98 protein-coding genes and 1 pseudogene (1 of these 99 cut by a window edge) are annotated in these 105137 nt (G+C 67.3%); 41 read left to right on the top strand and 58 right to left on the bottom strand.

What is annotated here, in order from left to right; all coding sequences use genetic code 11:
• The 7 genes and pseudogenes from B5X90_RS06605 to B5X90_RS06575 form a co-directional block, all read right to left on the bottom strand.
• Positions 1-653 (bottom strand): annotated as a pseudogene (locus tag B5X90_RS06605) (bifunctional D-altronate/D-mannonate dehydratase); the annotation flags it as partial.
• A 163-nt stretch (positions 654-816) separates the two neighbouring features.
• Positions 817-1848 carry a sugar kinase gene (locus B5X90_RS06600; protein WP_143264665.1) on the bottom strand — a complete coding sequence of 344 codons (1032 nt, stop codon included), beginning with the start codon at positions 1846-1848 and terminating at the stop codon, positions 817-819.
• Positions 1848-2519, bottom strand: a complete 672-nt coding sequence (locus tag B5X90_RS06595) for a bifunctional 4-hydroxy-2-oxoglutarate aldolase/2-dehydro-3-deoxy-phosphogluconate aldolase (protein ID WP_079551142.1) — start codon at positions 2517-2519, stop codon at positions 1848-1850. Before B5X90_RS06595 ends, B5X90_RS06600 begins: the two co-directional genes overlap by 1 nt.
• 80 nt (positions 2520-2599) lie before the next feature.
• On the bottom strand, positions 2600-3748 hold the full coding sequence (dgoD, locus tag B5X90_RS06590; RefSeq protein WP_079551139.1) for a galactonate dehydratase: 1149 nt from the start codon (positions 3746-3748) through the stop codon (positions 2600-2602).
• A gap of 7 nt (positions 3749-3755) precedes the next feature.
• Complete coding sequence (locus tag B5X90_RS06585; RefSeq protein WP_079551137.1) at positions 3756-4649, bottom strand: carbohydrate ABC transporter permease; 894 nt, start codon at positions 4647-4649, stop codon at positions 3756-3758.
• Positions 4646-5614: a carbohydrate ABC transporter permease gene (locus B5X90_RS06580; RefSeq protein ID WP_256860090.1), complete on the bottom strand. Its 969-nt coding sequence runs from the start codon at positions 5612-5614 to the stop codon at positions 4646-4648. The genes B5X90_RS06585 and B5X90_RS06580 overlap by 4 nt, the downstream gene beginning before the upstream one ends.
• Before the next feature lie 140 nt (positions 5615-5754).
• Positions 5755-7050 carry an ABC transporter substrate-binding protein gene (locus B5X90_RS06575; RefSeq protein WP_079551132.1) on the bottom strand — a complete coding sequence of 432 codons (1296 nt, stop codon included), beginning with the start codon at positions 7048-7050 and terminating at the stop codon, positions 5755-5757.
• A 140-nt stretch (positions 7051-7190) separates the two neighbouring features.
• Between B5X90_RS06575 and B5X90_RS06570 the strand changes: the two genes are divergently transcribed.
• On the top strand, positions 7191-7940 hold the full coding sequence (locus B5X90_RS06570) for a FadR/GntR family transcriptional regulator (RefSeq protein WP_079551130.1): 750 nt from the start codon (positions 7191-7193) through the stop codon (positions 7938-7940).
• Positions 7941-7994: 54 nt separating this feature from the next.
• Here B5X90_RS06570 and B5X90_RS06565 read toward each other — a convergent pair whose 3' ends face one another.
• A complete protein-coding gene (locus B5X90_RS06565; protein ID WP_079551128.1) occupies positions 7995-9026 on the bottom strand; it encodes an aldo/keto reductase in 1032 nt (343 codons plus the stop codon).
• Positions 9027-9045: 19 nt separating this feature from the next.
• The gene (locus B5X90_RS06560) at positions 9046-9918 is read right to left on the bottom strand and encodes an NAD-dependent epimerase/dehydratase family protein (RefSeq protein ID WP_079551126.1); all 873 of its coding nucleotides are present in this window, start codon (positions 9916-9918) and stop codon (positions 9046-9048) included.
• A gap of 176 nt (positions 9919-10094) precedes the next feature.
• Between B5X90_RS06560 and B5X90_RS06555 the strand changes: the two genes are divergently transcribed.
• Both B5X90_RS06555 and B5X90_RS06550 read left to right on the top strand, forming a co-directional pair.
• Positions 10095-10565: a universal stress protein gene (locus tag B5X90_RS06555; protein ID WP_079551123.1), complete on the top strand. Its 471-nt coding sequence runs from the start codon at positions 10095-10097 to the stop codon at positions 10563-10565.
• Between the two features lie 10 nt (positions 10566-10575).
• On the top strand, positions 10576-11262 hold the full coding sequence (locus tag B5X90_RS06550) for an SRPBCC family protein (RefSeq protein ID WP_218670180.1): 687 nt from the start codon (positions 10576-10578) through the stop codon (positions 11260-11262).
• A 64-nt stretch (positions 11263-11326) separates the two neighbouring features.
• Here the strand turns inward: B5X90_RS06550 and B5X90_RS06545 are convergent, their stop codons facing one another.
• Together B5X90_RS06545 and mgtA are read right to left on the bottom strand one after the other, a co-directional pair.
• Positions 11327-12691, bottom strand: coding sequence for a phosphoribosyltransferase (locus B5X90_RS06545; RefSeq protein WP_079551120.1), 1365 nt, complete (start codon positions 12689-12691; stop codon positions 11327-11329).
• Between the two features lie 118 nt (positions 12692-12809).
• On the bottom strand, positions 12810-15545 hold the full coding sequence (mgtA, locus tag B5X90_RS06540; protein WP_079551118.1) for a magnesium-translocating P-type ATPase: 2736 nt from the start codon (positions 15543-15545) through the stop codon (positions 12810-12812).
• 244 nt (positions 15546-15789) lie between these two features.
• Here mgtA and B5X90_RS06535 point away from each other — a divergent pair, with 244 nt between their 5' ends.
• Positions 15790-16524 (top strand): GAF and ANTAR domain-containing protein, encoded by a 735-nt coding sequence (locus B5X90_RS06535; protein WP_079551116.1) that lies wholly within the window; start codon positions 15790-15792, stop codon positions 16522-16524.
• 32 nt (positions 16525-16556) lie between these two features.
• On the opposite strand, the gene B5X90_RS06530 is transcribed toward B5X90_RS06535, so the two are convergent.
• The 4 genes from B5X90_RS06530 to B5X90_RS06515 form a co-directional block, all read right to left on the bottom strand.
• On the bottom strand, positions 16557-17378 hold the full coding sequence (locus tag B5X90_RS06530; protein ID WP_256860089.1) for an alpha/beta fold hydrolase: 822 nt from the start codon (positions 17376-17378) through the stop codon (positions 16557-16559).
• A gap of 145 nt (positions 17379-17523) precedes the next feature.
• Complete coding sequence (locus tag B5X90_RS06525) at positions 17524-17733, bottom strand: hypothetical protein (RefSeq protein WP_079551114.1); 210 nt, start codon at positions 17731-17733, stop codon at positions 17524-17526.
• 94 nt (positions 17734-17827) lie between these two features.
• A complete protein-coding gene (locus B5X90_RS06520) occupies positions 17828-18241 on the bottom strand; it encodes a VOC family protein (protein WP_079551111.1) in 414 nt (137 codons plus the stop codon).
• A 204-nt stretch (positions 18242-18445) separates the two neighbouring features.
• The gene (locus B5X90_RS06515; RefSeq protein WP_079551109.1) at positions 18446-19012 is read right to left on the bottom strand and encodes a type 1 glutamine amidotransferase domain-containing protein; all 567 of its coding nucleotides are present in this window, start codon (positions 19010-19012) and stop codon (positions 18446-18448) included.
• A gap of 173 nt (positions 19013-19185) precedes the next feature.
• On the opposite strand from B5X90_RS06515, the gene B5X90_RS06510 reads away from it, so the two are divergent.
• From B5X90_RS06510 to B5X90_RS06485, 6 genes are all read left to right on the top strand, one after another.
• Positions 19186-21060, top strand: coding sequence for a Na+/H+ antiporter (locus B5X90_RS06510; protein WP_079551107.1), 1875 nt, complete (start codon positions 19186-19188; stop codon positions 21058-21060).
• Positions 21061-21193: 133 nt separating this feature from the next.
• On the top strand, positions 21194-21439 hold the full coding sequence (locus B5X90_RS06505) for a DUF2630 family protein (protein ID WP_079551105.1): 246 nt from the start codon (positions 21194-21196) through the stop codon (positions 21437-21439).
• Positions 21440-21482: 43 nt separating this feature from the next.
• Positions 21483-22535 (top strand): CapA family protein, encoded by a 1053-nt coding sequence (locus B5X90_RS06500; RefSeq protein WP_079551103.1) that lies wholly within the window; start codon positions 21483-21485, stop codon positions 22533-22535.
• A gap of 135 nt (positions 22536-22670) precedes the next feature.
• On the top strand, positions 22671-23882 hold the full coding sequence (locus B5X90_RS06495) for a multicopper oxidase domain-containing protein (protein WP_218670179.1): 1212 nt from the start codon (positions 22671-22673) through the stop codon (positions 23880-23882).
• A gap of 295 nt (positions 23883-24177) precedes the next feature.
• Positions 24178-25542 carry an ammonium transporter gene (locus tag B5X90_RS06490; RefSeq protein ID WP_143264664.1) on the top strand — a complete coding sequence of 455 codons (1365 nt, stop codon included), beginning with the start codon at positions 24178-24180 and terminating at the stop codon, positions 25540-25542.
• A gap of 119 nt (positions 25543-25661) precedes the next feature.
• Positions 25662-27107 (top strand): S8 family peptidase, encoded by a 1446-nt coding sequence (locus B5X90_RS06485; RefSeq protein ID WP_256860087.1) that lies wholly within the window; start codon positions 25662-25664, stop codon positions 27105-27107.
• An 86-nt stretch (positions 27108-27193) separates the two neighbouring features.
• Here the strand turns inward: B5X90_RS06485 and B5X90_RS06480 are convergent, their stop codons facing one another.
• Positions 27194-27874, bottom strand: a complete 681-nt coding sequence (locus B5X90_RS06480; protein ID WP_079551095.1) for a response regulator — start codon at positions 27872-27874, stop codon at positions 27194-27196.
• Entirely contained in the window at positions 27867-29213 is a 1347-nt protein-coding gene (locus B5X90_RS06475; protein WP_256860086.1) for a sensor histidine kinase, read from the bottom strand. Before B5X90_RS06475 ends, B5X90_RS06480 begins: the two co-directional genes overlap by 8 nt.
• A 113-nt stretch (positions 29214-29326) precedes the next feature.
• On the opposite strand from B5X90_RS06475, the gene B5X90_RS06470 reads away from it, so the two are divergent.
• The 3 genes from B5X90_RS06470 (at position 29327) to B5X90_RS06465 (ending at position 31741) form a co-directional block, all read left to right on the top strand.
• A complete protein-coding gene (locus B5X90_RS06470; RefSeq protein ID WP_079551090.1) occupies positions 29327-30682 on the top strand; it encodes an LssY C-terminal domain-containing protein in 1356 nt (451 codons plus the stop codon).
• 97 nt (positions 30683-30779) lie between these two features.
• Positions 30780-30929 carry a hypothetical protein gene (locus B5X90_RS21235; protein ID WP_179129070.1) on the top strand — a complete coding sequence of 50 codons (150 nt, stop codon included), beginning with the start codon at positions 30780-30782 and terminating at the stop codon, positions 30927-30929.
• 170 nt (positions 30930-31099) lie between these two features.
• Entirely contained in the window at positions 31100-31741 is a 642-nt protein-coding gene (locus tag B5X90_RS06465; protein ID WP_079551088.1) for an NADPH-dependent F420 reductase, read from the top strand.
• A gap of 103 nt (positions 31742-31844) precedes the next feature.
• Here the strand turns inward: B5X90_RS06465 and B5X90_RS06460 are convergent, their stop codons facing one another.
• The 6 genes from B5X90_RS06460 to B5X90_RS06435 all read right to left on the bottom strand — a co-directional run bounded on the left by B5X90_RS06460 (position 31845) and on the right by B5X90_RS06435 (position 38092).
• Positions 31845-32708 (bottom strand): phosphogluconate dehydrogenase C-terminal domain-containing protein, encoded by an 864-nt coding sequence (locus tag B5X90_RS06460; protein WP_079551086.1) that lies wholly within the window; start codon positions 32706-32708, stop codon positions 31845-31847.
• A 1-nt stretch (position 32709) separates the two neighbouring features.
• Positions 32710-33546 carry a sugar phosphate isomerase/epimerase family protein gene (locus tag B5X90_RS06455; protein ID WP_079551084.1) on the bottom strand — a complete coding sequence of 279 codons (837 nt, stop codon included), beginning with the start codon at positions 33544-33546 and terminating at the stop codon, positions 32710-32712.
• The gene (locus B5X90_RS06450; protein WP_079551082.1) at positions 33543-34406 is read right to left on the bottom strand and encodes a triose-phosphate isomerase family protein; all 864 of its coding nucleotides are present in this window, start codon (positions 34404-34406) and stop codon (positions 33543-33545) included. The genes B5X90_RS06455 and B5X90_RS06450 overlap by 4 nt, the downstream gene beginning before the upstream one ends.
• Positions 34390-34860 (bottom strand): ribose-5-phosphate isomerase, encoded by a 471-nt coding sequence (locus B5X90_RS06445; RefSeq protein ID WP_079551080.1) that lies wholly within the window; start codon positions 34858-34860, stop codon positions 34390-34392. Before B5X90_RS06445 ends, B5X90_RS06450 begins: the two co-directional genes overlap by 17 nt.
• Positions 34857-36629, bottom strand: coding sequence for a dihydroxyacetone kinase family protein (locus B5X90_RS06440; protein ID WP_079551078.1), 1773 nt, complete (start codon positions 36627-36629; stop codon positions 34857-34859). The genes B5X90_RS06445 and B5X90_RS06440 overlap by 4 nt, the downstream gene beginning before the upstream one ends.
• 98 nt (positions 36630-36727) lie before the next feature.
• On the bottom strand, positions 36728-38092 hold the full coding sequence (locus B5X90_RS06435; RefSeq protein ID WP_079551076.1) for an MFS transporter: 1365 nt from the start codon (positions 38090-38092) through the stop codon (positions 36728-36730).
• Positions 38093-38307: 215 nt separating this feature from the next.
• Here B5X90_RS06435 and B5X90_RS06430 point away from each other — a divergent pair, with 215 nt between their 5' ends.
• Together B5X90_RS06430 and B5X90_RS06425 are read left to right on the top strand one after the other, a co-directional pair.
• Positions 38308-39063 (top strand): FadR/GntR family transcriptional regulator, encoded by a 756-nt coding sequence (locus B5X90_RS06430; protein WP_079551074.1) that lies wholly within the window; start codon positions 38308-38310, stop codon positions 39061-39063.
• Between the two features lie 584 nt (positions 39064-39647).
• Complete coding sequence (locus B5X90_RS06425) at positions 39648-40349, top strand: matrixin family metalloprotease (RefSeq protein ID WP_256860085.1); 702 nt, start codon at positions 39648-39650, stop codon at positions 40347-40349.
• A gap of 170 nt (positions 40350-40519) precedes the next feature.
• Here the strand turns inward: B5X90_RS06425 and B5X90_RS06420 are convergent, their stop codons facing one another.
• The 3 genes from B5X90_RS06420 to B5X90_RS06410 form a co-directional block, all read right to left on the bottom strand.
• Positions 40520-41281, bottom strand: a complete 762-nt coding sequence (locus B5X90_RS06420) for a hypothetical protein (protein ID WP_079551072.1) — start codon at positions 41279-41281, stop codon at positions 40520-40522.
• A 161-nt stretch (positions 41282-41442) separates the two neighbouring features.
• Complete coding sequence (locus B5X90_RS06415; RefSeq protein WP_079551070.1) at positions 41443-42354, bottom strand: SDR family oxidoreductase; 912 nt, start codon at positions 42352-42354, stop codon at positions 41443-41445.
• A gap of 121 nt (positions 42355-42475) precedes the next feature.
• The gene (locus B5X90_RS06410) at positions 42476-43081 is read right to left on the bottom strand and encodes a DnaJ family domain-containing protein (RefSeq protein ID WP_079551067.1); all 606 of its coding nucleotides are present in this window, start codon (positions 43079-43081) and stop codon (positions 42476-42478) included.
• A gap of 814 nt (positions 43082-43895) precedes the next feature.
• On the opposite strand from B5X90_RS06410, the gene B5X90_RS06400 reads away from it, so the two are divergent.
• Positions 43896-45731: a glycosyltransferase family 2 protein gene (locus tag B5X90_RS06400; protein WP_079551063.1), complete on the top strand. Its 1836-nt coding sequence runs from the start codon at positions 43896-43898 to the stop codon at positions 45729-45731.
• Between the two features lie 18 nt (positions 45732-45749).
• Here the strand turns inward: B5X90_RS06400 and B5X90_RS06395 are convergent, their stop codons facing one another.
• The 4 genes from B5X90_RS06395 to B5X90_RS06380 form a co-directional block, all read right to left on the bottom strand.
• Complete coding sequence (locus tag B5X90_RS06395) at positions 45750-46640, bottom strand: NAD(P)-dependent oxidoreductase (RefSeq protein ID WP_079551061.1); 891 nt, start codon at positions 46638-46640, stop codon at positions 45750-45752.
• A gap of 18 nt (positions 46641-46658) precedes the next feature.
• A complete protein-coding gene (locus B5X90_RS06390; protein WP_079551059.1) occupies positions 46659-48578 on the bottom strand; it encodes a TRAP transporter large permease in 1920 nt (639 codons plus the stop codon).
• A gap of 108 nt (positions 48579-48686) precedes the next feature.
• Positions 48687-49715, bottom strand: a complete 1029-nt coding sequence (locus B5X90_RS06385; RefSeq protein WP_079551057.1) for a DctP family TRAP transporter solute-binding subunit — start codon at positions 49713-49715, stop codon at positions 48687-48689.
• A 99-nt stretch (positions 49716-49814) separates the two neighbouring features.
• The gene (locus B5X90_RS06380) at positions 49815-51167 is read right to left on the bottom strand and encodes an NAD(P)H-dependent oxidoreductase (protein WP_079551055.1); all 1353 of its coding nucleotides are present in this window, start codon (positions 51165-51167) and stop codon (positions 49815-49817) included.
• 239 nt (positions 51168-51406) lie between these two features.
• Between B5X90_RS06380 and B5X90_RS06375 the strand changes: the two genes are divergently transcribed.
• Together B5X90_RS06375 and B5X90_RS06370 are read left to right on the top strand one after the other, a co-directional pair.
• Entirely contained in the window at positions 51407-52441 is a 1035-nt protein-coding gene (locus B5X90_RS06375; protein WP_079551053.1) for a LacI family DNA-binding transcriptional regulator, read from the top strand.
• 19 nt (positions 52442-52460) lie between these two features.
• The gene (locus B5X90_RS06370) at positions 52461-52772 is read left to right on the top strand and encodes a putative quinol monooxygenase (protein WP_079551051.1); all 312 of its coding nucleotides are present in this window, start codon (positions 52461-52463) and stop codon (positions 52770-52772) included.
• Positions 52773-52894: 122 nt separating this feature from the next.
• Here B5X90_RS06370 and B5X90_RS06365 read toward each other — a convergent pair whose 3' ends face one another.
• Positions 52895-53824 carry an MBL fold metallo-hydrolase gene (locus tag B5X90_RS06365; protein WP_079551049.1) on the bottom strand — a complete coding sequence of 310 codons (930 nt, stop codon included), beginning with the start codon at positions 53822-53824 and terminating at the stop codon, positions 52895-52897.
• 329 nt (positions 53825-54153) lie between these two features.
• Between B5X90_RS06365 and B5X90_RS06360 the strand changes: the two genes are divergently transcribed.
• The 4 genes from B5X90_RS06360 (at position 54154) to B5X90_RS06345 (ending at position 60305) form a co-directional block, all read left to right on the top strand.
• A complete protein-coding gene (locus tag B5X90_RS06360; RefSeq protein WP_079551046.1) occupies positions 54154-55752 on the top strand; it encodes a PucR family transcriptional regulator in 1599 nt (532 codons plus the stop codon).
• Positions 55749-56681, top strand: a complete 933-nt coding sequence (locus tag B5X90_RS06355; RefSeq protein WP_079551043.1) for a glutaminase — start codon at positions 55749-55751, stop codon at positions 56679-56681. The genes B5X90_RS06360 and B5X90_RS06355 overlap by 4 nt, the downstream gene beginning before the upstream one ends.
• Positions 56682-56755: 74 nt before the next feature.
• Entirely contained in the window at positions 56756-58270 is a 1515-nt protein-coding gene (locus B5X90_RS06350; protein ID WP_079551041.1) for an amino acid permease, read from the top strand.
• Positions 58271-58577: 307 nt separating this feature from the next.
• Positions 58578-60305 (top strand): thiamine pyrophosphate-dependent enzyme, encoded by a 1728-nt coding sequence (locus tag B5X90_RS06345; protein ID WP_079551212.1) that lies wholly within the window; start codon positions 58578-58580, stop codon positions 60303-60305.
• Positions 60306-60413: 108 nt separating this feature from the next.
• On the opposite strand, the gene B5X90_RS06340 is transcribed toward B5X90_RS06345, so the two are convergent.
• On the bottom strand, positions 60414-60953 hold the full coding sequence (locus B5X90_RS06340; RefSeq protein WP_079551038.1) for a DinB family protein: 540 nt from the start codon (positions 60951-60953) through the stop codon (positions 60414-60416).
• Complete coding sequence (locus B5X90_RS06335) at positions 60950-61774, bottom strand: DUF2306 domain-containing protein (RefSeq protein WP_079551036.1); 825 nt, start codon at positions 61772-61774, stop codon at positions 60950-60952. Before B5X90_RS06335 ends, B5X90_RS06340 begins: the two co-directional genes overlap by 4 nt.
• A gap of 133 nt (positions 61775-61907) precedes the next feature.
• On the opposite strand from B5X90_RS06335, the gene B5X90_RS06330 reads away from it, so the two are divergent.
• Entirely contained in the window at positions 61908-62675 is a 768-nt protein-coding gene (locus B5X90_RS06330; protein ID WP_079551034.1) for a TetR/AcrR family transcriptional regulator, read from the top strand.
• A gap of 6 nt (positions 62676-62681) precedes the next feature.
• Here B5X90_RS06330 and B5X90_RS06325 read toward each other — a convergent pair whose 3' ends face one another.
• From B5X90_RS06325 to B5X90_RS06315, 3 genes are all read right to left on the bottom strand, one after another.
• Positions 62682-63470 (bottom strand): alpha/beta fold hydrolase, encoded by a 789-nt coding sequence (locus tag B5X90_RS06325; RefSeq protein ID WP_079551032.1) that lies wholly within the window; start codon positions 63468-63470, stop codon positions 62682-62684.
• A gap of 88 nt (positions 63471-63558) precedes the next feature.
• A complete protein-coding gene (locus tag B5X90_RS06320; protein WP_079551030.1) occupies positions 63559-64056 on the bottom strand; it encodes an SRPBCC family protein in 498 nt (165 codons plus the stop codon).
• A 19-nt stretch (positions 64057-64075) separates the two neighbouring features.
• Positions 64076-64495, bottom strand: coding sequence for an ArsR/SmtB family transcription factor (locus B5X90_RS06315; protein ID WP_079551027.1), 420 nt, complete (start codon positions 64493-64495; stop codon positions 64076-64078).
• Positions 64496-64671: 176 nt separating this feature from the next.
• Here B5X90_RS06315 and B5X90_RS06310 point away from each other — a divergent pair, with 176 nt between their 5' ends.
• A complete protein-coding gene (locus tag B5X90_RS06310) occupies positions 64672-65763 on the top strand; it encodes a type I restriction endonuclease (RefSeq protein WP_079551025.1) in 1092 nt (363 codons plus the stop codon).
• Positions 65764-65862: 99 nt separating this feature from the next.
• Here the strand turns inward: B5X90_RS06310 and B5X90_RS06305 are convergent, their stop codons facing one another.
• Positions 65863-66465, bottom strand: a complete 603-nt coding sequence (locus tag B5X90_RS06305; protein ID WP_143264663.1) for a DUF6308 family protein — start codon at positions 66463-66465, stop codon at positions 65863-65865.
• 240 nt (positions 66466-66705) lie between these two features.
• Between B5X90_RS06305 and B5X90_RS06300 the strand changes: the two genes are divergently transcribed.
• The 6 genes from B5X90_RS06300 (at position 66706) to B5X90_RS06275 (ending at position 73626) form a co-directional block, all read left to right on the top strand.
• Entirely contained in the window at positions 66706-67719 is a 1014-nt protein-coding gene (locus tag B5X90_RS06300; RefSeq protein ID WP_256860084.1) for a medium chain dehydrogenase/reductase family protein, read from the top strand.
• A 177-nt stretch (positions 67720-67896) separates the two neighbouring features.
• Positions 67897-68469: an MOSC domain-containing protein gene (locus B5X90_RS06295; protein ID WP_079551021.1), complete on the top strand. Its 573-nt coding sequence runs from the start codon at positions 67897-67899 to the stop codon at positions 68467-68469.
• A gap of 203 nt (positions 68470-68672) precedes the next feature.
• Positions 68673-69605 (top strand): LysR family transcriptional regulator, encoded by a 933-nt coding sequence (locus tag B5X90_RS06290; protein ID WP_079551208.1) that lies wholly within the window; start codon positions 68673-68675, stop codon positions 69603-69605.
• Positions 69606-69721: 116 nt separating this feature from the next.
• Entirely contained in the window at positions 69722-70819 is a 1098-nt protein-coding gene (locus B5X90_RS06285) for a tartrate dehydrogenase (RefSeq protein WP_079551019.1), read from the top strand.
• 169 nt (positions 70820-70988) lie between these two features.
• Complete coding sequence (gene dctA, locus B5X90_RS06280; protein ID WP_079551017.1) at positions 70989-72464, top strand: C4-dicarboxylate transporter DctA; 1476 nt, start codon at positions 70989-70991, stop codon at positions 72462-72464.
• Position 72465: 1 nt separating this feature from the next.
• On the top strand, positions 72466-73626 hold the full coding sequence (locus B5X90_RS06275) for a glycerate kinase (protein ID WP_079551015.1): 1161 nt from the start codon (positions 72466-72468) through the stop codon (positions 73624-73626).
• Positions 73627-73657: 31 nt separating this feature from the next.
• Here B5X90_RS06275 and B5X90_RS06270 read toward each other — a convergent pair whose 3' ends face one another.
• The 5 genes from B5X90_RS06270 to B5X90_RS06250 all read right to left on the bottom strand — a co-directional run bounded on the left by B5X90_RS06270 (position 73658) and on the right by B5X90_RS06250 (position 77297).
• The gene (locus B5X90_RS06270; RefSeq protein ID WP_079551013.1) at positions 73658-74104 is read right to left on the bottom strand and encodes an SRPBCC domain-containing protein; all 447 of its coding nucleotides are present in this window, start codon (positions 74102-74104) and stop codon (positions 73658-73660) included.
• Between the two features lie 85 nt (positions 74105-74189).
• The gene (locus B5X90_RS06265; protein WP_079551010.1) at positions 74190-75239 is read right to left on the bottom strand and encodes a sulfate/molybdate ABC transporter ATP-binding protein; all 1050 of its coding nucleotides are present in this window, start codon (positions 75237-75239) and stop codon (positions 74190-74192) included.
• Positions 75236-76057 carry an ABC transporter permease gene (locus tag B5X90_RS06260; protein ID WP_079551008.1) on the bottom strand — a complete coding sequence of 274 codons (822 nt, stop codon included), beginning with the start codon at positions 76055-76057 and terminating at the stop codon, positions 75236-75238. Before B5X90_RS06260 ends, B5X90_RS06265 begins: the two co-directional genes overlap by 4 nt.
• A 5-nt stretch (positions 76058-76062) precedes the next feature.
• The gene (gene modA, locus B5X90_RS06255; RefSeq protein WP_079551006.1) at positions 76063-76890 is read right to left on the bottom strand and encodes a molybdate ABC transporter substrate-binding protein; all 828 of its coding nucleotides are present in this window, start codon (positions 76888-76890) and stop codon (positions 76063-76065) included.
• On the bottom strand, positions 76887-77297 hold the full coding sequence (locus B5X90_RS06250) for a TOBE domain-containing protein (RefSeq protein ID WP_018775502.1): 411 nt from the start codon (positions 77295-77297) through the stop codon (positions 76887-76889). The genes modA and B5X90_RS06250 overlap by 4 nt, the downstream gene beginning before the upstream one ends.
• 263 nt (positions 77298-77560) lie before the next feature.
• Here B5X90_RS06250 and B5X90_RS06245 point away from each other — a divergent pair, with 263 nt between their 5' ends.
• Entirely contained in the window at positions 77561-78151 is a 591-nt protein-coding gene (locus B5X90_RS06245; RefSeq protein WP_079551004.1) for a hypothetical protein, read from the top strand.
• Positions 78152-78241: 90 nt separating this feature from the next.
• Here the strand turns inward: B5X90_RS06245 and B5X90_RS06240 are convergent, their stop codons facing one another.
• The 5 genes from B5X90_RS06240 to B5X90_RS06220 form a co-directional block, all read right to left on the bottom strand.
• Positions 78242-79363, bottom strand: a complete 1122-nt coding sequence (locus tag B5X90_RS06240) for an NAD(P)/FAD-dependent oxidoreductase (protein ID WP_079551002.1) — start codon at positions 79361-79363, stop codon at positions 78242-78244.
• Positions 79364-79435: 72 nt separating this feature from the next.
• A complete protein-coding gene (locus tag B5X90_RS06235) occupies positions 79436-80491 on the bottom strand; it encodes a Gfo/Idh/MocA family protein (protein ID WP_079551000.1) in 1056 nt (351 codons plus the stop codon).
• Positions 80491-81288: an amino acid ABC transporter ATP-binding protein gene (locus B5X90_RS06230; RefSeq protein ID WP_079550997.1), complete on the bottom strand. Its 798-nt coding sequence runs from the start codon at positions 81286-81288 to the stop codon at positions 80491-80493. The genes B5X90_RS06235 and B5X90_RS06230 overlap by 1 nt, the downstream gene beginning before the upstream one ends.
• Positions 81285-82073 carry an amino acid ABC transporter permease gene (locus B5X90_RS06225; RefSeq protein WP_018775513.1) on the bottom strand — a complete coding sequence of 263 codons (789 nt, stop codon included), beginning with the start codon at positions 82071-82073 and terminating at the stop codon, positions 81285-81287. Before B5X90_RS06225 ends, B5X90_RS06230 begins: the two co-directional genes overlap by 4 nt.
• Before the next feature lie 177 nt (positions 82074-82250).
• Positions 82251-83096, bottom strand: coding sequence for an ABC transporter substrate-binding protein (locus tag B5X90_RS06220; protein WP_079550995.1), 846 nt, complete (start codon positions 83094-83096; stop codon positions 82251-82253).
• 206 nt (positions 83097-83302) lie between these two features.
• Here B5X90_RS06220 and B5X90_RS06215 point away from each other — a divergent pair, with 206 nt between their 5' ends.
• From B5X90_RS06215 to B5X90_RS06205, 3 genes are all read left to right on the top strand, one after another.
• Entirely contained in the window at positions 83303-84385 is a 1083-nt protein-coding gene (locus B5X90_RS06215; RefSeq protein WP_079550993.1) for a LacI family DNA-binding transcriptional regulator, read from the top strand.
• A 205-nt stretch (positions 84386-84590) separates the two neighbouring features.
• Positions 84591-85886, top strand: coding sequence for a cation:proton antiporter domain-containing protein (locus tag B5X90_RS06210; protein ID WP_079550990.1), 1296 nt, complete (start codon positions 84591-84593; stop codon positions 85884-85886).
• A gap of 369 nt (positions 85887-86255) precedes the next feature.
• Entirely contained in the window at positions 86256-86435 is a 180-nt protein-coding gene (locus B5X90_RS06205) for a hypothetical protein (protein ID WP_018775517.1), read from the top strand.
• Positions 86436-86517: 82 nt separating this feature from the next.
• Here B5X90_RS06205 and B5X90_RS06200 read toward each other — a convergent pair whose 3' ends face one another.
• Both B5X90_RS06200 and B5X90_RS06195 read right to left on the bottom strand, forming a co-directional pair.
• Positions 86518-87489 carry a sensor domain-containing protein gene (locus B5X90_RS06200; RefSeq protein WP_079550988.1) on the bottom strand — a complete coding sequence of 324 codons (972 nt, stop codon included), beginning with the start codon at positions 87487-87489 and terminating at the stop codon, positions 86518-86520.
• Positions 87486-88265, bottom strand: coding sequence for an alpha/beta fold hydrolase (locus B5X90_RS06195; protein ID WP_079551206.1), 780 nt, complete (start codon positions 88263-88265; stop codon positions 87486-87488). The genes B5X90_RS06200 and B5X90_RS06195 overlap by 4 nt, the downstream gene beginning before the upstream one ends.
• Before the next feature lie 437 nt (positions 88266-88702).
• Between B5X90_RS06195 and B5X90_RS06190 the strand changes: the two genes are divergently transcribed.
• On the top strand, positions 88703-89962 hold the full coding sequence (locus B5X90_RS06190) for an NYN domain-containing protein (protein ID WP_079550986.1): 1260 nt from the start codon (positions 88703-88705) through the stop codon (positions 89960-89962).
• A gap of 97 nt (positions 89963-90059) precedes the next feature.
• Entirely contained in the window at positions 90060-90452 is a 393-nt protein-coding gene (locus B5X90_RS06185) for a VOC family protein (protein WP_079550984.1), read from the top strand.
• A 155-nt stretch (positions 90453-90607) separates the two neighbouring features.
• Here the strand turns inward: B5X90_RS06185 and B5X90_RS06180 are convergent, their stop codons facing one another.
• From B5X90_RS06180 to B5X90_RS06170, 3 genes are all read right to left on the bottom strand, one after another.
• A complete protein-coding gene (locus B5X90_RS06180; RefSeq protein WP_079550982.1) occupies positions 90608-91783 on the bottom strand; it encodes a zinc-dependent alcohol dehydrogenase in 1176 nt (391 codons plus the stop codon).
• A gap of 313 nt (positions 91784-92096) precedes the next feature.
• Positions 92097-92579 (bottom strand): hypothetical protein, encoded by a 483-nt coding sequence (locus B5X90_RS06175; RefSeq protein ID WP_256860083.1) that lies wholly within the window; start codon positions 92577-92579, stop codon positions 92097-92099.
• A gap of 123 nt (positions 92580-92702) precedes the next feature.
• Positions 92703-93554, bottom strand: coding sequence for a phosphatidylinositol-specific phospholipase C/glycerophosphodiester phosphodiesterase family protein (locus tag B5X90_RS06170; protein ID WP_079551204.1), 852 nt, complete (start codon positions 93552-93554; stop codon positions 92703-92705).
• A gap of 336 nt (positions 93555-93890) precedes the next feature.
• Between B5X90_RS06170 and B5X90_RS06165 the strand changes: the two genes are divergently transcribed.
• Together B5X90_RS06165 and B5X90_RS06160 are read left to right on the top strand one after the other, a co-directional pair.
• Positions 93891-95042: an NAD(P)/FAD-dependent oxidoreductase gene (locus tag B5X90_RS06165; protein ID WP_256860082.1), complete on the top strand. Its 1152-nt coding sequence runs from the start codon at positions 93891-93893 to the stop codon at positions 95040-95042.
• Positions 95043-95046: 4 nt separating this feature from the next.
• The gene (locus tag B5X90_RS06160; protein ID WP_079550972.1) at positions 95047-95988 is read left to right on the top strand and encodes an RNA polymerase sigma-70 factor; all 942 of its coding nucleotides are present in this window, start codon (positions 95047-95049) and stop codon (positions 95986-95988) included.
• On the opposite strand, the gene B5X90_RS06155 is transcribed toward B5X90_RS06160, so the two are convergent.
• The 3 genes from B5X90_RS06155 to B5X90_RS06145 form a co-directional block, all read right to left on the bottom strand.
• Complete coding sequence (locus B5X90_RS06155; RefSeq protein WP_079551199.1) at positions 95975-97417, bottom strand: HNH endonuclease signature motif containing protein; 1443 nt, start codon at positions 97415-97417, stop codon at positions 95975-95977. The genes B5X90_RS06160 and B5X90_RS06155 overlap by 14 nt on opposite strands.
• 76 nt (positions 97418-97493) lie before the next feature.
• A complete protein-coding gene (locus B5X90_RS06150) occupies positions 97494-98366 on the bottom strand; it encodes an aminoglycoside phosphotransferase family protein (RefSeq protein ID WP_256860081.1) in 873 nt (290 codons plus the stop codon).
• A gap of 193 nt (positions 98367-98559) precedes the next feature.
• Entirely contained in the window at positions 98560-99339 is a 780-nt protein-coding gene (locus B5X90_RS06145) for an SDR family NAD(P)-dependent oxidoreductase (RefSeq protein ID WP_079551197.1), read from the bottom strand.
• An 83-nt stretch (positions 99340-99422) separates the two neighbouring features.
• On the opposite strand from B5X90_RS06145, the gene B5X90_RS06140 reads away from it, so the two are divergent.
• Both B5X90_RS06140 and B5X90_RS06135 read left to right on the top strand, forming a co-directional pair.
• Positions 99423-100028, top strand: coding sequence for a TetR family transcriptional regulator (locus B5X90_RS06140; RefSeq protein WP_079550968.1), 606 nt, complete (start codon positions 99423-99425; stop codon positions 100026-100028).
• Positions 100029-100178: 150 nt separating this feature from the next.
• Positions 100179-100847, top strand: coding sequence for an alpha/beta fold hydrolase (locus B5X90_RS06135; protein WP_179129069.1), 669 nt, complete (start codon positions 100179-100181; stop codon positions 100845-100847).
• A 16-nt stretch (positions 100848-100863) separates the two neighbouring features.
• Here the strand turns inward: B5X90_RS06135 and B5X90_RS06130 are convergent, their stop codons facing one another.
• From B5X90_RS06130 to B5X90_RS06120, 3 genes are all read right to left on the bottom strand, one after another.
• Positions 100864-102210 (bottom strand): cytochrome b/b6 domain-containing protein, encoded by a 1347-nt coding sequence (locus tag B5X90_RS06130; protein WP_306292819.1) that lies wholly within the window; start codon positions 102208-102210, stop codon positions 100864-100866.
• A gap of 443 nt (positions 102211-102653) precedes the next feature.
• Positions 102654-103637 carry an electron transfer flavoprotein subunit alpha/FixB family protein gene (locus B5X90_RS06125; RefSeq protein ID WP_079550964.1) on the bottom strand — a complete coding sequence of 328 codons (984 nt, stop codon included), beginning with the start codon at positions 103635-103637 and terminating at the stop codon, positions 102654-102656.
• An 11-nt stretch (positions 103638-103648) separates the two neighbouring features.
• Positions 103649-104425, bottom strand: a complete 777-nt coding sequence (locus tag B5X90_RS06120) for an electron transfer flavoprotein subunit beta/FixA family protein (RefSeq protein ID WP_079550962.1) — start codon at positions 104423-104425, stop codon at positions 103649-103651.
• Positions 104426-104649: 224 nt separating this feature from the next.
• Between B5X90_RS06120 and B5X90_RS06115 the strand changes: the two genes are divergently transcribed.
• Positions 104650-105137 carry the 5' end (the start) of a LacI family DNA-binding transcriptional regulator gene (locus B5X90_RS06115; RefSeq protein WP_256860080.1) on the top strand. The gene runs 535 nt beyond the window's last position, so the window shows 488 of its 1023 coding nt (coding positions 1-488); the start codon lies at positions 104650-104652; its stop codon lies off the right edge, out of view.

Below are 105137 nucleotides of genomic sequence, written 5' to 3'. Positions count from 1 at the left end.
CCGTCATGCAGCAGCGGGATGTCCGGGCCGAACTCGTTGCGCACGGCCTCGAACACGGTCGGCAGGTGGCGGAGGTAGGCGCGGGTGTCCCAGTCCTCTTCCTGCGGGAACGCCCCGCGCCCGGCCGGTTCGTAGTCATAGCGTTCCCCGGAGGCCTGGGCCTGGGCCGCGACGCCGTAGACGGCCTTGATCCCGGGCACGGCGGTCTGGATCCGGATCGACTTGTAGCCGAGCTCGAGGTGTTCGCGGACCGAGTCGAAGAGCGAGGGCAGGTCCGCGCCGGAGGCGTGGCCGTAGGCGCGCAGCCCGTTCCGGGACGCCCCGCCCAGGAGCTGGTAGACCGGCATCCCGGCGAGCTTGCCCTTGATGTCCCACAGCGCCATGTCCACCGCGGCGATCGCGGCCATCGTGACCGGGCCGCGGCGCCAGTACGAGGACCGGTACAGGAACTGCCAGGTGTCCTCGATCCGGTGCGGGTCCTTGCCGATCAGCAGCTGCGCGACGTGCTCCTTCAAATACGCGGCCACCGCGAGCTCGCGCCCGTTCAGGGTCGCGTCCCCGATCCCGGTCACGCCGTCCTCGGTGGTGATCCGCAGGGTCACGAAGTTCCGGGAGGGGCTGGTGACGAACACTTCAGCGGCAATGATTTTCACAACAGGTCCTTATCTGCTCTAACGGGGGGTGTCTTAGTGGCCCGGCGCCAGCGGCCCGGCCTCGGCCGAAACGACCGGCGCGGCGTCGGAGGTTCCGGCAGCGCTGCCGGTGCTTCCGCCGGACGAAGCTCCGGCGCCGGTGCGGCGGGCCTAAAGCGGGGGCTCAGCGCTGGGTGGTTCCGCCCGGCGTGGTCCCGAGCAATGCCAGCTCCGCACGGCCCGGCAGGCCTTCCCAGTCCCCCGCGGTGCTGACGGCGAAGGCTCCCGCCAGGGCGCCGCGCTGCAGGCGGCCGGCGACGTCGGCGCCGTCGAGCAGGGCGGACAGGTAGCCGGCGGTGAAGGCATCCCCGGCGCCCACGGTATCGATGCTGGTCACAGGCACGGCGGGCACTTCCCATCGCCCGTCGGCGGTGTGCACGCCGGCGCCGGCGGCGCCGCGCTTGACCACGACTTCGCGGACGCCGCGCTCCAGCAGTTCGGCGGCCATGGCGGTTTCAGCGGCATCTGCATCTGTATCGGCATCGCCGGGGTGCGGTGATCCCTCCGGGCCGGCCCCCACCGGGGCTGCGACCAGCCCGAGCTCGTCGTCGGAGGCAATCACGATGCTGGCGTGCCGGGCGAGCGGCGTGAGCGCGGCGCTGGCCTCCTCCCGGGTCCAGAGCTTGCTGCGGTAATTGACGTCGAGGGAGACCTCCATGCCCTCGGCGGCGGCGCGCTCGGCCGCGTACTCCACGGCCTTGCGGGCATCGGGGCTCAGGGCGGCGGTGATGCCGGTCAGGTGCAGGATCCGTGCGCCGGCCGCCAGGGCACGGTCCAGGTCCTCCCGGCCGATGGTGGATCCGGCGGATCCGGCGCGGTAGTAGAAGGCCCGGGTGATATCCGCCGTGCGCTGTTCAAGGAACATCACCCCGGTGTTCCTTGCCGCGTCAATCCGGTGCCGCAGCCCGACCCCCTCGGCGCGCAGCTGCCGCAAAATGTACTCCCCGTGCGGGTCGGCGCCGACAACCCCGGCCCAGGTGACGCTGTGCCCGAGCCGGGCGACCCCGACGGCAACGTTTGATTCGGCCCCGGCCACGTGCATGCCGAGGCTGCCGCCGGCGGACAGCGGGCCGGTGGACCGCAGCGAGACCATGGACTCGCCAAACGTCAGCAGGTCGACTCTCTCTTCGGCCAAAGCCGGGCCGACGGCGGCCATCACTGCAGGCTCTCCGCGCGCGGGCGGCCGAACCCGGCGGCCAGGGTCACGAAACCGCGGGCCCGCTCCCGCATCGGGGCGAGGTCGCCGCCGGAGCCGGCATCGCCGAAGAGCGGTCCGCCGAGCCCCACGGCAATGGCGCCGGCTTCCCAGTAGCCCGCGGCTTCATCCAGCCCGACGCCGCCGACGGCGATGAACGGGATCCCGGGGAACGGGTCGCGGAGCGCTTTGAGGTAGCCCGGACCGCCGATGGAAGCGGGGAAGAGCTTGACGGCCGTGGCGCCGCGGTTCATGGCTTCGTGGGCCTCGCTGGGTGTCAGCGCACCGGCGAGCACAGGCAGTGCCAGCCGGGCCGACTCGGCAATCGACTCTGCCAGCGACGGGGTCACCATGAACTGGCCGCCCGCCTCGGCGACACGGGCAACGTCCTGGGCCGTCAGCACCGTTCCGGCACCGACGAAGCAGCCCGCGGGGGCGGCCGCGCGGACTTCCCGGATGGCTTCAAGGGCCCGCGGCGTGGTGAGCGCTATTTCGACGTACCGGAAGCCCTCCTCCATCGCCGCGAGGGCTGCCTTCGCGGCGGCCCCGCCGTCCGTGCCGCGCACAATGGCCACCAGCCGGCTTTCCTGGATCCCGGCCAGCAGCAGTTCGGGCGTCAGCGTGTTCTCCATGTCAGGCTTCTCCTTCGTCGGGGCAAATCCGTCGGGGCAAGTCCGTCGGGGCGACAGGTCCGGCCCCGGCGTTCCGGCGTTCACCACTCGGCGAAGGCGCCGTCGGAGTGCCGCCAGACGGGACCACGCCAGGCATGCCCGCGCTTGTCAGCGGCCCGGACCACGGCCTCGTCAATCTCGATGCCCAGGCCGGGGCCGGTGAGCCGTTCGATGTGTCCGTCCACGAACTTCAGCGGGGACTTGTCCACCACGTAGTCCAGGACTTCGGCGCCCTGGTTGTAGTGGATGCCGATGCTTTGTTCCTGGATCAGGAAGTTGGGCGTCGCGAAGCCCACCTGCAGGCAGGCGGCGAGCGCCAGCGGGCCCAGCGGGCAGTGCGGGGCGAGCTGGACCTCGTAGATTTCGGCGAGCGAGGCGATTTTGCGGACCTCGGTGATGCCGCCGGCGTGGGAGAGGTCCGGCTGGGCCACGGCGATGCCGGCCTGCAACGCGGGCAGGAATTCCTGCCGGCTGTAGAGCCGCTCACCGGTGGAGACCGGCGTCGTCGTGGAGGAGGTGAACTCGCGCAGCAGGTGGGTGTTTTCCGGCACCACCGGCTCTTCGAGGAAGAAGGGCCGGTACGGTTCCAGCAGCGGCGCCACCCGGCGGGCGTTGGCGAGGCTGAAGCGGCCGTGGAAGTCCACGGCGACGTCGCGGTGGTCGCCGAGGACCTCACGGGCGGCGGCGACGCGGCGGACGACGCCGTCGAGCTCTGCCACGGAGGCGATGGGGCTCATCCGGCCGCTGGCGTTCATTTTGACCGCCGTCAGGCCGACCTCCAGCTGCGCGCTGATCTGGTCGGCCACCTCATTGGGCTCATCCCCGCCCACCCAGCCGTACATCCGGATCCGGTCCCGGACATGGCCGCCGAGAAGCTGGTGCACGGGCGTGTTGAAGTGCTTGCCCGCGATGTCCCAGAGCGCCTGGTCCAGGCCGGACACAGCGCTGGCCAGGATCGGCCCGCCACGGTAGAAGGAGCCCTTGGTCATGACCTGCCAGTGGTCCTCGATCCGCAGCGCATCGTTGCCGATGAGCAGCTCCGAGAGCTGCTCGACGGCGGTGCGGACGGTTTCGCTGCGGCCTTCGCAGCTCGCCTCGCCCCAGCCGACGATCCCGCTCTCGGTCTCGATCCGGACGAAGAGCCAGCGCGGCGCAACGAGGAACGTTTCAATCCTGCTGATGAGTGTCATGTCCTGCCTAGCCCTTGGTCGCCCCGGCGGTGAGGCCGGAGACGATGTACTTCTGCGTGAAGAGCGCAATGATCATGATCGGGATGGTGACCACGGTGGCGGCCGCCATGAGACCGCCCCAGTCGATGCTGGCGTAGGAGACAAAGTCGAAGATCGCGACCGGTAGGGTCTTGGTCTTCGAGCCGGAGAGCACCAGGGCAAACATGAAGTTGTTCCACGAGAAGATGAAGGACAGGATTCCGGCGGTGGCGATGCCGGAGACGGAGAGCGGCAGCGTGATGCGGCGGAAGGCGCCGATCGGGGTGAGGCCGTCCACCTGGGCCGATTCCTCCAGCTCCAGCGGCAGGGAATCGAAGTAGCTCATCATGATGTAGACGATCAGCGGCAGCGCGACGAACATGTGGCTGAGGATCAGCACCTCGAAACCGCCCACCATCTTCAGGTTGGAGAAGACGTAGTACCAGGGCACCAGCAGCGAGACGCCGGGGATGACGCGGGCCATCAGGACCACGAGCGCCGAGCGGTGCATGGTGAACCGGCTCATGGCATAGGCGGCCGGCACGCCCAGGACCAGCGACAGGGCCGTGGACACGAAGGCCACCCAGAAGCTGTTGAAGATGAAGACGAAGTAGTTGTTCCGCTGCAGGACATTGGCATAGTTCTCGCCCGTGGGCGTGAAGAAGAATGATTTGCCGGTGTCGTAGATGTCCACGTTGGTCTTGAAGGAGGCCAGCAGCATCCAGAACAGCGGGGCCACCAGGAACAGCACCACGGCGACCAGCGCGGCGACGCGGAAGACTTTGTACGCACGGGCGCCCTGGGGCTTCCGGCGCCGCGGCTCGGCCGTGGCCGGCACGGCGGCGGCCGTTTGGGGTTCGGTGTTTTCGGACACTACGGTCATTTGCTTACCGCTTTCTTGCGCATGGTCAGCAGCCACATGGAGCCGATGATGATCATGAAGAACAGGATCAGCACCGCGGAGGAAAGCCCGTACTGGTTGTAGTCGAAGCTCAGCCCGTAGGCGTAGACGTTGAGCGTTTCCACTTCGTGGAAGGACCCGCCGCCCTTGCCCTTGGTGGCGTAGAGGATGTCGAAGGTCTTCAGGGCGTCGATGCCCCGGAGCAGGATGGCGACGATCACGGTCGGCATCATGAGAGGCAGCGTGATGAAGAAGAAGCGCTGGAAGGCGTTGGCGCCGTCCATCCGGGCCGCCTCGTCGGGTTCCTCGGAGAGCGAGGTCAGTCCGGCCAGGAGGATCAGGACCACCATGGGGGTCCACTGCCACACGTCCATGAAGATGGTGGTGCCGAGCGCCGTGTCCTGGCCGGAGAGCCAGGGCTGGGCGGGAATCCCGACCATGCCGAGCAGCTGATTGACGAAGCCGATGTTGGGATCGAAGATCAGCCTCCACATCATGCCGACGGCCACGGGGGTGGCTACAAGCGGGAGCAGGATGGCCACGCGGACCCATTTTTCGCCGCGGAACGGGCGCCACAGCAGCAGCGCAATGCACATGCCGAGGACCACTTCGCAGACAAGGGCAACGCCGGTGAAGCTCAGCGTGCGGCCGACGGCGGGCCAGAAGCGTTCGACGTCGGAGAGGACCGTGAGGTAGTTCTGCACGCCGACAAACTCGGAGGCCGCCCGGACCGAGCCCTGCGAATCGGTCAGGCTCAGGTACAGGGTCCAGCCGAGGGGGAAGACGATCAGGACGCCGACAAAGATCATGGCGGGGGCGGCGAAGAGCCATTTGCGGTGCCGGTTGGCCCAGCCGGAGAACTTCTCGCGTGCACCGGGGGTGCGGGCGCCCTTGCGGCCGGACGGAGGCTGGGACTGGGCGCTGCGGGGAGTGGTCAATACAGACATGGTTCACCTAAGGAGTTGGGGGTGAAGTGAAAAGCTGGCCGCGGCGGGACGGCGTCGGACCGCCGTCCCGCCGGGCTGTTTGGTGCTCAGGCGTAGAGCGTCAGGCGCAAAGCCTGGCCGGCGCTGGCGCGCCGGGGGCGCTACTTCTTTTCGCTGTCCAGGAACTTCTGGAAGGCGTCGTGCGCCGTGTCGGCTGCGGCGGACGAGTCAGAGCCGGTGATGGTGGCGACGATCGGGCCGCCCACGATTTCGCGGGCCTTGCCTACGGTGACAACCTCGGGACGGTCGTGCCCGACGCCGTTCTTGGCGCTGGCCGAGATGGCCTCGGCGAGGTCCTTCGGGTAGGTGGAGGTGCCGGCCTGGTCAGCCCAGACCGACGCGCGGGGTCCGGGGACTCCGGCCTTCTGCGCCTCGAGGGTGCGTTCCTTGCTGGTGGCCCACTGGATGAACTTCCAGGCGTTGTCCTGGTTGCTGGATGCCTGGTTGATGGCGAGGCCCCAGGACGGGATGTTGTACGGCTTCGAACCGGCGGGGCCGGCGGGCAGCGAGGCGAAGCCGACGGTGTCGGCGACCTTGGACTTGGCCGGGTCGGTGGCGTTCTTGTAGAGCGAGTCGGCTTCCGTGTAGAAGGCGGCCTTGCCCTGTGTGAAGATCGCCATGGCTTCGGGCCAGCTCATGTCGGTGCTGACGTTGGCGGGGCCGTAGTTCTTGATCAGGCCGCCGTAGAACGCGTAGGCCTTCTTCGCGGCGTCGGAGTTGACGGCGGACTTGCCGCTGGCGTCGGTGAAGTCGCCGCCGAAGCTGTACAGGAAGCTGGAGAACTGGGTGACGGCGGCGGACTTGCCGGTGCGGGCCACGAAGCCGGCCGTGCCCGGGGAGGAAGCCTTGATGGCCTTGGCCGCGGCTTCGAGCTCGTCCATCGTCTTGGGAACTTCCAGGCCGGCGGCCTTCAGCAGGTCCTTGCGGTAGTAGAGGACTTCGCGTTCGGTGATGATCGGGACGCCGACCACCTTGCCGTCAGCGGTGGTGGCCTTGACCGGGCCCTCCTGGTAGTCCTTCCAGTCCCAGGCGGCGTCCGAGGAGACCTTGGACGTCAGGTCCGCGAGGTAGCCGTTCTTCGCGAACGCCTTTCCTTCCTGGAGCGGGCGGTACATCATGACGTCGATCTCGTCGCTGCCTGCGTTGAGCTTGACGTTGTACTGGTCCGAGAGCTGGTCTTCGCCCAGCTGGGTCAGTTCGACCTTGAGTCCGCTGGACTTCTCGAATTCCGGAATGGCTGCCTTGATGCCCTCGGTCCAGACGTGGTTGGCGAGGGTGACCCGGACGGTGCCGGAGGTCTTGGCGTCGGAGCTGCCGCTGGCCCCGCCGCAGGCAGTCAGGCCCAGGGAAAGGACGGCGGCGACCGCCGCGTACTTCGCAATTGAACGTCGCTTCATTACGACTTCCTTTGGTTTTCAGGGCTGGGCGTCTCTGTCCAACCGGCTGCAAATGCATCTTTACATCTGCTCTGGAAGTGATCTTAGGTAAATAAAACAGATTTATACAAGGCCTTGTGGGCTCTCAGTATGATTTATTTATGAAAACTCCAAAGACGGAGCCAACAGCAGACCTGCATGCCGTGCTGCTCCAGAACCTGGGGCTTGCCATCGCCGAAGGGACGCTGGCACCGCACTCGATCCTGCGCCTGGACGAGATTGAGGCCCAGCACAACGTCTCCCGGTCCGTGGTGCGGGAAGCCACCCGCGTGCTGTCCTCCAAGGGGATGCTGGAGTCGCGGCGGCGGCTGGGGACAGTGGTGCAGCCGGAGGAATCGTGGAATGCGTACGACCCGCAGGTAATCCGCTGGCGGCTGGCCTCGTCAAAGCGGCTGGAGCAGCTGCAGGCCCTGAACGAGCTCCGCGGGGCAATCGAACCGGCGGCCGCCCGCCTCGCCGCCGGGAGGGCTTCCTGGGATGCCGGGAGCGACCTCGTCTCGCTGGCCGCACGGCTGTGGGCATCCGGCCAGCGCGGAGACCGGGACGAGTTCCTGCGGCTCGACATCGAATTCCACGCGTCGGTACTCCGGGCCTCCGGCAACGCCATGTTCGCCCAGCTGCATAACCTGGTCACCGAGGTGCTGACCGGGCGCACCCAGCACGGCCTCATGCCGCACTTGCCTCACCACGAGGCCCTGCAGCTGCACGTCGATGTGGCCAGCGCCATTCAGCGCGGTGAGGCGGACGCCGCGCACGCCGCCATGAGCAGGATCGTGGAGCAGTCCACCGAGGAAATGGGCGACATCTGGTCCAACTACCACGCCGGCGGCACCGCCTCCCCCGGAACCTGAGCGGGCCACTTCGCACCGATCCGCGTCCATGGACCGGTGCGAGGTGTTGTTGGGTTAGCGGCCGCCCTCGAGCTTCCGGCTGCGCTGTTCCTGGGCCATCGGCCCGTACGGGTAGACGCCGACGCGCGGCCGGCTGGCCTCGGTCAGCCGCTCCGTCTCCCCCGCGGTGAGCCGCAGATCCGCGGCCGCGAGATTGTCCGCCAGCTGCGCGGTGGTGCGGGCGCCCAGGATCACCGAGGTCACCGCAGGCCGGTCCGCCAGCCAGGCCAGCGCCACCTGGGAAGGGCTCACGCCGTGGCCTTCGGCGGTCTGCTCCACCTCGGCAATCACGTCCCAGGTGCGCGGATCGGCGTTGCGGGCCTCCCAGGCCTCCATCCCCCGCTTCGGGTTTTCGCCCAGACGGGTGGCCCCGGCCGGCGGCTGGTCGCGCTTGTACTTGCCGGACAGCCACCCGCCGCCGAGCGGCGACCAGGGCAGCAGCCCGATTCCGGCGTCGAGTGAGGCCGGGACAATTTCCGACTCGATCTCACGGACCAGCAGGCTGTACTGCGGCTGCAGCGTCACCGGGGCACTCCAGCCGTGGGCCTTCGCCACATGGACTGCCTTGGTCAACTGCCAGCCCAGGAAGTTGGAGAAGCCGTAGTAGGCGATCTTGCCGCTGGTGACGGCGTCGTGCAGGAACCGGAGAGTCTCCTCGAGGGGCGTGACCGGATCCCAGGCGTGCAGCTGGTAGAGATCGATCTGTTCTACGCCGAGCCGGCGCAGCGAGTCATCGAGTGCCCGGACCAGGTGCCGGCGGGAGGTTCCGACGTCGTTGGGGGCCTGGCCCATCGGGAAGCGGCCCTTCGTGGCCACCACCGCCCGGTCCCGGACCTCGGCCCGGTCCGCCAGCCACCGGCCGATGATTTCCTCCGACACCCCCGAGCTGTAGACATCGGCGGTGTCGATGAAGTTGCCGCCCGCCGCGAAGTAGTCATCCAGGATCGCGCGGGATTGCTCCTCAGTGGCCTCGGCGCCAAAAGTCATGGTGCCCAGCGCATAGTTGGAGACGACGGCGCCGCTGTTGCCCAGGGTGCGGTATTGCATGGAGCTCCTCAAGTTGGGGTCAGTCTTCCGTGGGGGTGGTGCGCAGCGGGTGGTAGTTCCGCCAGGTGTGCTCCGGCGCGTAGCCCAGCAGCCGCTTGGCCTTTTCGATCGAGAGCATGGTCTCATGCTCGGCCAGGTCCTTGACCACCTTGACGTTCGGGAACACCTCGGCGGCGAGGCTGGCGCTGGAGCGGCTCATCACGGTGTCCTCGTTGGCGATGATGAACGCCTCGAACCCGCGCTTGCCGTGCTCCAGCGCGCGGGCCACGGCCTGGGCGCCGTCCCGGCCGTCAATGTAGCCCCAGAGATTCCATTTGCGCGCCCGCGCGTCGTGGTCGAAGGAGGGGAATTCCTCATAGTCCTCCGGGTCCATCACATTGGAGAACCGCAGGCCGGTGATGCTCAGGTCCGGGTCCCAGCGGGTCAGCTGGATGGCCATCTGCTCCTCAAGGTGTTTGACCAGGGAGTACGTGCTTTCGGGCCGGGCGGGGTAGTCCTCGTCCACCGGGATGTAGGGAGGGTCGACGTCGAAAGGCAGCCCCAGCACCGTCTCACTGGACGCGTAGACGATTTTCTTGATCCCGGCCCGGCGGGCAGCCTGGAACACATTGTAGGTGGACTGCATGTTGTTCTCGAAGGTGGCGGCATCAGGGGCCAGGCCCGGCGCTGGAATCGCGGCCAGGTGCACCACAGCGTCAAAGCCGGCATGGCGGTCCTCCAGGCCGAGGAACACATCCACCACCTGGCCGTAGTTGCGCAGGTCCACCTCCGTGAACCCCGGGCCGCGCACACCGGTGCGGTCCAGGTTGGTCACCTCGTGCCCGTCATCGCTGAGCCGGCGCACGACGTTCCGGCCCAGCTTTCCGCTTCCTCCGGTAACAGCAACTCTCATCAGGAACTCCTCGGGTGGCAGGCTCGGCTGACCGTCATGGTCAGGCCGGGGGGGGCCGGCACCTGCTCCGGTGCCGGCGGTCACCGTTCCACCCTAAGCGGAGGCGGCCGTGGTGCCCAGCCCCGCGTGACTTTCGGCCCTAGGCAGTCCCGGGGGCAGGGGCAAGGCTGGGGAACATGAACGGTGATCAGCGCATTGTCGTGGGTGTGGACGGTTCCGAGTTTTCGACGACGGCGCTCCGCCTCGCCGGGCGCATGTCCACCGCTCTGAACATCCCGCTGGAAGTCATCACCTGCCTGGGAACTTCCGATTTCTTCCTGGCCTCCCACCTGCCCGAGGACAGAACGCCCACCCTCGATGAGCTGGAGGAGACCGCCGAACGCCTCGTGGACCAGGCACTGGAGCGGGCCTTCGGCGAATCGCGTCCGGAAGGACTTAACCGCTCGGTCAAGTTCGGGGCGCCCGCCAAGGTCCTCGTCGAGGAAAGCCAGCACGCCGAAATGCTCGTGGTGGGCCGGCGCGGCAAGGGCGGCTTCCTCCATCAGGTCATGGGCTCGGTGAGCGCGGCCGTCGCGGCCCACTCCCACTGCCCGGTGGTGGTGGTCGGGCCCGAATCGGACGACCCCAAGGGCCGGACCAGCGCATGAGGTCCCTCGCGTGAGCGGTCAGCGTGTCCCCGGCCGGTTGCGCGGACCGCTCGCGGCGCTGGCTGCGGCATCGGCGGGCGCAGCCTATGTCCTGGCTGTCCGGCCGCGGCTCCTGCGCTGGGGGGCCACCACCCAGGAGGCCGCCGGCCCGCTCGCCGGGGACGAGATCGTGCCCGGCCCGCGCATGCAGAGCACCCGCGCGATCACTATTGCGGCCCCGGTGGCAGAGGTCTGGCCGTGGCTTGTCCAGATGGGCGCCGGGCGGGGCGGCTTCTACTCCTACGACTGGCTCGAACGCGGCGCGGGTCTGGGCATCCGGAGTGCGGACCGGATCCTCCCGGAACTGCAGCGCCTGAAAGTAGGCGACGTCGTTCCGCTGTCCCCCGACGGCGGCCTTCCGGTCCGGCTCATCCAGTCCGGGGCGGTGCTGGGGCTGGGCGGATCCATCGATCTGCGCACGGGGAGGATGTCGCCGGCAGGGGTCGGTCCCACCGGCCGCCGGCTGGACGTCGGCTGGACGTTCGTGTTGCGACCCGCTGGGCCCCAGGCCACCAGGCTGCTCTCCCGCACCCGGTACGACTTTTCGCCCCTGGCGGAGGGTCTGGCCCTGCGTGCACTGCTGGAACCGGTCCAGTTCGTGATGGAACGGCGGATGCTTCTAGGGATCCGGTCGAGGGCAGAGGGCCGCCGGAGCTAGGGTCCGCGGAATTCGTGCTCCCGGACCTCCCCGGTTCTGGCCCCATCAGCCGCCCGCGGTCTCCTCAGACGCCCACGGCCCGCGCGCCGGCACCGTTCGGGGACAGAAGGTAGTCGATAAACCAGTCCCGCGCCAGGATGGCCGCCGCCGCGAGCGTGCCCGGCTCTTCAAACAAGTGCGTTGCCCCCTGCACGACGGCGAGCTGGCTGGGACTGCGCATCATCGCCTTCGCCCGGCGGTTCAGTTCCAGGACCTCGTGGTCCAGGCTCCCCACAATCAGCAGCGTGGGCGCTTTGACGGCGGACAGCCGCGGGCCGGCGAGGTCGGGGCGGCCACCGCGGGACACGACGGCCGCGATCCGCGCCGACGGCTCCGACGCCGCCCACAGTGCAGCCCCGGCTCCCGTGCTTGCACCGAAGTACCCCAGAGCGCAGGAGGCCGTGTCCGCCCGGGTGGAAAGCCAGTCCGTGGCCGAGGACAGCCTGCGGGCCAGGAGTTCGATGTCAAAGACGTTGGCGCGGTGGCGCTCCTCCGCCGGCGTCAGCAGGTCCAGCAGCAGCGTGCCGAGACCGGCCTGCTGCAGGACACCGGCCACGTACCGGTTCCGGGGGCTGTGGCGGCCGCTGCCGCTGCCATGGGCGAACAGCACCACGGCGCTGGCCGGCACCGGAAGGTGCAGCTGGGCCTGGAGCCGCACCCCGCGGGACGGGATCTCCACTTCCTCGTCGACGTCGGCGGCAGTGTCGGCGCGGGTCGCCGTCGAGGTCCAGAACGGCGGCGGTGCGGCCTCGACGCGTTTGGCCGCAAGATCGAGCAGGCGCAGCACCTCGTCGTCGTCAGTCGGCGAGAAGTCCCGGTAGTGGTATCCGACGGCGGTGAACTGGCGCGGCGTCGCGAGGCAGACCACTTCGTCCGGTTCCGTCAGGTCGGCGAGGGTCTCGGCGGGGGCAACCGGAACGGCCAGGATCACGCGGGCCGCACCCTGTTTACGGGCGACCCGGCAGGCCGCGCGGGCGGTGGAGCCGGTGGCGATCCCGTCGTCGACGATCACCGCGATGCGTCCGGTCAGGTCGTGCCGGGTCCGGCCCTTCCGGAACAGGACCACCCGGTTTTCCAGCACGGCGCGTTCGCGTTCTTCAACAGACTGGAGTTCCGCACCGCTGACCCGCGCATGGGCCAGGACCTCCTCGTCCAGGACTTTGGCGCCGCCTTCACCGATTGCCCCCATGGCGAGCTCGGGCTGGTAGGGAAGCCCAAGCTTCCGCACCACAATCACATCCAGGGGAGCATCCAGGGCGGCGGCGACTTCGAAGGCCACGGGCACGCCGCCGCGCGGCAGGCCCAGGACCACGATGTCCTGGCCACGCAATTCCGCCAGACGCCTGCCGAGCTGCCTGCCGGCGTCGACCCTGTCTTCAAAGATGCTCATGGGCTATGGCTTTCAAGTCGAAGCGTGGGCCATCGGCCATCAGTCGTGTGCTGCTGAAACTGGTGCGCTCCTACGGGTTCCCCTAACCCGAACAGGACCAGGTGGCCGCTGCCTCCAACTATCCGCCCGCGCCCGAAACCCTGTGAGGGCCTTTATGCCCGAGTTTGCGTCGCCGGCGCCAGCCCTGACCCCGGTGGACGAGCAGCGGCCTGGCCGCCGGGATGCTGAAGCGGGCGGCCCGGCGGGCAATGCGGTGGGTCTGGCCGCGGTGCCGGAGCACCGCCGGCCCGCGTGAAACAGGCTGCTGGGCGGCCCGGGCGTAGAACCAGACTTTCGCCATTTCCACCAGCACCAGGTACACCACTGCCATCCCGAGCAAGGCGAGGAAGAACGGCATAGGCAGCGGATCGAAGCCCAGCACGCCGGCCAGGGGCGAGAACGGCAGGTACACGCCGAGGGCCACCACGCCCAGGGAGGCACCGACCAGGCCCAGCGACGGCCTGCTCCGGAAGAAGGGCACGCGCCGGGTCCGGATGACGAAGATGATCAGCGTCTGCGTCACTATGGACTCGATGAACCAGCCGGCCCGGAATTCGCCCGGAACCGCGTCGAAGACGAACAGCATGAGGGCGAAGGTCGCGAAGTCGAAGATGGAACTGATGGGACCAAACAGGAACATGAAACGCCGGATGAAGCCGATGTCCCAGTGCGATGGGGCCACCAGCTGTTCCTTGTCCACCCGGTCGCCCGGGATGGCCAGCTGGCCGGCATCGTAGAGCAGGTTGTTAAGCAGGATCTGGCCCGGCAGCATGGGCAGGAAACTCAACACCACGGACGCCGTGGCCGCGCTGAACATGTTGCCGAAGTTACTGGACGTGCCCATGAGAACGTACTTAATGGTGTTGGCGAAGATCCGCCGGCCTTCCATGACGCCCTCGGCCAACACCCCCAGGTCCTTGTCGAGCAGCACGACGTCGGCGGCGTCCTTGGCGACGTCCGTGGCGCTGTCGACCGAAACGCCGATGTCCGCGGCATGCAGTGCAAGGGCGTCGTTGACGCCGTCGCCCATGAACCCGACGGCGCCGCCACTTAGCCGCAGCAGCCGGATGATCCGCGCCTTCTGTTCGGGCGACACTCGGGCGAAGATGCTCGCCTCCCGTGCGGCGGCGGCCAGCTCCGGATCGGACAGGGCCTCCACGGCGGCGCCGCTGAGCGTCCCGCCGGAGAGCACAGCGAGTTCGTCACAGACCTTTTCGGCGACCCTGGCGTTGTCGCCGGTGGCGATCTTGACCGTAATGCCGAGCGCCTCGAGCTGGTCAAGGGAGCCGCGGGCATTGGCTTTGGGCCGGTCCAGGAAGATGAGGAAACCCGCGAGGACCAGATCCTTCTCGTCGGACGGCGTCAGGTCCTCCAGGGCGCCCGCGGGTCGCGTTCCGACAGCCACCACCCGGGATCCGGCGTCGAACTGCCTGTCCAGCATCGCCTGCACGTCCGCCGGCGTGCCCACGCAGAGGGCCAGGACATCTTCCGGCGAGCCTTTTGTGATGATGCGGGCCGGTCCGTTCGCTTCGCGCACCAGCACGCTGGTCCGGCGGCGCTGGTGGTCGAAGTCTATGACGTCCAGGCGTTCGTAGCGCTCCGGCCGGAAGGCCGCCGCGTCGGGTGACTCCCAGAGGGCGGCATCCAAGGGGTTCAGTCCGACCGTAGAGAGCCTCGCCTCGGCGTATTCGGCTTCTGTCGCCAGCAGTCCGAGCGTGAGCAGCTCAGCGGGCTCGATGCCCGCGCCGACGGGCAGCGCGGCGGTGAAGCTGATCCGGCCCTCGGTCAGCGTCCCGGTCTTGTCAGTGACCAGGATGTCCATGTCGCCCAGGTCCTCGATGCAAACCAGGCGCTTCACCAGGACCTTTCGCCGGGCCAGTTGGCGGGTGCCCGTGGCAAGGCTGGTGCTGACCACCGCGGGCAGCAGTTGCGGAGTGATGCCGACCGCGATCGCCAGGGAGAAGAGCAGGGATTCGATCACCGGCCGGTGCAGCAGCAGGTTCGCGACGAAGATGAGCGAGCTCAGTCCGATGGCCACCTGCAGCAGCAGGAAGGAGAACCGTTTGAGGCCCAGCTGGAACTCGGTCTGCGGCTGACGTTCGCCCAGACCCAGTGCAATCCGGCCGAATTCCGCCCGGCCTCCGGTGGCGACCACCACCGCCGTGCAGCTGCCTGACTGGAGCACGGTCCCCATGAAGAGGCAGCTGGTCAGGTCCGCCAGCGGGGCATCCTGCGGCACGGGCGCAGGATCCTTGGCGACCGGCAGCGATTCCCCGGTCAGGATGCTTTCATCACACAGGAGGTCTTTGGCCGTCAGCACCCGCATGTCGGCCGGAATGATCGCGCCGATCCCCAGGTGGACGACGTCGCCGGGCACCAGCGCGGTGACGTCGATTTCGCCCGGACTTCCGTCGCGGACGACGACGGCGCGGTGCGTGACGCGGGAATGCAAGGCCTCTGCAGCGCGTTCGGCCCGGTATTCGTTGCTGAACCCCAGCCCGACGCTGACCAGCAGGATCACGCCGATGACGATCGCGTTCGTGGCGTCCCCGAGAAACAGTGAAAGCCCGGCGGTGATGAGCAGGAGGAGCAGGATGGGGCTGGCCAGCTGCCGGCCCAGCACCGACCACCCGCTGGCCATGTGGGTCCGCACCGCATTCGGGCCGAGTTCTGTCAGGCGCCTGCCCGCTTCGGCACCCGTCAGTCCGTTCCCGCCCGAGCCCAGCTCTTCCAACACGGCGGCAACGGGCCGGACCGCGGCGCGGGCGATCGCCAGCGGGGCGGAGGGTGAGTCCTTGACGTCCAGGTCCGGCATGTGGAATCCGTTCGCGACATTTCGCCTAAGGCACAGCTTATGCCCGGGACGAACGGTTCAGGAGCCGCCCAGTCCGGAGCCCCGTGTGGAACCTGCGTTTCCGCGTTGTATATACTCTCCCGGTACGGTTTTGCAGCGAGCCGTTGGATTGTTCTTCGATCCGGCCGCTGCCGTATCCGCCACTTGCCGCGGTGGGAAGCACAGCCGGGTCGTCTTGACCTGAGTGAAACGGCACAACAGATAAGTGGTCAGCGAGTCAACCGCAAATTCAATAAACCAGCAGCTGCATGAACTGGTGCTCAGCAGCTCCGACGTCGAGGACTTCCTCGGGGAGCTGGCCCGCGTATCCGCGCGCAGCCTGTCCGAGCCCGGGGACGAGATCCTGTGCGGCATCACGCTCCTGCGGGAAAAGAAGGCGGCCACTGTCGCGAGCAGCAGCCCCGCCGCGCAGGCCATGGACGAGATCCAGTACACCTTCGGCGACGGCCCCTGCATGACGGCATCCCGGGAACAGGAAACCGTCCACGTTGACGACCTGGATCTGGATGGCCGCTGGCCGCAGTACGCCGCCACGGTGCGCGGGCACGGCTTCCGGTCCATCCTGGCGCTGCCGTTCCTGCTGGAAGGCGAGACCCGTGCCGCCCTGAACCTCTATTCCCACCGCCCGGGCCGGTTCGACGAGCGCGCCACGGAGCTGGCCCGTGACTTTGTCCACCAGACCTCCATGGCCCTGCGCCTCGCGGTCCGGTTCGCGCACAGCAGCGATACAGCCGCCAACCTCAAGGCCACCCTGGAGACGCGTACCGTGATCGACGTCGCCGTCGGCATCATCATGGCGCAGAACCGCTGCAGGCAGGACGAGGCGTTCGAGCTCCTCAAGTCGGCCTCGAGCGCCCGGAACATCAAGCTCCACGCCGTCGCGGCCGGCGTCGTTGAGTCACTCGGGCAGGGCCCAACCCGGACGCACTTCGAGGTCTGACCGGCACTGAGTGGTCAGTGCGGCCAGTGCGGTCAGGCCGGGCTTCCGGGCAGCGGGTCGCCCGCTGCCGCGCCAAGGCCCGCGAACGCCAGAATGCCGTCCCGCACCTCGAGTGCCCGGTTGTGCTGGACGACGTGCCCCGTTCCCTGCACCTCCAGCAGCCGCCCGCGGCGGGCGAGCCCGGCCAGCCGGCGGCTCCAGTCTGCATCCGCGATGGGGTCATTGGCGCCGCGCACCACGAGCACAGGCGCGCTGACGCCGGCGATCTTCTGTTCCATCGGGTAATCCATCATGACCTGCAGGGTCTTGAGGTACCAGGACGGGCCGCAACGCAGGTAGTCGGTGAAAACCACGGCGTTCGAGGAGGGGCTCTCGTAGAACAGGCAGTCCCGGGCCAGCGCCAGGGCCATCTGCGCTACGGTGCCGTGCCTGGGGTCCACGACGGGACCCATCAGCACCACATTCGAGATCTGTTCCGGCTGCTGCAGGGCCGCCTCCAGGGCCATCTGTGTTCCCATTGAGTGCCCCACCAGCACTATTTCCGCAACGCCGAGCTGTTCCAGGGCGCCGAGGATGTATCGGGCGTGGTCGTCAATGGACAGCTGGTACGCGGGCTTGGGGGTGGCGCCGAATCCCGGAAGGTCGATGGAGTAGGTTTCCATTGACCCGGCCAGGAGCCGGTGCAGCCGGCGCAGGTAGCGGTGTGACGCGCCGATTCCGTGGATGAGCACGACGGCGGGCGCGGACCCGCCGGCCATCTCGCGCGAGGCGAAGACGTGGCCGGCGTGGCCCGCGGCGGAAATCTCCAGGCGGACCGGACCGGTCATGCCGGGAACGACCGCGGCGGGGAGCACGGGTACAGGAGGGACCGCGTGGCAGCTGCCGGGGTCATGAAGGGCTCGTTTCGTCGCCGGGTGGTCAGCCCAGTCTAGTAAGCCTGCTGGCTACGGCCCTGACGCCGTGCGGGGCGGCAGGCCCTTTCACGATGATCCCGGCGGATCAGTCGTCCCGCTTTTCCCGCTCCTCGAACTCCTCATCGAGATCATAGTGCCGGAATTCCGTCTCCGGATTCGGCTCCCCCTCCACCACGTACTCATAGTCCAGTTGGCGCTCGACTTGGCTGTCGAGGACCTGAAGATCCTTGTCCGGCAACTTGCTGAGGTCCTCCGGGAAGTCATCTTCCGGGCTGAGGTGCAGCTTCTCGGTCATTGCATGGCTCCCTTGGCCAGGGGATGGACTCGCGCTTGGACTGTCCTGGCTGCATTCAGGATAGCCCTAACTGCCGGTGCGGCCGGGGGCCCGCCTAGGCGGGCTCGGAGCCGACGTTCACCAGCCAGTCCACACCAAACCTGTCCTTGCACATGCCGAAGACGTCGCCCCAGGGTGCCTTCTCGAGCGGCATGGCGATTGTGCCGCCGTCGGCCAGCTTGTCGAAGTACCCGCGGAGCTCAGCTTCGTTGGATCCGCTCAGGGATACGGAAAAGTTGTTGCCCGGGGTGTAGTCCATGCTGTTGGGCGTGTCGGCGCCCATCAGCACCATGCCGGCGTCGGTCCTGAGCTGGGCATGCATGATTTTCTCCTGCTCCGCCGGGTCTTCGCTGGCGTGGTATTCGGCGAAGGTACTCATGGTCAGTTCCCCGCCGAACACCGACTGGTAGAAGGTCATGGCGTCTTTCGCGTTGTCGCGGAAGCCGAGGTAGGGATTGAGCGTAGTCATGTCCGAAACTCCTTGCTGTTGAGGGCGCCGGCCTGGCGGCAACGACGACGGTGCACGGTACAGGGCATATCCTGCCGCAAAACCAACAGCGTGGGTAGGTGTCCGGCCGCGGAACCGGGCAGCCGACGACAAACAGATGAATGTCCCGCCAAAAGCGTCCGACGGCGGCCGGTGCCGCCGTCGGACGCTGCGGCGGGAGTACAGCTACGGCGTCTGGCCTGCGTGCTCGCCTTCGGCGATTTCCTCAACGAGTTTGGCGTTGAAGGCCGGAAGGTCACGCGGGCTGCGGCTGGTCACCAGGCCCTGGTCCACCACGACCTCCTCGTCAGTCCAGATCGCGCCGGCATTCTTCAGGTCCGTCTGCAGCGTGTGGTACGAGGTCAGGTTCCTGCCGCTGACCACGCCGGCGTCGATAAGCAGCCACGGGCCGTGGCAGATGGCGGCGACGGGCTTGTGCTGCTCAAAGAAGGCACGCGTGAAGGCCTGGGCCTCCTTGTCGACTCTGAGGTGATCGGCGTTGACCACGCCGCCGGGGATAACCAGGGCGTGGAAATCGGCGGCATCGGCCCGCCCCACGGCGAGGTCGACGGCGAACCGCTGCCCCTTTTCGGTGCCGTCGTAGCCCTGCAGCTCTCCGCTCTTCGGCGAGACCAGGGTTGGCACACCGCCTGCTTCCTTCACGGCATCCCACGGGCTGGTCAGCTCCACTTGCTCCACACCGTCCGTCAGCAGGAACGCGACCTTCTTGCCGGAAAGATTGTGCTCTGACATGTGTCCTCCTCGTGCCGGGCGCGGGCGGGCACCATTCGTTCAGTGCCGGCGCCCGCGCAGTGTCCCACTTAGTTTGCAGTCTTAACTCTAGAAAGCCGCCAAGTCGTAAGCAAGCTGATGATGCATTGCGGGGACCCCGCCGGCACAGGACGGGAAGCTGAGAGAATGGGCCAATGGAAGTCGCTTTCGGGCTGCTGGCCCTCGTCGCCATCGTTTGTGCCTGCAGCGCGCTGGGCCAAAGGATCAACATCTCCGTCCCCCTGCTGCTGGTGCTGGCCGGCGTGGTGTGCTCGTTCCTGCCGTTCGTTCCGACCATCGAGCTGAACCCCGAAATCGTTCTGGTCGGGCTGTTGCCGCCGCTGCTCTATGCGGCGGCGCTGCAGACCTCGCTGTTCGATTTCCGTTCCAACCGCCGCTCCATCGGCCTGTTGTCGGTGGGCTACGTCATTTTCGGCACCGTCAGCATCGGGCTGGTGGTCGCCTGGCTCTTTCCCGAGATCCCGCTGGCGGCCGCCATGGCCCTGGGCGCCGTGGTCGCGCCGCCGGACGCCGTCGCCGCGACGGCGATCGCGCGCAAGGTGGGCATGCCCCGCAGGATTGTCACCATCCTGGAGGGCGAGTCGCTGGTCAACGACGCCACGGCGCTGGTCTGCCTGCGCGCCGCCATCGCCGCGATCGCCGGAGCTGTCTCCGCCGCGGAGATCGCCGGCGGCTTCGTCCTGGCGGCCGGCGGGGGCGTGGCGGTGGGCGTTGCCGCGGCCTTCGTGCTCACCGCGCTCCGCAAGCGGATCCGCAACGTGGCCATCAACACCTCCATTTCCCTGATCGCCCCCCTCGTGGCCTACCTCCCGGCGGAAGCGATCCACGCTTCGGGGGTCCTGGCCGTTGTCGTCACAGGGCTGATCATGGGAACCAAGGCGCCGTCCATGCCGAACGGGGCCGCGCGGCTGAGCCAGCGAAGCAATTGGCACACGGTGCAGTTCCTGCTTGAGAACTCTGTGTTCCTCCTCATTGGGCTGCAAGTCCGGACCATCATCGAGGGCGTCCGGGATGATTCGCTGGGACCCGAACGGATCTGGCTCGGCTGTGCCGTGGTGCTGGTCGCCGTACTGGTCCTGCGTCCGATCTGGGTCTTCCCCACCACCTACCTGCCGCGGCTCATTCCCTCGGTCCGGCGCGTGGATCCCGCGCCGCCCTGGCAGTATCCCGCGATCGTCTCCTGGGCCGGCATGCGCGGCGTGGTGACCCTGGCCGCCGTCCTGGTCCTGCCGGCGGAGCTGGAGCACCGGTCGGTCCTGATCCTGATGGCCCTCGTGGTGGTGGCCGGCACGCTGACCCTGCAGGGTTTCACGCTCCCGGCCCTGGTCCGGTTGCTGCACGTGAAGGGCCCGGACCCGCGCGAGGACGCGCTCAACGAGGCCTCGCTGATGCAGATGGCGACGGCGGCGGGCGTGCAGCGGCTCCAGGAACTGCGTTCGGACGCCGATCCTCCGGAGGTCGTGGCGATGCTGAAGCGGCGCACCCAGGAGCGCGGGCTGGCCGCATGGGAGCGGCTGGGACGGCCGTCCGCCGAGGCCGCCACGCCCAGTCAGCGCTACGCCCAGCTCCGGCTGGCAATGCTGGATGCCGAGCGGGCCAAGGTCCTCGAGTTGCGGCGCGGCGGCGGATACGCCCACGAGGTCCTGGTCAACGTCCTTGACCGCCTCGACGTCGAAGAGTCCATGCTGGACGCCGCATTGGAGGAACCGGATGGCGACGGCGGCAGCGGAGGCGAGGGAATCGCCCGGCCCCGCGGCGTTTGTCCGCATCTGGAGTCCGCCCCGGATCTCACCGTCCCGACTGGTCCCTTCTGTGAGGCGTGCGAACGGGAGGGGACGACGACGGTGCATCTGCGGATGTGCCTGCAGTGCGGCAACGTGGCCTGCTGCGATTCCTCGCCGGGAACCCACGCGTACAAACACTTCCAACTCAGCGGCCACCCCGTCATGCGCAGCGTCGAGCCGGGCGAGGACTGGCGCTGGTGCTACCCGGACGAACTCCTTGGCTAGGCCGCAGACGCCAGGCAGCGCCGTCCGGCGCCGGGCCCGGGCGCCTCTGTTCACCGCACCGTTCCCTCCGTAGGCTGGAAGGGACCTGGCGAAGAGAAGGCGGCCCGCCGCCGTCGGACGGAAAGAGGACACCGTGGACAACCAAGACATCCTGGAGCGCATCAAGGCCCTGGTGGAGGAGGAACACGGCCTCCGCGAAGGCTCAGCCCAGTCTGGCGGGACCGGAGGCCCGGACATCCTCCGGCTGCAGCAGGTGGAAGAACAGCTGGATCAGTGCTGGGACCTGCTCCGCCAGCGGCGCGCCAAAAAAGACTATGGCGAGAACCCCGACGAGGCGGAAGTGCGGCCGGTCAGCGAGGTTGAGGGCTACCAAAGCTAGCCCGCGCCCTGAGCTGACAGGCAGGCAGGCAGACAGACAGGCCATGCTGATCGCGCTGCTGGGCGACGTCATGCTGGGCCGGCTGGTGAACCGGCACCTGGCAGCGGCCCGGCCTGCCTATCCGTGGGGCGACACGCTGGCGGTCCTGGAGCGGGCCGATGTCCGCATCGCCAACCTCGAGTGTGTCCTGGCGGCCGGCGGCGAACCCGAGCCCGGCAAGATCTTCCACTTCCGCTCGGACCCGAAGAACGTCGCCAGCCTCCTCGCGGCCGGCATCGACGCCGTCTCGCTCGCCAACAACCACGTCCTGGATTTCGGCCAGGACGCGTTCGGGGAGATGCTGCCGGCGCTGGACGGCTGCGGCATCCTCCATGCCGGCGCCGGCCCCGACCTGGAGGCCGCCCGCCGCCCGGCCGTGTGGCGCGCGGGCGCCGTCGCCGTCGGATTCATTGCCTTCACGGACAACGAGCCCGGCTGGGAGGCGGGCCCCGTGGCTCCCGGGGTCTACTACGTCCCGGTGGACGACGCTTCCCTGGATGACGGCCCCGTGACCGACGTACCGGTGACCGACGGCGGCCGGCGCCGCCGGGCACGGCGGGACGGACTGTTGGAGCTGGTCGCCAGGACCAAGGCCCGCGTCCAGGTCCTCATCGTGTCAGCCCATTGGGGCGGCAACTGGGGCTACGACGTCCCGGCCGGGCACCAGGACCTTGCCCGGGACCTCATCGAGGCCGGGGCCGACGTCGTGTTTGGCCACTCGCCGCACATATTTCGCGGCGTCGGCATCCACCGCAACCGTCCCATCATCTACAGCGCCGGGGACTTCATTGACGACTACGCTGTGGACCCGGTCGAGCGCAATGACCAGTCTTTCGTGTTCATGCTCGACACCGACGCCGGCTCACCCCGCACGCTTCGGCTGCATCCGACCATCATCGCCGGATTCCAGGCGCGCCTGGCCCGCGGGTCGGCGCCCGCCATTGCCGCCCGGATGCAGCGGCTGAGCGGCCAACTGGGCACAAGGGGCAGCTGGAACGCGACCGGCCGCTGCCTTGAGATTCAGCTCGGCCTGGAACCGGGGTTCTACTATCACTAGGTTCTTGAATGCGGACCCAAGGTTCGTCAAAGATCCCGCTGATACCGTTCCACAAGGCCGTGTCATCCGGCGGCCCCGTATTTGAAAGGGGACAGCATCATGGGCGAACACGCCATGACGCCTCGGCAAGCCCGGATGGCACCGTTATTCTGGCCGCGATGGATCGTGCTCATCATGGTTGTGGGGATGGTCGCGGCCTTGGCCCCGATTATCATCATCTCCGGGTCAGCCACGGCAACGGCGCCGGCCAAGAGGAACTACGTGCCGCAGACGCGCACGTACTTCATCGGCGCGGATGAGGTCGACTGGAACTACGCGCCGACCGGCAGCAACCAGATCACGGGTGAGCCGTTCGACGAGATCGCCGCCGTCTTCACTCAACAGGGACCGCAACGCATCGGCAGCACCTACGTCAAGTCCCTGTACCGGGAGTACACCACTTCCTCGTTCAGGACGCTCAAGCCCCGGACCGCTGCCGATCAGCATCTAGGCATGCTGGGGCCGGTCATCCGCGCCGTCGTCGGGGACACGATCAAGTTGGTCTTCAAAAACAACCTGGATCGCCCCGTCTCCGTGCATACCCACGGCGTCTTCTATGACAAGAGCAGTGAAGGCTCCCCGTACAACGACGGGACCAGCCCGGCAGATCACCGGGACGACGCAGTCGACCCGGGCGCCGTCTACACCTATAGCTACAAAGTTCCGGACCGTGCCGGCCCTGGCCCGATGGATGGCAGTTCGGTGATGTGGATGTACCACTCGCACACGGATGAAGTTGGCGATGACTACGCCGGTCTGGTGGGTCCCATGGTCATAACGAAGGCCAGCGCCGCGCGCGCGGACGGCACCCCAGAGGATGTGGACCGCGAATTCTTCGTGCAGTTCAAGGTCAGCGATGAGAACGCCAGTCCGTACCTGCAACGCAACATCACCCGGTTCGCAGGTGACCCCGCTTCAGTGGACCCAGGCAATGAGGAGTTCAAGGAGAGCAACTTGATGCACTCCGTCAATGGCTACGTCTTCGGCAACCTTCCGCTGGACGCCATGACCATGAAGAAGGGCGAACGGGTCCGCTGGTACCTCATGGGCATGGGCACCGAGGTGGACCTGCACACCCCGCATTGGCATGGCAACACCGTGACGGCCCTGGGAATGCGCACTGATGTTGTGAGCCTGCTCCCAGCGACAATGGTGACGGCCGACATGGTCCCCGATGACCCCGGCACGTGGCTGTTCCACTGCCACGTCAACGATCACATCAGCGCCGGGATGCTGGTCCGCTACCGGGTGACCAACGCAACAAGCCCCGGCAACGACCACAGCGTCCACTCCGGCCACACGTTGTAGCCGGAAATCAGTCGCGCCGGTGGCTCACGGCCCGCCGGCAGAGGATCAACTCACACCGCCGGCGTCCCGGCCCTCCGGCGCCGCAGGGCGGCACGTGTCCGGCGGGCACATGAGGCCCCGTTTACATTCCCGAAACATGCCGGTCACGCGAACTTCACGCCGTCGCGATTCCCGTAACGTGCCCGCAACTTTTCGCCTCACTGCCGGAAACATGGCTCCGCGAGGATTAAATCCGGATCGGGGGGCCGGCGGCGACGTGTCCCGGTACGGAAGACTGACGAGAAGGGACCCGCCGGTGGAGCTCACTGCTGGAAGCGTCTGGATGATTGTGTCGGCAGCGATGGTTCTGCTGATGACCCCGGCCCTGGGCCTGTTTTACGGCGGGATGACGCGGGCCAAGGCCTCGCTCAACATGATGATGATGAGCTTCGTCTCGATCGGGATCGTCGGCGTGGTGTGGGTCCTCTGGGGCTACTCGATGAGCACCGGGCAGGGCGTCCTCGGCGTGTTCGGCAACCCGTTCGCGAGCTTCGGCCTGAGCAGCCTCATCGGTTCGCCGGACCTGATCAAGGCCGGCTACAGCGCCACTTTTGCCATCCTCACCGTGGCCCTCATCAGCGGCGCCATCGCGGACCGCACGAAGTTCACCTCCTGGGCCCTCTTCGTCCCCGTCTGGATCACCCTCGTGTACTGCCCCCTGGCCTTCATGGTCTGGGGCGGAGGCCTCATGAGTGCCGGCGGCGCCGTAAGTGCCGTCTTCGGCCAGGTCATCGACTTCGCCGGCGGCACCGTAGTGGAAATCGCGTCCGGAACCGCGGCGCTGGTCCTGGTCATGATCCTGGGCAACCGGCACGGCTTCGGCAAGGACCCCGGCCACCGCCCCCACAACATCCCCTTCATCATGCTCGGCGCGGGCATCCTGTGGTTCGGCTGGTTCGGCTTCAACGCCGGCGCCGCCACCACGGTGGAGCAGGCCGGCCTGATCTGGGTGAACACCCTGGCCGCCCCTGCCGCAGCCATGATCAGCTGGCTGGTGACGGAGAAGGTCCGCCACGGCCACCACACCTCCCTGGGCGCGGCGTCCGGCGCCGTCGCCGGCCTCGTGGCGATCACGCCGTCGTGCGCCAACATCAGCCCGCTCGCCGCGCTGGGCCTTGGCTTCGTGGCCGGTGCTGCGTGCGCCGTGTTCGTGGACCTGAAATTCAAGTTTGGCTTCGATGACTCGCTCGACGTCGTCGGCGTCCACCTCGGCGGCGGCCTGATCGGCACACTCGCCCTCGGTTTCATTGCGCTCCCGGTGGACGGTGCCGGCGGCGGGCTGTTCTACGGCGGCGGGCTCCACCAGGTCATCGCGCAGACCGTGGCCGTCCTCATCACGGTGGCCGTGTCCGGCCTCGGGACCGCGGTGATCGGACTCGCCATCCACAAGACGCTGGGATTCCGGGTCAGCCGCGAGGACGAACTCGCCGGAGTCGACCGGTCCGAACACGCCGAGACCGCGTATGCCTTTGCCGAGCTGGGTTTCAGCCGGTTCAACCCGTTCGGCCACCACCCCGGCGCGGCACACGCGACGGCGGCCCACGCGGCGACGTCGGCCCACGCGGCCGGCCGGGCACCGGAAAACGCATCCGCACGCGCAAAGGAAGACAGCCTCGTCTGAGCCGGCCGCCGGGCCCGGCACAAGTTTTTCCAAAGGGCCCGGGTGTAAGACGCGGCCGGAGGCTTAAGATATGGGCGGGGGGCACTCGAATTAGCGAACTCGCTTAATGGGAGGCCACGATGTTCAGCCAAGCCAGCCGCAAGGCATCAAAACCGAAGCTAACATCGGTGGCGCGGACCCCGCGCAGACACCGGCGCAGCTCCCTTCCCAGACCAGACACAGATTGGTTCGGGCGCGGGCTGGCCTCGCTGGCGGCCTTTGCCCTGGTGGCCGGCGGCAGCCTGATGGCGGCGGCTCCTTCTAACGCGGCCGCCCCCGCGCAAAACTACATCGTGGTGCTCAAGGACGGCGTCGTGGACGCCGGAGCGGCGGCGGCCGCCCAGCAAAGCGCTTACGGATTCACGGCATCGAAGGTCTACCGCAACGCTGTGAACGGCTACTCTGCCACCCTGACGGCGGCCCAGGCGCAACGCGTCCAGGCCGACCCAAGCGTCGACTTCGTCACGGCAGGACGGACCTTCCAGCAACCGCGGGATCTTGGAACCGCGGCCACCCAGGAGACACCCCTTTGGCGCAAGCGGATCGCCGGAACCAGCTCAGACGTCCGAAAGGCCCTCGACCGGGGGCCAAGCCGGATCAACGTCAACGTCGCCGTGATCGACAGCGGCATCGATGCGACCCACCCGGACCTGAACGTCAAGGGCGGCGTCGACTGCCAGTCCGGCTCGCCCGTCGATGTGACCCCCGTTGACGTCCTGGGCCACGGGACATTCGTCGCGGGCGTGATCGGCGCCCGGAACAACCGCCTGGGCGTCATCGGAACCGCCCCGGGCACGCCACTGTGGTCTGTCCGGGTGGTTGACGACAACGGCCTGATCTCCGAGCAGAGCCTGATCTGCGCGATTGACTGGGTGACCTCGACGCGCAAGGACCATGACGATGGCAACGACATCGCCGTGGCCAACATCAGCATCGCCGGCGGTGCCGCGGACACGCCCAACTGCGGCAAGGGCACGGACCCAATGCACTACGCCATCTGCCGCTCGGTCCGGGCCGGTGTCACCTATGCCGTCGCGGCCGGCAACGCCGGTGAGGACTTCGCCAACACAGTGCCGGCCACGTACGACCAAGTACTGACCGCCACCGCCATGGGCGATTTCGACGGAAAGTCCGGCGGGGATGCCGCCCCGATCTGCGGCCCCGACGACTTTTCGAAGTACGGGCAAAAGGATGACCAGCCTGCGTTCTTCTCCAACTTCGCCACCACGAGTGACGACAAGGCCCACACCGTCGCCGGCCCCGGCGTGTGCATGCTCTCCACCTGGCCCGGCGGCTACAACGTAAGCAACGGCACCAGCTTTGCCAGCCCGGCCGTGGCAGGGTCCGTGGCCCTCTGCATCAGCCAGAAGGCCTGCACGGGCTCAGCCGAGCACGTCATGGAGCAGTACCTGGACCTGACAAAGTCGTACTCTAAGCGGCACCACGACTACGGCTTCGGCGGCGATCCCATCCACCCGGTCGGCGGACAGTACTACGGATACCTGACCCAGACGGTGAGCTTCTGACGCTACGGCGGTGAGGCATCCGGCGGCGCAAGTCGCCGCCGCGCCAGAGGCCCTCGGCGAGTCTCAGCCGAGGGCCCAGCCGGGTCTCAGCCCAGCAGCCGGCGCTCATAGGCGAAGGCCACCAGCTGGAGCCGGGTCCCGAGGCCCAGCTTGCCCAGCACGCTCCTGAGGTGTGTCTTGACCGTCGCCTCGGATACGAACAGGCTTCCGGCGATCTCACCGTTGGCCAGCCCCTTGGCCGCGAGCAGGAAGACGTCCCGTTCCCGGGCAGACAGCACCTCCAGCGCGGACAGGTCCGGTCCCCCGGCCGGCACCGTCCGGGCGGCATGCTGGAACAAATCCTGCACTGATCCCGGCGCAATCACGGAGTACCCGGAGTGCACCGTCCGGATCGCGGCGAGCAGGAACTCCGGTTCGGCGCTCTTGAGCAGGTAGCCGCTGGCCCCGGCGTGCACTGCGTCAACCACCGCCTGGTCCCGGTTGAACGTGGTCAGGGCGATGATCTTCGGCGCGCCGGTGCCTGCGGCCTCCGCCTGCCGCACGATCCGCCGCGTGGCGCCGACGCCGTCAAGGACCGGCATGCGCAGGTCCATGAGCATCACGTCGGGGCACCGTTCGACGGCGGATGCCGCCGCCTGCGCGCCGTCGCCGGCTTCCCAGGCCATCGCCATGTCCGGCTGGCTCTCCACCAGCATCCGGATTCCCGCACGGAACAGGGCCTGGTCGTCGACGATCGCCACGGTAATGGCCGCCCCGGCATCAGCCACGGTCGCCGGCTTCCGCCAGCGGCATTCCCGGGCGCGCTGCAGGGCTTCCCGCGGGAACCAGGTCCGGCTCCGCGCTGGCGGCGGCAGCCTCGGCGTCGGCGTCGGCCAACCTTGTGCCGTAGGGGATAAAGACGGTCACCCGGTACTGCTCGCCATCCGGGCCGGACGTCATCCAGCCTCCTGCGAGGTGGGCGCGTTCCCGCATCCCGGCGAGGCCGCGGCCCACCCGCATTTCGGTGGCGGGGTCCGGGCTGTCCCTTCCTGTGGTCTCCGGGATCCCGGACGCCGCGTGCAGGGTCAGCCCCGGGCCGCTCCAGTCCAAGTGCAGGCGCACCGCGGTGCCGCGGCCGCCGTGCTTCAGGGCGTTGGTCAGGCATTCCTGGATGATCCGGAAGACGGCGAGCTGCTGCCCGGCGGAGAGCTCGGCGGGCGTGCCGGACTCGCTTTGTTCGATCTCGAGGCTGCCCTGCATGCGCGCCACGAGGGGCCCGACGTCGCTGAGCCGGGGCTGGGGCGTGACCATGCCGTCGTCGTGCACCCCCTCGATGACGCGCTGCGCGTCCACCAGGGCGCTCCGGGCCGACGTCGCGATGTTCTCCAGGGCGTTCAACACGGCCCTCGGCTGGTCCTTGCTCAGGTAGCGGGTACCATCCGCCTGCGCCGCGATCACGGCCAGTGAGTGGGCCAGGACGTCGTGCAGGTCCCGGCCGATCCGGGTCCGTTCCTGCTCCACGATCAGGTCCACCTCGGCTTCCCTGAGGCTGGTCTGGGCGATGGTCCTGGCCCGGAACAGGCTGCCGCGTTCCTGGTACATCGCCAGCAGAAGTCCGACGGCGGCGCAGGCCCCCGCGATCACCAGCAGCAGCGAAAAGAGTTGCCAGCCGTAGTCCTGGAGCATCCACCGGTCGCCCATGAACAGCGGCCGGAACCAGCCGACGCCGTTGCCGTAGCGCCAGGACAGCATCAGGAAGGTCATGGCGCCGGCGAACACCACGTTGGCGGCCGCCGCGATGAAGCGTGTCCTTCGCCGGGCCGTCCATTGGATGAAGGCCAGGGCCACGAACGCCCCGACGTAGATGGCCCAGTGGTTGGAGTGCATCGCGGGAATGGCGTACCCCAGTTGGCCCGCGAGCAGCCCTGCCGTGAATCCGAGCGACGCGTAGGGCTTCCAGGCGGCGCAGGCAACCGCCGCCGTCATGAGGATCAGCGGCCACGTCCCCTCCCAAGTGTGCAGGCCCGGGCCCATCCGCCCGGCCGCGGCCACGCACCACAGCGTGAAGAAGAGAACGGCCGCCGCGGGGGCGCCCCAATGCCGCAAAACTTTCAGTAGTGGTTCCATGCTGTCACCCTATCCACGGCGGCTGTCACCGGCAGGTCACATCCGGCCGCGCTCCACCTTGGGGCCAGAAGATTCATCTTTCGAGCCAGCCCTCCGTCGATAGCGGGCGTAGTATGGCGGCCAGGACCAAGGCAGCGGTTGAGGTCGCAGCCCCCGCGGACACGGCGCCGTACTCCGTGCTGGACAGCGTGTTCTTCGTGGTGGGCGGCGTTGCGGCCGTGTGGCTGACCGCGCTGCTGGTGCAGTTGAGCTTCGAATGGGGCTGGGCGCAGGTCTGGTTCCTCTTCATCTTCTGGGCCCTGCTCGCCTACCTGGTGCTCCCCCGCCTGCACCGGATCCTGACCCGGCTCTACGTTCCGGACTACTTCATCGGCCGGGCGCGCACCAGCGACGGGCTGCTGGGCGATCCCGTGAACATCGCGCTGCTGGGATCGGAACCACAGATCCATGGCGTGATGCGGTCCGCGGGCTGGACAAGGGCGAATGACGTGACCCTGGCCAGCAGCCGGCGGATCGTCTCCTCCACCCTCCTGCGCCGCAGCTATCTCGAGGCCCCGGTCAGTCCGCTGTTCCTGTTCGGCCGGCAGCAGGATTTTGCCTACCAGCAGGAAGTCGACGGCACCCCGGGCAAACGGCACCACGTCCGTTTCTGGCGTTGCCCGCCCGGCTGGCTGCTGCCGGGCGGGCTGGCCGTCGACTGGTTGGCGGCCGGCACATATGACCGCAGCGTCGGGCTGTCCCTGTTTACCCTGCAGATCACCCACAAGATCGATGAGAACACCGACGCTGAACGCGACCATGTGGTCGGCGCCATTACCGGAGCCGATCCCGCGGCCGGGCTCCGGGTGATCCGTGATTTTTCCACCGGCTATCACGCGCGCAACGGCGGGGGCGACACCATCACCACCGACGGCAACCTCCCGATCGTCGATCTCCGGCAGACCGCCGCTGAGCAGACCGCGTCCGTCACGGCCCCCGGCGGGGGCCGCACCAGGCGTCCTTCGACCACGATCGTCGGGGCGCTCTTCGTCGGTGCCCGCGCGGCGGCGGCCGCGCTGCTGGCGCTGTCCCTGGTGTTCTTCAAGGACGCGCACGTCGGCTCGCTGATGCGGCCCGTCGCCGGGCCGGCGGTCACGGAGGCCCAGGCGGAATTGGCCGTCAGCGCCGCAACGGTGGTCGTCCTGCTCTTTGTCGTGGCCGAGATCCTGCTGGCGTGGTTCGTGTTCCTCGGCCGAAACTGGGCCCGGACGGTGGCCATGGCGCTGAGCACGGCCGCCATCTGCTTCCAGGCCGTCGATGTCTTCCACGGCGGCCCGGACATCACGCTGAAGTCCAATCTCCCCGGCCTGACCCTGGACATCCTGTTGCTTCTGGCGCTCTCCAGCAAGCGCTCCCGCGACTATGCCCTGCGCCCCCGCAAGGAAATCAATCCGGATTCCAGCCATGCCGGTGGGCGGGCGCCCTTCTGAATCCCCCGGATTCAGGGGCCCTTGACAGCCCTCTCGCTGCGGGAGCTAGATGTTCAAATAGCCAGCAATCCACCGCAGGAGCAGCTAAGGAGCGGACATGAGCGACGACTCACAGGCGCCGGAGCGCCACCACAGCGAGACCCCCGCAGAAGGTGATGCGTCGGCTGAACCCTTCGACGACCGCGCCCATTCCCAGGACGCGGCAGAAGGCCCGGACACCGACGACGAACCGGGCCCCGCGGCCTAGCCTTCCTGCGCGCCAATTCGCCGGAATCCTGCGGGCTCGCCGGAACTTTCCGGCGAGCGGGGAGGCTTCCGGCGAATTGGACCCGCCTGCCGCGCGGCGTCCTGACGGTCCCCGGCGCACACAGTCCGTAACCGGCGAAATATCTTCGCCTGCCCGGGTGTTGCTCCGGCATGACAACAATCGGAATCATCGGTGCAGGACACATTGGCGGCCAGATCGCCCGCAAGGCCGTGGAGCTCGGCTACGACGTCGTGATCAGCAACTCGCGTGGGCCGGAAACCCTGGCGGAGCTCGTCGCGGAACTGGGGCCAAGGGCCAGGGCCGCGACGCCGGCCGAGGCGGCCGCAGCCGGCGACTTCGCCGTCGTCACCGTGCCGCTCAGGAGCCTCCCGGACGTCCCCGTGGAACCGCTGGCCGGCAAGATCGTCCTCGACACCAACAACTACTACTGGGAACGCGACGGGCATATCCCGTCCCTGGATGCCGGCGAGGCCACCACGTCCGGCCTGCTGCAGGAGCACCTTCCCCAGTCCAAGGTGGCCAAGGCTTTCAACCACATCATGTTCTCCCAGATCACCACGGACGGGACGCCGGCCGGCACCCCGAACCGCCGGGCCTTGGCCACGGCGAGCGACTTCCCGGAAGCGGCTGAGCTGGTGACCAGGCTCTATGACGAATTCGGCTTCGACACCGTCAACATGGGCCCGCTCTCCGAAAGCTGGCGCACGGAACGCGACCGCCCGGCCTACGTGATCCGGCAGAACGCGGCCGAGCTCACGGAGAACCTCGCCAAGGCTTCGCGCACCATCTGACCCGCCCTGGCCCGGACGCGCGAATTCGCCGGAAGCCCGCGAGGTCGCCGGACTTTTTCGGCGACCTCGCAGCCTTCCGGCGAATTCGGCCGGGGGTTAGGGGTCAGCGCTGGACAGCGGGCTCGAGCTTGAGCATCTTGGCGATGACGTAGTCGAGCTCGGAGTCGTCGAAGATCTTCTTCCAGTCGTCCTTGATGATGGTGTCCTTGCCGTACTGGATGGCGATTTCGCACGCCTCGGAGAACGGGTTGGAGCCGCGCAGGGCGTTGGTCAGGGCGATCTGGACGTGCCCGAACAGCATGGCCTTGGCTGCTTCCTCGGGGACGCCGGCGGTGTGCACGGTCTCGTGCAGGGCTTCCTGGAGCAGGGTCCCGATCATGCAGGCGACGGTCTCCACGAGGGTGGGCTCGAGGATGGCGAGCTGCTTGACGGTGACCCAGTGGACGTCGATCACCGGGGCGTAGATGACCTTGATGGTGGCCTCGGCGGCGGCGCGGGCGGCCTCGGTGGCGTCTTCGTCGATCGCGGCAACCACGTTCTGCGGGGCGCCCTGGCCGCCGAAGGTGTCGGCCCATTCTTCCTTGGTGGTGCGTTCGAGGAAGACCGAGGGGTGGCACGGGTGGGCCACGGCCTGGACGACGTCGTCGCGCTTGGCGAGCAGGCCGGCGTAGGCGGCGGCCGGGTCGAGGGTGAGCAGGATGGCGCCGGACTTCATCTGCGGGACCACGCCGTGGGACACGACGCCCAGGACGGTGTCCGGGACCGCGAGGATCACGACGTCGGCGTCCTTGATGGCGTCCTCGGTGGTGCTGATTTCCCGGCCTTCGGCGCGGACGCGGTCCTGGCCGGCCGGCGAGTTCTCGCTGTAGTAGACGGTGTGGGCGCTCTTCTGGAGGTTGGCTGAAACACGCAGCCCCATTTTGCCTCCGGCTCCGATGACGGCCACGGTCAATTGTTCTGCTGACATTTCAGTTACTCCTTAGGAAATCGAGGCTTTGCTGGGTCCACTGCTTTTCGAGGCGGATGGTCTCTTCTTCGGAGGCCTGCCACGGCAGCCAGTGCTCGATGATCTGGTTGATGTTTCTTTCTTTGGGCTGCAGCTTCCGGGCCATGTAGGCATAGTCCAGGAGGCCTTCGCCGAGGGGAGCGCCGGAATACGTGAACCCGACCCACCCCTCCTTGCGACTGAACGCAAAGTCTTTGATGTGCATGTTCAGGACATACGGCGCGACGGCGTCAATCACCTCGCGCGGGGATTCCAGCGCTGCCACGGTGTTGGCGGGATCGCTGCAGATGCCCAGGTACGGGCTGTCCACCCGGGCGATGACCTCCAGGACCAGGGCTGTGGGGACCTGTTCGTAGGTCTCGACGGCGATCTTCACCCCTGCCGCCTCGAATTCTGGCAGGAGACCGGTGAAGATCGCCACGGCCTCGTCCGCGTCCGGGGTGTGGCCCGGGACGTTGAACATGGTCCGCAGCAGCGGCGCGCCCAGGATCCCGGCGAGCCGCAGGAACTTCTTCAGATGCTCCGGCCGGATGCCCTTGGTGCCGAGCTCCAGGGAAATCCCGAGGGCATCGGCCGTGGCCCGGACGGCGGCCAGTTCCGCATCCGTCATTGCCTCCAGCGGGGCGTAATCGCAGATCTGGAAGAGGTCCACGCCCAGGGCCGCGGTTTCGGCCAGCGCTTCCTGGAGGGTCAGCGGCGCGGAGACCTGGTCCGAGAGCTGCCAGAAGAACGCGTAGCTGCTGAGACCGATTCGTGAACCCGGCCCGTTCTCGGAACCCTGCCCGTTCGTGGAACTCATGGCCGGCCTCCCGCCGTCACCAGGAGTCCGAGGCGGGCGGCCGTTTCGTCCAGGATGGTCTTGAGCGCCTGCGGGTCGTGGGCAAAGCGGCCCAGGAACAGCCCGGCGACGGCGTCGTCGAGCCGGCCAATCAGGCCGGGGCCGGCGCTCCCGCCGTAAATGACCCGGCTCTCGGCCTGGCCGGGCAGGGAACGCAGGTGCGTGTCGAGTCCGGTGATGACGGCGCTGATGTACTCCGGGGTGGCCGGTTCGGACGCACCGATGGCCCACTGCGGTTCGTAGGCCACGATGGTCCGGGCCGCGGGTCCGAGGGACCGCGCCCGGTTGAGGGCGGCGTCGATGTCCGCAGTGCAGTGACGGAGGGCCTCCTCCACGGAGCCGGGCTGCAGTTCCCCGACGCAGAGCACCGGCGTGAGGCCGTTGCGGTAGGCGGCGGCGGTCTTGAGGCCGATTGTCCTGTCATCCTCGCCGAGGATCCGGCGCCGCTCGGCGTGGCCCACTTCGGCGTAGCGGCCGCCGAGTTCGGCGACCGTCCGGCCGGAAACCTCGCCGGTGTAGGCGCCCTCGTCTTCCCAGAAGATGTCCTGCGCGCCGGCGCCGGCCCCGGCCACGCCGAGGATCCGGGCCGCCTCGGGCAGCGCGGGCAGCGCCGGGAGGACGAACAGTTCGATCTCGCCGCTCTGCACGGCGGGGTGTGCCAGTGCGACGGCGGCGACCTCGCGGCAGTAGTCCAACGTGCGCTGGTAGCCGAAGTACATTTTCAGGCTGACGCCGATGACGGCCCGTGGCTGCGTTGTGCGGGCGGCACGGCCGGCGGCTGCGCCTGGACCGGCTGTGGCGGGGTTAGCAGGAAGTGACACCCTCGTAGTCCTTAATCAGTGTGACCTTCTCGGCCGAGGCGGAGGTTTCGTCGAATGTGTAGGTCAGCCATTCCCGGGCCAGCCGGCGGGCCAGCTCCAGGCCGACAACGCGCTGGCCGAAGGTGAGGACCTGGGCGTTGTTGCTGAGGATGGCCCGTTCCACCGAGAAGCTGTCGTGCGCGGTGACGGCCCGGACGCCCGGGACCTTATTGGCGGCGATGGCCACGCCGAGGCCGGTGCCGCACACCAGCAGGGCGCGGTCGGCCTCGCCGGAGGCGATGAGTTCGGCGGCCGCGATGGCCACGGAGGGGTACGGGGTGTGGCTGGTGGCGTCGACGCCGACGTCACGGACGGACTCGACGAGCCCGCTGGCTTCCAGGTCTGCCTTAAGGGCTTCCTTGTACTCGAATCCGGCGTCGTCGGCCCCGATGACCAGGCGCAGTTTGGCGCTCATGCGTTCTCCTTGACTGTTTTTCCCTCGACTGTTTCCTCGAGGAGAGTGTTGTGAATTGCTCGGACGATCAGCGCCATGGACACCGCGCCCGCGTCCGGGGTGCCAAGGCTCTTCTCGGCGTGCGGGCGGGCTCGGCCCATGAGGGGCAGGAGCTGGGCGGTGTCTTCTGCTGCCTGCTGCGCAACGGTGGCCGCGGCGCCCCATGCCTTCGTGAGGGATCCCCCTGCGTCTACGCCGCCGGCGAGGGCGTCGCGGAACGGGACCAGGACGTCCACAAGGGTTTTGTCGCCCGGCGCGGCCTTGCCGAAGTCCATGATGGCGGCCGCGGCGCGGGCGACTCCGGCGGCGACAGCGCCGGCGTCGGGGGCGGCAGTGTTGCCGAGCGCGTCCCCGACGGCCCGGAGGGCCATGCCCCACAGGGCGCCGGAGGTGCCGCCTGCTTTGTCGGCCCAGGCGTCGCCGGCAAGGTGGAGGGTGGTGGCTGCGCCGGCTCCGCGGGCGACGGCGGCTGCCGCGGCGTCCACGGCGGCGCGGACGCCGCGCTCCATGCCGATGCCGTGGTCGCCGTCGCCCGCGACCGCGTCGATCCGGCCCAGTTCCTCGGCGTTGGCGTCCACCACGTCCTTCGCGGCTCCCAGCGCGGCCAGGACCCGGGCGGCCGTGGCGCGGGATTCGTCGGACGCATCCGGGATGGCCGCCTCGATCTCGGCGAGGTCGGTGTAGTCCGTGGCTTCCAGGGCCGCCGCCGTGACGGCGCCGCGGCGGAAGGCCGGGGCGTCGGCAGGCGCGTGCCAGAGGGACTCGAGTTCGTCGTCGAGCCAGAAGAGGGTCAGGGAGGTGCCGGCCATGTCGAAGCTGGTCACGAGCTCACCCACCTGCGGGTCGACGGCTTCCAGTCCGGCCTCGGCCAGGAGCTGGGCGACGCGGCGGTAGACCACGAACAGTTCCTCGTATTTGACGCTGCCCAGGCCGTTGAGGATCGGGACAACGCGCCGTGTCCCGCCGGAAGCCATGCCGCCTTCGACGCCGTCGGGAATTTCGGTGAGGAGTTTGGCGACGAGGAGTTCGGCGAGTTCGTCCGCCGTCGGGACGCCTGTTTCGCCGATGCCGGGCTCGCCGTGGATGCCCATCCCGACGGCCATGCGGCCCTCGGGGACGGAGAAGAGCGGGCGGTCCGCGCCCGGCAGGGTGCAGCCGGAGAATGCGACACCGAAGGAGCGGGTGCGGTGGTTGGCGCGCTCGGCGATCTCGACTGTCTGGTCCATCGTGTACCCGGCCTCGGCGGCGGCGGCGGCGACCTTGAAGACCGTGAGGTCACCGGCGATCCCGCGGCGCTTGGCGTGCTCGGCCGGCGGGGCGGAGGAGACGTCGTCGGTGACCGCGATGCTGCGGCAGTCGATGCCCTCGGCGCGGAGCCGGGCCTGGGCCTGGTTGAAGTGCAGGACGTCGCCGGCGTAGTTGCCGTAGCCCAGGAGGACGCCGCCGCCGTTGCTGGCGGCCTTGGCCACGGTGTAGATCTGCTGGGCGGACGGGGACGCGAAGAGGTTGCCCATCGCGGCACCGCGGGCCAGGCCCTGGCCCACGAGTCCGGCGAAGGCAGGGTAGTGTCCGGAGCCGCCGCCGATCACGAGCGCCACGGTGCCCGGAGTGCTCCGGGTGTTGCGGACGACGCCGCCGGAGACACGCCTGACCCAGCGGCTGTGGGAGGCGACGAAGCCCTCGATCATTTCGTCAGCAAAGGCTGCGGGGTCATTGAACAGGCGGGTCATGGGGGTACTCCTGGAAGAGGGAAAGCTGTTTGGAGGGTGCCCGCCGCGGCTGTGTGGCGCGCGGCGGGCACCGGTTTGTTGGGAGCAGGCTGCGTCCGTTAGCGGGCGGCGGCTGACTCCGCGGCCACTGAGTCTGCTGCTTCAGGGGCGGCCGCTGCGTTGCCGGCGCCGTTGCGGGCCAGCACCACCATGAGGATGGCGGAGAGGAGCATGAAGCCGCCGACGACGAACATGGGGACGGTGTAGCCGCCGGTCCAGTCCTTGAGCCAGCCGGTGACGTAGCCCGCGCTGAAGCCGGCCAGGTTGCCCACGGTGTTGATCAGGGCGATCCCGGCGGCGGCTGCTGCCCCGGTGAGGAACTGGGTGGGGACGGTCCAGAAGTTCGGCAGTGCCGCGAAGATGGACATCGCCGTGAGGGTGATGATCGCGATCGTCGCCGCCGGCGATCCCGCAAAGAGGGCCAGCGGGATGCTCAGGCCGCCGACGAGGGCGGGGACGGCGATGTGCCAGGTCTTGACGCCCCGTTTGGTGGCGTCCTTGGACCAGAAGTACAGGGCAAAGGCGGCCGGCAGGTACGGGATGGCCGTGATGAGACCCTTCTGGAAGACGTCGAACTTGGTGCCGTACTGGCCCTCAAAGCCGGAGATGATGGTCGGCAGGAAGAAGCCGAGCGCGTACAGGCCGTAGATGAAGCCGAAGTAGATCAGGGCGAGCATCCAGACGCGGCCGTTGCCGAAGACGGTGCGGACGCTGACGTGCTTGTTAGTGGCTGCAGTTGCGTTCTTTTCCTTCTCCAGCGCGCCGGTCAGCCAGGTCTTTTCGTCCGGGGTCAGCCATTTGGCCTTGGCCGGCGAATCCGCGAGGTAGAACCAGGCGGCGACGCCGATCAGGATGGCGGGGATGGCGACACCGAAGTACATGACGCGCCAGCCTTCGAGTCCGAAGAGACCATGCTGCTGGATGAGGAGGGCGGCGAGCGGGGCTCCGATGACCGTGGTCAGCGGCTGGGCCAGGTAGAACAGGGCCAGGATCTTGCTGCGGTGCCGCGACGGGACCCACAGGCTGAGGAAGAGGATGGCGCCGGGGAAGAATCCGGCCTCGGCCACACCCAGGATGAAGCGCAAAATGTAGAGCTGCTCCACGCTGCCCACCCAGGTGAAGAGCAGGGAGACAATGCCCCAGCTGACCATGATGCGGGCCAGCCACCGGCGGGCTCCGAACTTGTGCAGGGCCAGGTTGCTGGGGACTTCCAGCAGGATGTAGCCGATGAAGAAGACACCGGAGGCGAAGCCGAACTGGGCCGCCGAGAGGGCCAGGTCCGTGTTCATGCCGTTGGGGCCGGCGAAGGAGATGGCCGTGCGGTCCAGATAGTTGATGAAGAACATGAGAGCGACAAACGGCACCAGCCGCACTGCCACTTTCTTAATTGCAGATCTTTCGACCACTGATTGCGTGGTGTCCACATTGACTCCTTGATGTCGGGATCCCGCAGCCTCCTGCGCTGGAAGCATGGGGATTGGCCCTCTCATCGCGTAGTTCCAGGGAGCTGGCCAGGCCCAACTAAGCGTGTGATAAAAACCATAAGGCGTTCAACTCGAATTGGTCAACCGGTTGACATGTTTATTTCAGCGGCGGAAGCGGGCATGGCCCGGGCGGTGCGTGTTGTTACGCTTTGAAGGTGTCCGTTAACTCCGCCGCTTCGACGGCCAAAATCAGTGCCGCGCTCGGTTCCATGGAGCAGGGCTCTGTCGTGTCCGAAGTCGCGGAACGCCTCCTGGGCTACTTCACGAGCGGTGAAATTGCCGTGGGAACCCGCCTGCCGGCCGAGCGCCAACTCGCCGCATCCCTGGGGGTCGGTCGCTCCGCGGTCCGGGAAGCCCTCGCGGCGCTGGAGATCCTCGGGATCGTCATTGTCCGGCCGGGCTCCGGAACGTACCTTCGCGACGGCATCTCCGAACTCCTCCCCCGCACGCTGAGCTGGGGCCTTATGCTGGGCGCCCCCCGCACGCGGGAACTCGTGGAATTGCGCGGCGGGCTCGAGGTACAGGCCGCCCAGTTGGCGGCGCAACGGATTACCGACGACGCCCTGGACCGGATGCGCGCCAACCTGGCCACGATGGACGGCAGCCTGGAGGACCTTGTGACGTTTGTGGAGGCGGATGCGGCCTTCCACCGCGAAATCGCCGCAGCCTCCGGCAACCAGGTCCTGCAGGAACTGCTGCAGAGCATCCGGTCGCTGCTGCGCATCTGGGTTGACCGCGCACTGACGGACGAAGGGCACGCGGCATCGGCCCTGGCTGAGCACCGCGGGATCTTCCTTGCCCTGGAATCACGCGACGAGGCCGCCGTGACGGCGGCCATGCGCTCCCACATGGACACGGCCTCCCGGCGCCTCCTGGCCGGTTTCGACGCGGACCAGGCGGCCGCGGACTAACGCCTTCGCCCCGCCGCGCGAGGGTTCGACGCGCCGCGCACGGGTTCGACGCGCCGCGTCCGCCCGCCACGCGAACTCGCCGCGAGCCTGCGAAGTCGCCGGACTTTTCCGGCGAACTGGCAGGCTTCCGGCGAATTCGGCGGGCGCGCGGGGACGCCACCTGACGACGGGGAAACCCTGACCGGGGACGACTGCCGGATGATCATTCCCCTATGCTGTAGGGGATCCATCTGGGGAGATGGGTTGCATGCAACGAGGGGGACAAGTTGCGTTCAGACTTTGGCGACCGGGGCTATCCGACTGCGGACGACCCGCGCTTCCACGATGGCGCCCCACGGGGCGGCGTCCGCCGCTCCGCCAGCGGGCGAATTCCACAGTGGGCAGTCGACGAGGCCCTGGGCAAGCTCGAGGACCCCGCCCCGTGGCGCGAAATCCCCGGCGCTGGCGGCAAAATTCCGAAAATTGTCCGGCCCCGTCGGAAGCGGCCACGGCGGGCACGCCAATGGGGCAAATCCGGCACCTTTGTTGCCCTTGCTCTGATCGTGGGGTTGAACTTCGTCCCTCCGCTCTTCGAGCAGTTTGTAATGGCCCCCTTGCGCCCCTACCTGCCCGGCGCCACCGCGCCGCCGCCCGGGGTGGACGCCGCAAATTCCCCGCTGGGAAGCCCGCCGGTCAGCAGCGGCTCGCATGCTTACGCACTGCATCCGGCTCCGGACGGCATTCAGGGCTTCGCTGCCTACGACCCCTGCCGGCCAGTCCACTACGTCGTCCGGCCGGACAACGGGCCGCCCGGTGCAGAACGGCTGATCAGCGAGGCCGTGGATGAGGTTTCGGCCGCGACCGGGCTGCACTTCGCGGCCGATGGCGTCACCTCCGAGGCACCCACCGAGCAGCGAAAAACCTATCAGCCGGATCGCTACGGCCGGAGGTGGGCCCCAGTGCTGATCGCATGGTCGTCTCCGGAGGAGGTCCCGCAGCTTGCAGGAAACGTTGCCGGGCGTGGCGGAAGCACAGCCGTGAGTGTCTCCGGACGCCGCGCCGCCCTGGTGTCGGGCCAAGTGGCTTTGGACGCTCCCGATCTCGCCAGGATCATGCTGCGGCCGGACGGTCCCGCCTATGTCCGCGCCGTCATCCTGCATGAGCTCGGGCACGTTGTAGGGCTGGACCACGTGGACGATCCGACCCAGCTGATGCACGCCGAAAACAGTGGGCTAACCGGGTTCGCCGCCGGCGACCTCGCCGGACTGGCTTTGCTAGGCTCCGGCCCCTGCGTCCCGGAACTCTGACGGACGGGACGACGACGGCGGCTGAACCTCCCGCCGCGCCCGCCCGCCGCGCTCGCCCGCCGCGCGAATTCGCCGGAAGGCTGCGAAGTCGCCGGACTTTTCCGGCGAACTGGCAGGCTTCCGGCGAATTCGGCCGGGCGCGCGGGGTGACCGGGTCCGCCAGCAACGCGTCACCTGCCGCGGGTTGGCGCGTCCTTCCCGAACCAGGCACTGACCAGGAGCCACACGGACCACACGAGGATGAGGACAATGCCCGCCAGCGTGGGAATGGTGTTCGCCTGGGAGAAGCCTTCGGCCCCGATGATCCAGCCCTGGGCGAGGTAGGCGAGCCCGGTCAGCGCCATGAGATAACCGATCAGCCGGGAGATGCGGTGCGCCCCGACAACCACGGCACCGGTCAGGATCAATGCCACGCCCAGCACGAAGCTCTGGTAACTGCGCATGCCCCACTCCAGCCAGCGGATGCCTTCGGCCGTCGCGAACCGCGCAGCCTTCGCCGGCTCCGGAGCCACAACCCAGGCGTCCACGGCGTGCTTGAGGGCAACGCCGTCGACGGCTTGGAGCGCGGCGTAAAGTGCCAGCGCGGCGACCGCAGCCACAGCGCCGAAGCGCGCCGTCCAGGCCATGGCCCCGCCCGGTGCTTTCAGGACCACCAGCAGGACCAGCAGCCCGGAGATGAGAAGCGCCATGCCGGCGAACTGGGCGAGGTGGACCGCCGTCCAAATACCGCTGCGGGCATACTCCGCGAACGTCGCCGGGTGGTCGTTCGCGCTGGCCGTATCGGCATGGAGCAACCCGGCGACCACGGACAGCGCGAAGCCGGCAAACGCCAGGGTGGCGGCGAGGCGAAGCGGTGCACGGGCTGACGACGGGCGCCCAGACTCGGCCGAAGCCGCCGGCCGCGGGGAATGATCCGTGCCGTACTTCTTCATGGCATCACCCGTTTCGTTCCGACGCGCGGGTGCGCGAAGTGCGCGCCTACGCGCAGGCTACGCCGATTGCGTCCGCGGAGCCATGGACCTTTGGCCGGTAGGTCGCGGCCGCACGTGCGACCCAACGGGAGCGCCCGTTAATCTGGACACCGCCGCACAAATCAGGACTGTGCTCGTCCATGGCCTAACCGTGCTGCGAAGCGCGCGACCGCGTCTTCCGGGGTTGGCGCAGGACCGAAGAGTTCTGCCTGGCGGCTCGTCTTGGCCACGTAACGTCCAGTATCGAACCAGGCCGCCATGGCTCCCATGTCTTTCATGAGCGGGGCGGACTTTCCCGCAACCTTGCCCACAGCGCGGAGCAGTCCGGCGGGAACGGACACGACCCTGATTTTCTTGTTCGCCAGCGTCGACACCAGATCAGCGCCCTCCCGCATGCTGATCGGGCGGCTCCAGCCCAGATCGATGCGTTCCCCGGCAACGATGTCCGCGTCAACGGCTTCCGCGAGATAAGTCGCGACATCGCTGATCAGAACGAATGTCAGGGGGACGTTTTTGGAGCCCAGCCAGACGATTCGGCCCTTCTCGAACGGGTCACCGCCCATCTGGGCGATCTGATCGAAAAATGCTCCGGGCCGCAGGGCGACGAACGGGACGCCGAGTTCAACGAGCTTGTCCTCGGCGAGCTTCTTGTGCCAGAAATGCGGCACATCCGGTGTCTGGTCGCTCGTGAGGATGCTGGTGAGCACGAAGCGCGACACCCCGGCTTTGCTGGCGGCGATGGCGAGATTGGCGTTGCCGCGAGTGTCGATCTCGTGGGCGTTCTTGTTCTTCCCGGTGTACCCGGCCGCCGTGGTGATCACCGCTGCGGCGCCGGTCATCGCGGCGACGAGCGAATCGAGGTCGAGCATGTCGCCGCGGGATATCTCGACGCCCTTGGCCTCGAGTTTGCCCGCGTCCGAGCTCGGGCGGACAAGCGCGCGCACCTTCTTGCCCCGGTCAAGGAGCCGGTCGACGACCTGCCCACCGAGCGATCCCGTTGCACCGACCACCAGCACAGGTCCCTGTTCAGACATTGTTATCTCCTGGTTTTCTTCTCTGCGGCAGCTGCGAAGGGCCGGCCCCGAGCAATGAGCCGAAGGAGTTCGACGGCGTCAATCTGACCGGCGTCGACGATTGGCTTTTGTTCGGCGGCGTCTAGCCCGCCCCGCTCCACAGCCGCCGCCACCAGGGCCGCTTCGGCTCCGGCTCCGGAGGGGCGACGGCGGCCGCGGCAGCCCGGCGGCCCCGCCAGCGGTCCAGTTCGACGTCGACGTCCCGCGTTTTGGTGATCACGGGCGGCCCGCCCTGGAGCTGCCGCCGGGCATCGATGACCCGGGCGTTGAAGTCCTCGACGATCTCGCGGACCTGCTTTTCGCTGAACTGGGCATCGAGCCGCGCGTCGAGCCCGGCGTCCTCGGTGCGGAGCAGGATCGCCTTCGGGCCCAGGCCGGAGATGTTCTCCCGCCGGATCAGGCCCTTGACCCACCAGTCGGGGTCGTACGCCTCACCCAGCCCGGGAATGGGTTTGCCGGCGTACTTGAGGTTGTCGAACTTGCCCTGCGCCATGGCATCCCGGATCAGGTACTCGGCCTTGGCGGCGTCGTCGATCTTGGCGCGCTTTTGCCGGAGGTTCTCCTCGGCGGCGTTGAGCTCGTCGTTCTCCTGCGCCGTGCTGCCCGAGGCCCGCACGGCCCGGAGTTCCGCGGCACGCTCCACCCGGCGCCGGAAAGCGCTGTTGGAACCACTGACTCCGCTGCTCATCAGTCACCACCGTCCTTGCCTGTCGGAATCGCGGATCTGCCTTCCAGTATGAGGAACAGCCGGGCGGCGGCAAAGGTCCCTGCGGAAGCGACCCGCGACCATTGCAACCCGCCTCCTCGCCGAGACGGGATCCTTACACTCCCGTAACCCGGTGTTAACCCAGCCGTGCGAAGCTGGGGACTTCGGATAAAACTAAGCATCCTTCCCATCTTTTCTGCACCGCAGATCCCGAGGAGTTGCAGCCGTGAACAGCCAAAACCAGCGTGCGTCCGGAAGCCCCCTACAAACCAGCCGCGAGGAAGCGCCAGAGGATCAGAGCAGCACGCACGTCACGCATGTCCGCGAAGATGTGGCGATGGCGGGCCGGTGCGCCAACGTGCACCTGCCCACCGGGCGCACGTGCACGTTGCCCGCACGCCACCCCGGCTCGTGCAATTTCGTCGGGCCCGAGGACGCGGAGAACGCCGCAAGGCAGTAGGAAGCAGGCAGTAGGCCAAACCGCACGCCATACGCAGTTTTGCGCAAGGATTCCCCCGGACTCGGTCTCGGGTGCCGCGCCGCGGCTACGCTGATCGGACATTGAGCACCGGATCTAGCTGAGGGAGATCACGTGCCTCGTGAGAATCTGCGTGAAGATCTGCAGCAGCACGCTGAGAACGTATCGGCTCAAAGTCTGCCGACTGGAAAATCATCCGCTGCGCCGCGGCCCGTACCACTTGACGCCACAGCCCTGACCCGTGCCGGCGTTGCCGGCTGGGCCGCCCGGCTCGGTCCTCCCGGACCGGAAGCACCCCGGTCCCGAAGGCTGGCACATGTGGGCGGTATCGCGGCCATCGCCGCCCTGGTCCTCTACCTGACGTGGCGTGTCCTGTTCACGATGCCGTCGGGAGAATGGAACCTGGCCATCGCCTGGATCCTGGTCACCTTTGAGGCCTTGCCGCTCGCCGGCCTCATCCTGAAGGCGTGGTCCGTGTGGAACATTGACAGCCATCCGCCGGCGCCCGTGACGGAGGCCCCGAGGGGCATGCGGGTGGCGGTGCTGATCCCCACGTACAACGAGCCCATCGAGGTTCTGACGCCGACGGTCGCGGCGGCCTGCGAGCTGGCCCCGGCGCATGAGACGTGGGTCCTCGACGACGGCGACCGGCCTTGGGTCGAAGAAATGTGCGTCGCCTACGGCGCCCGGTACGTCCGCCGGGCCGTCCACGACCACGCCAAGGCCGGCAACATGAACCACGCCCTGGGCCTGATGGCCGCGGAGAAGGCCGCCGGCGGCCCCGGCATCGACATCATCGCCGTCCTGGACTGCGACCACGTCCCGCTGCCCACGTTCCTCACCGCCACCCTGGGCTGGTTCGAAGACCCCGGGATCGCCCTGATCCAGGGTCCGCAGTCGTTCTACAACGGCGGCGCGTTCGACGACGACGGCATCACGGGTGAGCAGGGCACCTTCTTCAACGTCCTCATGGCGTCCCGCAACGTCCCCGGCGCCGGACCCTTCTGGTGCGGGTCGACGTCGTTGTTGCGCCTGAGCGCCCTGGAGGAGGTGGGCGGCGTGGCGACCGAGACCATCACCGAGGACATGCACACCACGCTCAAACTCATCCGGCGCGGCTGGCGGACCGTCTACCACCACCAGACGCTCGCCGTCGGGCTCGCGCCGGCGACGCCGGACCAGTACCTGCTGCAGCGCCGGCGCTGGGGAATGGGTGCCATGCAGATCCTCGTCCACGAGAAGCTGTGGGCGGCGAAGGGCTGGCTGTCGTGGCGGAATTACCACGAGTACCTCAACGGCACGCTGTGGTGGCTCGAGGGCATCGCCACCCTGGTGGCCTTCCTGATTCCGGTGGTGATCATGCTGTCCGGGGCGCAAACCTCCACCGCCGGGCCGCTGCTCTTCACCGGGGTCTTCCTGGTCATGTTCACCGTGCGCCTTTGGGGCTCCAAGCAGCTGATGCGCAACGAAATCCACTGGCCCACGGCCTTCGCCCTGCGGATCTTCCGCGTCCCGGTCGGCCTCGCGTGCCTCTGGTGGCTGATGTCACGGAACATCCTGGAGTTCCAGGTGACGCCCAAGGGCGCCGCCGACCTCCGGCTCCGGGGCCGGACGCCGCGCATCCTGATCGTGATGGTTGTCCTGATCACCGCGGTGATTCTGTACGCGGCGGCCGGGCTGGCCGGGCTGGTGCCCTGGCGCACGACGCCCGGTTCCACGGTGGCGTCCGGTGCCTGGCTGGTGCTCGCCGGCGCGGTCCTGGTGCTAGGGACGCGCAGGATCCGGGCCGCCGAATTCGCCACATCCCGCCGCAACGCCTACCGGATGGAGGTGTCCGCGCCGGTGGAAGCCGAGGGCACCGGCGGAGAGCTGCTGGACATCTCGGTCGGCGGCGCTGCAGTCCGCTTCCCGCACGGCACGCTGCCGACTTCGGGGCCTGTCACGCTCCGGCTGCCGGAGGCCGCTCCGGTCCAACTGCAGGTCATCCGCACCACCGGGCAACCCGACGGCACCGAGATCGCGTCCCTGCGGGCGGCCGACGACGACTGGGCCACCTACCGTGCGCTCTCGTTGTGGATCTTCCACACGCCCGCAGGGGCGCTGCCCGATTTCCCGCCCGGCGTCCCGGCCGCGGCCTCACTGCGGGGGCGCTGAGGGCTCGGGGCCGGCTGATCAGCCCCGGATGCCGAGGTAGATGCCTGTGTGGTCCAGGTGGCCTTGGCCCGCGGCGACCATCGCCTGGAACGCCGCCAGGAGGCTGCCGGCCACGGGCAACGTCAGGCCGGCGGACGCCGCAACCTCCGTAATAAATCTGAGGTCCTTGAGCTGGTTCTTGGCAGACCCGCCGCCCTCGAAGTCGGCGTCAATCCATCGCTGTCCCTTTTGCCGGAGCACCTCCGAATTCGCAAGTCCGCCCGCAAGGACTGACTGGACTTGTTCCAGATCCAGCCCGGAGGCCGCGGCGAGCGCCATGGCCTCTGACAGCGCGGTGACGGTCGCGGCGACGACGATCTGGTTGCAGGCCTTCACCGTGGACCCGGCACCGGTGTCCCCGAACCAGGCGACCGTGGAACTGTACAGCCGGAAGAGCGGAGTGATCTGTTCCACCACGTGGCGGGGTCCACCCGTCATGGTGCTCAGCCGGCCCTCCTCGGCGCCGATTGTGCCGCCGCTCAGCGGCGCATCAATGACTGTCACCCCGTGGTCGCGCTGGCACTCGGCGGCAAAGGCCGCGACGGCGACGGGCGACACTGTGCCGTGAATGACCAGCACGGGGTGGCCAATCCCGGCCGCCTCCCACCCGGCCAGGAGTCCTTCGGCTCCGACGAGGAGCCGTTCCACGTCCGGAAGGTCCGGCAGCACGGTCAGCACCACTTCGCTGGCCGCCTCTGCTGGGGAGGCGGCCACCCGGCCTCCGGCGATTGCCTCGGCCTTGCCCGCCGTGCGGTTCCACAGGGTCAGCGGGACCCCTCCGGCGATGATGTTCCGGGCGATCGGGGCGCCCATGGGCCCTGTTCCCAGCAGTGCTACGGACGCGGGCAGGCCCGCAGATGAAACGTCCATTGTTGACTGTCTCCTGGATTAGAAGGGGATGAGCCCGGCGAGTGCGGGGAGGAACGTGCTGAACCACGGAACTGCGGCCAGCACGAGGAGCCCGATGAACAGAGCCGCCAGGTACGGCCAGAAGTGCTTCAGGCTGTTTTCCACAGATTCGCGGGCCGTTGCACAGGCTACGTAGAAGCCGACGCCGGCCGGGGGTGCGAAGGAGCCGATGCCCATGGAGATTATGAGCACCATGGCGTACTGCACCGGGTTGACGCCGAAGTCGATGGCGATCGGCAACAGCAGCGGGGCGAAGATGAGCACCGCGGGCAACCCCTCGAGGAGCTGGCCCATGATGATCAGCAGGATGATCGTGAACAGCATGAACAGGAGCGGAGAATCGCCGAGTCCGGACATGAGGTCGTGGATCTGCTGCGAGACGCCGGCGAGGGCGAGGGTCTGGGCCAGGGGCGAGGCGGCGGCGATGATGAAGAGGACCATGCCCGCCGTCGTCGTCGTTTCGCGCAGGGTGTCGCCGAGAAGCTTCTTGCTGCCCCGCCGGTAGGCGGCGGCGAGCACAAAGGCGTAGGCCACGGCGACCGAGGAGACCTCCGTCGGCGTCGCGAACCCGCTGAGGATGCCCACCACCATGCCGACCGGCAGGAGAAGAGTGGGCAAGGCGAAGAACGTTGCTGAACCGCGTACCCGCCACGTGGCCTTGGGGCTGGCGACCCCGCCCTGCTTACGGGCCCGCAGGAAGACAAGGGCCATGACGACGAGGGCGAGGAACGCCGCGGGAACGAAGCCGGCCAGGAAGAGCGTGGTGGTCGAGATGGTGGTGATGGATCCGAGGATGAGCAGCACGATGCTGGGCGGGATTGTTTCTCCCATGATGGCCGAGGCCGACAGAACTGCGACCACCTCGCCGCGCGGGTATTTGCGTTCTTCAAGCATGCCGCGCATGGTGGTGCCGACGGCCGCGACGTCGGCGACTTTGGATCCGGAGATGCCGGAGAAGATGTACATGGTGACCACCACCACCTGCAGCAGGCCGCCGCGCAGGTGGCCGATGAGGGCGTCAACGAGCTTGGCCAGCGGCAGGGTGAGGCCGGCAGAGTTCATGACCGTGCCGGCGAGGATGAAGAACGGGATCGCCAGCAGCACGAACCCCTTGGCTCCGGAGGCCATGCCGATCGGGATGGCGCTGACATCGGAAATGCCGCCGAGGTAGAGGTAGATCCCGGATGCGAGGGCCAGCACGAAGGCGATCGGGAGGCCCAGGAAGAGCAGCAGGAACAGGACCGCGAGGACCACGCCGAGGAGGACGTTCGGTGACGCGTAGTAGAACAGCGGCGGGGCGAGCATGACGACGGCGACCATTGCCGCGGCGATCCCGGCCGCGGCCAGGACGGCCCGGCGATCCTGGCGCCAGAGCTTGATCAGCGCGAACCACGCGATCAGCAGCATGCCGCAGGAGAACGGCAGGGATACCCAGAACACGGGCAGCTGCAGGATGGGCGTCTTTTCCTCGATCTGCTGGGCCAGGGTCGGCACGAAGAGGGCGAAGGCCCCTGCGCTCATGACGAAGACGAGCCAGTCGACCAGGGCGGCCAGATAGGGCTTCCACGCTGCGGGCAGGCGCATGATCAGGGCCTGCACTGACATGTGCGCACCCTTGGGGTAGGCGATGGCTCCGCCGATAAAGGCAATGGTCAGGAGCGCGATCTCCGACACTTCCTGGGTCCAGAGCACAGAGTCACCGGTGATGAGCCTGACCATGATGTTCAGAAGGATGACGACGAGCTCGGCGAGGATCGCCGCCCCCACGGTCCATTCAAGGACCTTGTCGAGCCAGACGGCACCGCTCCAGCCCGGGGGGACGTGACCGTGGTGCAGGATCTCTTCCGCGTCAGACGGAATGACCTCCTCGAGTTGCTCGGGAGCCAAGGTGCGTTTCATGTTCTTCCAGACTGTCGACATTGAGAGCGGGATGTTGGTGGAGGGGAGAGCGGAATATTGGTGGGAGGGCCGGGGCGCCGATGGCGCCCCGGCCCGGCCCGTGCAGGGCTAGTTGGAGGCTGTGAAAGCGATCGCCTGGTCGAAGAACTCCTTGCCGATCAGCTCGGAGAACTGCGGGTAAAGGCTCTTGGAGGTGGCTTTGAATTCTTCAAGGCCCGAGGCGCTGAGCTCGTTGACCGTCATGCCCTTGGCCGTGAGTTCGTCCAGCTGTTTCTTGGACTGTTCGGCGTCGTAGCCGGTCTTGAACGTGGCCGTTTCGGCCGAGGCATCGGTGAGGGCCTTCTTTTGGTCCTCGGAGAGTGTGCCCCACTTCTTCGATGACAGGGCGAGCACCCAGGCGTCGTTGATGTGGTTGGTCAGCGAGACATATTTCTGCACCTCGGAGAACTTATTGGTCCACGGCACCTCGATCGGGTTTTCCTGCCCGTTGATCGTTCCCGTCTGCAGGCCGGTAAAGACCTCGGAGAAAGCCATGGTGGTCGGGCTTGCCCCCAGCTTTCCGAAGAAGTCCGTCCAGAGCGGGTTGCCGGGAACACGGATCTTCAGGCCCTTCAGGTCCGACGGCTGTTCGATGGGGCGCACCGAGTTGGTGATCTCGCGCCCAGTCCGGGTGAGGAAGGACAAGGCGACAGTGTCTTTGGCTGCGAGCTTGTCCTTGAGCAGCTGGCCCGGCTTTCCTGCCAGGAACGCCGCTTCCTCGGTCGTGTCTTTGAAAAGGTAGGGGATGCTGATGCCGTTCATTTCCGGCACCACGGAGGCGTACACGGAAGTCGAGAGGATGAGGGCGTCGAGCGAGCCGCCCTGCAGGCGGGTGACGGCGGCGTTCTGGTCCCCGCTGAAGCTCGTTCCGTTCGGAACTACCGTGACGACGACCGATCCGTTGGAGGTCTTCTTGACCTGGTCGGCGAAATGCTGGGCGGAAACGCCGACGGACGAGGTGAGCGGATCCGGGATGGACAGCTGGATTTTCGCCGGGGCTCCAGCCCCGCCGGACGCCCCGGAAGCGCAGCCGGCGAGGAGTGAGGCGGCCAGGGTGCAGGCCAGCACTCCGGTGAGGGCGCGGGTCTTGGATTTCATGTGATGCCTTTCTTCGTTGGAAGGAGTCTGGGTCCGGAGGCGGGAATCGGCATCGAATGAATTTCGTGGCCGCGCCGGTTGTGGTTGGAGCAGGCAGGATCAGGCGTTGACGGAAGTTTCCGCGACGAGGGCTTCCGTTTCGCGGCGCAAATCGAAGGCCTGGGCGAGCGAGTCGTCCATGATGATGTCCTCCCAACTGACCGTTGCGCCCTTGGGGATGTCGTTACGCAGCTCCACGTGGTGGGCCAAGGCAACGGGCAGTGCTCCGATCGCGACGGAGTGCCTGGCCGAAACGAGCTGGCCCCAGACCGTGTAGCCGCCTTCTCCGTCGAGGTACTCACCGGCTTTGAGGTCCTTCTTCGCCGTCGCGACAACGTCGCCGAAGAATCCGACGGGGGAACCCGTGGCGATCCCGCGGAGGGCTGCGTTGGCGATGGAGACGTTCAGCTCCAGGCCCACGTAGTGGTACGGGCGGTACAGCGCCGCGTACTGGCCGGTGGGGTCCGGGTGCCACGGGTATTCGTTGAAGCAGCCGGAAACATAGGCGTTCGTAGCCTTGACGACGACGAAGACGCCTTCCTGGGTGTTGTGGGGGATCCAGGTGCCGTCACGGTTGACGCTGGACATGACGTCGACGGTGCCTTCGTGGGCGAGGGCTCCCCCGACGTCGGCGGGGCGGCAGATCGTGGCGATTTCCTCGACATCACCCGGCGTGAACGTCAGCCCGGTGTCAGAAGGCACCAGCCCGGCGCCGTTGGCGACTGCGGCCATCTCGATGGCGGCCTTGGTGCCGTCACGGAAGGAGGTGTGCATGTTCGGGTTCAGCTGGCCGGAATCGGTGAGTTCCTTGGAAAACTCCCAGTTCTCCCAGACGTTGTCCGGGTTCATTTCGTGATAGTGCTCAAGGAACTTGGCGCCCTTGCCCGCACAGACAACGTCGAAGCCGCTGGTGCGGGCCCAGTCGACGAGTTCCATAATGAGGGCTGGCTGGTCGCCGTAGGCCATCGAGTAGACAACGCCGGCCGCTTCCGCGCGCTTGGCCAGGGCGGGGCCAGCCAGGGCGTCGGCTTCGACGGTGACCATGATGATGTGCTTCTTCGTTTCGATGGCACGCAGCGCGTGCTTTACACCGACGATGGGGTTGCCGGTGGCTTCAACGATGACGTCGATGTCGACGTCGAACAGCTCGTCCGCGTTGGCCACGATCGTCGTGGTGCGGTCCCGTAGGGCGGTCGCGATGTCCGGAGCGATCTGGTCTTTGGGCCATCCGACGAGCTCGAAGGCGCCTTCGGCGCGCTTGACGTTGATGTCCGCGATGGCGACGACGTGGATGCCCGGGATGTTGTTGGCCTGGGCCAGATACATGGTGCCGTAACGGCCGGCTCCGATGAGGCCAACGCGGATGGGGCGGCCATCCTGCTCACGGTCGCTGAGGAGTTTGTGAAGATTCACTGGAGTCTCTCTGGTAGGTGTGCGAAACGAAGAGACGCCCTTCCGCTGCAGCGGATGGAACAACTTCTTTGTCGCTAGGTGCTGGAAAATTTACCCGAAGTGGAACCGGTTCCACTTTTGTACCACCCGGTGCTAAGCTGTGTCAACGACTCCGAAACAAACGTCTTCCGCCGGCTGACGGCGGTTCGAACGGAGACGCTGCGTACGAATTAGTGCTAGTGATTCCTCGAGGAGGAGCGGTGAAGAAGGCCCCAACCATTCGCGATGTCGCGGCGGCTGCGGGAGTCTCGGTTTCTGTCGTGTCCCGGGTCCTGAACCCGGACTCCGGACCCGTCGCATCCGCCAAACGGCAGGAAGTCGTCAGGGTCATCGACGAGCTGGGCTACCGTCCCCGGGCGGCCGCCCGCGAGCTTAGCGGGGGCCATGCACTCACGATCGGGCTCGTGGTAACGGATCTCTCCAACCCGTTCTTCGCGCGTCTGGCCGACCGCATCGTGTGGGAGGCCCGGAGCCACGGCGTGCAGGTTGTCTTGATGACCACCCAGGAAGATCCGCATCTGGAAGCGGACTCGCTGGATACGTTGCTGGACCGGTCCGTGAGCGGGGTCATCGCCACCCCCACAGGCGGGAACGTCGAGAAATGGGCGCGCCTGCAGGACCTCGGGGTAAATGTGGTGTTCGTTGACCGCACCATCGAGGAACTCGGCGACGCCGACGTCGTAAGCATTGAAAACTTTGACTCCGCGCAGCGCTCAACGGAGTACCTGATAGGCCTCGGCCATACAAGGATCGCACTTGTTACGGGGCCCCGCAGCACGTCAACGGGCAGGGCCAGGATCAGCGGCTACACCGCGGCGCACGAGAGCGCGTCCCTCGCGGTTGACCCCCTGCTCATCCGCGATGTGCCGTTCCGCGGGGACGCCGGCGGCGATGCCGTCGGCTCCCTGCTTGCCATGCCTCAGCCGCCCACGGCCCTGATCGTGGGCAATACGGCCCAGGTGCAGAGCTCGGTTCGGCGGCTCGTCCAGACGGGGGTCCGCATCCCGGACGATCTGTCGGTAATCGTCTTCGATGACAATCCGTGGACAGAACTGATGTCCCCGCCGCTGAGCGTGATCCGCCAGCCGCTGGACATGCTCGCCGTCCATGCCCTTGAACTCGTGCTCGGCCGGATGCAGGGCAAGTTCCCCGAAGGCCCGCGGCTCATCGAGGTCAAAGCCGATTTCCTGCCCCGCAACAGCTGTGCCCCGCTCGCCCACGCCCCTGCCCGCTAACACCCCCAAAGGAACAAACATGCCCGTCGTCGTCACCGCAACGTTTACGCCCAAACAAGGATCCTTCGACCAGGTGGTCGCAGCCCTGTCCCCCGCCATTGCAGAGGTCCACGAGGAGCCCGGGTGCCTCCTCTACGCTATTCATGAATCTCCCGACGGCCAGATCCTCATGATCGAGAAGTGGGAATCCGCTGAGTTGCTCGACGCCCACGGCGCGGGCGGCCCGGTCCAGCGGCTGAACGCCTCCCTGGAAGGCCTCCTGCAGCGACCGGTCGACGTAATGCGCCACGAGCCGATCCCCGCCGGGACTCCGGGCCAGGGTGCTCTCTAGGAGCAGCCTCTGAGTCGTGCATCGAGTGAGCACATGACGGCAGTGTTTTGCGGCCGCAGAATTGCCGTGAAGTGTCCTCCCGCGCGGGCCCAGGCCGGTCCTGGGCCCGCGTTCCCGCCGGCTCACTCCCCCTCTGGGCAGAGGATGAAGCCTGGAAAAACGTGCCGGCCGGGGCGTCCGCCCACCTCGTCGATGGCCCGGCGGATCTGCCGGAGCTGCTCGACGGTCATCTGCAGTGGTGGTTCGTCGGGCTGGTAGGTGGTGAAGATCGGATAGTCGACGCCGGGCTGCCGCGACATTTCGATGTGGCAGCCCAAGACATGGGTCACGGGGTGGGTGGCGCAGAACCCGATCAGCCGGTCGATGGTGCTCACAAACGCCGGCCAGTCCTGGATGTAGAGCCGGCCGGGATAGACCGTGTCTCCGGTGAGCAGGAACCCGGTGTGAGGATCGTAGAACGTGACGGCCGCGTTGTGGTGCCCCGGGCTGGGCCAGCACTCCAGAACCCGTCCGCCGAGGTCCACCTGCGCTGGCCGGAGGTCGCCGTCGCCGTCCGGGCCACCGGCGTTCGTGGCACCGCCGTCGCCAGAAGCGTCACTGAATCCGAAGAATTCCCAGGCACTGTCCCGGGCCGCGTCCACCAGAACGGTGTCGGGACGGCCGGCGAACTGGGCATCGCCTGCGACGTGATCGCCATGCGGGTGGGTGTGGAGGACAAGGAGACCGTAGCCGTCGCGGGGACGGGCGGCAAGCCAGGTCTCCACAAGGCCGTCGAGTACGCGGCGCAGCGGGAAGAAGTCCGCGGATGCGGTCGCGCCGGTGTCGATGAGGACCGCCCGGGCGTTGCCGAACAGCAGGAACATGAACGGCGCCTCGTAGTTGACCGCCATGTTCTGGCGAAGGATGAACGTGTGCTCGTCGTAGGCGTGGACCTGGATGTCCGGGTCCGTGTTGTGCTTCGCGGACTCCGAGCCGTGGATCCAGGCCACGTCCAGATCTCCGGACCGGGCTCGGCCTGCGGTGAAGTCGATCAGGTCCGGGGCCGTGTCCATGTGTTCTCCTGTGTGCGTCAGCGCCAGTGGCGGCCGGTGCGGCGGACGTCGGGTTCCGCAATGACGCACCAACACTCCATGATGACCGGTCCCCTTCCGGTCCTCAAACCCCGTCGATTGCTCCGTAGATGCCCTTTAGAGGAGTGATTACGGCACTTACGGAGCAGTCGATGGGGCAACGCGGCTCCTCTGACCCCGCCTTGGTCCGCAGACCTAAAACGGGCCACGTAATTTAGGAGCATTTCCATACTATCGATGACGGCAGCTGGATAGGCTGAGGTGTCCGGACAAAGCCGTCCGGGAAGGGTGCCAATGTCAGAAGGAAGCCCATGGCCGCAGCTACGGTGGACGACATCCTCGCGGATCTCCCGCTGGGTTTCGCCAGCCTCATGCTCCGGCCTTCCCGCACGGATGCGGCGATCGAGCGATTTGTGATCGTCGATGCCGACGACGAGACCGCCGACGGCGGGACCGCATTCGTCCTGCTGATCGGCGTTCGCGGACGCTCCGCGTTGCCGGCAGTGCGGCGCCTCCTGAAGAACCCTCCCCTGGTGCTCGCCGTCAAGGGAAGTCGCGGGGAACTGGCGGAAGCCGAAGAGCTGCTGCGCGCCGCCGGAACCGGCCTGCTGCTGGTGGATCCGGCCGCGGACTGGGACCGTCTGCTGTCCATCGCCAAGGACCGGATCCAGCCGCCCAGCTACCAGCGCGAAGTGCTGACCCTTCTCGAAGAAGACCTCTTCGCCATCGCCCAGACCACGGCCCGCCTGACCTCCAGCCACGTGGTGATCGAGGATGCCGCCAACAAGGTCCTGGCATACTCCACGGTCTCCAATGCCATTGACGAGCTCCGCAAGGCCTCCATCCTGGCCCGGCGCGGTCCGCGCAAATACGAACTCCTGCTCAAAGACCTTGGCGCCTACCGCGAGCTGCACCAGACCCGCCTGCCGGTCCGGGTTGCTGCCCGGCCCCAGGACGGCCTGCGGGAACGCGTCGCCATCACCCTGTTCGCCGGCAACCGCATCATGGGCTACATCTGGCTCCAGGAAACCGGGGCCGGCTTCGGCGACGACGTCGACTACGTCCTCACCGGATCAGCCGCGCGGGCCTCCGCCGAACTGATCCGCTACCGCAACCAGCAGTCCGTGCACATGCGCGAGGACCGGATCGCACGCCTTCTTTCGGGTCCGGCCGAGGCTGCGGCGAGCGCGCACAGCGAGAAGATCCCCGCGGACCGTCCCGCGACCCTGATCCTGCTTGGCCTGTCGGCACGTGAAGCCCAGGAAGACGACGCCGCCCTCAAGCATGGGGAACTGGCCAACCTCGCCTCGATCCACGCGGCCGCCTACAAACCGTCAGCCATCGTGGGACAGTTTCACGGCGACACCGCGGTGGTTATTCCCGGGCTCCAATCCGCCAACACCGAGGCCGGGTTGCGGAGCCTGGCCGAGGCAATCGTGAAAGATGCCAACAAGCACCTCGGCATCAGCCCCTTTGCCGCCGTCGGACCCGTTGTCCCCGATCTGCTCTCGATCCATTCCGTGACCGGAATATCCGAAGCGCTGCTGGGGTGTATGCGCCGGTCCGGCGAAGCCCCGGTGGCCACCGTGGACGACTTCGAGGCAGAGATCCTCTTCCACGACGCCGTGGAGAACTTCACGACGGCGGCGTTCCGGCACCGCAGCCTCTGGGCTCTCCTTCGCGATGATGCGGAACTGGCCGAAACCCTGCGTGCATTCTTCGACGCGTCCCTGGACGTGGCCGAGTGCGCGAAGCGCATGCAGCTGCATAAGAACACCGTCTATTACCGGATAAACAAGGTCAGCCGGGTTACCGGGCTGACCTTCAGCAATCCCCGCGATTCATTGGTCGCCCTGCTTCATGTTCAGGAGTGGGCCGGCACGCAGAAGGAGCACCTGGGCAAGAAATGATGACAGCACTCGATTCGCCGCCGCTTGGCCTGGTACTGGATGACATTGTCCGCAGCCACCGGCCCCGGACGGATGCGGGGTCAGTTCCCGCAAACATTCCTCACCTGCAGTCCCCGCCGTTCGACCGTTTCGGCATCGCGGTTGCCACGACCTCCGGGGACGTGTTCAGTTCCGGCGACGCCGATCTTCCGTTCTCGATCCAGAGCATCTCCAAGGTCTTCACCCTGGCGATGGCGCTCAGCGCCGACGACTCCGGCGCATTGTGGTCCAGGGTCCTTCGCGAGCCGTCAGGGACTTCCTTCAACTCGCTCGTCCAGCTTGAAGTCGAGCACGGGATCCCACGGAACCCCTTCATCAATTCGGGCGCCCTGGTGGTCACCGACCACCTGATGGGAAGATCTCCCGACGCCGCCGCTCAGGTCCTGCGCTTCCTCACCGGCCAGGTGGGTCAACCGGGCCCGTTCATCGACGAGATGGCCGCAAGGAGTGAACTCGCCAGCAGCAGCCGCAACCTGGCCCTCGCCCACTTCCTGAAGGAATTCGGCAACCTGCGGCGGCCCGCACAGGCAGTGGTCGAGAACTACGTCAGACAGTGCTCCATCTTGATGACCTGCGTGGAGGTGGCCAAGGCCGGCCTGTTCCTCGCGCAGGATGGTCGCGGAACGCAAGGCGCGGTGATCTCCAGGAGCGAGGCCAAGCGCATCGGTTCCATCATGCTGACCTGCGGGATGTATGACGCAGCCGGCGAATTTGCCTACCGCGTGGGACTCCCAGGGAAAAGCGGCGTGGGCGGCGGAATCCTGGCCGTCGTCCCCGGCGAGTGCGTCATCTGCGTCTGGAGCCCGCGGCTGGATTCCAAAGGAAATTCCCTGGCAGGCACGGCGGCTCTCGCTGACTTGTCCGACCGGACAGGGTGGTCGATCTTCTGATCTGACGCCTGGCTGTCCCCACAATCTCCCTCCAAAACCCCATTTAGATCTCTGACAGATCGAAAGGATCACCCATGTCCAACAACCCCAATGACGAGGTTGGTTTGTACCAGGCCGATGGAGGCCACGCCCACGCTTCGGATGCCACGATCCACGCGGAGGACTCGGGCTACCACAAAAGCCTGAAGCCCCGGCAGATCCAGATGATCGCGATCGGCGGCGCCATCGGAACCGGCCTGTTCCTGGGCGCCGGCGGCCGGCTCAACGCGGCCGGCCCGTCGCTGGTCATCGCTTACGCCGTCTGCGGCTTCTTCGCGTTTCTCATCCTGCGCGCCCTGGGAGAACTGGTGCTGCACCGGCCCTCGTCCGGATCGTTCGTGTCCTACGCCCGCGAATTCTACGGAGAGAAAGCCGCGTTCGTCTCCGGCTGGTTCTATTGGATCAACTGGGCCACCACCACCGTTGTGGACATCACCGCCGCGGCCCTCTACATGAACTTCTTCGGCAAATACATCCCCTGGATGGGGGCCGTACCGCAGTGGGCGTGGGCGCTGATCGCCCTCATCGTGGTCCTCTGCCTCAACCTCGCCTCCGTCAAGGTGTTCGGCGAACTCGAGTTCTGGTTCGCCCTCATCAAAGTCGCAGCCCTTGTCGCGTTCCTGCTGGTCGGCGCCTACTTCGTCATGTTCGGCACCCCCGTGGACGGCCAGGAAGTCGGCTTCAGCCTCCTCTCCGACAACGGCGGCATCTTCCCCAACGGCCTGCTGCCCATGATCGTCCTCATGCAGGGGGTGCTGTTCGCCTACGCCTCGATCGAACTGATCGGCACCGCTGCCGGCGAAACCGAAAACCCCGAAAGGATCATGCCCAAGGCCATCAACTCCGTAGTTTTCCGCATCGCCGTCTTCTACGTCGGCTCGGTCATTCTGCTCGCCCTGCTGCTGCCTTACACCTCGTACGAAAAAGGCGTCAGCCCGTTTGTGACGTTCTTCGGATCCATCGGCATCCAGGGCGTGGACGTCATCATGAACCTCGTGGTCCTCACGGCCGCCCTGTCCTCGCTGAACGCCGGCCTGTACTCCACCGGCCGCATCCTGCGTTCCATGTCGGTGGCCGGATCGGCCCCGAAGTTCGCCCAGCGGATGAACAAGGCCGGCGTCCCCTACGGCGGCATCGCCATCACCGCCGGCGTCTCCCTCCTCGGGGTCCCGCTGAACTACCTGGTCCCCGGCCAGGCATTCGAGATCGTCCTGAACGTCGCCTCCGTAGGCATCGTCATCACCTGGGCGACCATCGTGCTCTGCCAGATCCAGCTCAAACGGTGGGCAGACAGAGGCTGGCTCGAGCGCCCCTCTTTCCGGATGTTCGGCGCCCCCTACACCGGGTACCTCTCCCTGGTGTTCCTGCTCGGCGTGCTCGTCATGGTCTTCATCGACTCCCCGCTCACGCTGCTGGTGACCCTGGTAGCCTGCGCGCTGATGGTAGGCGGCTGGTACGCCTGCCGGAAACAGATCCACGACATCGCCGAAACCCGCGACGGTTTCACGGGCGCCGCGCCCGTGCTGGCCAACCGGACTCCAATCCACTGATCGAACCTCGCTCATCGAACATTCGGGCGCCGACCTGTCCCCCAACCCGACCTACAACCTGAAAGCCTCCATGAAGCCACAAAACCCGCTGAGTCACGCCCGCCCCGGCACTCTGCAGGAGCGCCACCCGCCAGCCGCAAACGAAGGCAACCCGCCGGCGTCGAACGACAGTTGCGAAGACGGCTGCTTCTTCTGTACCGGACCGGAAACCGACTAGGCAGCACCAACGGATCCGCCGAATTCAGTGAACCCAACCCAGCCCAACCTAAGAAGACAAGTAGTGATGAAAACGGAGTCTGCATCCACCATGACCGCAACCGATACGCACCCAGTTGAAGGCGACACCATCAATCCCCTTGAGACTGTCCCAGCCGCTATCCTGGACAGCCTCGACAGCAGCACGGCCCTGAAGTCCGCCGGCCACGTGATTGTTGATTCGCTCGTGGCGCACGGGGTGGAACGCACGTTTGTTGTTCCGGGGGAAAGCTTCCTGGACGTGCTTGACGGGCTGCACGACTCTGAGATCGAGACCGTGGTCTGCCGGCACGAGGGCGGCGCCGCCTACATGGCCGAGGCCGACGGCAAGATGAACCAGCGCCCCGGAGTCGCCATGGTCACCCGCGGCCCCGGGGCAGCGAACGCCCACGTGGGCCTGCACACCGCGTGGCAGGACTCCACCCCGATGCTGCTCTTCGTCGGACTGATTCCGTTCGCGCACCGGGACCGCGAGGCGTTCCAGGAGTTCGACATCAAGGCGTGGTTCGACACCGGCGCCAAACGCGTGATGGTCCTCGACCACCCCGAGCGGGCCTCCGAAATTGTCGCGGAGGCAATGTTCGCGGCCATGAGCGGCCGTCCCGGGCCCGTGGTGGTGGGCCTGCCGGAGGACATCATCCGGGTGCCCATTGATCCGGCCCTGCATCCGGCCATCCCGGTGGCCGGGGGCGGCATGAGCAGCACCGATGCCGGTGCCCTGGCCGAGGCCCTGGCACAGTCGAAGAAGCCGCTCTTTGTCACCGGCGGCAACGACTGGACCCAGGAAGCGGCCTCGGAGCTGACCGGCTGGCTCGAAAAGCACCACATCCCGGCCGCGGCGGAGTGGCGCACGCAGGGAACCGTCTCCTTCGACTCCCCCAGCTATGTGGGGCCGATCGGCTACGGCCGGCCCCGCCCCACCTACGACCTCCTCGAGGAAACCGACCTGCTCGTCTTTGTCGGGACGGTCCCCGGGGACGTGATCACGGACGGCTTTGTCTGCCGGCAGGACTGGAACAAGAACAACTTCCTCGTCACCATCGATCCCTCGCTGCGCGGCCGCTCCGGTCCGGTCTCCCGCCAGATCCTGGCCAAGCCGGACGCCTTCGTCCGGGATCTGGTCAACATCGACCTGCCCGTCAGTCAGGAGTGGAAGGCGTGGACGGCCCGGATGCGCGCCGAGCAGCGCTCCTTCGCCAGCCTGCCGCCGTCGAGCCCTGGCGAAGGGCCCGCGAAGATGGACACCCTGATGGCGAACCTCGTCCCCCTGCTGCCGGAAGATGCCCTCGTGACATTCGGGGCGGGCGAGCACACCAACTGGGCGCACCGCTACTTCCCCACCCGGCGCTACGCCTCGATGATCAGCGCCCGGAACGGTTCCATGGGGTACTCGGTGCCCTCGGCCATCGCCGCCTCACTGGCCAGCCCCGAGCGCCGGGTGGTGACCATCGCCGGCGACGGGGAATTCCTCATGAACGGCCAGGAGCTCGCCACCGCCGCCCAGTACGGAGCCACGCCGCTGATCATTGTGATGGACAACCAGGAGTACGGCACCATCCGCACCCACCAGGAACGCCACTACCCCTCCCGGGTGTCGGGCACGCAGCTGAAGAACCCCAATTTCGGCATGATGGCCCGGGCGTTCGGCGGTTTCGGCATCACCGTCACCGAGGATAAGGACGTGCCGGACGCGCTCGAGGCGGCATTGCAGGCCATCGACCGGGACCGCGTCTTCGCCCTGGTCCACCTCGTCGTCGAACAGCGGGTCAAGGCCTACTAGATCCGCCCTGCCAACATTGGTTGCGCTATCGGCCCTGGTCGTCATTCGGCGTTCATAACCGCCATGACTGATAGCGCAACGGGCGGCTGGAGGGGCGTCTCAGGGCGGCTACTCCCCCGTTTCGCCGTCCACGGCCTCGCGGAGCAGGTCGGCGTGACCGTTGTGCCGGGCATACTCCTCGATCATGTGGCACAGGATCCAGCGCAGGCTCGGTGCCGAACCGTCCGGCCACGGGCGCCGGGCCAATTGGTCCAGGCCGCCGGCGGCGAGGGCCTCCGTGACGCTGGCCCGGGACCGGTCCACGGCGTCCTGCCACAGGGTGCGCAGCTGGTCCGGGGTGTCCCCGGCGGCGGAATGCCACTCCCAGTCCGGGTCGGTCTTCCAATCCACCCCGGCAAACGGGGCCTCCCGGTCCCGGGCGTGCAGGGACCGGGAGAACCATTCGCTCTCCACATAGGCCATGTGCTTCAGGAGCCCGCCGAGTGTCATCGACGAGGCAGCGGTAGTGGCCACAAAGCCGGCCGCGTCCAGCCCGGCGCATTTCCACGCCAGCGTGGCCCGCTGGTAGTCCAGGAATCCCAGGAGGGTCGCGGTTTCGTCGGAGGCGAGGGGAGGCTCCGGGCGGCCCTGATCGTCCACAATTGTCATGCGCGTGAGTCTAGCCGCCCGGCCTCCACGTCGCCGGAAACCGTCCGCTTCGCCGGAAAAGTACGGCGATCCGGCACGTTTCCGGCGACTTCGACGACGGCGGCTGGGCCCGGGACAGCGGCGGGGACGACGGCGGGCACCCGCACGGTGCGCCTGGCGCGCACGGTCCGCCTGGCGCGCCGGTGGATGACGTACTCGGCCACCGCAAGGTTGATCACCCAGGCTGCCCCCAGGAGCACCGCCCGGGTCGGCTCGTCGGGCGGACCCACTAGCAGAATCCACGGCAGCCCCGTCAGCGCCTGCGTTCCCGCGGCGACGCCGATCGCGTAGCCGCGGGTCATCCACGCGCTGTGCCGTACAAAGTCCCGGCGCGCAACCGCCACGACTCCCAGGACAATACTCGCCGCCATGGCCGAGCCGAAGACCAGCCGCAGCACCAACAGCGCCGGACCGTCCCCGGGCGGCAGCGGATAGAAGACGGCCATCCACAAGCCGGATAGGGCCGCCAGCAGGCCCGCCGGCGCGAGGATGCGGCCGGCGACCCGGTGCCAGCCGCGGCGGCCCCGCAGCGCGGGTAGGAACTGGAACGCCCCTAGCAGGCTGTAGGTGGTGACACTGAGGATGTGCGTCACCGCGGGCACGGGCGAGGCGAAGAACCGGGCGTTCTGGGCGGTGATGGCGGCACCGCCGGTCAGTTCCGTCAGCCGCGCTGCACCCGCGATCACCGGAATGAGGCTGAGAAGGATCAATCCGGCGGGTACCAGCCACTGGGGGCGGTGGCGGACACGGGGGACGGGGGCGCTGCTGGCGTGTGTTGTCACGGAGTGGTCCTTGGCTGGGATGGCTGGCGGCGGCGGTACATGGGCCGACGGTGTACGGTGTACACCTGATGCGGCCACGTTAGGTGTACGGCGTACACTTGTCAAGAGGGAACCGTTAGGGAAGGGTGGCCGGATGACCCAGCAAGCGGAGCGCACGCGCCGGATCCCGTTGAGCCGGGACCGTGTCCTGACCGCCGCCGTCGTGCTGGCCGATCAGGTGGGGATCGAGGCGCTGAGCATGCGCCGGCTGGCGCAGGAACTCGGCGTCGTGCCGATGGCGCTCTACAAGCACGTGGCCAACAAGGAGGAACTCCTCGACGGCATGGTGGACGCCCTTGTCAGCGAGATCGATCCTCCCGTCCGCGACGCCGGCTGGAAGGACGCCGTGCGCCTGAGGGTGCTCTCGGCGCGGAGGGCGCTGCTGCGGCATCCGTGGGCCCGGCAAGTGCTGGAATCGCGCACGAATAAGACGCCAGCGGTCCTTGGCTACATGGACTCGTTCATCGGCATGTTCCTGGCCGGAGGCTTCTCCGTGGACCTGACCCATCACGTCATGCACACCCTCGGCAGCCGCATGTGGGGGTTCACCCAGGAGCTCTTCGACGACCCCGCCGGCGGGAACGCCGCGGCGCTGGCCGCCCTTCCGCCGGAGGCGCAGGCGGCCATGTTCCGGGAGATGGCCGAGCGGTATCCGAACATCCTGAAGGTCGCCGCCGCCTCTGCGCACCAGGACTCCGTGGTGGGCCAGGGGTGCGATGACCAGTTCGAGTTCGAGTTCGCCCTGGATCTGCTTCTGGGCGGCTTCGAGCGGCTGCACCGGCAGCACTGGACCTCCAGTCCAGCACAGACCAGTCCGGCAAACACCAGTCCAGCACAGACCTCGACGCCGGCAAGGCCCTGACCGGCCCTACTCCTCCAGGAACCGCAGCAGGTACGGGAGAGTAGTCCGCATGGCCCGCAGGTCGCCCCCGCTCGCGGCCAGCTCGCCCAAATAATCGCCGTGTGTACCGGGCACGATCATCAGGCGCGCCCCGGGAATGACCCGTGACATCCGCACGGCGTGTTCGGCGCTGACGACGTCGCGGTCGGCGCTCAGCACCAGGGTGCGGGCCGTGATGCGGCGCAGGTCCTCGTCCGGCCAACCTGGGAAGGTCAGGATCCGTTGGCGGTCCAGTTCGAACATCTGCTCGAGGTGTCCGGGCTCCGGGTTGAGCCGGCGGTCCGCGTCCCGGTACACCTCCGGCATGTCATCGAGGGTTGCCTTTTCCATCCCCTCCCAGAATTCATCGCCCACAGCGTCGCGGCTGGCGAAGGTGGAGGCGGCAATCAGGCACCGCACCATGGACGGATGCCTCATGGCCAGCGCCAGCGCGGTGTGGCCCCCGGCGCTGAACCCGAGCACATCCACGGAGTCCACGTTGAGCTCATCGAGCACGGCCTTGACGTCCCCGGCTGAGTTTTCGGCGGTGAGCGGCCGGGCGGCAGCCGCGGTCCGGCCGTGGCCTTCCTCTTCGACGGCGATCACCTGCAGGCTCTCGGCCAGCAGCGCGGGGATGAGGCCGGCGAAGTTGGTCTCGATGCTCGAGCCTCCGCCGGGAATCAGCAACAGCGGGGGCTCGCCGGCCCGCGGGTGACCATGGACCTCGTAGTACATGCGGAGGTCGCCGTTCGCCGCGTAACCGTGGGTGAAAGTCACACGGCATGTTACCGCCGCCAACGCCGGGCTGGATAGGGCCAAAGGACGACGGCGGCAGATTCCCGCCGCCGTCGTCTTGCGTTACAGGTCAGGCGTTGACGGACTCGGCGAGGATCGCGTCGACCTGGCCGAGTGCCCCCTTCATGCCTTCTTCCATGCCCATGGCGACAATCTGCTCCATCTGTTCCTCGGCCTCGAAGGTAGACAGGATGGTCATTCGGGTGCGTCCGCCGATTGGCTCCAGCGTCACAACACCGTGAATGGTGCCCATGTCGGTCACGGGGTCGCCGTTGTCGTCCGCGAAACCGTCATCGAACTCCAGTCGGTGCGGGGCGTTAATGGTCACGAACCGCCACCAGCCCCGGGCCTTCTCCCCCTCGGGTCCCGTCATGTAATAGCTGGCCTCGCCGCCCGGGACGAACTCGTGCTTCTCGAACGTGGCCGGCCAGGTGGGCGGGCCCCACCAGCGCTCGAGCTGGCGCGGGTCTTCCCAGATTTGCCAGACTCGCTCCACTCCGGCGTCGAACTCGGCGACCACGGTGAGGCTCAGCGCCTCGAGATTCTTGACTGAACTGATAACCGTCATGACGAACCCTTCCTGACCTTCAGCTTGTTGGTTCCTGCCTTGCTGGTTTGTGCTGCGTGTTGCCTTGCTGGCCTGTGTTGCCTGATTCGGGGGCGGCCGTTTCGGCAAGCAGGTCCGCAATCCGCTCCGCCCGCTGCCGCCAGATGACCTCGTAGTCGTCCAACAGCCGGCGGGCCCGCTGCAGGCCGTCGTGGTTGGCCCGCACGATCTGCTCCCTTCCCCGCTTCTCCTTCGAGACAAGGGAAGCGCGTTCCAGCACCGCCACATGCTTCTGGACGGCCGCAAAACTCATGGCGTAGAGGGCAGCGAGCCCGGAAACCGAGTACTCGCCCACTGTCACCCGGCGCACGATGTCCCTGCGGGTCGCGTCGGCGAACGCTTGGAAAAGGCGGTCGAGTTCGTCGTCGTTGAGCTGGGTTCGGAGCTGATCTACAACCATTTGGTTGTAGAATAGTCCGGCTGCTCGGGGGTGTCAATGGGTCGGGAAAGGTCCCCAGGGACCCCGATGGGCAACTAAGGCCGTTGGACGCCTCGACATCGCCGCCGTCAGATGCGCGCCGATGTCCTAGGGCTGCGCTAAATTGACGGAACAATCATTCTTCTTCAGGGGGACGTATGGAATTTGCAGAAAAGCTCTCAGCACTGGCAGCAAAGGTGCGCCAGCAGAGAGATGTTATTCAGACCGAAGAAGCGACGAAGAATGCCTTCGTCATGCCCTTCATTTCCACCATCCTGGGTTATGACGTCTTCAATCCGTTGGAAGTCGTACCCGAGTTCATCGCGGATGTAGGCCTTAAGAAGGGCGAGAAGATCGACTATGCCATTGTCAAAGACGGCGAAGTTCAAATCCTGATCGAATGCAAGAAGTCCGCAGAGCCGGTAAAGATTGAGCATGCTTCCCAGCTGTTCCGATACTTTGCAGTGACCAACGCGCGGATTGCGATCCTTACTAACGGGGAGGTCTACCAATTCTTCACCGATCTCGACGCACCAAACAGGATGGACGCGAAGCCCTTCTTGGTTTTGGATCTGAATGACATAGACGAGACGCTCATCCCTGAACTGCAGAAGTTGTCCAAGGACGTCTTCGATCTGGACTCCATCATCAACGCAGCAGGTGAGCTGAAGTACATCGGGGAATTGAAGAGGACCCTGGCCGCGCAGTTCAAGGAGCCTGAGGATGAATGGGTCAAGTTCCTGACCGGCCGCGTTTATCCGGGCGCTTACACGCAGAAGGTTCGCGAGCAGTTCACCACGCTAGTTGCCAAGGCCTCCAAGCAGTTCCTTAATGACCAGGTCAATGAGCGGCTGAAGAAGGCGCTGGGGGCACCGAACTTCCCACAGAACGACGAGGCAGCAGCCGCGGCAAGTGTCACCAGCGCCCCGGTGGCGGAGGCGGATCTCGCGGAAGCTGACGGCATTGAGACAACCCTGGAGGAAATCGAGGGCTACCAAATTGTTCGCGCCATTGTCTGCAGCGAGGTGAAGCCTGCGCGAGTGTCCCAGCGCGATGCCAAGTCTTACTTCGCCGTGTTGCTCGACGACAACAACCGCAAGCCGATCGCGCGTCTCCACTTCAACCGCACGCAGAAGTACATCGGGCTTTTCGGTGCCGACAAAGAGGAAACGCGGGTACCCATCAACTCCCTCGAGGAAATCTACGAGCACACCGAAGCCCTGCGCGAGAGCGTCAAGAGCTACCTGTGAGCATCCTTTAGAAGGAAGAGACTAGCTGGTCGCGCCCAAGTTTGAACGCGAGAGGACGACGCCGGATGATCCCGCCGCCGTCCTCTCGCCAGGACTGCGCTAGTTCCGGCTCATCCCGTCCATCCATATGAGAATGTCTGCGAGCCGGAGCAGACTCAACTGCCGTCCGTCGGAGGTCGTCGTGGTGGAGGCCAGCGGCCCGAGCCAGTCCTCGTTGTCGCGGACGTCGTGCCAGAGTGAGGCCCGCAGAGTCGCTGATTGTTCCATCGTGACGTCGTAGAACTTCCGAACGATTGAGTCATTGAGGGGCACTATCTGGGGACGGCGTCGGTGGAGTACCTTCGAAACAGTGACCGGTGTCCAATTATTGACTCCTTCGGTGGCGGCGTTAGCCGCGGAGAGACTGACGACCGCCTGTTCCAGCGCCTCCACCGACTCATATGACTCGAAGGCTTTGGCGTCTCGAAGTTCTTCGAGAGCCGCGTCGAGTGCCACACGCAACCGCTGCTCCGGGCCGTCACCGTCGGCGAACATGGGGATCGCGTCCCTCCAACCGAGCTTGAGGCTGAGCAAGTTGGCCGACAGTACATCTGCCGCAGTCAATGGCGCATCTACCTCGCTTTGGCGGTCATATGTTCGGAACGAGTAGTGGTTGGCAGGGTCCGTGTAGGTCTCCAACTTTGCCCGTGCTGTGGGCTTCAAAGACGCCAAACTCCTGGGCGACATAGGCTGCTCTTTTCATCAAGATCGTCATGGCTTTTGGCCCGCGCCAATTGCTGAACCATAAGGGCTTCCAGAACTGCCAAGCATTACGCCGCGCCGAGGTGCCTTGGGAATGCTGCTCGGGGGTGTCAATGGGTCGGGAAACGACCCCGCCCGGCCCCCAGTACCGGGCGGAGAGAGGCCGGTGTGCGGAGCGTGTGCCGAGCGTAGAGTGGGCCCATGAAGCGTGTGGTGATCGACCGCTTCGGCGGCCCCGAGGTCCTGCAGGTGGTGGAGGTCGACGATCCACGGCCCGGCCAGGGCGAAGTCCGCGTCAGGGTCCTGGCTTCGGGGGTCTCTTTCACCGACGCCCAGCTGCGCGCCGGTACCTACCTCGGCGGACCGAAGCCGCCGTTCACGCCCGGCTACGAGCTCGTCGGCATCGTTGATGAGCTCGGGGCGGGTTGCTCGCGGGTACGGGTCGGCGACCGCATCGGCGCACTGACGGTGTGGGGCGCCAACGCCGAGCGCGTCTGTGTGCCGGAGGCATATGCGGTGGATGTGCCTGAGGAACTCGACCCGGCCGAGGTCGTGAGCCTCGTCTTCCCCTACATGACCGCCTACCAACTGCTGCACCGGACGGCCCAGGCGAAGCCCGGGGAGAGCGTTCTGGTTCATGGCGCGGCAGGCAGGGTTGGCGCCGCTATCCTCGAGCTCGGAGCACTGGCGCGCCTCCGCCTCTACGGGACCGCCGCCGGCCGGGACCGTGCCGCAGTGGAGCGGCTGGGCGCGGTGGCGATCGACTATCAGAACGAGGATTTCCTGGCCCGAGTGCGCGGGCTCACCGGCGACGGCGTAGACATTGCCCTCGACGGGATCGGCGGTCCGTTGTCGTTGCGCTCCTTCCGCGCACTGCGGCCCGGCGGTCGGCTCGTCGTGTTTGGCCGCTACGCCACCATCGCGCAGGGCCGCAAGAACTGGCCGGGCGTGATCGCCTGGTACGCGGCAACAGGGAGCGTCGCCCTCTGGGGCTGGCTGTCACCCCACCGAAAAGTGTTGTCCTACAGGATCCAGAAGCTGCGCATCCACCACCAGGACTGGTTCAGGGCAGACTTCTTTGCGCTGCTCGAGATGCTTCGCCGCGGCGAGATTCATCCGGTGGTGGCCGAGCGCCTGCCGCTTTCGGACGTTCGTCGCGCCCATGAGCTGCTGGGGAGCACCGCGGCGAAAGGGAAGATCGTGCTCGTACCCTGATCCGCTAGGGTCGTCGCCGCGGCACTTCACGCAGGGCTCCGCCGAGTTCGCGGTTAGCGTGCGGACTCGCCGCAAGGTTACGGCGAGTCCGCACGTTTCCGGCGAGTTCGTGCGACGGCCGCCGCACCCGGGACCATCGGCGCGCCCCAACCCCACGAGGGAGGATAGTTTTAGGGCATGACGGCAAGCTACAGGTACGACGTCGAGATTCTGCACCTCGTCGTCTCGCCGGCGCACGCCTACTTCGGCCGCGCCCGCGACGGTGCGGCGCAGGTCCCCACGACGGACGCGGACCAGGTCGAACTGGTGGCCGGCAAGGGCATCGTCGGCGACCGGTTCTTCGGCAAGGCCGCGCACATGGACGCCGCCGTTACCCTCCTCGCGATCGAGGCCCTCGAGGCGATGGCCGAGGAGCTGGGAGCCTGCCCGTTTGACCCGCTCCTGACCCGGCGCAACGTGGTCCTCCGGGGCGCCCACCTCGCTCCCCTGCTCGGCGAAGAGTTCGCGCTCGAATCGAGGGAGAACGTGGTCCGGCTCCGGGCCGGACGGCCAGCCCACCCCTGCGCGTGGATGGACCGGATGCTTGCCCCGGGCGCGCACGCCGCCATGCGCGGCCGGGGAGGGGTGCGCTGCCAACCGCTTTCGACCGGCTTCCTGAGCCGCGGCCCGGCCGTGCTGGTCAGCCCCGTCCCGCTCGACCCCGGGCAGGCCGGCGTCCCGACGCTGCTGCGCCCGTCCCGGCTGCCGTAGCGTCCCGGTTGCCGTAGCGCGCCGACAACGGCGAGCGCCGGGGACGCGTGGAGCGGCGCGGACGACGCCGAGCGGCCATCAAATTCTTTGCCGCGGATCTGGAACAAATGCTCCTCCGGACCTTCGGCAGGAAATAGGCTCGGACTCATCGATCAGGCGGACCCATGGCAACCGTCAAGCGCAAAACCGGTGAAGGAGCCAGCGTGGACACCCGAAAGCTGAAGTATTTTCTGGCTGTTGTTGACCACGACGGGTTCAGCCGGGCCGCGGAGCACCTCCTCATCGCCCAGCCATCGCTCTCGCAGACCATCGCCGCCCTCGAGAAGGAGCTGGGCGTGCCGCTCTTCCACCGGATCGGGCGGCGGGCGGTGCTCACCGAGGCGGGCCAGGAGCTGATCGGGCCGGCCCGGCTCGTGATGCGCAACCTCGATGCGGCGCAGTCCGCGGTGCAGTCGGTGCGTGGGCTGCGCAGCGGACGGCTGGACATCGTCACGATGCCCTCACCCGGGATCGAGCCCCTGTCCTCGATGATCGCCGCCTTCACCCGCGCGCATCCCTTGGTCAGACTCAATGTCAGCGCCGCCTTCACTCCGGAGGACGTCATCGAGTCTGTCCGAAGCGGCAGCACGGAGATCGGGCTGGCAGGGTCCCCGACGCCCATCAAGGTTCCCGGCGTTGAGGTGCTGGAGCTCGATCGCCAGCCGCTGATCCTTCTCGTCAATCCCCAGTCCGATACGTTTGGCGCCGCAACAACCATTCAACGCGAGGAGCTGGCCGGCCACCGTCTGGTCGCGAGCCAGCGCGGTTCGCTGATGCGCTGGCTTGTGGACGACGCACTGGCGCGGGGGATCGACGCCGAAATCATCGTCGAGGTCGCCCACCGGACCTCGATCCTGCCACTGGTCCTGGCCGGGGTCGGCCACGCCGTGATGCCGTCATCGTGGGCGCCACTGGCCCACAAATCGGGGCTGCGGACGCTGCTGATCGAACCCGTGTCATACCTGGATGTTGCCGTCCTCAGCCGGAGGGACGACCTGACCCCCGCGGCCCGGTCCTTCCTGGCGGTGGCGCGGCTGCACGCGGCCCCGCCTCCGCCAGGGAGGACAGAAACGCCTCCCCCGGCGCACCATCAATAGGCTGAACCTATCTAGCGGATCGGATCTTGGTCTTGGACGGCATGTGGTGCCGGCCCGTCTACTTGAAGAGGAAGGCAGTGTGACGCTGCTAACACACTCAACGAGGAGGTAGGCACATGAGCGCCACCCGGAAATTCAGCATCGCTTCAATCCCCGCAGACGGGGTCGGCAAAGAGGTCGTCTCCGCCGGACGCCGGGTCCTGGACGCCCTGGCGCAGAATTCCGGCGGCAAGTTCGCCTTCGAATGGACCGAGTTCCCGTGGGGCTGCGAGTACTACGCCAGGACCGGCCAGATGATGGACCCCGACGGACTGGACACCCTCAAGGACTTCGACGCCATCTACTTCGGCGCCGTCGGCTGGGAGAACGTCCCGGACCACATCAGCCTCTGGGGCCTGCGCCTGAATATCACCCAGAACTTTGACCAGTGGGCCAACATCCGTCCGGTGAAGTTCCTCCCGGGCGTCCAGTCCCCGCTGCGCAAGGCCGACACCACCGAGCTCGACTGGATTGTGGTCCGCGAAAACAGTGAAGGCGAGTACGCCGGCCTCGGCGGGCGGAACCTCAGCGGCCGCGGCCCGGGCAACGAGGTCGCCCTGCAGACCGCGCTGTTCACCGAGAAGGGCTGCGAGCGCATCATGCGCTTCGCGTTCGATCTCGCCCGGACCCGCACGGTGAAGAAGGTCTCCTCCGTCACCAAGTCCAACGCCCAGCAGTACGGCATGGTCCTCTGGGACGAAACTTTCCAGCGTGTTGCCCTGGACTACCCGGATGTCGCCACCGAGAGCGTGCTGGTTGACGCGATGAGCGCCAAGTTCATCCTGCACCCGGAAGACCTCTCCGTCGTCGTCGCCTCCAACCTGAACGCCGACATCCTCTCCGACCTTGGCTCGGCCCTGGCCGGCAGCCTCGGCCTGGCAGCCAGCGCAAACCTGAACCCCGAGCGCCGCTTCCCGTCCATGTTCGAGCCGGTGCACGGCTCGGCCCCGGACATCGCGGGCAAGGGCATCAGCAACCCGATCGGCGCGATTGCCAGCGCAGCCCTGATGCTGGACCACTTCGGCCTGCACGAGGAAGCCCGCCGCGTCGAGGCCGCCATCGAAGAGGCAACCGGCGCCGGCCACCTGACCCGCGACGTCGGCGGCGACGCCACCACCGGGGCTGTCACCGACGCCATCATCGAGGCCCTGGCCCGCACCCTGGCGGCCGTCTAGCGCAGGCGCACTGGAACGGACAACGGCACTGAAACGGACGACGCCGGCCGCGCGGCCGCCGTCGAACGCTACACACCGCACGGGGCGCCTGCGCCCAACTGGCACCCGCCCCGTGCACACCCCCACACTTAAAGCATCTCCAGAAACATTCCACAATGAGGTAGGAATCATGGGACACATCACCACCGCGGGCACGGAAATCCCGGCCCCCAAAAAACGCTGGTACAGGCAGCTGTACTTCTGGGTGCTGACCGGCATCGTCCTCGGCATTCTGGTGGGCTGGCTGGCCCCGGCCACTGGCATCGCCATGGAACCGATCGGCACCACCTTCGTCAACGCCATGAGAATGCTGATCGGCCCGATCGTGTTCCTGACCATCGTCGGCGGCATCGCCAGCGTCGCGGATCTGAAGAAGGTCGGCATGACCGGGCTGAAGGCCCTGACGTATTTCCAGATCGGTACGATCTTTGCCCTGCTCTTTGGCCTGGTCGCCATCAACATGTTCCGCCTCGGCGACGGCGTCAGCGCGAACGCCAGCGCGATCAAGACGACGGACTCCGCGGCCAAACTCATCGACGCCGGCGCCCACCAGGAATGGTGGCAATTCCTGACCCACATCATCCCCACCAGCGTCGTCGCGCCCTTCGTCGAGGGCGACATCCTCCAGATCATCTTCATCGCCGTGATCTTCGGCGTCGCCCTGAACGCCATGGGCAAGGTCGGAGCGCCCGTCCTGGACGGCGTCCAGCGCCTCACCGGGGTGATGTTCAAAATCCTGGGCTTCATCCTGAAGGCCGCCCCGCTGGGCGCGTTCGGCGCGATGGCCTTCGCCGTCGGCAAGTACGGCGTCTCCTCCCTCTCCAGCATGGGCGGGCTGATTGCGCTCTTCTACGCCACCTCGATCCTGTTTGTCGTCGTGGTCCTCGGGTCCGTCATGGCCTTCCTGAAGCTGAACATCTTCAAGATGATCCGCCACCTCAAAGAGGAGTACCTGCTCATCCTGGGCACCTCCACTGCCGAACCGGCCCTGCCGGGCCTGATGCGCAAGCTCGAGCACGCCGGTGTGAAGAAGGAGACTGTCGGGCTCGTGGTCCCCACGGGCTACAGCTTCAACCTCGACGGCGCCGCCATCTACCTTTCGCTGGCCGCCGTCTACATCGCCCAGGCCACCAACACCAACCTGACCATCGGCCAGCAACTGGGCCTCATCGCCGTCATGCTGCTCACCTCCAAGGGCGCGGCAGGCGTCGCCGGCGGCGGCTTCATCGCCCTGACCGCCACCCTGGCCACGCTCGGCACCATCCCTGCCGCCGGCATAATGCTCATCTTCGGCATCGACAAGTTCATGTCCGAGTGCCGGGCCCTGGTGAACTTCACCGGCAACGCCGTCGCCACCTTGTTCATCGCCTGGTGGGACCACACCCTGGACGCGGACCGTGTCCGCCGCGTCTTCAACGGCGAAACTGTTGAGCCCCTGCCCAGCGAGGATCCGATCCTCCCGGACGGGTTCGGCGACATCGACGATGACCTGATCGAATACGGCCACCACACGCACCCGGACAACAACCCGGAGCGCACAGAACCCGCCAACGCCGATGCGACGGCCAAGGACAACCGCCGCCCCGCCTACTCGGAAACCATCTGACATGTTCAACACCACCGCCCCGAAAACCGTGCGGACCCTCATCGCACCGGACAAGTTCAAAGGCAGCCTCACGGCCGGCGAGGTGGCCGATGCCCTGGCCGCAGGGCTCCGCGCCGGAGCCGCCTCCACCGGCGGGGCCGGAGCGGTTCACTGCGAGCTGCTGCCGCTGGCCGACGGCGGGGACGGCAGTGTGGACGCCGCCGTCGCCGCCGGCTTCACCCGGCACCGCCACACCGTCACCGGGCCCACCGGCCAGCCCGTCCCGGCCGGCATCGCGTTCGACGGCACCACCGCCGTCGTCGAGGTCGCCAACACCTGCGGCCTGGCGCTCCTGCCGGCGGGCCAGCTGGAACCCTTGAGGGCCTCCAGCCGGGGCTTTGGGGAGGCGATCCTGTACGCTCTCAGTCTCAACCCGGCAAGGGTCGTCCTGGCGCTGGGCGGAAGTGCCAGCACCGACGGCGGCATGGGCATGCTCACCGCCCTGGGCTACGGCTTCCACGACGCCGGCGGCCGGCAGCTCGACGGCAGCGGAAAGTCGCTGGCGCAGATCCACACCATCCGCCGGACCAGGGTCCCGGAACTGGACGGTACGGAACTCGTGGTCGCCAGCGACGTCCACAATCCCCTGCTCGGGCCGGACGGCGCGCCCGCGGTTTTCGGCCCCCAAAAGGGCGCCGGACCGCAGGACATTGCGGCGCTGGAGCACGGGCTGGCGCACCTCGTCGCCACGTTGACGGACGCCGGATTTGAGGACGCCGCCGAACTTGCGGGGCGCGAGGGCGCCGGAAGCGCCGGCGGGATCGGCTTCGCCTGCCTGCTGCTGGGCGCCAAGCAGGTCTCGGGCGCCGACTACTTCCTGGACCTGCTCGATTTCAACAACCGCAGGGACAGTTGCGACGTCGTCATCACCGGCGAAGGCAGCATCGACGAACAGACCCTCGCCGGCAAACTTCCCGCCGCCGTCGCCCGGAGGTCCGGAACCCGCCCGATCATCGCGGTGGCCGGCCGTTCCCTCCTCCCCCGGGAAAGGTGGTCCGAACTGGCGCTCACCCGGGTCTACACCCTGGCCGAGTACACCGACCAGGACTCCTCCAAAGACCCCGGGCTATCCGCCGCCCTGCTGCAGAGGATCGGGAGGGACATCGCGGCAAGCCTGCTGTAGGCGCCAGCGAAATCTGGCCCCGTCGTACTGCCTAATCCCGCCCTGGCTCTTCCCGCTCGGCGATCGCCTTCACGCTCTTTACCAGGCTGTCCCACATGCCCTTGGAGTGGTCGGCGTCCCCGGCAGTGGCGTTGTTGTCCTGGGCGAGGGTGAGTTGCGTGGCACCGGCCCGGTCCTCGAGCGTCCAGGTCAGCGTGTGGTAGTTCTCCGGCGCATCCTCCTGGCCGCTCAACGGGCTGAAGTGCGTGACAACCAGCCGCCGTGCGGGTTCAAACTCGAGGATGCTGCCCCTGTCCTCGTATTCCTTGCCGTCCCAGGTGCCCCGCCACAGGATGGGTCCGCCGACGGTCCAGTCGGTCACGAGTTCGGTGCCGAACATGAACTCCTTGGCGGCATCGGGATCGGTGATCACGGACCATACTCGGCTCGCGGGCGCCTCGATGGTGATGGTCGAGGTCGCCACATACATTCCAGGCATAGTTTTCCTTTCCTCGCGGAGTCGCTCGGCGCCGGCAGCGCCCGGCACCGAGACTACTCCGCGAGGCGGAACGTCCGGAAGCTCCCTAGGCCGGGTAGATCGCGATGGCGGCGGCCTTGATGACGAAGTAGACACTCATTCCGGGGATGAGGCCGAGGTCGGCCGACGCGGCCGGGGTGATGTCGGCGGAGAGTCGACCGGCACGGACACGGATCTGATCGCCGTGGGGCTCCAGGTCCGTGATGATCACCTGGAAGGAGTTTCGCGGGCTGCCGTGCTCTTCGGTGAGGAACACCGATACCGCCGAGGGCGGAAAGACCGCTACGCCGTCCTGCCCGGGCTCGACGGACTCGTCCTGGTGGCCCGCGACGACCATGCCCTGGGCGGTGGTCACCCCGGCGTCGCTGACGGTGCCGGCCACCAGGTTCAGCCCGGCCAGTCCGGCGGCGAACCGGCTGCGCGGTTTTTCCAGGACTTCGCGGGTGGGGCCCTGTTCGGTGATCCGGCCGTCCTCGAGGACGATCACCCTGTCGGCCAGCATGAGGGCGTCGAGGATGTCGTGGGTGATGATGATGGCCCGGCGGCCGGCGAGGACGCGCTTGAGGAGCCGGCGGAGCAGCGGGGCGGCGTGGATGTCGAGCGCGGCCATGGGCTCGTCGAGAAGCAGCAGGTCGGGGTCGGCGGCGAGGGCGCGGGCCACGGCCACCCGCTGGGCCTGTCCGCCGGAGAGCTGTCCGGGGCGCCGCGAGGCGAGGGAGTCGGCGTCGACTTCGGCGAGCCAGTGCATGGCCGTTTCACGGGCCTCGGCGCTGGAGGCGCCGGCGCTGCGCGGCCCGAACGCGACGTTGTCCAATGCGCTGAGGTGTGGAAACAGGAGGGCTTCCTGGGCTAGGAGTGCCGTGCCCCGGGTGTGCGGGGCGCGCCAGATGTTGGCGTCCGCGCTCAGGTCGAAGAGGACTTTTTCGCCGATCATGGCCTTGCCGCCGTCGGGGCGCAGCAGGCCGGAGATAATCGAGAGGAGCGTCGATTTACCGGCCCCGTTGGGCCCGAGGATAGCGATTGTCTCGGCCGGTCCGAGGCTGAGGGAGACCTCGAAGCCCCGTGCGGCCAGGGTTGCGTCCAGCTGAAAGGTCACCGGAATGCCCCTTCCGGTGCAACGCCGAGGCGCGGGCGCCGGTAGGAGAGCCCGACGACGGCCACCGCCACGGCGACCAGGAGGAGGGAGAGCGCGACGGCGGCGTCGGCGTCAGTTTCGCGTTGCAAATAGATCTCCAGCGGGAGGGTGCGGGTGACGCCCTGCAGGCTGCCGGCGAAGGTCAGGGTGGCACCGAATTCGCCCAGGCTGCGGGCGAAGGACAGCACGGCGCCGGAGGCCAGGCCGGGGAGCACCAGCGGGATGGTCACCCGCCGCAGCACCGTGCTCGGTCTGGCCCCGAGCGTCGCGGCGACCGCCTCGTACTTGTTGCCGGCGGTGCGCAGGGCGCCTTCGAGGCTGACCACCAGGAACGGCAGGGCAACGTACGTCTGGGCGAGGACGACGGCGGTGGTGGAGAAGGCGATCTGGAGTCCGGCCAGTTCCAGGCTCTTGCCGAGGAGCCCTTGGCGGCCGAAGGTGTAAAGCAGGGCAATGCCGCCCACCACGGGAGGCAGGACCAGCGGCAGCAGGACGAAGGCCCGGAGCAGGCGCTGGCCCGGGAACGGGCTCCGCGCCAGGATGAGTGCGAGCGGCACGCCGAGGACGATGCAGGAGGCGGTGCTCGCCGCGGAGGTGCGCAGGCTCAGGCCGAGCGCGGTGAGGGAGGATTCGGAGGTGACCAGCGGGATGAACTGGGACCAGTTGACCCTGGCCACCATCGCCAGCAACGGCAGCAGGACGAAGAGTGCCCCTGCTGCCGCGATGGCGTATATCCATGCCGGGATGCCCGTGTAACCGGTGCCGCTGCGCCTGTGCATGCCGATTACGGGGTGCCGAATCCGGCGTCGCTCAGGACTGTCTTGCCCTCGCTGCCGGTGACCGCGGCAATGAAGGCAGCGGCGAGCTCCTTGTTCTTGCTGGTGCCGACGCTGGCGATCGGGTAGGTGTTCACGGCCTGGTCCGCCTCGGCGAAGGGGATGCCCTTGACCTTGTCTCCGGCGTTCTTGACGTCCGTGACATAGACCAGCCCGGCGTCGGCCTCACCCGAGATGACCTTGCCCAGGACATCCGTGACGGACGATTCCTCGCTGACCGGCGCCAGGGTGGTGCCGGTGGCTTTTTCGACGGTCTCGGCCGCGGCGCCGCAGGGAACCTGCGGGGCGCAGACCACCACCTTCACGCCCGGTTTGGCGAGGTCGGCGAAGGAGCTGATCGATGCCGGGTTGGACGGCGGCACCGCGATCTCCAGGACGTTCGTGGCGAAGTCGGCAGGGGCGCCGTCGATGAGTTTCGCATCGGTCAGCTTGGCCATGTTCTTGGTGTCGGCGGAGGCAAAGACGTCGGCCGGGGCGCCTTGGGTGATCTGCGTGACGAGGTCCGAGGAGCCGGCAAAGTTCAAAGTGATTTTGGTGCCGGGGTTCTTCGCCTCGAAATCGCTGGCCAGCTTGGTGAAGGTCGATTTCAGCGAGGCCGCTGCGTAAACGGTAATCGCTCCGGACAGCGTGGGAGTCTCACTGGCCCCGGCGCCGGCGCCGGAGTTGGAGGCGGTTCCGGCTGTGCCGGCGGCACAGCCGGCCAGGCCCGCGGCCAGGACGCAGGCTACCGCGCCGGCCACCAGCAGTGCGGTGACGTGCTTGCGGGCAGTCCTCATATGATGCTCTTTCCGTGGGGCGTTTCGATGATGACGGTGGTGGCTTTGACCACGGCGGTCGCGACGGATCCGAGCTCCAGGCCCAGTTCCCGGACGGCTTCGCTGCTCATCAGGGACACGACGCGGAAGGGCCCGCACTGCAGCTCAACCTGTGCCATGACTTTGTCAGCAGTGATGCCCGTGACCAGGCCGACGAACCGGTTGCGGGCGGAGCGGCCTACCTTGGTGGGGTCATCGGGAAGCTGGGCCTGGTCGCGGGCCAGGTGGGCAAGTTCCAGGCCGTCCACGGCCAGCCGGCCGGAGTCATCCTTGACCGGGGTCAGGATCCCGTTCTCGGTCCAGCGCCGGACGGTGTCGTCACTGACCCCGAGAAAACGTGCTGCTTCGGAGATGCGGATTTTCGGCATGACTCCATAATCACCTATTTGCGGCAATTATGGGCATTCCTATCCGCAAATTAGTAGGAATCCTTGTTTGGAGGCCGCCGGGGCGCAGCCGGGTCCGGCCCCTGGATCGTCGAACTCAAGCCGCATTTCGGGCCGGCCGGTGGCACGACGGCTGGGTGGCTGCCCGCCGGGGTGGCCGCCAGGGGCGACGGCGGGTCGATTTTACTGCCGCCCGGGACGATAATCGGAGGTGACCGGACAGCTTCTGCCGAGAGGAGCCGGCCGTGGCACCTACCACCCTGCTGGCAGGATTCAGATCTGCGATCGCCGCCCTCACGCTGGGGGTGTTGCTGCTGACCGGAACCGGCTGCTCCTCCGACAACCCCGCGGAAACCACCAAGATCACGCCGGCGACCAACGGGATCCACACCGTGGTCGGTCCGATAAAGCTGGCGGACATGCTCGTCCTCTCCCACGGAGCGGACCAGCCCGGACGGATCATGGGCACCCTATTCAACACGTCCGCCACGGACACGGTTGTCACCATCTCCGGCGCCTCCGGACCGACGGTGTCGATTCCGGTCAAGGCCAACGGCGAAACGTCCCTGGCCCAACCTCCGGCCATGATGCTGGACCCCACCACGGGAGCCCCCGGGTCCCTGGTCACGGTCCGGGTGAGCGAGGACTCCACAGGCAAGTCGGCCGAGGTGCAGCTTCCGGTCCTCGACTCCACGTTGCCCGAATACCAGTCGTACATGCCCGCGACGCCCGGATCCGGGACTGCCTCCGGCAGCCCGTCACCCACGCTGCCCGGGAACACCACTGCCCCATCCGGGACCGGGTCTCCCAGCCCCAGCCCCTCCCCCAGTCAGTAGCCCGAAGCCCGGTACCGGAGCAGGACGGGGCCTTAGGCAGGCAGGGCCGGTGAACGCCGTCCCTGCCTGCCTGGCAGCCGTGGGCTCTGGCTAGGAGAAGCGTCCCGGCCGGAAGGTGGCCAGCATCGGGTGCTTCGTGCCGGTCATGATCTCGCCCGCGAGAAGTTCGCCTGCGATGAGGCCGAGCGTGGCCCCCGAGTGGGTGAAGGCCACGAAGCAGCCGGGCACCTGGCCGAGTTCGCCGAGGACCGGTTCGCCGTCGCCCGGGATGGGCTTGTAGCCGATCTTCCAGGAGGACGGTTTGACGTCGGGGTTGCCGGCGATGAGCTTGGATGCTTCATCGGCGAGCTCCTGGACCACGTCATCGGGGATGCTGAAGGAGCCGTCAGCGTGTTCGGTGATGTGCCCTTCATACCAGTCGTGGTCCAGGGCGAGGGTGTTTCCGGGGTTGGGCCGGACGGCGGCCCTGGGGGTGTTCAGCACGGCCTTCAGCTCGTGCTCGACGGGTTTGGTCAGGACCAGCATGGAGACCGGGGATCCGTTGGGGATCTCGACGCCGAGGGGCGCGACGACGGCGGGAGTTGCGGCACCGCACGCCACGAGGACAGCGTCAGCCTCGTAGGTTTCGCCTGCGGCCGTCTCGACGCCGGTGGCCCGGCCGCCGTCGACCGTCACGGACACCTTGCCGGCGTTGAGTACGAGTTCACCGCCCAGGGCGTGGAACTCTTCCATCAGGAAGTCCACCAGATCGGGCAGGCTGACCCAGCCCTCGCCGGGGTTGAAGATGGCGTTCTCCGGAACGGCATCCGGATCGATGCCGGGGGTGGCCGAGGAGACCTGTGCGGGTGTCAGCAGCTTCGAGTCATAGCCGATGGATTTCTCGTAGTGGTGGCGGGCTTCCGTGGCGGCTTCCTGGCCGGCGGGATTCCACATGAGGCCACCGCCGAACTGCAGCCAGTCCCGGCCGGGGTCCGCGGCGAAGAGGGTGCGGTAACGGTCCACGCCGGCGACCCGTAGCTGGTGGTACGGCGTGGACCGTTCTCCGGCGGAGTTCAGCCAGGAGAGCGAGCGGCCGGTGGCCTCGCTGGCCAGGCCGTGTTCGGTCAGGAGGGTGACGGTGGCGCCGTCGCGGAGCAGGTGGACGGCGGTGGAGACGCCGAGGATGCCGCCGCCGATGATGGCGACGCGCTTGGTTGAGGGCGTGGAGGACATGGGTCTGCCTTTTCTTAAGTAGAGGTGACGGGGGTGCCCGCCGGGGGGGGGCACTGGGAGGAGGTGTGCGGGCTATGCGAAGGCGCGGATATTTTCGATGACCCTCAGGACCTCGAGGGACTCTTCGGGGTCGACCGGAAGTGGGCCCTTGGCACGGAGGGCAGCCGCGAGCTGTGCATAGAACAGCGGATAGGCGCCGGGTTCAGGTGTGACCGGCCGCGGGTCTCCGTCGACGCCCAAGGTCCCCCAATGGGTTTGGGGTTCGACGCCGTAGCCCGGGTCCGTGGGTGTCGTTCCGGCTGCGAGGGCCGGTTCCTGGCCGTCCAGGCCCCACTTCGTGTAGCCGGACTCGGAGCCCAGGACGTGGAAGCGCGGGCCGACCTGCGCCGCCATGCCGTTCATCCACAACCGTGAGCGGACCCCGGATTCGTGGAGCAGGGACACGAAGGCCTCGGTGTCGGCGCCGTCCGGGGCCGGGCCGTGGTTCGCCGTTTCCCCGTAGCTTTCGGTTACCGGGCCGAAGAGCTGGATGGCCTGGTCGATCTGATGGGCGCCGAGGTCGTTGAGGATGCCGCCGCCCTCGGACACGGCAGCGGTGTCCCGCCAGTTTCCGAAGCCCTCCGGCCGCCACCATTCAAAGCGCGATTCGAAGCTGCGCACCTCCCCCAGCGCTCCTTCCCCGATGAGCTTCCGCAGCGTCAGGAAGTCGGCGTCCCAGCGTCGGTTCTGAAATACCGTGAGCTGCACGCCGGCGTCGGCCGCCCGGGAGATGAGCTCCTGCCCCTGGTCCGATGTGGTGACGAACGGCTTGTCCACCACCACGTGGAGGCCATGGGCGATGGCCTCTGCGGCGAGGTCGAAGTGGGTCAGCGGCGGCGTTCCGAGGACCACCAGATCGAGGTCACCGGAGAGCGCAAACAGGTCCTCCGGCGTCGGGACGATCCGGGTGTCCGGGTAGAGCCTTGCCGCCTCCGAGGCGCGGCCCGGATCCGCCGTGACGATCACATCCAGCGAGTAGTTGGCATCCGCCGCGATCAGCGGTGCGTGGAAGACTTTGCCCGAGATGCCGAACCCGACGACGCCGGTGCGGATGCTGGCCGCCGCGGTGTTTCCCTTCAGGGTCTCCATCAGAGCACTTCCGAGAGGAAGCGCTGGAGGCGTTCGCTTTGCGGGTTGTCGAAGAGGTCGGCGGGCGTGCCGGACTCGACGACCTCGCCTTCGTCCATGAAGACGACCTGGTCGGCGACCTTGCGGGCAAAGCCCATCTCGTGCGTGACCACCAGCATGGTCATGCCGCGGCGGCCCAGGCCTGCCATGAGGTTCAGCACGCCCTTGACCAGTTCCGGGTCCAGGGCGCTGGTGGCCTCGTCGAAGAGCATGACTTCCGGTTCCATGGCCAGGGCCCGGGCAATGGCGACGCGTTGCTGCTGTCCGCCGGAGAGGTCGCGGGGCCGGTGGTCGGCGCGTTCGGCGAGACCGACCTCGGCGAGGCGGCGCCGGGCGCGTTCCCTGGCCTCGGCCTTGGGCATGCCCTTGACGCTCCAGAGGGCCAGCGCCACGTTCTCGAGGGCGGTGTGGTCCGGGAAGAGGTTGAAGTGCTGGAACACCATGCCGATGCGGCTGCGCAGGACGTCCGGTTTGACCTGCAGGGCGCTCTCGCCGGCCAGGAGCACGTCCCCGCTCTTGGGTTCGTGCAGCCGGTTGACGCCGCGCAGGAGGGTGGACTTGCCGGAGCCGGAGGGCCCGATGATGCAGGTGGTGGTGCCCGGGGCGACGTTGAGGCTGACGTTGCGGAGCACCTCGACGTCGCCGTAGGCCATGGTCAGGTTCTTCAGTTCCAGGCTGGAGCCGTGGAACGTCTCGATGTCCGGGACTGCTTCTTTGGCGTTGCTGGTGCTGCTTGCGGTGTTGCTGGCGAGGCTCATGTGTTGCTCCCGGTAGTCAGCGGTGAAGCCGCGGCGAGTTCTTTGACTTCCTTGAGACCGCTGCTCGGTGCGGCGGGGCGGCGTCGGCCGGTGCGGAAGCGGTTATCGAAGTAATTGACCAGATGGGTCAGGGGAACCGTGATCAGCAGGTAGAAGATGCCGGCCATGACCAGGGGCGAGAGGTTGCCGGAAAGCACGGCGGCGTCCTGGCCCACGCGGAAGAGCTCGCGTTCCGTGACCAGCAGGCCCAGGAAATAGACCAGCGAGGAGTCCTTGACGATCGCGATGAACTGGTTCACCAGCGCCGGCAGGACCCGGCGGACGCCCTGCGGAACCACCACCAGGGCCATGGACTTCGCGTAGCTCATGCCCAGCGCGCGGCAGGCCTCACCCTGGCCTTTGTCCACGCTCTGGATACCGGCGCGGAAGATCTCACCGATGTAGGCGCTGGCGATCAGGCTCAGGGCGATGATCCCCAAGGGGTAGGGCGAGGGGCCGAAGATCGATTGGCTGAAGCGGGCGAATCCCTGGCCGATCAGCAGGATGGTCAGGATGGCGGGGAGTCCACGGAAGAGGTCCGTGTAGATCCGGGCCGGAACCCGAAGCCACCGCGAGGGAGATATCCCCATGACGGCGACGACCATGCCGAGGGCAACGCCGATGATGGTCGCCGCAACGGAGATGATGAGGGTATTGAGGAGACCGACTCCCAGAAGCTGGGGCAGGACCTCGGCCATTGCGCCGAAGTCGAAGAAGGTGCGGGTGATGGTGCTTAACCAGTCCATGGTTGCTCTCAGACGTAGGTAGCTTGTGGAACCCGGGCGGGCCGCGCAGTGCGGCCCGCCCGGTCAGGTGTGGCAGCCGGGCTATGTGCCGGACGTGCCGATGGTTCGGGGCCCATTGGTTGCCGGGCCGCTTACTTGCCAGACCGTTTACTTGCCGGGCCGCTTACTTGCTGGGCCCTACTTGCTGGGTGTGGGGCTGGCCGTCTGCTCGGCCTTCGGCAGGTACTGCTCGGGCATCGGGGAGCCCGGGAACCACTTCTGGTAGAGCTTCTTCCAGGTGCCGTCCTCCATGGCTGCGGCCAGGCCCTTGTTGAGCGCGTCCTTGAACGCGGTCTTGCCCTTGGCCACGGCGAAGCCGGCGGGAGCGTCGAAGGACGGGATGTCCGCGGCGCTGACCAGCCCGTACTGCGTTTCATAGGCCTTGGCGGCCTCGTAGTCCAGGAAGTGTGCATCGACGGATCCGCTGTTGACGGCGGCGATCGCGGTGTTGTTGTCCGGGAAACGCACCAGGCTCGCGGAGGTGAAGTTCTTGACCGCGTAAGCCTCCTGAAGCGTTCCCTGCACGACGCCGAGCCGCTTTCCGCCGAGACCGTCGGCGCCGGTGATGCCCGAGGTCTTCGTGGTGATGACGGTCAGGTAGCCGGCCAGGTAGCCGTCGGAGAAGTCGACGGTTTGTTTGCGCTTGTCCGTGATGCCGATCGCCGCAACGCCGGCGTCGAACTGGCCGTTGGAGACGGCGGCGAGCAGCCCGGAGAAGTCCTGTCCGGTGAAGACGACCTTGTCGACTCCGGCGCGGTGGGCGACGTCTTTGAACAGCTCGACGTCGAAGCCGGTGAAGTTGCCCTGGGCGTCGGCAAAGGTATAGGGCTTCGAATCACCCAGGCTGGCAACGCGGATAGTGCCGGCCTCAATCAGGCCATAGGGGTTGTCCGCCGGCGAGGACGAGGCGGATGAGCTGCCTCCGCAGCCGGAGAGGGCCAGGACCGCGGCAACGGCAGCGGCGATGAGCGCCCCGGGGCGCATTTTGTTTCCTGTGTTCACAGCGTTTCCAATCGTGGGGGGTGAGCAGCGGGGCAGGCAGGCAGTGGGCCCCGTGAAGTGGGACTTTGTCGATGGGAGTCTTGCTGAGTCCGGTCTCAGTCCCTAGGATTGAGACCGGACTCACATCGATTGCTAGAAATGTAATCGAAGCCACATCAGGCGTCAAGGGTCCGCTACGAAAGGCCGTAATGAATAGTGATGCTTCCCGGCGCCGCGATGTCACTGTCGCCGACGTCGCCAAAGCCGCCCAGGTTTCCAAGGCCCAGGCCGCCCGCGCCCTGGGCAACTACGGGGCCGTGAGCGACGACGTGCGCGAACGGGTGCTGGCAGCCGCCGAGGAACTGGAGTACCGGCCCAACGAGCTCGCCCGCAGCATGAACACCGGGAAATCGCACACCATCGGGGTGGTGGTCGGCGACATTGAAAACCCCCATTTCGGCCTGGCCACGCGGGGCATAACGGACACCGCCAAGCGCAGTGGATTCAATGTCATCCTGATCAATACGGACGAGGATACCGAGGCGGAAATCGACGCCGTCAGGGTGCTCCTCGACAAGCGCGTTGACGGCCTGATCGTGGCACCCGCGTCCTCCGTGGAAACGCAACATTTACGGCGCGTTCACGAATCCGGCCGTCCGCTGGTCCTCTTGGACCGCAAGGCGCCAGGGCTCGACGTCGACACCGTGGCAGTGGACATGGAGGACATCTCCCATGAATCCACCAGCTATTTGCTCAAATCCGGCCACCGGAGGATCGCCTTCATCTCCACGCTGAAAACAGCCGGGCCATACCAGGACGGCATGCAGCTGGACTCGTCCCAGATCTCGGACCGGCGCGACGGCATGAAACGCGCGTTCGAGGAGGCGGGGGTGGACCTGCCCGTCGATCTGATCCGCCTCAACGCCGGCGACGACGAGTCCATCAAGAAGATTACCCGCGAGCTGGTGCAGCGCCCTGACCCGGCGACCGCGATCATCGCCTCCGACGGGCTGATCGGCCTCAGCGTGGTGGAAGCGATCCACGAGCTCGGCCTCTCCATTCCGGATGATGTCTCCTTCCTCATGTATGACGACTTCGCCTGGACGCGCCTGACCACGCCCCCGCTCACGGTCATCGCCCAGCCTGTCTATGACATGGGCGTAGCGGCCGCGTCAGCCCTGATCCGGCAGATCGAAGGCCGCAAGGCATCGGCTGCCGCACCCACATTCACGGCCGCTCTGATCCGCCGCGGCTCGGTCGCGGCCCCGGGGGCGGCCCGCGAGCACACCTGATCCACCCGCGGGCGGCAATAGGCGCCCCGACCCAAGGGACGGGGCTTAGTTCTCTGGCGCGGTGCCGGGCCGGCGGATCCACTTAACTGCAGGGGAACGTTGGTGCAATCGGCGGAGGGAGCGTGATCCCTGTGGGCGGACCCACCCGGCGGCCGGAATCGGGCGGCCCTCCTGCGGGACCCACGGTCGCGGGCACAGGGCCGTCATGGAACTGACGGTCGTCATCCTCATCACCGCCGCCCTGTTCGCGTGGGCGCTGGTGTCGGTGCGGCTGCAGCAGGCGGACCTGACCGCCCCTATTGTGTTCACTGCGCTCGGCGCGGCCTTGGCCTGGTCCGGGATGGTCAATGCCTCTTCGGCGCCCGCGGTGATCACCCCGGTTGTCGAGGTCACCCTGGTGTGGGTTCTCTTCACCGACGCCGCCCGCCTGCCGCTGCAGGAGTTGCGCCGGGACGTTGGCCGCTACGTGCGGCTGTTGGGAGTCGGCCTGCCCCTCACGATTGTGTTCGGGTGGGCCCTGGCCGCCTGGTTCTTCCCCCAGTTCGGGCTGTGGCTGGCCCTCCTCGTCGGTGCCGCACTGGCCCCAACCGACGCCGCACTCGGCATCCCCGTGGTGACGAATCCGGCAGTCCCGTCACGGATCCGCCAGCTGATCACCGTCGAGAGCGGCCTCAATGACGGCATCGCTACCCCCGTTGTCATGCTGGCGATCGCCGGCGCGGCCGCCGCGGCAGGGCTGGAGAGCGCCGCCGGCCCCGGCAGCGCCGCCGTCGAACTGCTCATCGGCGCCGGCATCGGGGCAGGGGCCGGAGCCCTGGGCGGGTGGCTGCTCCAACTGGCCCGCCGGCTCGGGACCGGGGCTGAAGACTTCGCCGGCATAGGAGTGCTGGCCCTGAGCCTGCTCTCCTACAGCGCCGCACTGGCGGTGGGCGGTAACGGATTCGTCGCCGCGTTCTGCGCCGGGCTGGCGTTCGGCACCTGCGCCGGTCAGCGGGCGCCGGCCGAACTGGTCTTCGTTGAACAGATGGGCGGCCTGGTGTCCCTGCTCGTGTGGCTGGCCTTCGGAGCCATCACCGTTCCGATCATGCTGGCGAGCTCCGTCCCCCTGACCGTCGCCTATGCCGTGCTCAGCCTCACGGTGGTGCGGATGCTGCCGGTAGCGCTGGCCTCGATCGGCGCCGGCCTCGACCGGAAAACCGTCCTGTTCGTGGGATGGTTCGGTCCGCGCGGCCTGGCTTCCCTCGTCTTCGCGCTGCTGGCGCTGGAAGCGCTCGGATCCGTGTCAGATCAGGCCGTGGCCGTCATCACCGCCACCGTGCTGCTCAGCGTGCTGGCCCACGGCTTCAGCGCCCCACCCTTGGCTGCCCGCTACGGACGGGCCGCTGCCGCGGCAGGACCGGAACCCGGCGGCCCGGTGCCGGTTACCCCCGCCCCCGCGCGGGGCCTGAGCCGTAAACACACGCCCGCTCCGCTGATGCGGCGGAAGCGCGCCGGCCCCTAGCCGGCCCTCCGCCCGCACCCCGCAGTCCGCCCGGTGACGCCGTCGCCGTTCAGATTCCGCCACGGCGGCTGTGATGAGTCTCACGCGCAAATTTCGCCATCTGGCTTGAGCCGCCCGCGCGGCGCTGTGCACTATGGAAAGGCAAAGGCAGGGACTGCGACGTTCCTGCCGGTGCAGCTTGGCGATTTCTTGCGACGTTCCGCGTCCGCAGCAAACGCCGGGCACCCATCCTGGTGGACGCAATGAGGCCAAACCGGTGAGCTCGCAGAGCTGCCCACGGTCTCAGGCGTTCCTGGTTTGGCCCCTACGGCGGCTCCGCATCGGTGCGGCAGCCGGACATCCGGATTCATGAAATGGAAGCACTGAACAATGACGTTTGAAACTGCCAACTCTGTAACCCACAAGCTCTGGGACCGCTCCACCATGCACCACGAGCTGGACGCGCTGGTCCACGAGCTCTCCGAGCGCCACAACACCGCCAAGAGCAACATCGCGGTCCACGCCAGCGGCCCGAACACCTTCACCCTCAGCCTGAACCACGGCGCCTAAAGCCCGGGTTCCAGGCAGCAAGGCCAAACGACGACGGCGGGAGCCACTCCCGCCGTCGTCGTTTGGCTTTAAAGCCCGCGGATCAACCGGCGCCCGCGGCCCCGCGCATTTGCGTCTTGACCCGGTACATGTCCTGATCTGCCGCCAGCAGCAGGGCCGTGGCCAGTTCTTTGTGCGCGGCCGGATCAGCGTCCGCCGGGACGGCCGTGTCCGCCTGGCCAACGGACATGCCCAGCCGGAGCTCGCTCCCCGCGATGGTGACGGCGCCGGCCAGGCAGCCCCGGACGCGCCCGGCAACCGCCTCGAGCTCGGCCGGGTGCTCCAGGCAGGGGATCAGGACAACGAACTCGTCCCCGCTGTAGCGCGAGACGGTGTCCGCGCCGCGCACAGCCTGGGAGAGCATCAGCGCCACGTGTTCCAGGACCTGGTCGCCGGCCGCGTGGCCCAGGGTGTCGTTGACCTGCTTGAACTTGTTGACGTCGCAAAAGAGCACGCCGACGCGGTTCCGCTGTTCGCCGGCGCTGGCCAGGGCCGCCAGCAGGTTTTCGCCCAGGTGCCGCCGGTTCGGCAGGCCGGTCAGCGGGTCATGCAGCGCCCGATGGTGTGCTTCCTGCAGAAGCTGGGCGCGGTCCGCCTCGGCATCCTCGAGCCGCCGGTGGGCGCTGGCCAGTTCGCGCTCGTACCGCCGCCGCTCGGGGGCCGCGAAAAAGATCATCAGGTCCGTCGGTTTCGCTCCGCCCACGGTGCGGGTGACGGACAGCAGGACGGGCCTGCGCTGCCCGTCCGGCCCCAGCAGCTCGATCGAGAGCTCGGCAAGGTGCCCGTCGCGTTCCAGCTTCGGCCCGGCGTGCGTCCGGTACATCAGCCTGTCGCCGGCCGGCATGAGGTCCAGGAGGCGGGTGCCGTCGAGGCCGCCTTCCGGGATTCCGGTCCAGGCGCACATGGTGGCGTTCGCGGCCAGGATGGTTCCGTCGGCACCGGCAACGATGTAGCCGGCGGGCGCCTGGTTGAAGAGCTCCCGGTAATCGACGGCCGTGGTGCTGGTCCGGGTCATGCCGCTTTCAGGAATTCGAGGATGGCGGCGGACGTTTCCTCCGGCGCGCTGCTTTGCGGGAAGTGGCCTGTGGCCGCAAGCCGGACCAGGGTGCTGTTGGGGAGCGCGTGGTGCAGGTAGGTTCCCACGTGATCCGGCGTGACGACGTCGTCGGTGCTTTGCAGGACCAACACCGGGATGGTGACCTCGCCGAGCTGGTGCCGGACATCGGAAAGGAACGCCACCCGGGCAAAGTCCCGGGCAACCCGGGGGCTGATCCGCCCGAAGCTGCCCTGGATCTCATGCTCCAGTTCGGGAGCGTGCGGTGTATTCATGTAGACCGGGGCCATCGACTCGGCCCAGACCACATAGTTGGCATCCAGGGATTCGAAGACGTCGTCGATGTCCTGCCGGGTGAACCCTCCCACGTAGCCGTCCTCGGGGTGGTCAAGATAGCTCGGCGAGGCCGTGACCAGCACGAGCCGGCCAAACCTGCGCCCTGCGTCCCGGGCGGCCGCGCTGACGGCCATCATGGACCCGACGCTGTGGCCGATGAGGGTCACGTCCTGCAGGTCGAGTTCGCCGCAGACTTCCGCCAGGTCATCGACGTAGGCGTCAAGGGTGGAGTAGGTGGCCGAATCATAGGCGGACTGGTCGGAGCCGCCGGAGCCCACATGGTCCAGCAGGACCACCCGGTAGCGGTCGGTGAACCGGGGCAGAATCTTGCCCCACATGCTCTGGTCGGTGCCGAACCCGTGGGCGAACACCAGCGCCGGGCCGTCTTCCGGCCCAAACATCTGGACGTTGTTTCGCGTTGCCGCACCGGACATCATCGGCCAACCTGCTCTTCCAATTCACACATGGACCCACCTATAGAGACCGACGGCTGCACAATTCGTCCGGGCCTCGGGCCCAGATTAATCCGTCCGGCGCCTGCGGGCGCCGCCCCACGAAAAGTCCCATATGACAAGGATGTATTTCGACGACGTGGATCCATCTTAGTCCGGTGCACTGCGGGCCCGGACATGCGTCCCCGCAGGTCACGCGGGGTTTCTGGCACGGATACTGACAGGCGAAACGTGGGCCGTCGCGAGCGGTTCTGGCGCGCGCGGCCGATCCCCGACATAAGTAGGGAACTACTGCTCCGGCCAGAAGGTCCGGCACACGACGGCAAATAGGCAACGAAGGCGGGCACCTCTGGCACGCGCCGCCCTCCTGCTGGCACACTGAGCCGATGAGTGATCCCCTCTCCCAGTCCCGGCGGCCCGGCATCCGTGCCGCGATGTTCGTGGACTTCGACAACGTCTATACCGGCCTGATGGCCCTGGACCCGGCGGCCGCGAAGAGATTCGCCGAGGACCCCAAGCACTGGACGGAGGCGCTGGCCGCCGGCGGCGCGGGCGAAGAATCCCGGCGCTTCCTGATCCGCGACTGCTATCTCAATCCGGTGATCTACTCCAAGTACCGGCCGTACTGGACCCGTGCGGGCTTCCCCGTGATCGACTGCCCCTCCCTGACCCAGCGGGGCAAGTCCAGCACCGACATCAACTTGGTGCTGGACGCCATGGATGCCCTGGCCGGCGCGGCACATATTGAGGAGTTCTTCGTCGCGTCGGCGGACGCCGACTTCACCTCGCTGGTCCAGCGGTTCCGGGCGGCCGACCGCATGACCACCGTCATCGCTGCCGGCGCCGTGGCGTTCGCGTACCGGGAGATGGCCGACAGCGTGGTGGAGTCCCACGACTTCGTGGCAATCCTCAACGGGACCGCGGCCGGCATCCCCCGCATGGTCCCGTCTGCCGGACTTGGCACGCCGCTCCGCGCCGCCCAGGGCACGCCCGGGTCCGCGACGTCGGCGGCCGACGAGGTCCGGGCCCTGGTGCAGGCCGCGCCGGGTCCGGTCACGGGAGCGGTCGCGGCGCACCGGGCCCTGACCGCGGACCCGTCACTGAAGACCGATTGGGGCGGGCACGGCAAGTTCGGGGCCTGGATCGCCCAGATCGGCCAGGGTGTCCAATACTCGTCCACGCCGTCGCCCGGCTGGGTGTGGGACGCGAAGCGGTTTTCCCCGGAGCCCTCCTCGCTGGCCTCCGACGCCCGGCCCGCGATCGAGGAGCAGGTCACCCGGGTCACGGACGTTCCGGCGCTGTCGGCAGAACAGTTCAGGCAGGTCTTCCTGTCCCTGGCGGCGAAGCTGCGCGACCATTCGGGCAACCGCAGCGAATTGGCACGGTCCGTCCGGGACGACTGTGTGGCCGCCGGGCAGCCGGTGTCCCGCTCTGCGGTCAACTTCGTGATCCAGGGCGTGGTGTACGCCGGGGGCTCCCTCGCAGAGGAAATGTCAGCGGCGGAACTCGCCGCCGCGTGGACGCGAAACGTGGAAGAGCTGTGCCGGCTGGCCCTCATGGAGTTCGACGACGCCGAAAAGCTCGCACTCAGGCGCTGGGCCGGCGGCGGCCTACTGGAGTCCGGCCCCGGCAGCTCCCGGGTGTAGCAAACCTCCCGCCGTCGTGGCCTTGCGTTGGGTGCCAAACCGATCGACAGTGTGATCTATCTACACTTCCCCAAACGAATTCGGAAAGGATCTGGAAATGCCCAACGACCTTACGGAGCTGGTCAGCGTCCGGTACATGGTGGCCGACGTCGATGCCGCGGTCGACTTCTATACCAAGCACCTCGGATTCACCGTCAGGACGAGCGCCGCACCGGCGTTCGCCGACGTCACCCGCGGCCGGTTGCGTCTCCTCCTGAGCGGGCCGAGCAGCTCGGCGGGCCATCCCATGCCGGACGGCACGGTGCCCGCGCCGGGAGGCTGGAACCGCATCCACCTCATCGTGGGCGATATTGCCGCAGAGGTGGACAGACTGCGCGGCGCAGGCGTCACGTTCCGGAACGACATTGTCACCGGCCCGGGCGGACGGCAGATCCTGCTGGAAGATCCGTCCGGGAACGTGGTCGAGTTGTTCCAGCCCGCCGGCGAATAGCGCCAGCTTCAGACACAAAGCGGACGATGGCGGGATCTCTCTTCACCGAGGTCGCCCCGCTGGGCTCCCGTTCCTGTCGAGTGGGGAGCCCAGCGGCGCTTGGGTCCGGGCTGACGGAAGACCTAAGAAAACCCCCCGGCGCGGGGAGATTTTCGCTACGGCTTCAGGACCACCTTGATGCAGCCATCTTCCTTTTTCTGGAAGATCTCGTAGGCGGCCGCGGCACCGTCGAGGTCGACCTCATGAGTTTTCAAGTCCATGACGCCGAGCGGGTCTGCGGGATCTTCCACGAGCGGGAGCAGCTCGTCCGTCCACCGGCGAACGTTGCACTGGCCCATCCGGAGTTGGATCTGCTTGTCGAACATGGTCAGCAGCGGCATGGGGCTCGCTGTACCTCCGTAAACCCCGCTTAGCGAGACGGTGCCGCCGCGCCGCACAGAGTCGATCGCAGCGTGGAGGACCGTCATGCGGTCTACGCCGGCAGTTTCCATGGCCTTCTTCGCCAGGGCATCCGGCAAGAGCCCCACCGCATTCTGGGCAAAGGCGCCGACGGGCGAATGGTGCGCTTCCATGCCGACAGCGTCGACGACCGCGTCGGGCCCCCTTCCGTCGGTCATATCGCGAAGCTGGTCTCCGATGTCTTTTGTGAAGTCAATCGTTTCCACTCCGTGCCGCTCGGCCATGCGGCGGCGTTCCGGAACCGGCTCGACGGCGATGACCCGCTGGCCGAGGTGTCGACCGACCCGGCTGGCGAACTGCCCTACCGGCCCGAGCCCAAAGACGGCCAGCGTGCCGCCGGCGGGGACGTCCGCGTATTTCACTCCCTGCCAGGCCGTGGGAAGAATATCGGAGAGGTAGAGGTACCGCTCATCGGGCAGTTCGTGCCCGACCTTTATCGGCCCGTAGTCGGCGTGGGGCACGCGCAGGTATTCCGCCTGCCCGCCGGGGACCGACCCGTAGAGCTCGGAGAACCCAAACAGGCTTGCCCCGCTGTTGTGGGCATGGACCTGGGTGGTTTCGCACTGTGATTGCAGACCCTGCTTGCACATCCAGCAACGGCCGCAGGAAATGTTGAAGGGGATGACCACCCTGTCGCCCGGTTTGAGGTTCCTGACGTCGGGACCGACCTCCTCAACGACACCCATGGGCTCGTGGCCCAGGATGTCGCCGGCCTTCATATAGGGGCCAAGGACCTCGTACAGGTGGAGGTCTGAGCCGCATATAGCCGATGAAGTGATCCTGACGATGGCGTCCGTCCCCTTCTCAATAACGGGATCCGGAACCATCTCCACGCTGACCGACCGCTTGCCCTGCCAGGTGAGTGCCTTCATGTTCGCTCCTTCAGTCGCATCCAAATTAGTAAGTCTACTGACTAATATGATCATTCCTTGTTCGCGCTTGGATGGGAAGGAGCCCCGCGCACGGCCGCGCGTACTGTGCTGCGGTCATCGAAGAGAGAGGGACCGTTACTTTCCGGGTCGATGCCACCTCTGGCCGACTCGCAGAGGCAATCCGGGTCCATTGGGGGCTATGCGCGGGTCCGGCGGCCGTCGCCGAAGATCCCCGGGCAGCACAAGAAGCGGACGCACCGTGGGTCCGTCATCAATGAGAACCATCGTGACGGACCCATGCCGCCCGGGTCCCTCAGGTCTGGTCCTCTGCGGAGGTGGCGCGCAGGTCAGGGTCCACACCCCTGGCTCGCTGGGCATCCACGGACGGCACCGGCTCGTTATCCGCACGGCGAAAATAGAGCCAGGCCGCGACTCCCGCGGTCACCGCGACGGCCGCCACTCCGGCAATCAGCCAGGCCTTCCCGGACGCCGTCCGCCGCGACTTAGCCCGGGCGGGTGCCCTGACTGCTCTCGGTGCAACCCGTTTCAGGCCCTCTTGAACGCGCGGAGCCAGAGTTTCCACTTCACCGGCGAGCTCGTCAGCGAGCCGCCGTAGTCCGGTCTGGATCCTCGGGGACGCGGATTCAATCCCGGCATCGAGCCCGGCCACCACTCTTTTCAATGCCGCCTCGACCCCGGGAGTGGCCCACTCCCTCCCCTCGGTGAGCTGAGAGATGAGATTCTCTGAAAGATGGCGGATCTGGTCGGCCTGCTTCTTGGGTGTTGCCGTGCGCATGAGTGCCTCCTCGATGTGGTGGATGCCCATAGCCTACGGCGGTCGGCACCGTAGAAACAGGGCCCCCCGGCCGCGGCCGCTGCTACATTCCGGCGCTTCTGCTCGGCTGTGTGCACCCTGGCCTTATGGCTGCTGGGCTTTGAGGAACGTTTCCAGTGCCGCGAGGTCGTCGGTGTTGATGTGGTCAACACCTGCACGGCGAAGCTCGGTCCAAAGGGCTTCGCGTGCCTCGCCCGGCTGGTCCGGAGTCGCCCAGAATCGGACCCGGTATCCCTTGGCGTGTGCGTCCGCGACGTACGCGTGGAGTTTGGCGCGTTCCGCCTCGGGCATCGGGCCAACACCCTGCCACGTAAACAGCTTTGTCCAGTTATCACTGATCAGCGGCATGAGCGCCGAGGGCATCCCGGAGGCAAGGTCGGCTGAGCGTCCGTCGAAAAACCCGTAGCGTTTGTCTTCCGCCTGCATGGTGGTCAGCGGCCTATTGCCGCTGACCACGGCGGTCACCGGGCCGGTGCTGACTTTACCTTTTCTGTAAAGGGTCATGAGGGCCGGGTGCTTGCGCAGCTCCTGCTCAATGGCAGCGTAGGTACTCTCGCCGTCGCTCTTGATGTCTATCAGCAGCTGCAAGCTGCCGTCCCAGCCCGGATAGACGCTGTGACCTTCCTGCTGGACTAGTTTGTCCAACGGATCCAGGTACAGGCTCGCCAGGGTCTTTCCCGGCTGTGCGTTCTCCCGGTCGTGAGCGACCAATAGTTCGCCGTCAACCAGCCAAACGTCCGCCTCGACGCTGGTGAACCCATGCTCCAGGGCGTCAAAGAGCGGGCGGCCGTGCTCGTAGTCATTGTGCGCATGGGTCTCCAACAGCGGCTGGCCCAGCACAACATCCCGGGATGGGGTGGCGGCAGAGGAAGGAACGGCGATTCCGGTCAGGGACGTGAGGGCCACCAGCGCGGCGACAGCACTTTTGATAAGCACGGGTTTGATAAGCACGGGTTCTCCTTAATGCGGTTCAGGGGGCATAGTTCAGCTCGACCGATCGGGCGCGCCGAAGCCTCAAACAGGCTCCCCGATCCGCACTAACAGGGACGGGCCACACGATGGAGAACCGGTAAACAGCAGTGAACGGCCACGCTGAGCCGTGGATGCGTCAGGAGCAGATCCGTGGCGAACTGGAACTCGAACTGGTGGTCGCAGCCGTGCGTGACGAGCGTCATGCGGACTTCTTGGGTGTGTCACATTTCGGGCCTCTGCGGTGTCCTATGTTCAAACGTTCGTTCAGCGATAGGAGTCACCGTGTCAATACGTTGTCGTGTGGTTATTATCGGCGCCGGGTATGCCGGAGTCATGGCCGCGAACCGGCTCGCAGGAAGTCCGCGACTGTCTGACTCCATCAGCGTTACCGTCATCAACCCGATTTTCGATTTCGTGGAAAGGATTCGCCTTCACGAAGTAGCGGCAGGAAGCCGGGAATCCGCCCGGGTGCCGATGCGGTCGCTGCTGCATGAGCGTGCGGACCTCGTCGAAGGCACTGCGTCCCGCATCGACCCTGAAAACCACTACGTGCACCTGTCAGGCGGCCGCGAACCGCTCGACTACGATGTACTGCTGTACGCCGTGGGCAGCACGCAGGCGCCGGGCAAGATTCCGGCGGGCGCGTACGCTCTGAAAGATCCCGAGGACGCAAACCGCTTACGGGCCCGGCTTTCGCAACTGGATCCAGGCTCAACCGTCAGCGTCATCGGGGCTGGCCTGACCGGCATCGAGGTTACTGCCGAAATCGCCGAAAAGTATCCGCGGCTACAAGTACATCTCATTTCCCGCGAAACCATTGCCGGCAGCCTCTCCGGCTCCGGCCGACGCGCAGTCATGAAACGGCTTTCAGGGCTCGGCGTCGAAATGATAGAGAATACCGATGTGCAAGGGTGCGACGATTCCTCGGTCATAACGTCGGGTGGTGACACCCTGCGGTCTGACTGCACGATCTGGACCGCAGGATTCAGCGCACCGGACCTGGCACGTGAAAGCGGACTGCCAACCGATGCCCTCGGGCGGCTCATGGTCGACGAGTCACTCTCGTGCCCGCAGTTCCCCGACATCTTCGGTGCGGGCGATGCCATACAAGCCCCCCAAAGCGTCGCCGACCACCTGCGCATGAGCTGCGCGACGGCCCTGCCGCTTGGTGCTCACGCGGCCGACAGCATCATGGCCCGCCTCGATAAACGAGCTCCGGCCCCGCTTTCTGTGGGATACATGCTCAGGTGCATCAGCCTGGGACGCAAGTCCGGACTCGTTCAGACCGTGCGCGCCGACGACCAGCCGCGCCGGTTCGTCCTTCGCGGTCGTCTCGCGGCAACGGCGAAAGCGCAAATATGCCAAATGACTCTGTCCTGGATCAGAGGCGAGCTTCGCCGGAGCGGTTCGTACAGCTGGCCCAAGGGGCCCCGACCGGCAGAAGCCAAGTAAGCCTGTGGGAACCGCAGGAGTTTTCGAGGAACACCGTTCCCTGCTTTTCACCATTGCCTACGAAATCACGGGAACAGTTACGGATGCCGAGGACGTCGTTCAGGAGAGCTTTCTGAGATGGTCCGGTGTTGATGCAGAAGCTGTCCAAAATCCGCGAGCCTACCTGGCTAAAACCGTGACGCGTCAAGCGTTGAACTCCCTTAGGGCAGCTCAACGCCGCCGGGAAGACTACATTGGTCCGTGGCTCCCGGAGCCTGTGGTCACGGCCCCGGATGTCGCAGAGAATGCTGTCCTGAGTGAATCACTGTCATTTGCGATGCTCGTGGTGCTTGAGACCCTGACCCCCGATGAGCGGGCAGTTTTCGTCCTCCGCGAAGTTTTCGATTTCCCCTACGCGGAGATCGCCGAAGCCACAGACAAGTCGCCTGCGGCCGTCCGTCAAATAGCAAGCAGGGCAAAGGCGCACGTGCGCGCGCGTCAACCGCGCTTTGAGGTGGATGCACGACAGCAACGAGCAGTCGCTGACCGGTTCCTCACGGCTCTACTCGGGGGCGATATGCAGTCCCTCATGGATGTCCTCGCGCCCGGAGCCGTCCTCCTCTCCGATGGAGGCGGAAAAGTTACAGCGGCCCGCAAACCCGTTACTGGCGCGGACAACATCGCGCGGTTCCTCACCGGCATCGCCAAAACCCCGCTCCCTGATCTGCGGGTTGAATCGTCATCTTTGAACGGCATGCCGGCCCTCATCATTTACAGCGGAGACAGGGTTGACCTTGTGGCCCTTGTTGAATCAAGCAACGAAAAGGTTACGGGCATCTACCTCGTGCGAAATCCGGACAAACTCGGCGCGACCACCAAAGCCCGAAGCTTCCGCACGCGTTTGCCTCATCGCGAACCCTTCATTGGCGAGAGGGGAACATGGAGCGCCGATCCTACGCCGCGATGAACAGTGCCCAGTCAGGAAAGGGATCCACGGGCAATAGCGGCCCGGTCTCTCCGGGTCCGACGGCGCCGGCAATTACGTCCTGGCAGTCGGGCGGTTCCAGTTCCCGGCCTGCACCCGCGTAGCCGAGGCACTGCGGCCAGTGTGGTGGCTCCCAGTCTTGTTGTTCGCTGGGATAGGAGCGTCCGGCAGGTGAGATCCAGCCGGGCGGCTGGTCCCTCGTCGCGTCAACCGGCCTCCATGCTGTGCTGTGTCTGAGGCGGTGGTGCCGCCGGCATGGCTGGCCCAGGTTGGTGACGCCGGTGCCGCCTCCCTCGGACCAAGCCAGCAGATGATCCGCTTCGTTATCCAAGGAATGGTTATTACAGCCTGGAAAAGGGCACCGGCCGTCCCGAAGCCGCAGCCATTGGCGCATCGCCTTCGGAACCCGGTAGCTGGTCCGTCCGATCTCCAGCGGCGCTCCGTTCCGCGGATCGGTCAGCACACGCAGGAACGATCCGGCACCATCCCCCACAAGCCGGCGGGCGATGCTCGGCGGAACGGGACCATACCCGTCCAGCGTGGCCGGTTCCGAGCCGGCGCCCAAAAGAGACAGCACCGGCACGGTCACCAGGACCTGCGCCTTGGGTGACGGAGTTCCTTCCGCCACCCCCGCCAGCAGCCAGTCAGCGGCAACGTCCGCACGGAGCTGGGCCAGGGTCCGGGATTCGTTCGGTCCCTGCAGGGCACGGGCCGCTTCCGTGGCACGTGACCATCCGGCCACCGCCACATCCGCAGTCACATAGGCCGAGAGCCAGGCCATGCCGTCCCGGTCCGGTACACACTCCAGCCGACGGTCCTCCACACCCTTGCGGTGGCGCGTTTCGATGCTTATGGGATGGTGCAGCTCACGCCATCTGCGCGCTTTGGCCCGGAACCTGCCCGGTGCCAGCTCCCCCGCCGGGCAGCCACGCGCGGCCAAGGGAGCTTCGGCGTCCAGGAAATGAGCCTCCAAAGCAGCCGCCGCAGCGGGGTCCAGGCCGGACGTTTCATCACACATCACCCGCGCGTGTTGCCATGAAATGCGTCCTGCCTGCAGCGCGGACAGCGTGAGGGGCAACCCGGTGGTCAGGGTGGCTGACTCCGCCAGGAGCGCCGCCGCCGATCTTTCACTCACCGTCAGGACACAGGCCACCTCTGCGGTCACCGCCATTTCCTGGGCGGTGCGCTCCTGCGGCGAAACGGCTGGGCCCGCCATGGCGACGGCAGCGCGGGCATATCCGGCGGCGAAGTGCACTTTCAACGCGGCCAGCCTGGCTTCCATGCTGCCCACCTCAGCCATACCGTCCAGGCACGCGTCCGCTTCGTCCCGAAGAGGGTCATCGCCAGTCGAGGCCGCATTCCCGGTTCCGCGACCGGCAAATGCAGCCAACCTGGCAAGGGAAGCCTCCATGGCCTCCAACATCTCCGCAGCTGCTCTGCCTTCCATACCCACAGCATGGCAGGAGCCACTGACAATAACGCCGGCGTCAGCGTTGCAGGCAAACTCCGTCATCCAGGATCTGCCGGATCCCGAACTTTCCCACGCTGAACATCCGGGGATTGTCGTCGGAGTTGCTCAGCATGGCGGTGGACAGGATAAGGGCCCAACCGCGGGACCTCATCCAGGTGTCCCCGTCCACTGCGGAGCCAAAGGCACCCATGAAGCGGTGGCGAGTGCCGGCGTCGAACATCAGCCACCCCACCGCAAGATCGACAGCCGGGTCCCCTGCCCCGACGTCGCCGAAATCGATGACGCCGGCCAGGGAGCCGTCATCCGCCAGCAGGATGTTGCCGGGGTGGAGGTCCCCGTGGAGCATCATCGCCGGACCATCCCAGGCTTTGGCTGCACAGGCCTGCGCCCAGACTGCTCTCAGCGCTGCCGCCTGCGGGTAGCGTTCGTGGTCCGCGAGCCGTTCCAGCAGCACAGCGTCACGGTCTGTCAGCGGCACGCCTCGGAAAGGATTCACCGGGACGTCAGTTTCGGCGGGTACATGAAGGGACAGCACGAAATCGGCCAGGCCTTTAGCCGCCGGTCCGCGGCCCGCCTGGCCGACGTCGGCCGCAGCGGCTCCGGGCACCCACGGCACGATGCTCCACGGCCATGGAAAGTCCGGCGTCGGCCTGCCGGCATGGACGGGGACAGGAACAGCAACCGGGGAGCGGCGAGCTATGTCGGGAAGGTAGCGCTGCTCGTGAAGTATCAGCGGCACGGCCTCCACCCTGCGCGGCAGCCGGACGGCCAGGCTGTCTCCGAGCCGGAAGGTCACGTTGTCCCAGCCGTTCGCAACCCGCGCTATCGGACAATCGCCGAGGTCGGGCCGGTGGTCCCGGACGAGGCGCTGGACCAGGTCGTTAGTCACTTCCACCGTGGCTGGCGGCATTTCCGCCATTGAGAAATCCGCCTTTCTTTGTGCCTGCACTGCAGTCCGATCCTCCCCCTTGTCCGAATATAGTTCCAGACCCAACACCCCGGGCTTGTCACACTAAACGAGACCCAAGGCGGACGACGGTGGGGCTTCCCGCCGTCGTCCGGTTGCGCTGGGTACCGCTCCCCTACAGGGCCGACCAGCCGCCGTCGGAGGCGAGGATGGCGCCGTTGATGTTGGTGCCGTCATCGCTGAGCAGGAACGTGATGGACGCGGCGAGCTGCGCGGCCGTGGCCGGGGTCGGGACGGTGGCCTGCATCAGCGGGCCGAGGCGTTCGGCTGCGAGCTGCGATCCCCAGTTGGCCACGATGTTGGTGATGGTGGGGCCGGGGGCCACGGCGTTGAAGCGCAGGCCCTTCGGCCCGTACATCACGGCCGAGTTCTTGGTCAGACCGACGACGGCGTGCTTGGACGCCGTGTAGGCGGCGCCGGCGGCGGACCCGCGCAGGCCGGCCTCGGAGGCGACGTTGACCACGGAGCCGGTGCCGGCGTCCAGCATCATCGGCACCACGGCGCGGGTGAGGCGCATGAGGGCGGTGACGTTGATCCGGAAGACGCGGTCCCAGGTGTCGTCGTCCACCTCGTGGATCGGGGCGAAGTTGTCCATGATGCCGGCAACGTTCGCCAGGGCGTCGATGCGTCCGCCGGCGGCGGCGACGACGGCGGCCACGGTCTCTTCGGTGGAGATGTCCCCGGCCACCGGGACCAGGTCCAGTCCGGCGTTCTCGGCCACCATGTCGTCCAGGCGTTCCTTGCTGACGTCGGCGGCGACGACGCGGCCGCCTTCTTTGGCGATCCGCAGCGCGGTGGCCTGGCCGATGCCGGAGGCCGCGCCGGTGACGATGACCGTCTTGTCAGCGAACCGGCCGGTAGTGGTGGCTTCCTGCCATGAAGCTTCGTTGCCCATGATGTCCTTCCAGACGTTGCTGACGGTGATGCGGTCCACCTTATGACACTCAGTGTCATTATGTAAGGGTGAATACTGGTGGGATGCTTTCGGATGCTGTGACCACCGCCGTTCCCCGCTCCGCCGGGCGCCCGGTGACGATTGATCCCGACGCCGTGGCCGCCATGGCGCTGCGGCTGTTCGCCGGGCGCGGCTACGAGCAGACCTCCATGGAGGACATCGCCCGCGAGGCGGGAATCGGGCGCAAGAGCCTGTACCGCTACTTCTCCAGCAAGGCCGAGCTCGTCTGGGGCGGCATGGAGCCGGTGGTCGAGGCCTCGGCCCGGGTGCTGGACTCCGCCAGCACTGCCGGCGCGGCCGAGGGCGGCATCCTGGCCGGGCTGCGCGACGCGGCGGTCGCCGGGGTTGCTGTCCTGTCGGACCTGGAGCTCACGCGCGGCCGGCTGCGGCTGATCGCCGAACATCCCGAACTGGCCAGCCGGAGCTACGAATCCCTGGCACCGCAGCGCGAGCGGACACGGTCGTATCTCGTTTCGACCGGCGTCCCTGAGGACGTCGCGGGATATCTGTGTGCCGCCCTGATCGGCGCGACGTTCGAGGCGTGGATGCGGTGGGCCGCCGGGACGGACCCGGATCCGGTGCCGTACCTGGTGGCCGCCGTGGGGGTGCTGCGGGTGCCGGAGGCCTAGCCCGCCAGCAGTTCATCCTGGGTGCCGGAGTCCACGCGGGCGGGGTGACAATGGGGACATGAGATCCGCGACGAAACGAAGCCGGCCCAACGGCCGCCGCCTGCCGGTCCGGAACCGGGGTCCCGCCGTCGTAGTTTGGCTGGTGCCACGGTGAGCACCTTCGTTCTGATCCCCGGAGCGGGCGGCGCGGCCTGGTACTGGAGCCTCGTCGTTCCGTTACTGCAACAGGCCGGCCACGAAGCCGTCGCCGTGGATCTGCCCGGCGACGACGAAAATGCCGGGCTGCCCGAGTACGCGCGCCTGGTGCTCGAAGCCATCGGTGGACGCCAGGACGTGGTGCTCGTTGCGCAGTCGCTGGGTGGCTTCACCGCCCCGCTCGTGTGTGAAAAAGCCCCCGTCGCCGGGCTTGTCCTGGTGAATGCGATGATCCCCGTACGGGGCGAGACCCCCGGCGCGTGGTGGGACAACACCGGCTGGGCTGCGGCGCAGCAACGCGCGGCCCAGGCCCACGGGTCCAGTGCCGAATTCGACACGGACACCTATTTCCTGCACGACGTTCCGCCGGAAGTCGCCGCGGAAGGCGAACCGCACCAGCGCCCCGAAGCAGACGCGGTGTTCGGGTCGGTCTGCGACTTCACGGACTGGCCCGGGATTCCAACCCGCGTCCTGGCCGGAAAGGGAGACCGCTTCTTTCCCCTTGAGTTCCAACAACGACTCGCCCGCGAACGCCTCGGCATGGAGCCCGACGTCCTGCCGGGCGGCCATCTCCTCGCCTTGGCAAACCCCGACGGCGTGGCCGATTACCTGCTGCGCCGCTGAACGCGGGAATTCCGGCCTAGCGGCTGCTCACCTGGCCGAAGCGCTTCGCGATGGGCGCGAGCACCAGCGGGCGGGCGGCGTACCATCCCGCCGCCGTGATGGCGATGGCGGCCGCGAAGAGCCAGAACCCGACCCAGTTCACCACGTCGGTGCCGCCGAACATGTGGTTCAGGTTGCGCAGCGCACCGGTCGCGAACACGAGGAACACGTGGATGAGGATGAACAGCACGAAAAACAGCATGGTCGGGAAGTGAATGGCGCGCGCAACCTCCACCGGGTAGACCTTGTTCAGCGTTTTCGCGTTCTTCGGCCAGAACTCGCTCATGCGCGCACCCGTGATCGCCGCCAGCGGGGCCGCGATGAACACCACCACGAAGTACATGATCTGCTGCAGGCTGTTGTAGTTCACCCAACCCGTCTCAACGGGCCAGTCGAGGGTCATGTACTGCAGGAGCGCGGAGAGCGCGTTGGGGACGGCCTCCCAGCTGCTCGGCACGATCCGCATCCAGCGGCCCGAGGCAAACAGCAGCACCACAAAGATGAGTCCGTTGGCCAGCCACAAAATGTCCAGCGACTGGTGCAGCCACAGGTTGATGCTGATCTTCTTGCCACCGCGCTTTGGCGTCCAGTACGCCGGCGGCTTCTGCTGCGTGCGCACCTGATAGCCGGAGCGAATGATGAGCACCATCAGGAAGATGTTCAGGAAGTGCGCCCACTGCGCCCACCACGGGAAGCCGGGTTCCACCGCATCGGGCAGGTCATACGCGCCGGGGTATCTCTCGAGGAACTCGGGCACGCCCGGCAGCGTCGTCACGCCGCGGGCGGCGAGCACAAGAATCGCTGCGGCGGCCACTCCGCCGACGGCGAAGAGCACGACGAGCTTGATCCGCTGGCCCAGGGTGCGTGAGCCGTAGGTCCTTGCCTCGGCCTTGGGCTTCACGGGCTTTTCGACTGCGGCTGCTGCGGGTGCCGGGACGACGGCGGCCGCGGGCGGTGGGGCGACGGGCTGCGCCACCGGCGCCGGGGCGGCGACGGCGGACTGCGCTTCGGATGCCGGGGCGGCGACGGCGGGCTGCGCCGCCGGCGCCGGGGCGGTGGTGGCCCCGGGTGCACTCGCCGCCGCGGGCTCCGCCTCGGCGTCGGCCTCCACCGCGCTGGCAGCCGGGGCAGGGCCGGCGTCGGCAATCTGTTGGGGACCTGCCTGCACCGCCGGGGCGCCAGCGGCCGCCGGAGCAAGCCCGGCCGCGGGCCACGGCTCGCCGCCGGGGACGCGGGGAAGCCCGCGACGCAGTGAGGTGGTTCCCGTCGTCCGTGTGCCAGGCGCGGCTGCCGGAGCAGCAGAAGGCGCCGCCGCTGCAGGCACGGCCGCTTCCTGAGCAGCAACAGCTATGGCAGCATCTGCGGCTGCTTCTACGGCAGATGCCGCCGTGGCGCCCGCGCCCGGCGCCCCGGACAGGGCCGCCACTGATACCGGAGCCCCTCCCGCTGGCGGCCAAGGTTCACCGCCCGGCACGCGCGGCAGGCCGCGGCGAAGCTGCCGCGCCACCGCGGCCCCTGGAATCACGGCCGGGACCGGCGCGGACACTGCCGCAGCCGGTGCCGTTTCCTGGACAACAGAGGAGGGCGCGGCGGCTGCGGGGGTGGCCGCGGCCGATTCCGCCCCGGAAACAGACGCCGACAGATCGGCCGCTTCTACCGCTTCTGCCGTGGCAATGCGGGCGGGCGCCTGGCCTGCCGGAGGCCAGGGTTCGCCACCTTCGACGCGCGGCAGGCCCCGCCGAATGGACCGAGACAGAGTTGCCATCGCTACTTCTTCCGGGCCTCAAGGGCGCTAATGAGCTGGGGAACAACCTTGAAGACGTCACCGACCACACCGTAGTCCGCGACCTCGAAGATCGGCGCGTCCCCGTCCTTGTTGATGGCGACGATCATCTTCGCGGTCTGCATCCCGGCCCGGTGCTGGATCGCGCCGGAAATGCCCAGCGCGACATACAGCTGTGGTGACACGGAAACCCCGGTCTGGCCGACCTGGTGCGCCGTGGGGATGAACCCTGCATCCACCGCGGCGCGCGACGCACCAACGGCGGCACCGAGGGTATCGGCGAGCTGTCCAACGAGTGCGAACTGTTCCTCCGAGCCGAGGCCACGGCCACCGGCCACAACCTTCGATGCACCACGCAGCTCCGGCCGCGAAGTGGCGGCAGTTGCCTCCTCGAAGGAGTCGATCCGCGCGGCCGGTTTCGCGGAGCTTGTCACGGCCAAGGTCTCCGACGCCTGCGGCTGAGCCGCTGCGCGCGCCTCGATGGAGCCCTGGCGGACCGTAATCACCGGCGCCCCAAACGTGGACGTTGACGTCACATTGTAGGCGCCGCCGTAGACGGAGTGGTGTGCCACGACGCCCTCGTCGTCACGGGACACACCGACCGCATCGGCGGAAATCGCCGCACGCGAACGGGCAGCGTAACGGCCGGCGAGGTCGCGCCCGTTCAGGGAATGCGAAATCAGGATCGCGTCCGGCTGCACCTGCTCCGCGGCGGCGGCAAGCGCGTCAACGCCCGGCACGCCGAGCGCGGAAGGATCCGGAGTCTCCGCGATGAGCGCGTGCGCGGCACCAAGGGCCGCGGCCTCCGCGGCGGCGGCGCTCCCGGCGCCGGGTGAAGCAAGTACCAAGGCAACCGGGGTGCCAACGGCAGCGGCGGCACCGAAGAGCCCGGCCGCAGCCTTCTCGAGTTCACCGGATGCCCGGGCTTCCACGACAACAAGGATTGCGTCACGAGGGAATTCAGTCATGTCGTTGATCCTTAGGCCAGTCGGTTTTCGATCAGGAACTCAGCAAGCTTCTCGCCGGCATCACCCTCGTCGATGATCTTCACGCCCGCCGCGCGCGGGGGCCTCTCCGCAACGGTCAGCATGATCGAACGCGCCGCCTCCGGATTGTCGGCCGTGACCCCGAGGTCCGCGAGGGTCAGGACCTCAAGGGGCTTCTTCTTGGCGGCCATAATGCCTTTGAAGTTCGGGAATCGCGCCTCGGGAAGTGCCTCGGTGATGGAGATCACCGCGGGCAGGTTTGCTGAGACCTTCTGCACGCCGGAGTCAACGGCCCTGGAGCCAGCCACCGCACCGTCGCTGATCTCGACGGTGCTGAGCCCGGTGGCATGCGGCACGTCAAGCAATTCTGCAAGCATCGCTGGAATCATGCCGCCGGATCCGTCAGTGGAGACGTTGCCGGTGATCACCAGGTCAAACCCCATGCGGCGGATCGCTGCGGCGAGGGTTTCAGCGGTTAGTCCAAGATCCGCACCCCGAAGCGCCTCGTCAGAGACGTGGGTGGCGCTTCCTGCGCCCATCGCGAGCCCCTTGCGGATGGTTGCCGTCGCACCTTCGGGGGCCAGGGAGAGGATTGCGACCTCAGTGCCCTGGTTCGCGTCGGCGTAGGTCAGGGCCAACTCCAGGGACCGCTCACCGATCTCATCAATGACTGATTCGCTGGCTCCTCGATCGGCGAGGCCGGTTTCAAGGTTCAGTTTTCGGTCCCCGTACGTGTCGGGGACCTCCTTTACTAGGACGATAATCTTCATCGATGGCTCTTCCTGTGGCGGCTTGTCCCTGGAGCGGAGACATTGTCGAACCCATCGAGTCTACGAAACCTGGGCCCCTTCCGGCTGACAGAGCCCGTGTCGTGTGGGAAGTACCTCGCCAGGGGCCGTGATCAAGGTAAAGCAGGGCGCTCCGTTGACAAATGCAAAACGTTTTGTGTAACGTGTCTCACACCAGATACAAAACGTTTTGCAAAGGGAAGTCAATGACGACAAGAGTGGGAATACGCGACGTGGCCAAGGCCGCCGGGGTCTCCGTCACCACGGTGTCGCATGCCATGAACGACGCCACGAGCTTCCGGGTGAAGGCAGAGACGCAGCAACTCGTCCGGGACGTGGCCAGGGATCTTGGGTATGCCCCGAACAAGATGGCCAGCGGACTGCGCAACCAGCGCTCCCAGATCCTTGGGCTGGTCAGTGACGAAATCACTACCACCCCCTTTGCAGGGGCCATGATCCGCGGGGCGCAGGACGCCGCCTACGACCGCGGCTACGTGGTGATGGTGGTCAACTCCGGCCTGGACAGCGAGCTGGAAAACCGTGAAATCAACATGCTGCGCCAGCACCAGGTGGACGGGGTGGTTTACGCCAGGATGTACCACCAAAGCGTGCAGGTCCCCGCGGAACTGGAGGGCCTTCCCACCGTGCTGCTGGATTCCGTCACTGACGACAAGTCCATTTCCTCGGTTATCCC

The organism is Arthrobacter sp. 49Tsu3.1M3, assembly GCF_900168135.1.
Classification (GTDB): domain Bacteria; phylum Actinomycetota; class Actinomycetes; order Actinomycetales; family Micrococcaceae; genus Arthrobacter.
This window is presented reverse-complemented; position numbering and strand designations above follow the sequence as displayed.

Bases quoted from the DNA above. Each gene is read 5' to 3' on its own strand.
- B5X90_RS06390 (WP_079551059.1), bottom strand. From the start codon at position 48,578: ATGAAACGCACCTTGGCTCCCGAGCAACTCGAGGAGGTCATTCCGTCT.
- B5X90_RS06355 (WP_079551043.1), top strand. From the start codon at position 55,749: ATGATGACAGCACTCGATTCGCCGCCGCTTGGCCTGGTACTGGATGAC.
- B5X90_RS06250 (WP_018775502.1), bottom strand. From the start codon at position 77,297: ATGCCGAAAATCCGCATCTCCGAAGCAGCACGTTTTCTCGGGGTCAGT.
- B5X90_RS06395 (WP_079551061.1), bottom strand. From the start codon at position 46,640: ATGGACGTTTCATCTGCGGGCCTGCCCGCGTCCGTAGCACTGCTGGGA.
- B5X90_RS06415 (WP_079551070.1), bottom strand. From the start codon at position 42,354: ATGTCTGAACAGGGACCTGTGCTGGTGGTCGGTGCAACGGGATCGCTC.
- B5X90_RS06220 (WP_079550995.1), bottom strand. From the start codon at position 83,096: ATGCGCCCCGGGGCGCTCATCGCCGCTGCCGTTGCCGCGGTCCTGGCC.
- B5X90_RS06140 (WP_079550968.1), top strand. From the start codon at position 99,423: ATGCTTTCGGATGCTGTGACCACCGCCGTTCCCCGCTCCGCCGGGCGC.
- B5X90_RS06285 (WP_079551019.1), top strand. From the start codon at position 69,722: ATGAGCGCCACCCGGAAATTCAGCATCGCTTCAATCCCCGCAGACGGG.
- B5X90_RS06420 (WP_079551072.1), bottom strand. From the start codon at position 41,281: ATGAAGAAGTACGGCACGGATCATTCCCCGCGGCCGGCGGCTTCGGCC.
- mgtA (WP_079551118.1), bottom strand. From the start codon at position 15,545: ATGCCGGACCTGGACGTCAAGGACTCACCCTCCGCCCCGCTGGCGATC.
- modA (WP_079551006.1), bottom strand. From the start codon at position 76,890: ATGAGGACTGCCCGCAAGCACGTCACCGCACTGCTGGTGGCCGGCGCG.
- B5X90_RS06485 (WP_256860087.1), top strand. From the start codon at position 25,662: ATGTTCAGCCAAGCCAGCCGCAAGGCATCAAAACCGAAGCTAACATCG.
- B5X90_RS06565 (WP_079551128.1), bottom strand. From the start codon at position 9,026: ATGCAATACCGCACCCTGGGCAACAGCGGCGCCGTCGTCTCCAACTAT.
- B5X90_RS06340 (WP_079551038.1), bottom strand. From the start codon at position 60,953: ATGACAATTGTGGACGATCAGGGCCGCCCGGAGCCTCCCCTCGCCTCC.
- B5X90_RS06445 (WP_079551080.1), bottom strand. From the start codon at position 34,860: ATGAGCGCCAAACTGCGCCTGGTCATCGGGGCCGACGACGCCGGATTC.
- B5X90_RS06310 (WP_079551025.1), top strand. From the start codon at position 64,672: ATGGAATTTGCAGAAAAGCTCTCAGCACTGGCAGCAAAGGTGCGCCAG.
- B5X90_RS21235 (WP_179129070.1), top strand. From the start codon at position 30,780: ATGAGCGACGACTCACAGGCGCCGGAGCGCCACCACAGCGAGACCCCC.
- B5X90_RS06425 (WP_256860085.1), top strand. From the start codon at position 39,648: ATGGCCCCCTTGCGCCCCTACCTGCCCGGCGCCACCGCGCCGCCGCCC.
- B5X90_RS06555 (WP_079551123.1), top strand. From the start codon at position 10,095: ATGAACGGTGATCAGCGCATTGTCGTGGGTGTGGACGGTTCCGAGTTT.
- B5X90_RS06295 (WP_079551021.1), top strand. From the start codon at position 67,897: ATGACGGCAAGCTACAGGTACGACGTCGAGATTCTGCACCTCGTCGTC.
- B5X90_RS06300 (WP_256860084.1), top strand. From the start codon at position 66,706: ATGAAGCGTGTGGTGATCGACCGCTTCGGCGGCCCCGAGGTCCTGCAG.
- B5X90_RS06125 (WP_079550964.1), bottom strand. From the start codon at position 103,637: ATGACTGAATTCCCTCGTGACGCAATCCTTGTTGTCGTGGAAGCCCGG.
- B5X90_RS06580 (WP_256860090.1), bottom strand. From the start codon at position 5,614: ATGTCTGTATTGACCACTCCCCGCAGCGCCCAGTCCCAGCCTCCGTCC.
- B5X90_RS06465 (WP_079551088.1), top strand. From the start codon at position 31,100: ATGACAACAATCGGAATCATCGGTGCAGGACACATTGGCGGCCAGATC.
- B5X90_RS06240 (WP_079551002.1), bottom strand. From the start codon at position 79,363: ATGTCCTCCACGCCCTCAACCAAGCGCGTCGCCATCATCGGCGGCGGC.
- dgoD (WP_079551139.1), bottom strand. From the start codon at position 3,748: ATGACACTCATCAGCAGGATTGAAACGTTCCTCGTTGCGCCGCGCTGG.
- B5X90_RS06595 (WP_079551142.1), bottom strand. From the start codon at position 2,519: ATGGAGAACACGCTGACGCCCGAACTGCTGCTGGCCGGGATCCAGGAA.
- B5X90_RS06270 (WP_079551013.1), bottom strand. From the start codon at position 74,104: ATGCCTGGAATGTATGTGGCGACCTCGACCATCACCATCGAGGCGCCC.
- B5X90_RS06235 (WP_079551000.1), bottom strand. From the start codon at position 80,491: ATGGAGACCCTGAAGGGAAACACCGCGGCGGCCAGCATCCGCACCGGC.
- B5X90_RS06275 (WP_079551015.1), top strand. From the start codon at position 72,466: ATGTTCAACACCACCGCCCCGAAAACCGTGCGGACCCTCATCGCACCG.
- B5X90_RS06190 (WP_079550986.1), top strand. From the start codon at position 88,703: ATGAGTGATCCCCTCTCCCAGTCCCGGCGGCCCGGCATCCGTGCCGCG.
- B5X90_RS06215 (WP_079550993.1), top strand. From the start codon at position 83,303: ATGAATAGTGATGCTTCCCGGCGCCGCGATGTCACTGTCGCCGACGTC.
- B5X90_RS06585 (WP_079551137.1), bottom strand. From the start codon at position 4,649: ATGACCGTAGTGTCCGAAAACACCGAACCCCAAACGGCCGCCGCCGTG.
- B5X90_RS06410 (WP_079551067.1), bottom strand. From the start codon at position 43,081: ATGAGCAGCGGAGTCAGTGGTTCCAACAGCGCTTTCCGGCGCCGGGTG.
- B5X90_RS06350 (WP_079551041.1), top strand. From the start codon at position 56,756: ATGTCCAACAACCCCAATGACGAGGTTGGTTTGTACCAGGCCGATGGA.
- B5X90_RS06575 (WP_079551132.1), bottom strand. From the start codon at position 7,050: ATGAAGCGACGTTCAATTGCGAAGTACGCGGCGGTCGCCGCCGTCCTT.
- B5X90_RS06200 (WP_079550988.1), bottom strand. From the start codon at position 87,489: ATGACCCGGACCAGCACCACGGCCGTCGATTACCGGGAGCTCTTCAAC.
- B5X90_RS06145 (WP_079551197.1), bottom strand. From the start codon at position 99,339: ATGGGCAACGAAGCTTCATGGCAGGAAGCCACCACTACCGGCCGGTTC.
- B5X90_RS06370 (WP_079551051.1), top strand. From the start codon at position 52,461: ATGCCCGTCGTCGTCACCGCAACGTTTACGCCCAAACAAGGATCCTTC.
- B5X90_RS06180 (WP_079550982.1), bottom strand. From the start codon at position 91,783: ATGAAGGCACTCACCTGGCAGGGCAAGCGGTCGGTCAGCGTGGAGATG.
- B5X90_RS06345 (WP_079551212.1), top strand. From the start codon at position 58,578: ATGACCGCAACCGATACGCACCCAGTTGAAGGCGACACCATCAATCCC.
- B5X90_RS06225 (WP_018775513.1), bottom strand. From the start codon at position 82,073: ATGGACTGGTTAAGCACCATCACCCGCACCTTCTTCGACTTCGGCGCA.
- B5X90_RS06495 (WP_218670179.1), top strand. From the start codon at position 22,671: ATGGCACCGTTATTCTGGCCGCGATGGATCGTGCTCATCATGGTTGTG.
- B5X90_RS06230 (WP_079550997.1), bottom strand. From the start codon at position 81,288: ATGAGCCTCGCCAGCAACACCGCAAGCAGCACCAGCAACGCCAAAGAA.
- B5X90_RS06525 (WP_079551114.1), bottom strand. From the start codon at position 17,733: ATGACCGAGAAGCTGCACCTCAGCCCGGAAGATGACTTCCCGGAGGAC.
- B5X90_RS06440 (WP_079551078.1), bottom strand. From the start codon at position 36,629: ATGACCCGCCTGTTCAATGACCCCGCAGCCTTTGCTGACGAAATGATC.
- B5X90_RS06520 (WP_079551111.1), bottom strand. From the start codon at position 18,241: ATGACTACGCTCAATCCCTACCTCGGCTTCCGCGACAACGCGAAAGAC.
- B5X90_RS06475 (WP_256860086.1), bottom strand. From the start codon at position 29,213: ATGGAACCACTACTGAAAGTTTTGCGGCATTGGGGCGCCCCCGCGGCG.
- B5X90_RS06385 (WP_079551057.1), bottom strand. From the start codon at position 49,715: ATGAAATCCAAGACCCGCGCCCTCACCGGAGTGCTGGCCTGCACCCTG.
- B5X90_RS06155 (WP_079551199.1), bottom strand. From the start codon at position 97,417: ATGGAGGCTTCCCTTGCCAGGTTGGCTGCATTTGCCGGTCGCGGAACC.
- B5X90_RS06470 (WP_079551090.1), top strand. From the start codon at position 29,327: ATGGCGGCCAGGACCAAGGCAGCGGTTGAGGTCGCAGCCCCCGCGGAC.
- B5X90_RS06320 (WP_079551030.1), bottom strand. From the start codon at position 64,056: ATGACGGTTATCAGTTCAGTCAAGAATCTCGAGGCGCTGAGCCTCACC.
- dctA (WP_079551017.1), top strand. From the start codon at position 70,989: ATGGGACACATCACCACCGCGGGCACGGAAATCCCGGCCCCCAAAAAA.
- B5X90_RS06600 (WP_143264665.1), bottom strand. From the start codon at position 1,848: ATGGCCGCCGTCGGCCCGGCTTTGGCCGAAGAGAGAGTCGACCTGCTG.
- B5X90_RS06365 (WP_079551049.1), bottom strand. From the start codon at position 53,824: ATGGACACGGCCCCGGACCTGATCGACTTCACCGCAGGCCGAGCCCGG.
- B5X90_RS06510 (WP_079551107.1), top strand. From the start codon at position 19,186: ATGGAAGTCGCTTTCGGGCTGCTGGCCCTCGTCGCCATCGTTTGTGCC.
- B5X90_RS06360 (WP_079551046.1), top strand. From the start codon at position 54,154: ATGGCCGCAGCTACGGTGGACGACATCCTCGCGGATCTCCCGCTGGGT.
- B5X90_RS06330 (WP_079551034.1), top strand. From the start codon at position 61,908: ATGACCCAGCAAGCGGAGCGCACGCGCCGGATCCCGTTGAGCCGGGAC.
- B5X90_RS06570 (WP_079551130.1), top strand. From the start codon at position 7,191: ATGAAAACTCCAAAGACGGAGCCAACAGCAGACCTGCATGCCGTGCTG.
- B5X90_RS06175 (WP_256860083.1), bottom strand. From the start codon at position 92,579: ATGCGCACGGCAACACCCAAGAAGCAGGCCGACCAGATCCGCCATCTT.
- B5X90_RS06560 (WP_079551126.1), bottom strand. From the start codon at position 9,918: ATGAGAGTTGCTGTTACCGGAGGAAGCGGAAAGCTGGGCCGGAACGTC.
- B5X90_RS06455 (WP_079551084.1), bottom strand. From the start codon at position 33,546: ATGAGTTCCACGAACGGGCAGGGTTCCGAGAACGGGCCGGGTTCACGA.
- B5X90_RS06515 (WP_079551109.1), bottom strand. From the start codon at position 19,012: ATGTCAGAGCACAATCTTTCCGGCAAGAAGGTCGCGTTCCTGCTGACG.
- B5X90_RS06500 (WP_079551103.1), top strand. From the start codon at position 21,483: ATGCTGATCGCGCTGCTGGGCGACGTCATGCTGGGCCGGCTGGTGAAC.
- B5X90_RS06260 (WP_079551008.1), bottom strand. From the start codon at position 76,057: ATGCACAGGCGCAGCGGCACCGGTTACACGGGCATCCCGGCATGGATA.
- B5X90_RS06205 (WP_018775517.1), top strand. From the start codon at position 86,256: ATGACGTTTGAAACTGCCAACTCTGTAACCCACAAGCTCTGGGACCGC.
- B5X90_RS06210 (WP_079550990.1), top strand. From the start codon at position 84,591: ATGGAACTGACGGTCGTCATCCTCATCACCGCCGCCCTGTTCGCGTGG.
- B5X90_RS06545 (WP_079551120.1), bottom strand. From the start codon at position 12,691: ATGAGCATCTTTGAAGACAGGGTCGACGCCGGCAGGCAGCTCGGCAGG.
- B5X90_RS06195 (WP_079551206.1), bottom strand. From the start codon at position 88,265: ATGTTTGGGCCGGAAGACGGCCCGGCGCTGGTGTTCGCCCACGGGTTC.
- B5X90_RS06315 (WP_079551027.1), bottom strand. From the start codon at position 64,495: ATGGTTGTAGATCAGCTCCGAACCCAGCTCAACGACGACGAACTCGAC.
- B5X90_RS06185 (WP_079550984.1), top strand. From the start codon at position 90,060: ATGCCCAACGACCTTACGGAGCTGGTCAGCGTCCGGTACATGGTGGCC.
- B5X90_RS06460 (WP_079551086.1), bottom strand. From the start codon at position 32,708: ATGTCAGCAGAACAATTGACCGTGGCCGTCATCGGAGCCGGAGGCAAA.
- B5X90_RS06120 (WP_079550962.1), bottom strand. From the start codon at position 104,425: ATGAAGATTATCGTCCTAGTAAAGGAGGTCCCCGACACGTACGGGGAC.